General features: G+C 67.2%; 105 protein-coding genes, 2 tRNA genes and 1 other RNA gene (1 of these 108 only partly in view). 36 read left to right on the forward strand and 72 right to left on the reverse strand.

Annotation, left to right across the window (positions count from 1 at the left end; all coding sequences use genetic code 11):
* Positions 1-92: 92 nt before the first annotated feature.
* Complete coding sequence (locus BLV97_RS06505) at positions 93-839, reverse strand: MFS transporter (RefSeq protein WP_160169186.1); 747 nt, start codon at positions 837-839, stop codon at positions 93-95.
* 617 nt (positions 840-1,456) lie between these two features.
* Positions 1,457-2,563: a TRAP transporter substrate-binding protein gene (locus BLV97_RS06510; RefSeq protein WP_035844166.1), complete on the reverse strand. Its 1,107-nt coding sequence runs from the start codon at positions 2,561-2,563 to the stop codon at positions 1,457-1,459.
* A 535-nt stretch (positions 2,564-3,098) separates the two neighbouring features.
* Here BLV97_RS06510 and BLV97_RS06515 point away from each other — a divergent pair.
* The 3 genes from BLV97_RS06515 to BLV97_RS06525 all read left to right on the forward strand — a co-directional run bounded on the left by BLV97_RS06515 (position 3,099) and on the right by BLV97_RS06525 (position 6,027).
* Entirely contained in the window at positions 3,099-4,868 is a 1,770-nt protein-coding gene (locus BLV97_RS06515) for an acetolactate synthase 3 large subunit (protein WP_035844162.1), read from the forward strand.
* 67 nt (positions 4,869-4,935) lie between these two features.
* Complete coding sequence (gene ilvN / locus BLV97_RS06520; protein ID WP_035844159.1) at positions 4,936-5,496, forward strand: acetolactate synthase small subunit; 561 nt, start codon at positions 4,936-4,938, stop codon at positions 5,494-5,496.
* Positions 5,497-5,634: 138 nt separating this feature from the next.
* A complete protein-coding gene (locus tag BLV97_RS06525; protein WP_051646155.1) occupies positions 5,635-6,027 on the forward strand; it encodes a hypothetical protein in 393 nt (130 codons plus the stop codon).
* Positions 6,028-6,044: 17 nt separating this feature from the next.
* Here the strand turns inward: BLV97_RS06525 and BLV97_RS06530 are convergent, their stop codons facing one another.
* Positions 6,045-6,515 (reverse strand): hypothetical protein, encoded by a 471-nt coding sequence (locus BLV97_RS06530; protein WP_035844151.1) that lies wholly within the window; start codon positions 6,513-6,515, stop codon positions 6,045-6,047.
* Positions 6,516-6,695: 180 nt separating this feature from the next.
* On the opposite strand from BLV97_RS06530, the gene BLV97_RS20685 reads away from it, so the two are divergent.
* Positions 6,696-7,523: a helix-turn-helix domain-containing protein gene (locus BLV97_RS20685; RefSeq protein ID WP_051646154.1), complete on the forward strand. Its 828-nt coding sequence runs from the start codon at positions 6,696-6,698 to the stop codon at positions 7,521-7,523.
* A gap of 20 nt (positions 7,524-7,543) precedes the next feature.
* Here the strand turns inward: BLV97_RS20685 and BLV97_RS06540 are convergent, their stop codons facing one another.
* The 4 genes from BLV97_RS06540 to BLV97_RS06555 all read right to left on the reverse strand — a co-directional run bounded on the left by BLV97_RS06540 (position 7,544) and on the right by BLV97_RS06555 (position 13,402).
* Positions 7,544-9,016 (reverse strand): carboxypeptidase M32, encoded by a 1,473-nt coding sequence (locus BLV97_RS06540; protein WP_035844146.1) that lies wholly within the window; start codon positions 9,014-9,016, stop codon positions 7,544-7,546.
* Positions 9,016-10,173 (reverse strand): COX15/CtaA family protein, encoded by a 1,158-nt coding sequence (locus tag BLV97_RS06545; RefSeq protein WP_035844143.1) that lies wholly within the window; start codon positions 10,171-10,173, stop codon positions 9,016-9,018. Before BLV97_RS06545 ends, BLV97_RS06540 begins: the two co-directional genes overlap by 1 nt.
* A gap of 70 nt (positions 10,174-10,243) precedes the next feature.
* Positions 10,244-10,978 carry an RNA methyltransferase gene (locus BLV97_RS06550; protein ID WP_035844142.1) on the reverse strand — a complete coding sequence of 245 codons (735 nt, stop codon included), beginning with the start codon at positions 10,976-10,978 and terminating at the stop codon, positions 10,244-10,246.
* Between the two features lie 69 nt (positions 10,979-11,047).
* On the reverse strand, positions 11,048-13,402 hold the full coding sequence (locus BLV97_RS06555) for an ATP-dependent helicase (RefSeq protein ID WP_035844139.1): 2,355 nt from the start codon (positions 13,400-13,402) through the stop codon (positions 11,048-11,050).
* Between the two features lie 371 nt (positions 13,403-13,773).
* On the opposite strand from BLV97_RS06555, the gene BLV97_RS06560 reads away from it, so the two are divergent.
* Positions 13,774-17,217: a pyruvate carboxylase gene (locus tag BLV97_RS06560; protein ID WP_035844137.1), complete on the forward strand. Its 3,444-nt coding sequence runs from the start codon at positions 13,774-13,776 to the stop codon at positions 17,215-17,217.
* An 87-nt stretch (positions 17,218-17,304) separates the two neighbouring features.
* On the opposite strand, the gene BLV97_RS06565 is transcribed toward BLV97_RS06560, so the two are convergent.
* The 9 genes from BLV97_RS06565 to BLV97_RS06605 form a co-directional block, all read right to left on the reverse strand.
* Complete coding sequence (locus tag BLV97_RS06565) at positions 17,305-17,925, reverse strand: c-type cytochrome (RefSeq protein WP_035844134.1); 621 nt, start codon at positions 17,923-17,925, stop codon at positions 17,305-17,307.
* Entirely contained in the window at positions 17,909-19,186 is a 1,278-nt protein-coding gene (gene soxC, locus BLV97_RS06570) for a sulfite dehydrogenase (protein WP_035844131.1), read from the reverse strand. Before soxC ends, BLV97_RS06565 begins: the two co-directional genes overlap by 17 nt.
* Positions 19,187-19,193: 7 nt before the next feature.
* Complete coding sequence (gene soxB, locus BLV97_RS06575) at positions 19,194-20,885, reverse strand: thiosulfohydrolase SoxB (protein ID WP_035844129.1); 1,692 nt, start codon at positions 20,883-20,885, stop codon at positions 19,194-19,196.
* Positions 20,886-21,000: 115 nt separating this feature from the next.
* Positions 21,001-21,870 (reverse strand): sulfur oxidation c-type cytochrome SoxA, encoded by an 870-nt coding sequence (gene soxA / locus BLV97_RS06580; protein ID WP_035844128.1) that lies wholly within the window; start codon positions 21,868-21,870, stop codon positions 21,001-21,003.
* Between the two features lie 39 nt (positions 21,871-21,909).
* Positions 21,910-22,239 (reverse strand): thiosulfate oxidation carrier complex protein SoxZ, encoded by a 330-nt coding sequence (gene soxZ, locus BLV97_RS06585; RefSeq protein ID WP_035844124.1) that lies wholly within the window; start codon positions 22,237-22,239, stop codon positions 21,910-21,912.
* A 19-nt stretch (positions 22,240-22,258) separates the two neighbouring features.
* Entirely contained in the window at positions 22,259-22,687 is a 429-nt protein-coding gene (soxY, locus tag BLV97_RS06590) for a thiosulfate oxidation carrier protein SoxY (protein ID WP_035844123.1), read from the reverse strand.
* Positions 22,688-22,726: 39 nt separating this feature from the next.
* A complete protein-coding gene (soxX, locus tag BLV97_RS06595; RefSeq protein WP_035844120.1) occupies positions 22,727-23,203 on the reverse strand; it encodes a sulfur oxidation c-type cytochrome SoxX in 477 nt (158 codons plus the stop codon).
* A gap of 201 nt (positions 23,204-23,404) precedes the next feature.
* Positions 23,405-24,007, reverse strand: coding sequence for a thioredoxin family protein (locus BLV97_RS06600; protein WP_035844117.1), 603 nt, complete (start codon positions 24,005-24,007; stop codon positions 23,405-23,407).
* A 52-nt stretch (positions 24,008-24,059) separates the two neighbouring features.
* The gene (locus BLV97_RS06605) at positions 24,060-24,800 is read right to left on the reverse strand and encodes a cytochrome c biogenesis CcdA family protein (RefSeq protein ID WP_035844111.1); all 741 of its coding nucleotides are present in this window, start codon (positions 24,798-24,800) and stop codon (positions 24,060-24,062) included.
* Between the two features lie 69 nt (positions 24,801-24,869).
* Between BLV97_RS06605 and BLV97_RS06610 the strand changes: the two genes are divergently transcribed.
* Positions 24,870-25,286 (forward strand): thioredoxin domain-containing protein, encoded by a 417-nt coding sequence (locus BLV97_RS06610; protein ID WP_210184769.1) that lies wholly within the window; start codon positions 24,870-24,872, stop codon positions 25,284-25,286.
* Positions 25,287-25,475: 189 nt separating this feature from the next.
* Positions 25,476-25,769: an ArsR/SmtB family transcription factor gene (locus BLV97_RS06615; protein WP_373296445.1), complete on the forward strand. Its 294-nt coding sequence runs from the start codon at positions 25,476-25,478 to the stop codon at positions 25,767-25,769.
* A gap of 94 nt (positions 25,770-25,863) precedes the next feature.
* Here the strand turns inward: BLV97_RS06615 and BLV97_RS06620 are convergent, their stop codons facing one another.
* The 8 genes from BLV97_RS06620 to BLV97_RS06655 form a co-directional block, all read right to left on the reverse strand.
* Positions 25,864-27,411 (reverse strand): MDR family MFS transporter, encoded by a 1,548-nt coding sequence (locus BLV97_RS06620; protein ID WP_051646153.1) that lies wholly within the window; start codon positions 27,409-27,411, stop codon positions 25,864-25,866.
* Between the two features lie 10 nt (positions 27,412-27,421).
* Positions 27,422-28,555, reverse strand: coding sequence for an HlyD family secretion protein (locus BLV97_RS06625; RefSeq protein ID WP_035844103.1), 1,134 nt, complete (start codon positions 28,553-28,555; stop codon positions 27,422-27,424).
* The gene (locus BLV97_RS06630; RefSeq protein WP_051646152.1) at positions 28,539-29,033 is read right to left on the reverse strand and encodes a MarR family winged helix-turn-helix transcriptional regulator; all 495 of its coding nucleotides are present in this window, start codon (positions 29,031-29,033) and stop codon (positions 28,539-28,541) included. Before BLV97_RS06630 ends, BLV97_RS06625 begins: the two co-directional genes overlap by 17 nt.
* Positions 29,034-29,248: 215 nt before the next feature.
* Positions 29,249-29,758 (reverse strand): CarD family transcriptional regulator, encoded by a 510-nt coding sequence (locus tag BLV97_RS06635; RefSeq protein WP_035844102.1) that lies wholly within the window; start codon positions 29,756-29,758, stop codon positions 29,249-29,251.
* A 372-nt stretch (positions 29,759-30,130) separates the two neighbouring features.
* A complete protein-coding gene (fdxA, locus tag BLV97_RS06640; RefSeq protein ID WP_035844099.1) occupies positions 30,131-30,469 on the reverse strand; it encodes a ferredoxin FdxA in 339 nt (112 codons plus the stop codon).
* Between the two features lie 51 nt (positions 30,470-30,520).
* The gene (locus BLV97_RS06645; protein WP_373296444.1) at positions 30,521-30,928 is read right to left on the reverse strand and encodes an RNA-binding S4 domain-containing protein; all 408 of its coding nucleotides are present in this window, start codon (positions 30,926-30,928) and stop codon (positions 30,521-30,523) included.
* Between the two features lie 3 nt (positions 30,929-30,931).
* Positions 30,932-34,009: a helicase-related protein gene (locus tag BLV97_RS06650; protein ID WP_035844096.1), complete on the reverse strand. Its 3,078-nt coding sequence runs from the start codon at positions 34,007-34,009 to the stop codon at positions 30,932-30,934.
* 9 nt (positions 34,010-34,018) lie between these two features.
* Positions 34,019-34,546, reverse strand: coding sequence for a tetratricopeptide repeat protein (locus BLV97_RS06655; RefSeq protein WP_244520978.1), 528 nt, complete (start codon positions 34,544-34,546; stop codon positions 34,019-34,021).
* Between the two features lie 124 nt (positions 34,547-34,670).
* Between BLV97_RS06655 and BLV97_RS06660 the strand changes: the two genes are divergently transcribed.
* Complete coding sequence (locus BLV97_RS06660; RefSeq protein ID WP_035844089.1) at positions 34,671-34,958, forward strand: SCP2 sterol-binding domain-containing protein; 288 nt, start codon at positions 34,671-34,673, stop codon at positions 34,956-34,958.
* A gap of 3 nt (positions 34,959-34,961) precedes the next feature.
* Positions 34,962-35,978 carry an alpha/beta fold hydrolase gene (locus tag BLV97_RS06665; RefSeq protein WP_081825110.1) on the forward strand — a complete coding sequence of 339 codons (1,017 nt, stop codon included), beginning with the start codon at positions 34,962-34,964 and terminating at the stop codon, positions 35,976-35,978.
* A gap of 140 nt (positions 35,979-36,118) precedes the next feature.
* Here BLV97_RS06665 and BLV97_RS06670 read toward each other — a convergent pair whose 3' ends face one another.
* The 11 genes from BLV97_RS06670 to BLV97_RS06720 all read right to left on the reverse strand — a co-directional run bounded on the left by BLV97_RS06670 (position 36,119) and on the right by BLV97_RS06720 (position 45,756).
* The gene (locus BLV97_RS06670; protein ID WP_035844083.1) at positions 36,119-37,471 is read right to left on the reverse strand and encodes a glutamine synthetase family protein; all 1,353 of its coding nucleotides are present in this window, start codon (positions 37,469-37,471) and stop codon (positions 36,119-36,121) included.
* A gap of 14 nt (positions 37,472-37,485) precedes the next feature.
* A complete protein-coding gene (locus tag BLV97_RS06675) occupies positions 37,486-38,232 on the reverse strand; it encodes a phosphate/phosphite/phosphonate ABC transporter substrate-binding protein (RefSeq protein WP_035844078.1) in 747 nt (248 codons plus the stop codon).
* Positions 38,229-38,672: a tellurite resistance TerB family protein gene (locus BLV97_RS06680; RefSeq protein ID WP_035844171.1), complete on the reverse strand. Its 444-nt coding sequence runs from the start codon at positions 38,670-38,672 to the stop codon at positions 38,229-38,231. The genes BLV97_RS06675 and BLV97_RS06680 overlap by 4 nt, the downstream gene beginning before the upstream one ends.
* 129 nt (positions 38,673-38,801) lie before the next feature.
* Positions 38,802-38,878 (reverse strand) — tRNA-Asp (locus BLV97_RS06685).
* Between the two features lie 44 nt (positions 38,879-38,922).
* Positions 38,923-38,999 (reverse strand) — tRNA-Asp (locus BLV97_RS06690).
* A gap of 157 nt (positions 39,000-39,156) precedes the next feature.
* A complete protein-coding gene (locus BLV97_RS06695; protein WP_035843987.1) occupies positions 39,157-40,284 on the reverse strand; it encodes an NUDIX domain-containing protein in 1,128 nt (375 codons plus the stop codon).
* Positions 40,284-40,751 (reverse strand): TrgA family protein, encoded by a 468-nt coding sequence (locus tag BLV97_RS06700; protein WP_035843985.1) that lies wholly within the window; start codon positions 40,749-40,751, stop codon positions 40,284-40,286. The genes BLV97_RS06695 and BLV97_RS06700 overlap by 1 nt, the downstream gene beginning before the upstream one ends.
* Positions 40,752-41,028: 277 nt before the next feature.
* On the reverse strand, positions 41,029-42,447 hold the full coding sequence (locus BLV97_RS06705) for a cryptochrome/photolyase family protein (RefSeq protein WP_035843983.1): 1,419 nt from the start codon (positions 42,445-42,447) through the stop codon (positions 41,029-41,031).
* Positions 42,448-42,466: 19 nt separating this feature from the next.
* The gene (locus tag BLV97_RS06710; protein WP_035843981.1) at positions 42,467-43,693 is read right to left on the reverse strand and encodes an aminotransferase class V-fold PLP-dependent enzyme; all 1,227 of its coding nucleotides are present in this window, start codon (positions 43,691-43,693) and stop codon (positions 42,467-42,469) included.
* 70 nt (positions 43,694-43,763) lie between these two features.
* Complete coding sequence (locus BLV97_RS06715; RefSeq protein ID WP_035843979.1) at positions 43,764-44,765, reverse strand: MDR family oxidoreductase; 1,002 nt, start codon at positions 44,763-44,765, stop codon at positions 43,764-43,766.
* 139 nt (positions 44,766-44,904) lie between these two features.
* Positions 44,905-45,756 carry an AraC family transcriptional regulator gene (locus tag BLV97_RS06720; RefSeq protein ID WP_081825103.1) on the reverse strand — a complete coding sequence of 284 codons (852 nt, stop codon included), beginning with the start codon at positions 45,754-45,756 and terminating at the stop codon, positions 44,905-44,907.
* 180 nt (positions 45,757-45,936) lie between these two features.
* On the opposite strand from BLV97_RS06720, the gene BLV97_RS06725 reads away from it, so the two are divergent.
* The 7 genes from BLV97_RS06725 to BLV97_RS06755 all read left to right on the forward strand — a co-directional run bounded on the left by BLV97_RS06725 (position 45,937) and on the right by BLV97_RS06755 (position 52,802).
* On the forward strand, positions 45,937-47,163 hold the full coding sequence (locus tag BLV97_RS06725) for an MFS transporter (RefSeq protein ID WP_035843977.1): 1,227 nt from the start codon (positions 45,937-45,939) through the stop codon (positions 47,161-47,163).
* Between the two features lie 78 nt (positions 47,164-47,241).
* Positions 47,242-48,378, forward strand: a complete 1,137-nt coding sequence (locus tag BLV97_RS06730; protein ID WP_035843975.1) for a THUMP domain-containing class I SAM-dependent RNA methyltransferase — start codon at positions 47,242-47,244, stop codon at positions 48,376-48,378.
* 284 nt (positions 48,379-48,662) lie between these two features.
* On the forward strand, positions 48,663-49,712 hold the full coding sequence (gene alr, locus BLV97_RS06735) for an alanine racemase (protein WP_035843995.1): 1,050 nt from the start codon (positions 48,663-48,665) through the stop codon (positions 49,710-49,712).
* Positions 49,709-50,494, forward strand: coding sequence for an MlaE family ABC transporter permease (locus BLV97_RS06740; RefSeq protein ID WP_035843973.1), 786 nt, complete (start codon positions 49,709-49,711; stop codon positions 50,492-50,494). Before alr ends, BLV97_RS06740 begins: the two co-directional genes overlap by 4 nt.
* Positions 50,491-51,237 carry an ABC transporter ATP-binding protein gene (locus BLV97_RS06745; RefSeq protein ID WP_035843971.1) on the forward strand — a complete coding sequence of 249 codons (747 nt, stop codon included), beginning with the start codon at positions 50,491-50,493 and terminating at the stop codon, positions 51,235-51,237. Before BLV97_RS06740 ends, BLV97_RS06745 begins: the two co-directional genes overlap by 4 nt.
* A 302-nt stretch (positions 51,238-51,539) precedes the next feature.
* Positions 51,540-52,316 (forward strand): hypothetical protein, encoded by a 777-nt coding sequence (locus BLV97_RS06750; RefSeq protein WP_051646142.1) that lies wholly within the window; start codon positions 51,540-51,542, stop codon positions 52,314-52,316.
* Positions 52,317-52,352: 36 nt separating this feature from the next.
* Complete coding sequence (locus BLV97_RS06755) at positions 52,353-52,802, forward strand: paraquat-inducible protein A (RefSeq protein WP_035843969.1); 450 nt, start codon at positions 52,353-52,355, stop codon at positions 52,800-52,802.
* On the opposite strand, the gene BLV97_RS06760 is transcribed toward BLV97_RS06755, so the two are convergent.
* From BLV97_RS06760 to BLV97_RS06790, 7 genes are all read right to left on the reverse strand, one after another.
* Complete coding sequence (locus tag BLV97_RS06760) at positions 52,786-53,454, reverse strand: SDR family NAD(P)-dependent oxidoreductase (protein WP_035843967.1); 669 nt, start codon at positions 53,452-53,454, stop codon at positions 52,786-52,788. The genes BLV97_RS06755 and BLV97_RS06760 overlap by 17 nt on opposite strands.
* A gap of 149 nt (positions 53,455-53,603) precedes the next feature.
* Entirely contained in the window at positions 53,604-54,023 is a 420-nt protein-coding gene (locus BLV97_RS06765) for a DUF1284 domain-containing protein (RefSeq protein WP_035843965.1), read from the reverse strand.
* A complete protein-coding gene (gene purF, locus BLV97_RS06770) occupies positions 54,020-55,498 on the reverse strand; it encodes an amidophosphoribosyltransferase (RefSeq protein WP_035843963.1) in 1,479 nt (492 codons plus the stop codon). The genes BLV97_RS06765 and purF overlap by 4 nt, the downstream gene beginning before the upstream one ends.
* A 264-nt stretch (positions 55,499-55,762) precedes the next feature.
* Positions 55,763-56,371, reverse strand: coding sequence for a CvpA family protein (locus tag BLV97_RS06775; RefSeq protein WP_051646141.1), 609 nt, complete (start codon positions 56,369-56,371; stop codon positions 55,763-55,765).
* Positions 56,372-56,393: 22 nt separating this feature from the next.
* Positions 56,394-57,761 carry a DNA repair protein RadA gene (radA, locus tag BLV97_RS06780; RefSeq protein ID WP_035843961.1) on the reverse strand — a complete coding sequence of 456 codons (1,368 nt, stop codon included), beginning with the start codon at positions 57,759-57,761 and terminating at the stop codon, positions 56,394-56,396.
* A 215-nt stretch (positions 57,762-57,976) separates the two neighbouring features.
* Positions 57,977-58,438, reverse strand: a complete 462-nt coding sequence (locus tag BLV97_RS06785; protein WP_051646140.1) for an outer membrane lipoprotein — start codon at positions 58,436-58,438, stop codon at positions 57,977-57,979.
* A gap of 184 nt (positions 58,439-58,622) precedes the next feature.
* Positions 58,623-59,972 carry a dihydrolipoyl dehydrogenase family protein gene (locus BLV97_RS06790; protein WP_092163989.1) on the reverse strand — a complete coding sequence of 450 codons (1,350 nt, stop codon included), beginning with the start codon at positions 59,970-59,972 and terminating at the stop codon, positions 58,623-58,625.
* A 275-nt stretch (positions 59,973-60,247) separates the two neighbouring features.
* On the opposite strand from BLV97_RS06790, the gene BLV97_RS06795 reads away from it, so the two are divergent.
* Positions 60,248-61,351, forward strand: coding sequence for an alpha/beta hydrolase family protein (locus BLV97_RS06795; protein WP_051646138.1), 1,104 nt, complete (start codon positions 60,248-60,250; stop codon positions 61,349-61,351).
* Between the two features lie 362 nt (positions 61,352-61,713).
* Positions 61,714-62,136, forward strand: coding sequence for a hypothetical protein (locus tag BLV97_RS06800; protein ID WP_035843942.1), 423 nt, complete (start codon positions 61,714-61,716; stop codon positions 62,134-62,136).
* Between the two features lie 164 nt (positions 62,137-62,300).
* On the opposite strand, the gene BLV97_RS06805 is transcribed toward BLV97_RS06800, so the two are convergent.
* Positions 62,301-63,518: an ROK family transcriptional regulator gene (locus tag BLV97_RS06805; RefSeq protein ID WP_035843940.1), complete on the reverse strand. Its 1,218-nt coding sequence runs from the start codon at positions 63,516-63,518 to the stop codon at positions 62,301-62,303.
* A 290-nt stretch (positions 63,519-63,808) separates the two neighbouring features.
* Between BLV97_RS06805 and BLV97_RS06810 the strand changes: the two genes are divergently transcribed.
* The 4 genes from BLV97_RS06810 (at position 63,809) to BLV97_RS06825 (ending at position 67,446) form a co-directional block, all read left to right on the forward strand.
* Entirely contained in the window at positions 63,809-64,840 is a 1,032-nt protein-coding gene (locus tag BLV97_RS06810; protein WP_035843938.1) for a substrate-binding domain-containing protein, read from the forward strand.
* Between the two features lie 85 nt (positions 64,841-64,925).
* Positions 64,926-66,017, forward strand: coding sequence for an ABC transporter permease (locus BLV97_RS06815; protein WP_051646137.1), 1,092 nt, complete (start codon positions 64,926-64,928; stop codon positions 66,015-66,017).
* Complete coding sequence (locus tag BLV97_RS06820) at positions 66,017-66,784, forward strand: ATP-binding cassette domain-containing protein (protein ID WP_035843936.1); 768 nt, start codon at positions 66,017-66,019, stop codon at positions 66,782-66,784. Before BLV97_RS06815 ends, BLV97_RS06820 begins: the two co-directional genes overlap by 1 nt.
* A gap of 2 nt (positions 66,785-66,786) precedes the next feature.
* Complete coding sequence (locus BLV97_RS06825) at positions 66,787-67,446, forward strand: nucleoside/nucleotide kinase family protein (protein ID WP_035843934.1); 660 nt, start codon at positions 66,787-66,789, stop codon at positions 67,444-67,446.
* A gap of 70 nt (positions 67,447-67,516) precedes the next feature.
* Here BLV97_RS06825 and BLV97_RS06830 read toward each other — a convergent pair whose 3' ends face one another.
* From BLV97_RS06830 to BLV97_RS06880, 11 genes are all read right to left on the reverse strand, one after another.
* Positions 67,517-67,726, reverse strand: coding sequence for a hypothetical protein (locus tag BLV97_RS06830; RefSeq protein ID WP_035843932.1), 210 nt, complete (start codon positions 67,724-67,726; stop codon positions 67,517-67,519).
* Between the two features lie 92 nt (positions 67,727-67,818).
* Positions 67,819-68,835: a 5-oxoprolinase subunit C family protein gene (locus BLV97_RS06835; protein ID WP_035843931.1), complete on the reverse strand. Its 1,017-nt coding sequence runs from the start codon at positions 68,833-68,835 to the stop codon at positions 67,819-67,821.
* Complete coding sequence (locus BLV97_RS06840) at positions 68,832-69,590, reverse strand: 5-oxoprolinase subunit B family protein (protein ID WP_035843929.1); 759 nt, start codon at positions 69,588-69,590, stop codon at positions 68,832-68,834. Before BLV97_RS06840 ends, BLV97_RS06835 begins: the two co-directional genes overlap by 4 nt.
* Positions 69,587-70,858: an amidase gene (locus BLV97_RS06845; protein WP_051646136.1), complete on the reverse strand. Its 1,272-nt coding sequence runs from the start codon at positions 70,856-70,858 to the stop codon at positions 69,587-69,589. Before BLV97_RS06845 ends, BLV97_RS06840 begins: the two co-directional genes overlap by 4 nt.
* Positions 70,855-71,529 (reverse strand): DUF2848 domain-containing protein, encoded by a 675-nt coding sequence (locus tag BLV97_RS06850; protein WP_035843925.1) that lies wholly within the window; start codon positions 71,527-71,529, stop codon positions 70,855-70,857. The genes BLV97_RS06845 and BLV97_RS06850 overlap by 4 nt, the downstream gene beginning before the upstream one ends.
* A gap of 10 nt (positions 71,530-71,539) precedes the next feature.
* The gene (locus BLV97_RS06855) at positions 71,540-72,823 is read right to left on the reverse strand and encodes a TRAP transporter large permease (protein ID WP_035843923.1); all 1,284 of its coding nucleotides are present in this window, start codon (positions 72,821-72,823) and stop codon (positions 71,540-71,542) included.
* Entirely contained in the window at positions 72,820-73,371 is a 552-nt protein-coding gene (locus tag BLV97_RS06860; protein WP_035843921.1) for a TRAP transporter small permease subunit, read from the reverse strand. The genes BLV97_RS06855 and BLV97_RS06860 overlap by 4 nt, the downstream gene beginning before the upstream one ends.
* Positions 73,372-73,380: 9 nt before the next feature.
* A complete protein-coding gene (locus BLV97_RS06865) occupies positions 73,381-74,424 on the reverse strand; it encodes a TRAP transporter substrate-binding protein (RefSeq protein ID WP_035843919.1) in 1,044 nt (347 codons plus the stop codon).
* A gap of 55 nt (positions 74,425-74,479) precedes the next feature.
* Positions 74,480-75,322, reverse strand: coding sequence for a putative hydro-lyase (locus BLV97_RS06870; RefSeq protein WP_051646135.1), 843 nt, complete (start codon positions 75,320-75,322; stop codon positions 74,480-74,482).
* A gap of 88 nt (positions 75,323-75,410) precedes the next feature.
* Entirely contained in the window at positions 75,411-76,292 is an 882-nt protein-coding gene (locus BLV97_RS06875) for a LysR family transcriptional regulator (protein ID WP_035843917.1), read from the reverse strand.
* Between the two features lie 221 nt (positions 76,293-76,513).
* Positions 76,514-77,224, reverse strand: a complete 711-nt coding sequence (locus BLV97_RS06880) for a cyclic nucleotide-binding domain-containing protein (RefSeq protein ID WP_244520979.1) — start codon at positions 77,222-77,224, stop codon at positions 76,514-76,516.
* A 241-nt stretch (positions 77,225-77,465) separates the two neighbouring features.
* Between BLV97_RS06880 and BLV97_RS06885 the strand changes: the two genes are divergently transcribed.
* The 7 genes from BLV97_RS06885 (at position 77,466) to BLV97_RS06915 (ending at position 87,860) form a co-directional block, all read left to right on the forward strand.
* A complete protein-coding gene (locus BLV97_RS06885) occupies positions 77,466-78,788 on the forward strand; it encodes an MFS transporter (RefSeq protein WP_035843915.1) in 1,323 nt (440 codons plus the stop codon).
* Positions 78,789-78,849: 61 nt separating this feature from the next.
* The gene (locus BLV97_RS06890) at positions 78,850-80,244 is read left to right on the forward strand and encodes a NarK family nitrate/nitrite MFS transporter (protein WP_035843913.1); all 1,395 of its coding nucleotides are present in this window, start codon (positions 78,850-78,852) and stop codon (positions 80,242-80,244) included.
* 67 nt (positions 80,245-80,311) lie between these two features.
* Positions 80,312-84,040, forward strand: a complete 3,729-nt coding sequence (locus BLV97_RS06895) for a nitrate reductase subunit alpha (protein ID WP_035843911.1) — start codon at positions 80,312-80,314, stop codon at positions 84,038-84,040.
* Positions 84,037-85,560 carry a nitrate reductase subunit beta gene (gene narH, locus BLV97_RS06900; protein ID WP_035843909.1) on the forward strand — a complete coding sequence of 508 codons (1,524 nt, stop codon included), beginning with the start codon at positions 84,037-84,039 and terminating at the stop codon, positions 85,558-85,560. The genes BLV97_RS06895 and narH overlap by 4 nt, the downstream gene beginning before the upstream one ends.
* Entirely contained in the window at positions 85,557-86,279 is a 723-nt protein-coding gene (narJ, locus tag BLV97_RS06905) for a nitrate reductase molybdenum cofactor assembly chaperone (protein ID WP_244520980.1), read from the forward strand. Before narH ends, narJ begins: the two co-directional genes overlap by 4 nt.
* A gap of 11 nt (positions 86,280-86,290) precedes the next feature.
* Positions 86,291-87,058: a respiratory nitrate reductase subunit gamma gene (gene narI, locus BLV97_RS06910; RefSeq protein WP_035843907.1), complete on the forward strand. Its 768-nt coding sequence runs from the start codon at positions 86,291-86,293 to the stop codon at positions 87,056-87,058.
* Between the two features lie 4 nt (positions 87,059-87,062).
* Complete coding sequence (locus BLV97_RS06915) at positions 87,063-87,860, forward strand: peptidylprolyl isomerase (protein WP_035843905.1); 798 nt, start codon at positions 87,063-87,065, stop codon at positions 87,858-87,860.
* Positions 87,861-87,948: 88 nt separating this feature from the next.
* Here the strand turns inward: BLV97_RS06915 and BLV97_RS06920 are convergent, their stop codons facing one another.
* The 8 genes from BLV97_RS06920 to BLV97_RS06955 all read right to left on the reverse strand — a co-directional run bounded on the left by BLV97_RS06920 (position 87,949) and on the right by BLV97_RS06955 (position 96,484).
* Positions 87,949-88,506: a thioredoxin family protein gene (locus BLV97_RS06920; protein WP_035843903.1), complete on the reverse strand. Its 558-nt coding sequence runs from the start codon at positions 88,504-88,506 to the stop codon at positions 87,949-87,951.
* A gap of 32 nt (positions 88,507-88,538) precedes the next feature.
* Positions 88,539-89,495 (reverse strand): CbbX protein, encoded by a 957-nt coding sequence (gene cbbX, locus BLV97_RS06925; RefSeq protein ID WP_035843901.1) that lies wholly within the window; start codon positions 89,493-89,495, stop codon positions 88,539-88,541.
* A gap of 66 nt (positions 89,496-89,561) precedes the next feature.
* Positions 89,562-89,981, reverse strand: a complete 420-nt coding sequence (locus BLV97_RS06930) for a ribulose bisphosphate carboxylase small subunit (protein WP_035843899.1) — start codon at positions 89,979-89,981, stop codon at positions 89,562-89,564.
* A 23-nt stretch (positions 89,982-90,004) separates the two neighbouring features.
* Positions 90,005-91,468, reverse strand: a complete 1,464-nt coding sequence (locus BLV97_RS06935) for a form I ribulose bisphosphate carboxylase large subunit (RefSeq protein ID WP_035843897.1) — start codon at positions 91,466-91,468, stop codon at positions 90,005-90,007.
* Positions 91,469-91,492: 24 nt separating this feature from the next.
* Positions 91,493-92,572, reverse strand: a complete 1,080-nt coding sequence (fba, locus tag BLV97_RS06940; RefSeq protein WP_035843895.1) for a class II fructose-bisphosphate aldolase — start codon at positions 92,570-92,572, stop codon at positions 91,493-91,495.
* Entirely contained in the window at positions 92,572-94,581 is a 2,010-nt protein-coding gene (gene tkt / locus BLV97_RS06945) for a transketolase (RefSeq protein WP_051646134.1), read from the reverse strand. Before tkt ends, fba begins: the two co-directional genes overlap by 1 nt.
* A 10-nt stretch (positions 94,582-94,591) precedes the next feature.
* The gene (locus BLV97_RS06950; protein ID WP_035843893.1) at positions 94,592-95,464 is read right to left on the reverse strand and encodes a phosphoribulokinase; all 873 of its coding nucleotides are present in this window, start codon (positions 95,462-95,464) and stop codon (positions 94,592-94,594) included.
* A 15-nt stretch (positions 95,465-95,479) separates the two neighbouring features.
* On the reverse strand, positions 95,480-96,484 hold the full coding sequence (locus BLV97_RS06955) for a class 1 fructose-bisphosphatase (RefSeq protein ID WP_035843891.1): 1,005 nt from the start codon (positions 96,482-96,484) through the stop codon (positions 95,480-95,482).
* Positions 96,485-96,576: 92 nt separating this feature from the next.
* Between BLV97_RS06955 and BLV97_RS06960 the strand changes: the two genes are divergently transcribed.
* On the forward strand, positions 96,577-97,515 hold the full coding sequence (locus tag BLV97_RS06960) for a LysR substrate-binding domain-containing protein (protein WP_035843889.1): 939 nt from the start codon (positions 96,577-96,579) through the stop codon (positions 97,513-97,515).
* A gap of 26 nt (positions 97,516-97,541) precedes the next feature.
* Here the strand turns inward: BLV97_RS06960 and BLV97_RS06965 are convergent, their stop codons facing one another.
* Positions 97,542-98,333, reverse strand: coding sequence for a DeoR/GlpR family DNA-binding transcription regulator (locus tag BLV97_RS06965; RefSeq protein WP_035843886.1), 792 nt, complete (start codon positions 98,331-98,333; stop codon positions 97,542-97,544).
* Positions 98,334-98,547: 214 nt separating this feature from the next.
* Between BLV97_RS06965 and BLV97_RS06970 the strand changes: the two genes are divergently transcribed.
* Complete coding sequence (locus BLV97_RS06970) at positions 98,548-100,203, forward strand: Na/Pi cotransporter family protein (protein WP_035843884.1); 1,656 nt, start codon at positions 98,548-98,550, stop codon at positions 100,201-100,203.
* A 321-nt stretch (positions 100,204-100,524) separates the two neighbouring features.
* Here BLV97_RS06970 and BLV97_RS06980 read toward each other — a convergent pair whose 3' ends face one another.
* Positions 100,525-100,731 (reverse strand): cold-shock protein, encoded by a 207-nt coding sequence (locus tag BLV97_RS06980; RefSeq protein WP_035843881.1) that lies wholly within the window; start codon positions 100,729-100,731, stop codon positions 100,525-100,527.
* Positions 100,732-101,198: 467 nt separating this feature from the next.
* Here BLV97_RS06980 and BLV97_RS06985 point away from each other — a divergent pair, with 467 nt between their 5' ends.
* Both BLV97_RS06985 and BLV97_RS06990 read left to right on the forward strand, forming a co-directional pair.
* Positions 101,199-102,227 (forward strand): fatty acid desaturase, encoded by a 1,029-nt coding sequence (locus BLV97_RS06985; RefSeq protein ID WP_035843879.1) that lies wholly within the window; start codon positions 101,199-101,201, stop codon positions 102,225-102,227.
* Positions 102,228-102,371: 144 nt separating this feature from the next.
* Positions 102,372-103,589, forward strand: coding sequence for an MFS transporter (locus BLV97_RS06990; RefSeq protein ID WP_035843877.1), 1,218 nt, complete (start codon positions 102,372-102,374; stop codon positions 103,587-103,589).
* Positions 103,590-103,660: 71 nt separating this feature from the next.
* Here BLV97_RS06990 and BLV97_RS06995 read toward each other — a convergent pair whose 3' ends face one another.
* A complete protein-coding gene (locus tag BLV97_RS06995; protein ID WP_051646133.1) occupies positions 103,661-104,353 on the reverse strand; it encodes a TetR/AcrR family transcriptional regulator in 693 nt (230 codons plus the stop codon).
* A 255-nt stretch (positions 104,354-104,608) separates the two neighbouring features.
* Here BLV97_RS06995 and BLV97_RS07000 point away from each other — a divergent pair, with 255 nt between their 5' ends.
* Positions 104,609-104,914 (forward strand): NIPSNAP family protein, encoded by a 306-nt coding sequence (locus tag BLV97_RS07000; protein ID WP_210184770.1) that lies wholly within the window; start codon positions 104,609-104,611, stop codon positions 104,912-104,914.
* 160 nt (positions 104,915-105,074) lie between these two features.
* Here BLV97_RS07000 and BLV97_RS07005 read toward each other — a convergent pair whose 3' ends face one another.
* The 6 genes from BLV97_RS07005 to gatC all read right to left on the reverse strand — a co-directional run bounded on the left by BLV97_RS07005 (position 105,075) and on the right by gatC (position 109,573).
* Positions 105,075-106,196, reverse strand: a complete 1,122-nt coding sequence (locus tag BLV97_RS07005) for a CaiB/BaiF CoA transferase family protein (RefSeq protein WP_035843874.1) — start codon at positions 106,194-106,196, stop codon at positions 105,075-105,077.
* Positions 106,197-106,389: 193 nt separating this feature from the next.
* Positions 106,390-106,557: a 50S ribosomal protein L33 gene (gene rpmG, locus BLV97_RS07010; RefSeq protein ID WP_092163990.1), complete on the reverse strand. Its 168-nt coding sequence runs from the start codon at positions 106,555-106,557 to the stop codon at positions 106,390-106,392.
* A gap of 145 nt (positions 106,558-106,702) precedes the next feature.
* Positions 106,703-107,093: RNase P RNA component class A (gene rnpB / locus BLV97_RS07015), an RNA gene on the reverse strand.
* Positions 107,094-107,145: 52 nt separating this feature from the next.
* A complete protein-coding gene (locus BLV97_RS07020) occupies positions 107,146-107,808 on the reverse strand; it encodes an N-acetylmuramoyl-L-alanine amidase (RefSeq protein ID WP_244520981.1) in 663 nt (220 codons plus the stop codon).
* Entirely contained in the window at positions 107,799-109,289 is a 1,491-nt protein-coding gene (gatA, locus tag BLV97_RS07025) for an Asp-tRNA(Asn)/Glu-tRNA(Gln) amidotransferase subunit GatA (RefSeq protein ID WP_035843862.1), read from the reverse strand. Before gatA ends, BLV97_RS07020 begins: the two co-directional genes overlap by 10 nt.
* Positions 109,286-109,573: an Asp-tRNA(Asn)/Glu-tRNA(Gln) amidotransferase subunit GatC gene (gatC, locus tag BLV97_RS07030; RefSeq protein WP_035843860.1), complete on the reverse strand. Its 288-nt coding sequence runs from the start codon at positions 109,571-109,573 to the stop codon at positions 109,286-109,288. Before gatC ends, gatA begins: the two co-directional genes overlap by 4 nt.
* Positions 109,574-109,747: 174 nt before the next feature.
* Between gatC and BLV97_RS07035 the strand changes: the two genes are divergently transcribed.
* Positions 109,748-110,443 (forward strand): metal-dependent hydrolase, encoded by a 696-nt coding sequence (locus BLV97_RS07035; protein ID WP_035843857.1) that lies wholly within the window; start codon positions 109,748-109,750, stop codon positions 110,441-110,443.
* A gap of 158 nt (positions 110,444-110,601) precedes the next feature.
* Here BLV97_RS07035 and BLV97_RS07040 read toward each other — a convergent pair whose 3' ends face one another.
* Positions 110,602-112,011, reverse strand: a complete 1,410-nt coding sequence (locus tag BLV97_RS07040) for an FAD-binding oxidoreductase (protein ID WP_035843855.1) — start codon at positions 112,009-112,011, stop codon at positions 110,602-110,604.
* Between the two features lie 213 nt (positions 112,012-112,224).
* Here BLV97_RS07040 and BLV97_RS07045 point away from each other — a divergent pair, with 213 nt between their 5' ends.
* Positions 112,225-112,767, forward strand: partial view of a DUF484 family protein gene (locus BLV97_RS07045; RefSeq protein WP_035843853.1) — the 5' portion only. The gene runs 165 nt beyond the window's last position; 543 of the gene's 708 nt are visible here — the first part of the coding sequence; its start codon is at positions 112,225-112,227; its stop codon lies off the right edge, out of view.

Below are 112,767 nucleotides of genomic sequence, written 5' to 3' on the forward strand. Positions count from 1 at the left end.
CTTGCGTTTCGACATCTCTGATCTCCTTCTCGTCGAAGATCAGCAGACTGCAAATCGTAGCTTATGTCAGTGTCCGAATTTCGGGGGGTAGCTCAAACCGCCGAGAATGTGAAGGCCATCAGGATGCCGGAGCCGAACACCGCGACCGTTGCCGCAGTAACGGCGGCGCTGGAATCGAAACCGGGTTCGAAGGCAGGCAGCGCGCTCGCAACCAGCAGGATGGCGGCGGCGACGATTGGCGTGATCGGGCCCGTCCGCCTGCCCAGCAGACCGTAGGCGAGGCTGCCGGCAATGCTGGCGAGCGCGATCAGCCCGGTGGTGCTGCCCGCTTGGGCCGAGGTGAAGCCGTGCGCCTCGATGAGGAAGGTCGGCATCATGCTCAGGATGGACAGCGACAGAAGCGTGAGGCCGAGAAAGGCACCGCCCAGCAACCAAGCTGCGGTGCCCAAGCCTGCCGGTGGCCCGCTGCTATCCGGCAGTGGTCCGCGCGCTTCCTTCTCGGGCGGCAGCAGCAGGAACCCGACCACCGCCGTGGCTGCCACGAGGCCGCCGTTCGCGGCGAACCAGGCCTGCCATCCCCAGGCCGGGGCAAGCGTGCCGCCAGCAATCGCAGCGAGGCTCAGCCCGGGCGTGAAGAACGTCCCCCAGAGCGCCAGCGCTGCTGGCTGGTTCCGCTCTGCGGCGTTCTCCGCGATCAAGGTTGGCGCCGCGACCACGATGGCGAGGTAGCCGATACCTTCGACGGCGCGCATCAGGAGAAAAAAAGGTGGTGGATGGTGCCGATGCTGCAGCCAGAACGCTGAGAGCAAGCAGTCCACCCCCGAGAAGCAAAACAGCACGCGCGCCCCTGCGCCGCACCCAGAGCCCTGCCAAGACACCGAACATCGCTGACGCCAGGGTGATCGTCGATATGGCCCAGCCGAGCGTGGGCAGCTTCATGGACAACTCTTCGCGAAGTTGCGCTGTCGCCGGTGCGATCCGCCCGACCTGCGCCGCGGCGACGACGCCGACCACATAGGCCAGAAAGATCGCGCGCCAATTCGTGCTGGTCACCATGCCCGCCCCCCGAGATGTTCTTGTTCTTTTTGGCAGACAGGGCAGTTCGGACGGGAAGCAAGAGCAATCTGCCCTACGGACGCGTGTAATGCTACATATTGTGATGGCCTCGGCAAAGCCAGGTCGCGCAAGTGGACTTCCATGCCGCGCGCAACGGCTGGCGGCTTTGTCAGCATCGCCGGCCAACACAGATTGCGGACACCCCCTTTTCATTCGCATTCGCCGCCGCGCGCCAGGGCTTGCGCGCCTGACGCCATCAGCCCGGAACGCGGCATTGGCTGCGCGCCGATGCGTTTTGCGCGCTGATCTGTCCGGCCGGGGCGGCCAAGCCCTTCGACCCGCAACATGAAAGGCCCCGAGGGTTTCCCCCGGGGCCTTCCCTTTCCGTCAAACGCCGCGCTCAGAGCTTGCCGGCGTTGTCCATCTGCATCATGAACGTGTCGAAGTTGTATTCGGCCAGCTGCAGCCACAGGAACGACTCGCGCATGAAGGCGCGCTGGCTGTCGTACATCTCCTTGAACGGCGCGTTGGTCTTCGAGATGTCGGCATAGATCTTGTTCGCAGCTTCGAACGCCGCCGTCAGGATCTCGGCCGAGAACGGGCGCAGCTTGGTGCCCTGGCCCACCAGACGCTTCAGCGCCGGCGGGTTCTTCCAGTCGTAATTGGCCATCATGTCCGAATTGGCCGCGGCCGAGGCGGCTTGCAGCACCTCCTGATAGGCCTTCGGCAGCTTGTTCCAGGCCTTGAGGTTGAACATCGCCGACAGCGTCGGGCCGCCTTCCCAGAAACCCGGGTAGTAGTAGTAGGGCGCCACCTTGTAGAAGCCCAACTTCTCGTCGTCATAGGGGCCGATCCATTCGGCCGCGTCGATCGTGCCCTTCTCAAGCGACGGATAGATATCGCCGCCGGCGATCTGCTGCGGCACCACGCCGAGCGCTTCCATGACCTTGCCGCCGAAGCCGCCGATACGCATCTTCAGACCCTTCAGGTCGTCAAGCGTGTTGATCTCCTTGCGGTACCAGCCGCCCATCTGGGCCCCGGTGTTGCCGCAGGGATAGGCCTGCAGGCCCTGCTTGTTGAAGAACTTGTTGGTCATGTCGATGCCGCCGCCGTAATAGTACCAGGCGTTCATCTGACGGTAGTTCGGCCCGAACGGCACTGCGGTGCCCAGCGCCCAGGCCGGATCCTTGCCCCAATAGTAATACGAGGCGGTGTGGCAGGCCTCGACCGTGCCGGCCGCTGTTGCGTCCGCCGCCTGCAGACCGCCCACCAGCTCGCCCGCGGCGAAGACCTGGATCTTGAAGTTACCGTCGGTCATACCCGACACGTAATTGGCGAAGGTTTCCGCCGCGCCGTAGATCGTGTCGAGCGATTTCGGGAACGACGAGGTCATGCGCCAGTTGATTTTCGGCAATGTCTGCGCGACGACCGGGCTGGCCAGCGCCGCCGCGCCCGCGGCGGCGACGCCACCGACTGATGCCTTCGTCAAGAATGAACGACGATCCATAGGGTTTCCTCCCATACGTTTCATTTTGCAGCCGCGCGAAGGCCCTTCCCCCGCCAGCCTGGCTGATGAGCGCACTTTACACAGCCTGCCCAACCTGTCCAGAGTAACGCGACCGTTAACACGTGTGAGAAATAAAAACGCCGCTGCGACAAAGGGTTGCAGCAAAAAATTCCATCATATGCCCATCGGCGCGGCACCAGGCCCGGCCAGCACGGCGCGAAAGCCGGGGCCTGCCGACGCTTTGTGTTCATTACGCGGTCGCGGCATTTCGCGCAACAAAGAGTCCGATAGCGGCGCCCCGGTGACATTTTCCTCCGCGTTTTGAGGTTGACGCCCCCCACCGCCACGCCTAATGTCGCCGCGCAGCAGCGAAGGGGCCGATCCGTGGCAAAGCTTCTTGTAATCGTAGGGATGTGGTGCATGGGCCGGTAACGGACACCCAGTCAGGATCCCATGCGCCCCCGCCTCAACACCGGGGGCTTTTTGTTGCGCGACAAGACCAGCGAGGCCGCCCGGGGCGGCAGGTGAACAGAGGATGACGACACCGATGGCGACCAAGGCGATGACGGGCGCGAGGATGGTTGTGCAGGCGCTGAAGGACCAGGGGGTCGAGGTGGTCTTTGGCTATCCCGGCGGCGCCGTGCTTCCGATCTATGACGAGATATTCCAGCAAAACGATATCCGCCACATCCTCGTGCGGCACGAACAGGGCGCGGTCCACATGGCCGAGGGCTATGCGCGTTCGACCGGCAAGCCCGGGGTCGTGTTGGTGACCTCGGGGCCCGGGGCGACCAACGCGGTCACCGGGATCACCGACGCGCTTCTGGATTCGATCCCGATCGTGGTGCTGTCGGGTCAGGTGCCCACTTTCCTGATCGGCACCGACGGCTTTCAGGAGGCCGACACTGTCGGCATCACCCGCCCCTGCACCAAGCACAACTGGCTGGTCAAGGATACCGACAAGCTGGCCGACACGATCCATCAGGCCTTCCATGTCGCCACCTCGGGCCGCCCGGGCCCGGTGCTGGTCGACATCCCCAAGGACGTGCAGTTCGCCACCGGCACCTACACCCCGCCCGAGAAGGCCAAGGTCAGCCATTACCAGCCCCGCGTGAAGGGCGACCCCGAGGCGATCACCGCCCTGGTCGAGCTGATGGAAACCGCCGAGCGGCCGGTGTTCTACACCGGCGGCGGGGTGATCAATTCGGGCCCTGCCGCCAGCCAGCTTCTGCGCGAGCTGGTCGATGCGACGGGCTTTCCGATCACCTCCACGCTGATGGGGCTGGGCGCCTATCCGGCCAGCGGCAAGAACTGGCTGGGGATGCTGGGGATGCACGGCCTTTACGAGGCCAACCTGGCAATGCATGGCTGCGATCTGATGATCAACATCGGCGCGCGTTTCGACGACCGGATCACCGGCCGCACAAGCGATTTCAGCCCCGGCTCGAAGAAGGCGCATATCGACATCGACCCTTCCTCGATCAACAAGGTGATCCATGTCGACATTCCGATCATCGGCGATGTCGGCCATGTGCTGGAGGATCTGCTGCAGGTCTGGAAATCGCGCGGGCGCAAGGTGAATGCCGCGGGGCTGAAGCGCTGGTGGGGCCAGATCGAGGATTGGCAGCGGGTGAAATGCCTCAGCTACACCAACTCGGACAAGGTCATCAAACCGCAATACGCGCTGCAGCGGCTGGAGGCACTGACCAAGGGGCGCGACCGCTACATCACCACCGAGGTGGGCCAGCACCAGATGTGGGCCGCGCAATTCCTGGGGTTCGAGGCGCCGAACCGCTGGATGACCTCGGGGGGGCTGGGCACGATGGGCTATGGCCTGCCGGCCTCGATCGGGGTGCAGGTGGCGCATCCGGAGGCGCTGGTGATCAACGTGGCGGGCGAGGCCTCATGGCTGATGAACATGCAGGAGATGGGCACAGCGATGCAGTTCCGCGCGCCGGTCAAGCAGTTCATCCTCAACAACGAGCGGCTGGGCATGGTGCGCCAGTGGCAGGAGCTTCTGCATGGCGAGCGCTATTCGCATAGCTGGTCCGAGAGCCTGCCAGATTTCGTCAAGCTGGCCGAGGCCTTCGGGGCGAAGGGGATGCAGGTGAAGGATCCGGCCGATCTGGATGCGGCCATCCAGGAGATGATCGATTACGACGGGCCGGTAGTGATGGACGTGCTGGTCGAAAAGCACGAGAACTGCTTTCCGATGATCCCCTCGGGCAAGCCGCACAACGAGATGCTGATCGGCGAAGCCGAGACCGCGGGGGCGATCGGCGGCGCGGGCGGCGCGCTGGTTTGATCGGGCGGGACCGGGGGCCCTGCCCCCGGACCCCCGGAGTATTTGAGCCAAGATGAAGGGCTAGGAAATGTCGGCACTGAACATCAAGAAAGGCGCGTCCAGCCATTCGGCCTATGACCTGCGCGATCCCTATTCCGAGGTGATCGAGGTGCATACGCTGGCGGTTCTGGTCGACAACGAGGCCGGGGTTCTGGCACGGGTGATCGGCCTGTTTTCCGGGCGCGGCTACAATATCGAAAGCCTCACCGTCGCCGAGGTGGACCACAAGGGGCATCGCAGCCGGATCACCGTGGTGACCTCGGGCACGCCGCAGGTGATCGAGCAGATCAAGGCGCAGCTGGAGCGGATGGTGCCGGTGCACGAGGTCCACGACCTTACCGTCGAGGGGCCGGCGGTGCAGCGTGAACTGGCGCTGTTCAAGGTCGCGGGCCAGGGCGAGCAGCGGGTCGAGGCGCTGCGGCTGGCCGATATCTTCCGCGCCAGCGTGGTGGATTCGACGCTGGAAAGCTTCGTCTTCGAGATCACCGGCACCGCCGAGAAGATCGACGCCTTCGCCGACCTGATGCGCCCGCTTGGCCTGCGCGAGATCGCGCGCACCGGCGTCGCCGCGTTGTCGCGCGGGGCCTGACGGCCGCCGCCATCACAAGATCGCGAGCACCTAGCGAAGCGATAGGTCGCGGCTGGGTTTATCGCTATTGCGAGGGTGTGCCGGGCTTTTTTGCGGCATGTGTGGCGGCATCGGGCCGCATCGTGGAGGATGCGGGTCATGCCGCGTTTCTTGTACCAGGTCACCATGGGCGCCGCCGCCGTGATGGCCCTGTCCCTTGCCGGATTTCCGGCGCACGCGGCGACCAGCGTGAAGAAGGAATGTTCGGCCCAGTACAAGGCCGAAAAGGCGGCAGGCAAGCTCAAGCCCGGCGAGACATGGACGAAGTTCTACGCCGCCTGCGCCAAGGCGAACGGCGCCAAGGAAGCCGGCAAGAAGCCCGCGACGGACAGCCACAAACCGCTGACCACGGCGCAGAAGGCCGCGCGCAAGCGGATCAAGGAATGCGGCGCGATGTGGCGCAAGGACAAGGCCGCCGGCAAGATCCACAAGGGCGAGACCTGGCCGCAATACTGGCACCGGTGCAACATCGCCCTGAAGAAGAAGGGCTGATGGGCTGAGGCCGCGCCCTAGCCGGCCGCGGCCAGGCGCAGGTGACGGCGGGGGCCGCTTTGCGACCCGCGCGGGCCGGTGCCGCAGATCGCGATCTCGGGCTTGGCGGCGGCGTGCACCTGCCTGGGCATTGGTCCGGTCGGGTGGTGTCTGGTCGGGATCGGTCCCAGCGCGGCGGGCGCGGGATCCGGCGCGGGGGTGACGGAAGACGCCGTGGCGGCTTCGTGCAAGATCGCGGCGACATCAGGAAAGGCCCCGCGTTCGATCACACGCACCGCACGGGCATGGCGCGTGGACCCTTCGATCCCCGGGGTCGCCAATGCCTCTTGCTCGACCAGAAAGGCCACGACATCGCCCACGGCCGGGAAGCCGCTGCTCTGCGCCACGAAGGCCTGCGCACCGCGCGCATAGGCCAGGGCGCCGCTGTCCTCGCACCACAGGATTACACGTTGGCTTTGCTCAGAACTCCAGATCACGACCCCGATCATTGCTTTCCTCTTTCCGCTTCTCGATCAGGCTAACGCTCGAAACCGTGATCACGCAGATGCGAGATCCCGCGTGCATGGGGGATTTTGTGTCGAAACAAGGCGACTTTTGACCTAAACTACGTCAGTATGACGTTAATTAGCGTCAAATCCCGATCCACCCCCGGTTTCAGTCCCCTAAAAATGCTTGATCCTCGCCGCCCCCCCCCCTTCGCCCATGCCGACGAGCGCCCCGCCGATCTGCGCGCGATTTTCGGGCAAAATCTGCGGCAACTGGCATCGCGAGAGGCTTCGGTCACCAAGCTCTGCGCCCGGCTGGAGATCAACCGCACCCAGTTCAACCGCTATCTTTCGGGAGAGACCTTCCCGCGTCCAGACATCCTGCACAGGATCTGCACCCATTTCGGTGTCGACGCGCGGATTCTGCTGGAGCCGCTGGAAGCCCAGGACCCCAGCCCGGGCGAGGTGCTGGCCGGCGCGCTGGGGGCGATGGTTCTGAGCACCAACGATTTCACCGTCGATTCCGCGCGCCTGCCGGACGGGCTCTATCGCTTTTGGCGCAATTCCTACAACTTCCCCGACCGGGTGATCGCCGACATGTGCCGGGTCTATACCGAGAACGGGGTGAAGCTGTTCAAGGGCTACGAGCCGCCGAGCCCGATGCAAAGCCGTGCCACCCTGGCACCGGCCTACCAATCGGTGTATCACGGCGTTTTCCTGCAGCATGACGACGGCGTGTCGCTTTACTGTTCCACCCGCGGCGGGCGGATGGTGTCGATCGGTTTCTTTGAATACAGCCTGGGGGGCTTGCCGGATTTCCTGGGCGGGATCTCGTTCCTGACCCGGCGGCGGATCCAGGGAATGCGGCGGCTGACCTTCGCGGTGATGGAACGGCTGCCTCGGGATCTGGGACAATGCATCGCCGCGGCGCGCGAATGCGGGCTGCGCAAGACCGCCGAAGTGCCGGTCAAGATCCGCGATCTGCTGGCGACGGTCCCGGCCTCGATCTGAGGCCGGGCGGAGCGGCGCGGCTAGAGGCCGTAGATCTCGGAGAATTTGGCCTCGAGATAATCAAGCAGCGGGCCCTCGTCGGGTTCGAACCCGCAGGCGCGGCGCACGGTGTCGCGCGGGCGGTAAAGGCCGCCATGGCGTTGCAGGTTCTCGCGCAGCCATTCGGTGGCGGGCGTGGCATCGCCCCTGGCCAGGGCCTCGTCCATGCCGGGCACCGCCGCGCGCAGCGCCTTGTTCAGACAGCCGGCATAGACATTGCCCAGGGCATAGGTCGGGAAATAGCCGAACAGGCCCACCGACCAGTGCACATCTTGCAACATGCCATGCGCGGGCTGATCCACCGCGACGCCGAAATCCTGCGCGAAACGGGTGTTCCAGGCCTCTTCCAGATCGCGCACCTCCAGCGTGCCGCCGATCAGCTCTCGCTCCAGCGCGAAGCGCAGCATGATGTGCAGATTGTAATGCACCTCATCGGCCTCGGTGCGGATGAAGCCCGCATGCACCCGGTTCACCGCGCCATGGAAGGCCTCGGCATCGCCAAGCCCCAGATCGCCGAAAGTGTCGGTCATCTGCGCATAAAGCCAGCCGGTGAAGGGACGCGAACGGCCAAGCTGGTTCTCGTAGATCCGGCTTTGGCTTTCATGCACCCCCATCGACACGCCGCCGCCCAGCGGTGTCAGCAGGTAATCGGCATCCACCCCTTGCTCGTAGCAGGCGTGGCCGGTCTCGTGGATCGTGGAATAGAAGCAGTTGAAGGGGTCGCCCTCGACCACCCGGGTGGTGATCCTTGTGTCGGTGCCCGATCCGGAAGAGAACGGATGCACCGACAGATCCAGCCGCCCGCAGGCCCAATCATAGCCGAATCCCGATGCCAGCTTGCGTGCCAGCCGCATCTGCGCCTCGGCCGGGAAATGGCCCCGTAGCGGCGCGGGCTGGTGCGCGGCGCCCATAACCGCCGCGCGCAACGCCACCAGACGCGGACGCATCCGGTCGAACATCGCGCCCAGGCTTTCGGCCGTGGCGCCCTCTTCGTAGTCGTCGATCAGCGCGTCATAAAGGTCGCCGCCATCGGCCAGATGCGCCGCCTGCTCGCGCTTCAGCGCCACCACCTTTTCCAGCGTCGGCAGGAACTGCTCCACGTCGTTCGCCGCCCGCGCCTCGGCCCAGATGCCCTGCGCGACCGAGGTGACGCGCGCCAGTTCCACCGCCAGCGCGGCGGGGATCTTGGTCTGGCGTTCGAAACTGCGGCGGATGTGGCGCAGATAGGCCTCGTCCACCTCGTCCTCGGGTTCGGCCTTCTCCAGCCAGTCGCCGATGCGGGGATCGGTGCGGCGGGCGTGCAGGATGCCTTCCAGCGCGCCGATCTCCTCGCCGCGCTGCTCGGCCGCGCCGCGCGGCATCATCGTTTCCTGGTCCCATTCCAGGCGGCCCGCCACCTGCCCCAGCGCCTCGGTATCGCGCTGATAGGCCATCAGATCATCCATCGCCGACATCACGCGGTTCCTTTCCGGATCGAGCCCACACGGGGAAATTGCGCCAGATTGCGGGCGCGCAGCACCAGCACCCACAGCACGATCGCGCCCAGTTGATGCACGCTGGCCAGATCCAGCGGCGCGGCATAGAGCGCGGTGAATATCCCCAGCGTCATCTGCACCAGCGCCCAGCCGGCGACGGCCGTGAAGGCGAAGCGCACCGAGCCATGCGCCGAGCGCCGCGCGACGAAGGCCGAGACCAGCGCCAGGGTGACCAGCGCGTAGGCCCAGATGCGGTGATCGAACTGCACCAGGCCGGCGTTCTCGAAGAACGCCAGATACCACGGCCCATTCGCCACCTGGAAGGCATCGGCGGGGAAGAAGCGGCCGTTCATGTCGGGCCAGGTCGGAAAGTAGCGCCCCGCGTCGATCCCCGCCGTCAGCGCGCCAAGGACCAGCTGCACGAAGACCATGCCGACCAGAACCGAGCCCAGGGTCATCATCCTCTGGTCACGGGCGCGCCGGGCCTGGATCAGCTCGGCCTCCTTGCGGCCCAGAAGGAAGATGTACCAGGCCGAGAAGCCTAGGATGATGAAGGCAAGGCCCAGATGCGTCGCCAGCCGGTACGACGCCACGGTGATCATCCGCCCGTGCAGCCCCGAAGACACCATCCACCAGCCGATCAGGCCCTGAAGCCCGCCCAGGAAACCCAGCCACAGCAGCCGCGAGGTATAGCCCGGCGGGATCCGCTTCGTCAGCCAGAAGAACAGAAAGCCGATGCCCCAGACCATGCCCACCATGCGGCCCAGGTTTCGATGCGACCATTCCCACCAGAAGATCACCTTGAACTGCGACAGCTCCATCCCGTGGTTGAGGATCTTGTACTGCGGCGAAAGCTTGTAAAGATCGAACTGGTGCATCCAGTCGGCCGTGGTCAGCGGCGGCAGCGCCCCCATGATCGGGTTCCATTGGGTGATCGACAGGCCCGAATCCGTCAGCCGCGTCAGCCCTCCCACCGCGACCATCGCCGCGACCATGGCAAAGATCACCATCAGCCAGATGCGGATCGCGCGGCGCGCGCCCTTGGGCCGGCCGCCCTCGATCATGCCACCCCTGGGGGTGCGGCGCTGCGCGGCACCTTCGCCGACTTCCTCGAAAATGCTGCGGTTTCCGGCCATGCCGCCCCTCCGTCTAAAGCGCACGGACACTATTGCCTGCGCGACCGGCCCGCAAGCCCGCGAATGCGCGCTATCGGCCGCCCTGCCCCGGCAGCCGTCGCAGGATCTGGCGCAGCATCCCGTGCAGCATCTGCACGTCGGCGCGCGTCAGATCCAGCCGCGCCCACATGTTGCGCAGGTTGACCCGCATCCCCGGCGCCTTCTCGGGCGGGAAGAAATAACCCGCGTCCTCCAGCGCCGCCTCGAACCGGTCGCCCAGCTTCTCGATCTCGACGGCTTCGGCGAAATCGGTCCCCGCCAGGCCCCGCGCCGCATCCGGCACCGCGCCCTGGCGGGCCAGTTCATAAGCCACCAGCAGCACGCATTGCCCGAGGTTGAGCGACGGAAATTCCGGGTTCACCGGCACCGTGATGATCGCGTTCGCCAGCGCCACGTCCTCGTTCTCCAGCCCGGCACGTTCGGGGCCGAACATCAGGCCGATGCGCTTGCCCTCGGCCATCAACGCGCGGGCCTCGGCCATCGCGGCCTCGGGGCTGAGAACCGGCTTCGTCAGCCCCCGCGCCCGCGCCGTGGTGGCATAGACATAATGGCAATCGGCGATCGCGCCGGCCACGTCGTCATGCAGGCTGGCCGCGTCCAGCACCCGCCCGGCGCCCGACGCCATCGCGCCGGCCTTGGGGTTGGGCCAGCCGTCGCGCGGGCTGACCAGGCGCATCCGCTCCTGCCCGAAATTGAGCATCGCGCGGGCGGCGGCGCCGATGTTCTCGCCCATCTGCGGGCGCACGAGGATGAAGGCAGGTTGCACGGGTGTCTGGGCCCCTCCGGTCGGTTCGCGCCCTGTTACGCCGCGACGGGCGGGGGCGCAACCGCTGGCTCAGAAGGGGATGTCGGCCGCGCTGTCCGCCGAGGTCACGAAACGCGCGACGATCTTCTTCGGCCCGGCCTTCTCGAACGCGATGTCGAGCTTGTCGCCGTCGATCGCCGTCACCGCGCCATAGCCGAACTTCTGGTGGAACACCCGGTCGCCCAGGCCGAAGGCGGTGCCCTCGATCACCGTCCCGCGCGCCGCCGGCGCCGCGGGGCGCGCCCCGCCCTGCGCCTGCATCCGCTTCCAGCCGGGGGAGTTGTAGACATCGGCCCGCGCCGCGCGGCTCTCGATCGTCGATTCGGCCACCGGTGCCGCCGCCCCGAACCCGCCGCCATAAAGGCCCGGCGGAGTCAGCACATCCACATGCTCCTCTGGCAGTTCGTCGACGAAGCGCGAAGGCAGTTGCGATTGCCACTGACCATAGACCCGGCGATTGGCGGCGAAGGAGATGGTGCACAGCTCCTTCGCCCGGGTGATGCCGACATAGGCCAGACGCCGCTCTTCCTCCAGACCCTTCTTGCCGCTCTCGTCCATCGAACGCTGCGAAGGAAACAGCCCCTCTTCCCAGCCCGGCAGGAAGATTGCGGGAAACTCCAGCCCCTTCGCGCCATGCAGCGTCATGATCGAGACCTTCTCCTCGGTCTCTCCCGAATCGTTGTCCATGATCAGCGCGACATGTTCCAGGAACCCTTGCAGATTGTCGAAGCTTTCCAAGGCTTTGACCAGTTCCTTGAGGTTCTCCAGCCGGCCCGGCGCCTCGGGCGTCTTGTCGGCCTGCCACATCGCGGTATAGCCGCTCTCATCCAGAATGGTCTCGGCCAGTTCGATGTGATTGTCGCCCCGCGCCACCGCGGCGTGCCAGCGATCCATCCCCTCGATGAAGGCGCGCAACTGCCCCGCGCCCTTGCCGCTGACCCCGCCCTCGGCCAGCAGGACACGCGCCCCTTCCAGCAGGTTCAACCCATGCGCGCGCGCCGTGGCCTGGATCTTCTGCTGCGCCTTGTCGCCCAGGCCGCGCTTGGGGGTGTTGACGACGCGCTCGAAGGCAAGGTCGTCGTCGGGGCTGACGGCAAGGCGGAAATAGGCCATCGCATCGCGGATCTCCAGCCGCTCATAGAAGCGCGGGCCGCCGATCACCCGATAGGGCAACCCGATGGTCAGGAAGCGGTCTTCAAAAGCCCGCATCTGATGGCTGGCCCGAACGAGAATTGCCATATCGTCCAGAGACTTAGGCGGCGAACCTCGACCGCCGCGCTGCAGCGCCTCGATCTCCTCGCCGATCCAGCGCGCCTCTTCCTCGCCGTCCCAATGACCGATCAGGCGCAGCTTCTCGCCGCCCTCGGCCTCAGTCCAGAGCGTCTTGCCCAGCCGCCCCTCATTGCCCGCGATCACACCCGACGCGGCCCCCAGGATATGCCCGGTCGAGCGGTAGTTCTGCTCCAGCCGGACCACCTTGGCACCGGGGAAATCCTTCTCGAACCGCAGGATATTACCCACTTCCGCACCGCGCCAGCCATAGATCGACTGATCGTCATCGCCCACGCAGCAGATGTTGTGATGCGCCTGCGCCAAGAGCCGCAGCCACAGATATTGCGCGACGTTGGTATCCTGGTATTCGTCCACCAGGATGTAGCGGAACCAACGTTGATATTGCTCCAGAACATCCTGATGTTTCTGGAAAATCGTCAGAACATGCAGCAGAAGGTCACCAAAATCGGCGGCGTTCAGATCCAGCAGTCGCTGCTGGTAGGCCGCATAAAGTTCGGTCCCCAAGCTATTGAAAGCACTCGCTTCCGATGCCGGCACCCTGTCTGGCGTCAGGGCACGGTTCTTCCACGCATCAATTAACCCCGCCAACTGCCTGGAGGGCCAGCGTTTTTCGTCGATACTGGCGGCCGCGATCACCTGCTTCATCAGCCGGATCTGATCGTCGGTATCGAGGATGGTGAAGTTCGACTTCAGCCCCACCAGCTCGGCGTGGCGGCGCAGGATCTTCACGCTGATCGCATGAAAGGTGCCCAGCCAGGGCACCCCCTCCACGGTCTCGCCCATCAGGCGGCCGACGCGCTCCTTCATCTCGCGCGCGGCCTTGTTGGTGAAGGTGACGGCGAGAATCTCATTGGGCAGCGCCCGCCCGGTCATCAGCAGATGCGCGATCCGCGCGGTCAGCGCGCGGGTCTTGCCCGTGCCGGCCCCAGCGAGCATCAGCACCGGCCCGTCCAGCGCCTCGACCGCCGCGCGCTGCGCCGGGTTCAGCCCATCCAGATAGGGCGCCGGCCGCGCCGCCATCGCGCGCCGCGACAGCGGCACCCGCGGAACCGCCGTGGCCTCGAATGCGTCATCTTCGTCGAAACTGCTCATGGCGCGAAGATTAACGCGCTATGCCCGAAAGGAAAAGCTTTGTTCTTGAATTGTTCTGGAAGATTTTTCGCGCCTCCGCCAGAACCGCGACCGCGAGAGCGGCGCACGACATCAGCCCCCGGCTTTCGCATTCACCTTGGCAAAAATACTCCACGGGGGGGCCATTCGTTGCGCCGTCGCCATTGGCGCTCGGACCAATGGCGCATCAATGGCAACTCCGAGCGACAATGGCGACGGGGTGTGAAACCCCTGGCCCCTGCGCCACCTCATGCAAAAAACTTTCGCATTTCCGTCACAGAAGCGCTGCATGCCATTGCGCCGCGGTGCAGCATCACTAAAGTGCGCGCCAAACGACCATTCGGAGGAAGCGCATGGCCGAGTTCCAGAAAATCCTTGTCGCCAATCGGGGCGAAATCGCCATCCGCGTGATGCGGGCCGCAAACGAATTGGGCAAGAAGACCGTCGCGGTCTATGCCGAGGAGGACAAGCTGGGCCTCCACCGTTTCAAGGCCGACGAGGCCTATCGGATCGGCGAGGGGCTGGGCCCGGTCGCGGCCTATCTGTCGATCCCCGAGATCATCCGCGTGGCGAAGATGTCGGGCGCCGATGCGATCCACCCAGGCTATGGCCTTCTGTCCGAGAATCCCGAATTCGTCGAGGCGGTCACTGCGGCGGGCCTGACCTTCATCGGCCCCAAGGCCGAGACGATGCGCGCGCTGGGGGACAAGGCCAGCGCCCGCAAGGTGGCGATCCAGGCCGGCGTGCCGGTGATTCCCGCGACCGAGGTCCTGGGCGACGACATGGAGGCGATTCGCGCCGAGGCCGACACGATCGGCTATCCCTTGATGCTCAAGGCGTCCTGGGGCGGCGGCGGGCGCGGGATGCGGCCGATCATGGGGCCCAAGGAACTGGCCGACAAGGTACGCGAGGGCCGGCGCGAGGCCGAGGCCGCCTTCGGCAACGGCGAGAGCTATCTGGAGAAGATGATCCAGCGCGCGCGCCACGTCGAGGTGCAGCTTCTGGGCGACAGCCACGGCGGGCTTTACCACCTTTATGAGCGCGACTGCACCGTCCAGCGCCGCAACCAGAAGGTCGTCGAGCGCGCCCCCGCGCCCTATCTCACCGAGGAACAGCGCGCCGAGGTCTGCGCGCTGGGGCTGAAGATCGGCCAGGCGGTGGGATACCAGAACGCGGGCACCGTCGAATTCCTGATGGATATGGACGAGGGGCAATTCTACTTCATCGAGGTGAACCCCCGCGTCCAGGTCGAACATACCGTGACCGAGGAAGTCACCGGCATCGACATCGTGCAGGCGCAGATCAAGATCGCCGAGGGCAAGACCCTGGCCGAGGCCACCGGCACCCCCGATCAGGCGCATGTCACGCTGTCGGGCCACGCGCTGCAATGCCGGGTCACGACCGAGGATCCGCAAAACAACTTCATCCCCGATTACGGCCGCATCACCGCCTATCGCACCGCCACCGGCATGGGCATCCGGCTGGATGGTGGCACGGCTTACGCCGGCGGCGTCATCACGCGCTATTACGATTCGCTGCTGGTCAAGGTCACCGCCTGGGCGCAGACGCCGGAACAGGCGATCGCGCGGATGGACCGGGCCTTGCGCGAATTCCGGGTACGCGGGGTCTCGACCAACATCGCCTTCGTCGAGAACCTGCTAAAGCACCCGACCTTCCTGAACGACACCTATACGACGAAGTTCATCGACACCACGCCCGCGCTTTTCGATTTCAAGAAGCGCCGCGACCGGGCGACGAAGATCCTGACCTATCTCGCCGACATCACGGTGAACGGCCACCCCGAGACCACCGGCCGCGCCCGCCCGGCCGAGGCCCGCGCCCCCGTGCCGCCGCAGCCCCGCAACGACAGCCCGGCCCCCGGCACCCGGACCCTGCTGGAAGAACAGGGACCGAAGGCCGTGGCCGACTGGATGCTGGCGCAGAAGAAGCTGCTGCTGACCGACACCACGATGCGCGACGCCCATCAAAGCCTGCTGGCCACGCGGATGCGCTCGATCGACATGATCAGGGTGACGCCGGCCTATGCGGCCAACCTTCCGCAGTTGTTCAGCCTGGAATGCTGGGGCGGCGCCACCTTCGATGTGGCCTATCGCTTCTTGCAGGAATGCCCCTGGCAGCGTCTGCGTGACATCCGCGCGCAGCTGCCCAACGTGATGACCCAGATGCTGTTTCGCGGCGCGAACGGCGTGGGCTACACCAATTACCCCGACAATGTGGTGGTCAGCTTCCTGAAACGCGCGGCTGCGTCCGGCGTTGATGTGTTTCGGGTCTTCGACAGCCAGAACTGGGTCGAGAACATGCGCCTGTCGATGGACGCGGTGCTGGAGACCGGCAAGCTGCTGGAAGGCACGATCTGCTACACCGCCGATGTGCTGGATCCCGCGCGTTCGAAATACGATCTGAAATATTACCTGCGCGTGGGCCGCGAATTGCGCGATGCCGGCGCCCATGTGCTGGGGCTGAAGGACATGGCCGGGCTGATGAAGCCCGCCGCCGCAAGGGTGCTGGTCACCGCGCTGAAGGAGGAACTGGGCCTGCCGGTGCATTTCCACACCCACGACACCTCGGGCGCCTCGGCGGCCAGCGTGATCGCCGCGGCCGAGGCCGGGGTGGACGCGGTGGATGCGGCGATGGACGCGTTTTCCGGCTCGACCTCGCAGCCCTGCCTGGGCTCGATCGTCGAGGCGCTGCGCCATACCGAACGCGACACCGGCATCGACATGGACGCCCTGCGCGAGATCAACACCTACTGGGAGAAGGTGCGCGGCCAGTATGTCGCCTTCGAAAGCGGCACCACCGCGCCCGCATCCGAGGTCTATCTGCACGAGATGCCGGGCGGGCAGTTCACCAACCTCAAGGCCCAGGCGCGCTCGATGGGGCTCGAGGACCGTTGGCACGAGGTCGCCAAGACCTATGCCGAGGTCAACCAGATGTTCGGGGACATCGTGAAGGTGACGCCGTCCTCGAAGGTGGTGGGCGACATGGCGCTGATGATGGTCAGCCAGGGGCTGACGCGGGCACAGGTCGAAGACCCGGCCGTCGAGGTCTCGTTCCCCGATTCGGTGGTCGAGATGATGAAGGGGCTCTTGGGCCAGCCCGAGGGCGGCTGGCCCTCGGCGATCCAGAAGAAGGTGCTGAAGGGCCAGGCGCCGCTGACCGAGCGGCCCGGCAAATATGCCGAGCCGGTGGATATGGAGGCAACCCGCGCCACGCTGTCTAAGGAGCTTGACGGCTTCAGGATCGACGACGAGGATCTGAACGGCTATCTGATGTATCCCAAGGTGTTCCTTGACTACATGGGGCGGCACCGGATCTATGGCCCGGTGCGCACCCTGCCGACGCATGCCTTCTTCTACGGCATGGAACCGGGAGAGGAGATCACCGCCGAGATCGACCCCGGCAAGACGCTGGAGATCCGCCTGCAGGCGGTGGGCGAGACCCACGAGGACGGCGATGTGCGGGTGTTCTTCGAGCTGAACGGCCAGCCGCGGGTGATCCGGGTGCCCAATCGCCAGGTCAAGGGCAGCGCGGCGGCCAAGCCGAAGGCGGAGGGCGGCAACCCCAACCATATCGGCGCGCCGATGCCGGGGGTGATCGCCAGTGTGGCGGTGGCGCCGGGGCAGAAGGTTTCGGCCGGCGACCTGATCCTGACGATCGAGGCGATGAAGATGGAAACCGGCCTGCACGCCGACCGCGATGCGGTGGTGGCGGCGGTGCATGTGACGCCCGGGGCGCAGGTGGATGCGAAGGACCTGCTGGTGGAGTTGGATGGCTGAGGGTGGCGCCGGGGGTTTCACACCCCCGGACCCCCGTGGAGTATTTTCGCCAAGATGAAGGGAAAGGGCTGCCGCCGCCGGGGGCGTCTAGTTTGCGTCGTCCGGGGTCACGTCGGGGCTGGCGCGCGCGGTGATCCGGGGGGCGGTGCGGCAATCCTGGCGGCAGGGCGGGGCGCGAAATAGCGGGTCTTCCGCCGTCGCGCGGTCGTCGGGGCGGAAGCCGTCCGCGTTGGGCAGGCGTATGGTGGTGAAATTCTGCCGCGTCAGGGTGAAATCCGCGGGCACCAGATCGTTGAGGTTCAGGATATAAGCGGTCAGCGCATAGACCTGATCATCGGTCAGCGACTGGCCCTGATAGGCGGGCATGGCGCGGCGGGTATAGTCGAAAAGCGTCGACAGATGCGGCCAGAACGAGCCCACCGTCTTGGTCGGGCGGTCGGCCTTGAGCGTGCCCTGCCCGCCGGAAAGCGCCGGGTAGCGGCCCAAACCTTCTCCGAAATCGCCGTGGCAGGCGGCGCAGGCCTCGGCGTAGAGCGCCTCTCCGTCGGTCACGCTGCCCTGGCCGGGCGGCAGGCCCGCGCCGTCGGGGCGGATGTCGATGTTCCAGGCGGCGATCTCGGCGCGCAGCGCCGCGCGGCCCACCGGCCCCGCCGCAGCCGGCGGCGCGGCCAGGAGCACGAGGAGCGCCAGCCTAGCCCAGCTCGACATTCGTCACCCCCCCGTCGCGATCGACGGCCCAGGTCTGGGTGCCGTTCATGTGGTAGGCGGAATTGAGGCCCCGAAGCTTGCGCAGCGCCTCCTTGGTGGGCTGGACATAGCCGGTCTGATCCACCGCCCGGCTTTGCAGCATGAGCGGGCGGCCATCCCAATCGATATCGAGATAGAAGCGCTGCAGCGCCTTCGGTCCGGCCGCGCCATCCAGCCGCGCCGCGCGCCAGTTGACCCCGCCGTCCAGCGTGACATCGACCGAGGCGATGCGCCCGCGTCCCGACCAGGCAAGCCCCGAAATGACCAACGGACCCCGGCCGTGGGTGATGGGATTTTCCGGCGCCGGGCTGGTGATGACCGATTTGGCCTCCATCACGAAGCTCATCTCTCGTGCCGTGCCGTCGGCCAGAAGATCGGTGTATTTAGAGGTCTCCTCGCGCTGCGCCCAGGGCGCGTCGCCCAGTTTCAGGCGGCGCAGCCACTTGATCCAGACGTTGCCTTCCCAGCCCGGCACCACCAGCCGCACCGGATAGCCCTGCTCGGCGCGCAGGGCTTCTCCGTTCATGCGAAAGGCGATCATGCAATCGTCAAGCGCCTTTTCCAGCGGGATCGACCGCGACATCGCCGCCGCATCCGCGCCCTCGGCCAGAAGCCAGCGCGCGGCGGGCTTCACCCCGGCGGCCTGCAACACATGGCGCAGACGCACGCCGGTGTAATTGACGTTATGGATCATGCCATGGGTGAATTGTACCCCGTTCATCTGGGGGCCGCGCCATTCCATGCCGGTATTGGCCGCGCATTCCAGGAAATAGCTGTGGCTTTCGCGCGGAAAGCGCATCAGATCGCCCAGCGTGAAGACAAGCGGGCGCTCCACCAGCCCATGGATCATCAGACGGTAGTCTTCGGGCGGGATCTCGGCCACGCCGGCATGGTTGCGCTCAAAACACAGGCCGTTGGGGGTGAGCGTGCCGTCAAGCGCCTGCAGCGGCGTGAAATTCACCGCCGAGATCGTATCGGCCGAGAACCACGGCACGTTGCGGCGCACGACACCGGCCTCGAACCGCACCGGCTGGCCGTAGGGATTGGCCTCGACGCCAACCCCCGGCCCCGCCGTCCAGGGCTGCAGTTCGGTGATCTTCGGATCGGGCGTCCCCTCCCCCGTCCCCGCCCCGGCCCGGCCCGCGACCAGCGCGGCGCCAAGGCCCAGGCCGCCGGTCAGCAGGCGGCGGCGGCGGGGGTCTTTGGGGTCGCCCGCGCCCATGCCGGCCTCAGGTGCCGGTCACATGCACCGTCTTGTTCGGTGCGATGTTCACTTCGGGGTTCTCTTTGAACCAGGCCTCGACCACATCCCAGATCGCCGGGCCCTTGGTGCCCTCGTTCACGCTGGCCCAGCCGGCGACGGTGTAGGATTTGCCCGCCTCGATCGGGCTGCCGTCCTTGAGCAGCTTCATGTTCGAGATCCGCTTGCCCGCGGTCTGGTTCACGTCGATGGCGTAGCTCATGCCGCCCATGCGCACCATGTCGCCGCCCTGCTGGTAATAGGGGTCGGGGTTGAACAGGTTGTCGGCCACCGCCTCCATGATCGACTTCAGCTGCGCGCCGGTCATTTCCGACCGATAGGCCTGCGGATAGGTCATCGCGGTATTGTTATAAAGGTCCTCGCGGGTGATCGCGTCACCCGGGATCAGCGAGGGGCCCCAGCGAAATCCCGGGCTCATGGCGATGTCGGCCTCGCGCTGGTCGATCAGCGCGTTGCAGATCAGATCGTCCCAGGTGCCATTGAAGTTGCCCCGCCGATACAGCAGGTCCCCGGTATGGGCCAGCACCTCGGACAGGTCCTTCTTGTAGGGGGCGCGCTGCTTCTCGATCAGCGCGGCAACCTCCGCGTCGGGCGCGATCACGTCCGAGAAGATCGGGATCAGCTTGTGGCGGAAACCCTTGATCTGCTTGTCCTGAACATCCAGATCCAGCCGCGTCACGAACTTGCCGTTCGAACCCGAGGCGATCAGCATGGTCTTGCCGACCATCACCGGCTCTGGCAGGGCGTCATGGGTGTGGCCGGTCAGGATCACGTCGATGCCCTTGACCTGCTTGGCCATCTTGCGATCGACATCAAAGCCGTTGTGCGACAACAGCACCACCAGATCGGCGCCCTTTTCCTTGACCTCGTCCACCATCGCCTGCATCCGATCCTGGCGGATGCCGAAGCTGAGGCCGGGGAACAGCCATTTCGGGTTGGCGATCGGCAGATAGGGGAAGGCCTGGCCGATCACCGCGATCTTCGATCCGCCGCGCTCGAACATCTTGTAGGGCGGATAGGCGGGTTCCTCCCATTCGCTGTCGAAGATGTTCGCGCCCAGGAACGGGAACGGCAGCGTCTTGACGATCTCGTTCACCCGATCCTTGCCCAGGGTGAATTCCCAATGCGAGGTCATCGCGTCGGGCTTGAGCGCGTTCATCACGTTGACCATGTCCTGGCCATCGGTCTTCAGCACCGTGTAGGAGCCGTGCCAGGTATCGCCGCCGTCCAGAAGCAGGGCGTCGGGCCGGTCGGCGCGGATCGCCTTGATCACGGTGGCCACATGCGCCAGGCCACCCATCTTGCCATAGGTCTTGGCCAGCGCCGAGAAATCCAGATAGGTCAGGGCATAGGCTTCGGGGGTGCCGGGCTTGATCTTGAACAGCTTCAGGAAATCGGCGCCCGTCACATGCGGCGGCAGGCCCTGGTCGGCACCGACGCCCAGGTTGATCTGCGGCTCGCGGAAATAGATCGGCACCAGTTGGCCGTGGATGTCGGTGATGTGGATCAGCGTGACATTGCCGGTCTTGTCGAATTCCAGCAGTTTCTCCTGGCTCAGCTTCTGCTGCGCCGCCAGGCGCGACCAGTTGCCAACCCCCGAGGCCCCCCATAGCGCCGAGGCCGCCACGGTTGCCTGAAGGAAATCACGCCGCGAGATCATGTCATTCTCCTTGCTCGTCCGAAGTCGGGGCGGGGCGCGCCCTGCGTCGCGCACCTTCCGCCCCGATTGTTCCTGCTGAAATGAAAGGGGCGCCCGAAGGGGCGCCCCGGAAGGGTCAGGGGCGTACCGCCACCCCTTCGACCGACAATCCGTTGCCGCGAGAGGCGACGTACAGCTCCAGCGCCGTCAGCTCGGGCGAGCCCTCGGCATAGGTATGCGCGCGGGTGTCGCGGATGCAGCCCTTGAAGCGATTCTGGATCGAGGTCAGCTTGCCGGTCTTCAGCCGGTAGGTCGGGAAGCCGTTGATCTGGCCCTGGGACAGGTGGTCGGCACGGATGTTGTCGCCGTAATGGTCCTCATGGCAATTGGCGCAAGACAGCTGCAACTGGCCGTAACGGGTGTAGTACATCTTCTCACCCTCCTTCCAGTACTTGGCCGCCGGCCCGTCGGTCTGCACATCCATCGGCATGCCGCGCGACTGGACCGAGATCGCCGCCACCATGTCCTGCATGTCGGCGCCGCTCCATTTCCAGGGCTTGGCGCCCATGCGATTGGTGCGGCAGTCGTTGATGTAGTTTTCCATCGACCACAGCACGCCATCCTTGTTGACCTTGGGCATATGCGTGCGCACACCCTTCATCTTGGCCAGGTCGCCGTGGCAAGAGGCACAGGACTTGCCTTCGGTGCCGTCCACATTGGTCCACTCGGTCTCGCCCATCGCCTCTCCGGTCATGCCGGGGTTGTCGATGTCGTCGGTCTCCATCTGCTGGGTGCTGGGCGACCGGAACAGCCAGCCCGAATAGATCTCGCTCAGGCCCGGGATGTTCTTCGGGGCCTTGGTATGCGTGATCATCTTCTCGCCGTTGATCTCCAGCACCTTGGACATGTCGGGGGCCATGGCCTCGTCGGCGCGAGCCACTCCCGCCAGCGCCAACGCCGCCACCGCGGCCACCGCAAGGACCGTCTTCAGTTGGGTTCGCTTCATCCTCTCTCTCCTCCCTGTCGAGCGCGACGTGCGAACCGCTCAGCCGACCTTGACCGGTGCCGTCTTGGTGTAGACCGATCCGTCATCGTCCTTCCAGGTGAAGGTCATCGTGCCGCTCTTGTCGACCTTGGCCTGAAACTGGATATAGGGGTTGGCCGAAATCGCCGGGTCCAGTTCCATCGCGATCACGTTCTGCCCCTCGAAATCGCAGGAGAAGTGATTGATGATCTCGCGCGGGATGGTCTTGCCGGTCTTCTTGTCCTTGCCGAAGCCCGACACCATCGGGTGGTTGATCAGCGTCTTGACGGTAAAGGCCTCGCCGGCCTTGACGGTCGCGGGCACCTTGACCCGAGGTCTGATATCTTTCATGTCCCAATCCCTCCCAGGCTCAGCCGCCGCAGCCGCCGATGGTGACTTTCACGGTCCGCTTCGCCATCGCGAAGCTGCCGTCCTTCATCTTGGCGATCGCCGTCAGATCCTGCGTGCCGGCCAGACGGATCCGGGTCGAGGCGCTGGAACCGCCCGACAGCGGCCCGAAGCTAGCCTTGAACACCTCTGGAAGCGGATTGTTCGGCGCGATGACCAGGATCTCGGTCGCACCGTCGGCCTCAACCTCGACCGGAACGGTGTTGCCGTTCTCGGCGATCTCGGGCGCGGTCAGCTTGACGCCGCTGGTCTTGGGCTTCGCCCCGCCGGTGAATTTCTGGATCGCCGCGTCAATCGCGGCCTGATCGGCTGCCGAGGCAGGCAGCGGCAGCATGGCAAGCGCCGCTCCCCCCGCGCCAAGCGCCATCACATCTCTTCTCGTCAAATTCATGAATGCCTCCGTGTCGCCCGTCGGGCCGTTGTTTGAGGGCTATTGTTTGAGGGTCTGAAGAAAGGCCACCACGTCCTCGACCTGCTGAGCGGTCAACAGTGGCTTGATCTCTTTCGCGGCCTTGCCGGTAAAACCGTCACCCGGGCGGATGTATCCCGATACCTTGTAGAATGAAGGCATCATCGAGCCTTCGAACGTGTGCTTGGCGTCGGTGACGATCCCGCGCAACTGCGCCGCGGTATAGGTATTGCCGACATCCTCGAGCACTGGGCCAATATTGCCCTGGAACTGCACCTTCGACAAAACCGGCACCTGATGGCAGGCCACGCAGTTGCCTTCCGACTTCGTGACGAAGACCTTCTCGCCCCTCGCCGCGTCGCCCGGGACACCGGTCAGGGATTCCGACACCGCCCCCCCGTCGCCGAAAACGACCTTCCCCGGCGGAATGGTTTCCGCCTGGGCCAGCCCCGCCGCGAATAGGCATGCGGCAGCGCATAGCGCGATTTTGCGCGTCATTGGAGTCCTCCCTCAATCCTCCCGCTTGGAAGGCGGCCTCTCCCTGCCGGCCTTCGACTCTCATTGTAATGGAACCGTAATATTACATGCAACATAAAATTCCGAAATTTCGATGTTATGATACATGATATTTCGTTGGCCCGGCACCGAACGAAAGGACTTGCTTTTTGGGTGGAAAAACGCCTTCCAGGCAGGCGATCTTTAGTTATCCGCCGCCGCGCCCTTGCCGTCTTTCATGTATTCCTGCAGGCCCTCGCCCGTTTCATAAGCGCGGTCGAGGACATAGTGCAGCATCCCCAGGGTGGTGATCTTGCCGAAGGCGCCCGGCACCGTCAGAACCGCCGCCTGCGCCGCGGTCTTTCCGGCCGGCACGGTCTGGGGCAGGAAAATCATCGTCGGGGTGAAATTCACCCCCCAGCGGCGCACGGCCTCCTTCTCGGTCAGCACCTTGCCGTCGAAATCGGTCACCTGGGTGTCGCCCCACATGTTGAAGATGTCGACGAAATACTTTTCGGTCAGCAACTTGTGGATCGCCGGATCGGGGAAGACCTCGGTTTCCATCTTCTTGCAATAGATGCAGCCGCGCTGTTCGACGATGATCAGCAGACGCTTGCCCGCGGCGTTGGCCTCCTTCAGGTCGTCGCGCAGGTCCTTGAAGGTCTCCATCTCAAAGCTGGGATGGTAAAGGCCGTCGTCGCCCAGCTTGGGCACATTGGCATTGGCGCCGGCGAACGCCGCCGTCGCGCCAAGCAATGCCGCGCCGGCCAGGATGGCGGCGGTCACAATCTTGGTATGGCGTCGCATGGTGTCTCCTCCCGTCATGCTTGCCTTCCGGGGCCTCCCGCTCCGGCCAGTCTTACTTCAATGTCGTCTCCCAGTTGAAATTGTCGACCAGGAAAGCCGAGATCCAATTGATTGAATCGGTCGCGATCAATACGGCGAAAAGAATCAGCATCGCCCCCATCGCCTTTTCGACATAGCCAAGCGCGGCGCGATGGCGCCCGACCCACGCCAGGAACGGCCGCGCGAACAGCGCCGCCACGACGAAGGGAATGGTCATCGCCAGCCCGTAGACCAGCAGCAGCGTGCCGCCCTTCCACAGATCACCGGCCCCCGCCGCGATCGCCAGGATCGCCGCAAGCGCCGGGCCGACGCAGGGCGTCCAGCCGAAGCCGAAGGCCAACCCCATCACATAGGCGCCGAACACGGTCGAGGGCTCGGTCTTCGCCTCGATGCGCGCCTCGCGGTAGAGCAACGGCACCTTGACCACGCCCAGGAAATGCAGGCCGAAGACGAAAAGGATCGCCGCCGCGACCCAGGCCAGCACCCCCTTCCATTCGGCGAAGAGATGTCCCACCATCGTGACGCTTAGCCCCAGCAGCACGAAGATCGTCGTCACGCCCAGGGCGAAGCCGATCGAACATATCAAAAGCCGTCGCTGCGCCCCCGCGGCGATCGTGCCGCCGCCGCGCAGTTCCTGCATGCTGAGGCCCGCCATGTAGCACAAGTAGAACGGTACCATCGGAAGAATGCAGGGAGACAGGAACGACAAGATCCCCGCCAAAGCCGCCCCGCCGTAGCTGATGTCAAAGCCCATTCGCGCCTGCCTTGCTGTCCCGCGAAAAACACATTACAATCTTTCAATCTATTTTCCGGTGCGTCAATCATGCTCTTCACTCGCCGTTTCCTTCTGACCGCGCTTGGCGCGGCCACGGTGGCCTCCGGTCTTTCCGTCGGGCCAGCCAAGGCGCAAGCCAGCGCGACCCAGGTTCCGAAGGGTCTGGTGCTGGTCATGTTCGAACAGCAAGGCTGCCCATATTGCGCGGCCTGGAACCGCGACGTGGGGCCCACCTATTCCAAGACCAAGGAAGGCCAGGCCGCGCCGCTCTACCGGCGCGACATTCACGATCCGATCCCGTCGGGGATGAAGCTGACCTCTCCGCCCCAGTTCACCCCGACCTTCGTGCTGCTTGAGGACGGGACCGAGGTCGGGCGCATCCAGGGCTATCCGGGGGCGGATTTCTTCTGGGCGCTTCTCGATGGATTGCTGAAGAAAACGAAAGCCGCCCCGCCCAAGGCCTGACGGCGGCCTTGTGAGCATTGCGAGACTCGATTTCCGGGTCACCGCGTGTTAACTACTTGCCGGGTAGATCGGATTTCCGACCCGTGCACGGAAAGGTCAGGAGAAATGGCGTTGGACACCATGCGAGACCACAGCCTGAACCCCGAAGACGCCGCCCTGGCGCATTGCGGAGACCTTTCAGCGGACGAAATGGTGACGCAGGCCGAGGCCGCGTCAAATTTCCTCAAGGCGCTGGCCCATGAGGGACGGCTGATGATCCTGTGCCACCTGTCCTCGGGCGAGAAATCGGTGACCGAGCTGGAAAACCTGCTGGAATCGCGCCAGGCCGCCGTCAGCCAGCAACTGGCACGGCTACGGCTGGAAGGGCTGGTAAGTTCCCGCCGCGACGGCAAGGCGATCTACTATTCGCTGAGCGACCCCAAGGTCGAGCGGATGATCGGCCTGGTCTACGACATGTTCTGCAAGCGCCCCGAGGTGAGCTGACGGCGCCCCGGGCGTCGCCCCCCCACCTCTGGCCTATCCGGTGCCCCTACAGCCGCCCCGGTGCGCGGCGCCACAAGGCGCCGTGCGGCTTGCGTTACTCGAAGGCGGTCGACAATTCCTCGTCCGGCAGTTCGGCCTGACGCGCTTTCTTGGGGCTGCGCAGCAGGAAGGCCAGGAAGATCGCGGCAAAACAGACGATCATCATCAGCTTGAAATCATCGATATAGGAAATCATCAGCGCCTGCTGGTTGACCAGCCCATCGACGATCTTCAGCGTCGCAGGATCGCCCGCCGCCGCCCCCGGCAGCAGCTGTTTCAGCGCCGGCGCGAAGGGGGTTATGTTGCCCACCAGATCGCTATGGTTGACCTGCACGTTGCGGATCAGCACCGTCGACACCACCGAGATCCCGATCGAGGAACCGATGTTGCGCACCAGGCTGAACAGCGCGGTGCCGTCGGTACGGTAGGTCGTGGCAAGCGTCGCGAAGGCCACGGTCGAGAGCGGCACGAAGACCAGCCCCAGCCCCAGCCCCTGGATCACGCCGCTGATGACGATCGGCGCCTCGCCCATCTGCGGCGAGAAGCCGGACATGATGTAAAGCGACCAACCCGCCAGGATCAGCCCCGCGACCACCAGATAGCGCGCATCGACCACCCGCACCAACCGCCCGACCAGCAGCATCGAGATCATCGTGCCGACGCCGCGCGGCGCCATCACCAGACCGGTGGTGATGGTGGGATAGCCGAAGATCACCGACAGCATCGGCGGCAGCAGCGCCAGGCTGGCCAGCAAGATCACCCCGATCACGAAGATGAAGATCAGCCCGGTGACGAAGTTGCGATCGCGGAAGATGTGCGGATCGATGAAGGCCTCGCCTGGCTTCGCGGTCACGATATGGACGATGAAGACCCAGAACCCGGTGATCGACAGGCCCAGTTCGATCCAGGTCTCGACCGAGTTGAACCAGTCAAGCTGGCCGCCGCGGTCCAGCAGCATCTGAAGCGCGCCGACCCCCAGCGACAGCATCGCGAAGCCGAAGAAATCGAAGCCCCGGATCCTGCGCGCCACCCGCGGCAGATAGGCGGCCGAGCCCAGGAAGGCCAGGATACCCACCGGCAGGTTGATGAAGAACACCCAGCGCCAGTTGAAGGTCTCGGTCAGGTAGCCGCCCAGCGTGGGCCCGATGATCGGGCCGACCATGATCCCCGCGCCCCAGATCGCCATCGCCTGGCCGTGACGTTCGCGCGGGTTGATGTCCAGCAGGAAAGTCTGCGACAGCGGTACGATAGCGGCCCCGAACACCCCCTGAAGCAGCCGGAACAGCACCATGACCTCCAGGTTCCAGGCGATGCCGCAGGCCATCGAGAACAGCACGAAGCCGACGATCGAGGCCAGGAACAGCTCGCGCCGGCCGAAGCGGTCGGCCAGCCAGCCGGTCACCGGCGTCATGATCGCGGCCGACACGATATAGGAGGTCAGCACCCAGTTGATCGTGTCCTGGGTGGCGCCGAGGCTGCCCATCATCGAGGGCAGCGCCACATTGGCGATCGTGGTGTCGAGCACCTGCATGATGGTGCCCAGCATGATCGACACCGTGATCAGGCCGCGGTGGGGGATATCCTCATAAGCTTGGGCGGCCATCGGTGATGCCTCAATTCAGGCCGACAAGGCCGCCGATCGCGTCGAGCGAACGGTGATGTTCGGTATCGACCGAGACGCTGGCGCTCATGCCGGTGCGCAGGCCAATCTTCGGATCGGGCGCATCGAGCTGCAGATAGACCGGCACCCGCTGCGTCACCTTCACCCAGTTGCCGGTGGCGTTCTGGGCCGGCAACAGCGAGAATTCCGCCCCCGTCCCGGCACCGATCGCCTCGACCGTGGCCTTGAAGCTGCGGCCCGGGAAGGCATCGAAGCTGACGCTGGCCTTCTGGCCCTTGCGCATATGGGTCAGCTGGGTTTCCTTGAAATTCGCGGTCACCCAAGTGTCGCCGGTCTCGACCAGCGTGAACAGCGGCGCGCCCGCGCCGACGAAGGTGCCGGCCTTGAAATTCGAGGCCTTGTAGATCGTGCCCGCCGCCGGCGCGTGGACCGAGGTCTGCGACAGGTTGTATTTCGCGCGATCAACCTGCGCCAGCGCCGCCATCACCGCGGGATGCCGGTCGGTCGGGATATCGGCCTTGCCCCCCAGCGCCGCCAGCGCCCGGTTCACCGCCTGCGCGGCGGCGGCCTTGGCCTGTTCGGCGCTGTGCAGGTTGTGGCCCGCCGTATCCAGCGCCGAGGTCGCCGCGATGCCCTTCTTTTCCAGTGCCTTCTGGCGATCGAACTGGGTCCGGTAATAGGCGACGCTGTCGGAGGCGCTTTTCAGCTGTGCCTGGGCCTCGGCCAGCGCGGCGCGCGCTTCCTCGACCTGAAGCCGCGCGCTGGCCAGCGCGGCCTGGGCCTGTTCCAGCGCGATGCGATAGGGCGTGGGATCGACCTGGAACAGCAACTGGCCCTTGGTCACATGCTGATTGTCCTGGATCGCCACCTTGGTGACCTGCCCCGATGTGGTGGCGGCGATGGAGACCCGCGCCTGTTGCAGATTGGCATTGTCGGTGCCTTCATAGCGGCCGCCGGTCAGCCAGACGTAGCCGCCCCCCAGCACCAGAACCAGCGGCAGCGACACCATCAACATCCGCCGCTTCGCCTTGCGGCCCTGCCTTGGCTGCGCGGTCTTCGCGCCCGTCGTCATGTCCGTCGGGATCTGCGCCGCGTCCTTCACCTTCACCTCACTTCGCGCGTTCATCTTCGTCGTCCTCTTGCCGCGCCGCCGGGCCACAGGCCGGGGCGCAATCCATCTCCTGAAGGTTGGCCACCACCTGGGTCAGCCCCTCCATCAACGCGGCGCGCTGCGCGGGCGAAAGCCCGGCCAGCGCCTCGTCGTAAACCTCTCCGGCCAGGGCCTTGACCTCCTCGAAGGCCGACATCGCCTTCTCGGTCGCGCGTACCAGCCGCACCCGCCGGTCCTGCGGATCGGGCGAGCGGCATACCCAGCCGCCCTGCTCCATCCGGTCGATCAGCCGCGAAACACTGATCGGCTCGACCTCCAGGAATTCCGCCAGCCGCGCCTGCGCCAGCCCGCCGCTGCGCGCCAGATAGACCAGCGCCCGCCATTGCGACGACGACAGCCCGTAACCCGCGCCGCGCGCCTCGAAGCGGCGGCGCAACAGGCGCGAGGCGTCGTGCAGCAGGAATCCCAATGTGTTCTGTTGAGCCGATTTCATGTGCACGATCTAATATAAGCCTGCTCACGAAGCAAGAGATAAGCAGGCTTATATTAAGCGGGGTATCAGATATGCCGGCGATGCATGGCTGGGGCGCCGTCCGCTGGTCCGAACACGCAAACCGCGCACGGCATGGCCCTGCCCGCCCCCGCCCCGCGCACGAAAAAACCGCGACCCCAAGGGCCGCGGTTTCGTCACGTTCACTTGTCGCGCGTTCAGGCGGCGCGGCTTAGCAGCACGTCGTCGACCTGCTTTTGCGCGTTCAGTTCGTCGGTGCCCGACACCGCGGCAACCTCACGGGTCAGCCGCTCGAGCGCGGCCTCATAAAGCTGACGCTCGGAATAGCTTTGTTCGCGCTGGTCGTCGGTGCGATGCAGGTCGCGCACCACTTCGGCGATCGACAGCAGATCGCCCGAATTGATCTTCTGCTCATATTCCTGCGCCCGGCGCGACCACATCGCGCGCTTCACCCGGGCCTTGCCCTTCAGCGTGTCCAGCGCCTTGACGACGACATCCGGCGTCGAAAGCGAACGCATGCCCACCTCGGCGGCCTTGTTCGTCGGCACCCGCAGCGTCATCTTGTCCTTCTCGAAGGAGATCACGAACAGTTCGAGCTTCAGCCCGGCAATCTCCTGCTCCTCGATCGAGACGATCTTGCCGACGCCATGGGCGGGATAGACCACGAAATCGTTAGGGCGGAATTCGTTCTTCTTGCTCTTGGTCATTCAGTCGCTTCCTCGCACGACGCCCCGCCGGCCCGGACAACAGAGACAACAACACCGCCGCGGCGGAGCGCCCCGGGTGTGTTTGCTCTGCTTCGGACAAAAAAACATCACACAGGCGAGCAGCACTGCGGATGGTAAACGGTCAGGCGTCCAGTTATTTGTGTCACAGATATAACACGGAATCGGGACGAATCAAAGTGGCGCCACAGGCCAAGGCCTCACGCCCGCGTGATACGGCACCCCGCGCGCGTCCTGACGTTGCGTCAGTTGCGCCAGGTAACATCCTTTCGCCCCGGCGAAAATCCCCCCCGCCCCGATCCGGCCCGTGACCACGGCGGCACGGCGCCCGAATCACGTGCTTCGGGCGGTGGCTCAATCGCCCTCGCCCGGCGTCTCGGAGAAATACTTGCTCAGCTTGTCGGGCTCTCCGTCGCGGGCCTCGGCGTCGGGCAGCGGATCCTTCTTGGTCACGATCACCGGCCAAAGCTCGGAATACTTGCGGTTGAACTCGACCCATTTCTCCATGTCGGGCTCGGTGTCCGGACGGATCGCGTCGGCAGGGCATTCGGGTTCGCAGACGCCGCAGTCGATGCATTCGTCAGGGTGGATCACCAGCATGTTCTCGCCCTCGTAGAAGCAATCCACCGGGCAGACCTCGACACAATCGGTGTATTTGCAGGCGATGCAATTATCGACCACCACGTAAGTCATGTGCGGGCTCCGTCCTATGCCGTCGCCCGCGTCCTAGCCTCAAAGCTGGGATCAATCAAGCGGGCCGCGGCGGGTTTGGTCCAGCGCGCGGCGATCTTTCTTGGTGGGGCGTGGGCCGCCGCGCGGCGTCGGGTCCGGCGCCGACGGAGGCGACAGATCCTCGTACAGGGTCTGCGCCTCGGGGGCCGGGCCGCGGCGGGTGCCCAGCGCCAGAAGGCGCACCACCCGTACGCGATCGCCGGCGGTGAAGGTCAGCACATCGCCCGGCGCGACCGCCTGCGCCGGTTTCGAAACCGGGCGGCTGTTCAGCCGCACATGGCCGCCGGAAATCAGCCTGGCGGCAAGCGCGCGGGTCTTGAAGAACCGCGCCTGCCACAGCCATTTGTCCAGCCGGATACTGGCGCGGGCGCCGTCGGCGGCGGCCGGATCCCGGGGCGGAGGCGAAGACGCCCGCGCCAAGATCTACAGCTTGTCCTTCAGCCCCGAAAGCGCGGCGGCGAAGGGATTGTCGGGGTCGATCTTCTTCTCGCGCCGGGGCGGGCGGGCCTCGAAACTGCGGGCCTTGTGCTCGTCCTGCCGGGGGCCCTTGCCGCCCTTGCCACCCTTGCCCCGCGGCCCCTTCGGCCCGGGCTTGCCGCCCTTGCCACGCGGCCCCTCACCCCGGCCTTCGCCGCGGCCCTCGGGATTTCGACGGCCCTGGGCGCCCTGGCCCTGCCCCTGGCTTTCGCCGGGACGGCCGTCGCGGCCCTGATCGTTTCGCTCGCCGCGGCGCCCGCCGGGGCGATGGCCGCGCGGACGCGGCGCCCAGGTGAAGGTATAGAACACCTCCATCTCGGCCGGCGCTTCGGCGGCCTCGGCGGTCAGCGGCCCGGGCATGTCGGGTTCTGGCGTCGGGGGGCTTTCGGGCGGCAGATCGGCGGGCACCTCTTCGGGGCGCTCGATCGGGGCTTCCGCGGGCAGATCGCCGGGCGCCTCTTGCGGGGCTTCGGGCGGGGCTTCGGGCGGCAGATCGGCCGGCGCCTCGCCCGGGACCTCCTGCGGTGCGTCGGGCGGGGTTTCGCCCGGCTGAGGCACACCCTCGGGGGGCAGGTCCTGCGGGGTCTCTGGCGGGGCGTCCGGGGCCTCTTGCGGGGTGTCCGGGGTGGCGGGCTCGGCCGCCTTCAGCTTGACGCGCTCGGCCTTCTCGGCGCGGTAGCCGAGGCCGCCCATGAGATCGACGAATTGCTCCAGCGTCATGCCGGTGATCGACAGCATGTCGGGCGAGGCCTCGAACCCCGCGCGGCTGTCGCGGGCGCGCAGCAGATCCGCCAGCCGTTCCAGCATGTCGATGCGGATCGCCCGCGCCCCGGCCGGGTGATAGCCCGCCAGCGTATAGTCCGAGCGCGGCACCTCATCCACCACCGGGATCGTCACCAGGCCCGGCGGCGGGCTTTCGGGGAAGGTATCGGCGCCCGAGGACAGCGAGGCCAGCACCAGCCGCAGCCGCGTCGGCGCGGGCTTCAGCAGCGCCGGCAGGAAGATCGTGTACTGGCCGAAACGCACGCCATGGCGGCGCAGCATCGCCCGCGCCTCCTGATCCAGCGCCTTGATGTCCGAGGCGATCTCGGCGCGCGGGATCACCCCCAGCGACTCGACCAGCTGGAAGGCCACGCCACGGGCAAGACCCGACAGCGTCTCGTCGCGCTTCAGCGCCAACAGCGGCTCGAACAGCGCGGCCACCTTGCGATCGATGAAATGCTGCAACCGGCGCTGCACCTTCTGGGCCACCTCGGCGCCAGCTTCCTCGTCGACGAAAGCCACCGTCTGAGGCGCCATCACATCAGGCCCGGCGGCCAGCTTGCCCACCGCCGTGTTGCCCCACATCAGCCCGCCCTGTTCGGTAAAGTCGAACTCGGTATCGGCGCTGTTGTAGAAGCGGTCGGCGCGCAGGTGGAATTCCGGCGCCAGCGCCTGCAGCGCGGCCTGGGAAAGGGTCTTGGCCTCTTCCCCGGTCGCTTTCTCGTCCCGGCGAAAGCGGAACCCTTCGATCCGGCCGATATATTCGCCTTCGACCGTTACCTCGCCCTTGTCGTTCACCTCGGCCACGAGGGTCTCCTTCTGCTTCAGCCGCCGCATCAGCACCGATGTGCGCCGGTCGACAAATCTTTGCGTCAGCGCGCCATGCAGCGCATCCGACAGGCGGTCTTCTACCGCGCGCGTCTCTTCGCGCCAATGGCTTTCGTCGTCGATCCAGCCAGAGCGCTGCGCGACATAGGTCCATGTGCGGATGAACGCCAGCCGTTTCGACAAGGTATCGATGTCGCCGGCGGTGCGATCGATCTGCGCCACCCGCCGCGCCAGCCAGTCGGTGGGGATGCGGCCGCCATCATGCACGAAACCGTGGATCCGCGCCAGCAGCCCCGCATGTTCGCCCGCCGAAATACCGCGGAAATCGGGGATCCGGCAGACCTCCCACAGGCGCTTCACGTCCGGGGCGCCGCGTACCCGGTCGCGCACCTCCTCGGTCGCCGCAAGCGCCTTCAGGGCGCGCAGGTCGTCGGCCTCGCGCACGCGGGTCAACCATTCGTCGCCGGTGAAGCTTTCGAGCGAGGCGATCAGCCGATCGGGGCTGCCGAATTCCAGCGCGCCGTTGCGCCAGTGCAACTTGCGCACCGGGGCGAATTGATGGGTCTCGACCGCCTCGATCACCTCCGGATCCAGCGGCCGCGCCTCGCCGGTGACGCCGAAGCTGCCGGGCTGCATGTAGCGCCCCGCGCGGCCGGCGATCTGGGCGATCTCGGGGACATGCAGCGGGCGCATCCGGTGGCCGTCGAACTTCGACAGCGCCGAGAAGGCGATGTGGCGCAGATCGAGGTTCAGCCCCATCCCGATCGCATCGGTGGCGACCAGGTAATCGACATCGCCATTTTGGTAGATATCGACCTGGGCGTTGCGCGTGCGTGGGCTGAGCGCCCCCATCACCACCGCGCAGCCGCCCTTCTGGCGGCGGATCAGCTCGGCGATCGCATAGACATTTTCAACCGAAAACCCTACGATCGCCGCGCGCGTGGGCATCCGGCTTATCTTTTTCGAACCTGCGTAGCTTAATTCCGAAAACCTTTCGCGGGCCACGAACTGCACCCCCGGCACCTGCGCCGCGATCGCCGGGCGCATCGTGTCGGACCCCAAAAGCAGCGTCTCGTGCAGGCCGCGGGCGTTCAGCAGGCGGTCGGTGAAGACATGGCCGCGGTCGGGGTCGGCGCAAAGCTGGATCTCGTCGATAGCCACGAAATCGGCGCCGATGCCCACCGGCATCGCCTCGACCGTGCAGACCCAGTACTGGGTGCGCTCGGGCACGATGCGTTCCTCGCCCGTCACCAGCGCCACCACGGAAGGACCGCGCAAGCTGACGATCCGGTCGTAGACCTCGCGCGCCAGCAGACGCAGCGGCAGGCCGATGACGCCGGTGCGATAGGCCAGCATCCGCTCGATCGCGTAATGGGTCTTGCCGGTATTCGTCGGCCCAAGGACCGCCGTCACCCTGCCCGGGCGCTGCAACATGGGATTGCCTTAGATTTCCTCGCCCTCGGCCTTCCTGGTCAGCCGGGCGATCGCCTGGTTTACCGACGGCTGATGCGGGTCGATCGCCGCCGAGGCCTTGTAGGCCGCCAGCGCCTTCTTGTCGAATCCGCTGTCTTCGAGAATCATCCCCAGCCCCGCCAGCGCACCGAATTGATGCGGGTTCAGTTGCAGCGCATGGCCCAGATCGGCCAGCGCCGGGCCGAACAGGCCGGCCTCGTAATAGGCCATCGCGCGCATGTTGTAGCCTTCGGCGAAATCCGGCGCATGGTCGATCAGCGCGGTCAGATGGTCGATCGCGGCATCGGTATTGTCCGCGCCAAGCGCCTTGCGCCCGCGTTCCAGCAGCAGATCCATCGCCGAGGACCCCGACGACGACCAGGCGCGCAGCAAATCGGACTGCGCCTTGCGCCAGATGCTGGGATCGCTGGATTTCAGCTCCTTCAGCAGGCGCGGGATATCGGGCCGGGCGATTTCGGCGGCCGAGGCCTGCGCCGTGGCCGGGCCGGCGAAAGCCATCGCCAGAATGCCTGCCGCAAGGATATGGTTGAGATATCTGCCGCGAGTTCCCATAACGGGACAGAGTGTAGCCCAGACGCCGGGAAAAGCCAGTGGCTCCGGCGCCACAGACCGGAGGAATAAGATGAGCGACGTGATCGACGGGGCCGTGGCCGCCCTGCAAAACAAATTGTCGGGCGGCTTCGACGGCACGGCGAAGTTCGTGATCCCCGGCGAGGGCGCGCTGATGATCGACGGCGCCGGTGTGCGCGCGGGCGACGAAGAGGCCGATGTGACGCTGACCGCCGACGCCGAGACCTTCAAGGCGATCCTCGACGGCGAGCTGAACCCGACGGCGGCCTTCATGGGCGGCAAGCTGAGCGTTGACGGCAACATGGGATTGGCGATGCAGCTGGGTTCGGCCCTGGCCTGAGCCATGGCCAACCCCGCCGCCCCGACCCCGGACCGGCCTCTGGCCCCGTCTCTGGCCCCTTCTCTGGCCGCAGCGCCATCCTTTGCCCCTTCGCCCGCGCCGTTTCATGCCGCGGTCGCGGGCGGGCCCGCGCCCGAGCATTGTCTGTGGCTGACCGCCGATGACGGCGTGCGGCTGCGGGCGGGATATTGGACGGCCGGAGACCGGGGGACGGTGCTGCTGCTGCCCGGCCGCAGCGAATATGTCGAGAAATACGCCGGCGCCGCGGCCGAACTGGCCGCGCGCGGCTATGCGACGGTCGCGACCGACTGGCGCGGCCAGGGCCTGGCCGACCGGCTGCTGCCCGACCGCGACACAGGCCATGTCGGGCGTTTCATGGACTATCAGCGCGATCTGCGCGCGGTCCTGAACAGCCTGCCCGCCTTGGGCCTTGAGGGGCCGCATTACCTGCTGGCGCATTCCATGGGCGGTGCGATCGGGCTGCGGGCGCTGCACCAGGGGCTTGCGGTGCGCGCCGCGCTGTTTTCGGCGCCGATGTGGGGTATCGCCATGCCGCGCGGTATGCGCCCCTTGGCCTGGGGGCTGTCCTACGCCCTGCGCCATCTCGGCCTGGGCGCGCGCTACACCCCCGGCGGCGGCCCGGCCACCTATGTGCTGGATGCCCCCTTCGAGGACAACCAGCTGACCACCGACCCCGAGATGTACGCGATGATGCAGGCCCAGGTCCGCGCCCATCCCGAACTGGCCCTTGGCAGCCCCAGCATGCGCTGGCTGAACGAGGCGCTGCGCGAATGCCGCCAGTTGCGGCGCCTGCCGCCGCCGCCGCTGCCGATGCAGACCTTCCTGGGCAGCAACGAGCGCATCGTGTCGGCCGCCGCGGTCGAGGCGCTCGCGGCGCGCTGGCCCGGTGGACGGCTGGAGCGCGTGCCCGGCGCCGAGCATGAGATCATGATGGAGCAGCCGGCAACGCGCGCCCGTTTCTTCGACGCCGCGGCGGATCTGTTCGGCGCACAGGCCTAGCGGCCGGCGCGGCGGCGGGATCGCCGCCCCCTGCCCGCCCGAGAGATTTCCACCGACACGAAGGCAGGAAGCTGATTGGTTTTGCGGCCCCGCCGGCATCGGAGCGCCGCCGATGGCGCCCGGGGCCGCGCCGGTCCCCTTCAGACGGTGTCGAGATAGACCTCTAGCCGCTCTTCGGGGGTAAGTTCGGCCATGTAATGCAGCTCTTGCCGCTTGGTCAGCACGTAGTTGCGGATCAGTTCGGGCGGGAAGATCCGGGCGACGGTTTCGGAGCGCTCGAAATCGTCGATCGCCTCCTGCCAGTCGGCAGGGATCTGCGGCAGGCCCTGGGCATAGGCATTGCCGGTGATCGGCGCGGGCGGCTCGATGCGCTCCTCGATGCCGATCAATGCCGCGCCCAGGATCGCGGCCAGCATCAGATACGGGTTCACGTCACCGCCCGACACGCGGTGCTCGACGCGCCGCGCCGCCGGGTTGCCGGCCGGGATGCGCAGTGCCGCGGTGCGGTTCTCGTAGGCCCAGGCGATCGAGGTGGGGGCGTGCATCTCGGGCACCAGGCGCTCATAGCTGTTGGCGTGCGGCGCGAAGATCAGCCCGCATTCGTGCATCGCCGCAAGGCAGCCGCCGACCGCATGGCGCAGGGTGTCCGACCCTTTCGGCCCGCCGTCGTCGAAGACGTTCTCACCCTCGGCATCGATCAGCGAGAAATGCGTATGCAGCCCGTTGCCGGCATATTCGGCATAGGGCTTGGCCATGAAGGAGGCGGCGAACCCGTGGCGCCGCGCCAGCCCCTTGACCAGCATCTTGAACAGCCACGCGTCATCGGCGGCGCGCAGCGCGTCGGCGGTGTGGACCATGTTGATCTCGAACTGGCCCAGCCCGGTTTCCGAGATCGCGGTATCGGCGGGGATATCCATCGCCTCGGCCGCGTCGTAGAGATCGGTGAAGAAGGCATCGAAGGCGTCGAGCGCCCGGATCGACAGCGTTTCGGCCGCCTTGCGCCGCTTGCCGGACCGGGGCGACAGCGGCACCTGCAGCTTGCGCCCGCTGTCGTCGATCAGGAAGAATTCCAGTTCGGTCGCCACCACCGGGGTCAGGCCGTGGCGGCGAAAGCCGCGCAGCACGCCCGCCAGCGCATGGCGCGGGTCGCCGTCATAGGGCTGGCCGTTCTCGCGATACATCCAGATCGGCAGCAGCGCGGTCGGCGCGTCCAGCCAGGGCATCGGCACGAAGCCGCGTTCCGTCGGGCGCAGCACCCCGTCGGCGTCGCCGGCGTCGAAGATCAGGGGGCTGTCGTCGATATCCTCGCCCCAGATGTCGAGGTTGAGCACCGACAAGGGAAAGCGCGTGCCCTCGGCCACCACCTTGTCGGCGAAGCGCGCGGGGATGCGCTTGCCGCGGGCCTGGCCGTTGAGGTCGGCGGCCGCGACGCGGATGGTGCGCACCTCTGGATGTTTGCGAAGCCAGTCTTTGGTCGGGATATCAGAGGGCATGGGTGTCTTCCGTCTCAGGGTCCGGGCGGCGTGGGAACGGCAAGGTAATCGGCGACAGGGATCCGCAGCACCCCCGCAAGGCCAAGGATGTCGCGATCCCCAGGCGAAAGGTCCACAACCGCCTGCTGCAGCGCCTCGAACAGCGCGGCGGTATCGGCGCCGGGGGCCGCGATCAGCGGCAGGCCCGGCGCGGGATCGGAAGCCCCAAGGACGCGCAGGTCGCGCGCCAGTTCCGCCTCCCACCGCGCGATGCCGCGCCAGGTGATCCAGTCGAGCGCGGCGATATCGGCGCGGCCCCGGGCCACCGCAAGGGCCGAGGCGCGATGGTCGCCGGTTTCGAGCGCCGGCGCGAAGCGAAAGCCCAGCCCCGCCGCGGTGATCTGCGCCGCGGCCCAGCCGGAATGGCTGTCGGGCTGATTGAAGGCAAAGCGGCGGTCGGCGAAATCCGCGATCTCGCCGGGTTCGTCCCGACGGGTGACGAAAAGGCTGCGGTAATGGCCCGGCGCCGTGTCGGGCAGCGCGTAATCGAGCGTCGCGACCAGCGTCACCCGGTCGTGCAGGCGGCTGCGAAACGGCAGCCCGCAGGTCTGGCCCAGCACCAGATCCGGCGCGGTCCAGCCTTGCCAAAGGTCCGCCGCCCGATCCAGCGCATCGGGGGCGGCCAGGCCGCGGCGGCGCAGCGCGTCGCGGGTGGCGGCCCACAGCACATCATGGGCGGTGGCGTTTTCGGGACGGTCGTACATCGGCAAAGCCGCGATCATGCACGACCCTCTTCCACCCGCTTGCGCGCCATGTTGCTGTCGACATCGTTCACGCCCAGCAGATTCGCGACCAGACGCAGGATCGAATCCTCCTCCTCGTCGCGCACCCCGTCGGCCAGCACCACCGACCACAGCGCCTCGAGCACCTCGACGCGGTGGTCATAGGGCACGGCCTCCTTCAGCGCGCGGGTGAAGCGCACGGTATCGGGGGCCTGACGCTCCAGCTCCTCGGCGTCGCGGCGCAGTTGCGCGGCCTCGAAGGCGGACAGGCCATGGCGCCGGGCCAGAACCCGGTCGATCAGGACGATCTCGTCCTCGGCGTAATCCCCGTCCGAGCGCGCCACGCGCACCAGAAGGGCGGCCAGGGCCAGCTTGGCATCCGGCTCGGGCAGGCGCGCGGGCGAAGGGGCCAGAAGGCCACGGAGCAAATCATTGAACATCCGCGACATATAGACCGGCCCGACCGGGCGTGGAAGAGGGCATGGCAGTTGCGCACGCGCCTGTCATGAATGCGACATGTGCGGCCGGGAAGGCATGTGCGCCCGGGAAGCGGGGAAATCGGGGGAAAATGGCGCGGTTGACGGGGCTCGAACCCGCGACCCCCGGCGTGACAGGCCGGTACTCTAACCGACTGAGCTACAACCGCGCGCGGCCTTTGAGAAAGGCAAACGGCTGGACGATCCGGGGCGGTGGCGCGGTTGACGGGGCTCGAACCCGCGACCCCCGGCGTGACAGGCCGGTACTCTAACCAACTGAGCTACAACCGCGTGCCCCGCCCGGATCGTCCAAGCGTGAGCGCGGTATTACGCAGACCCGCAGGCGCCGTCAAGCGCGGATCTGCCCCGCGCGGCAGGAAATTCGCCGCACCCCGCAACCCTCGGACCCGGCCCTGCCCGGCGAACGGCCGGGGCGCGCGGACCGGCCCTAGCGTGTCGCGGCGGCCCGCAATCCGGGCCGCTCTCGTCCAAGCCAGAACGCCGAGACGAGCAGCGGCCCGGTTGCCGCCTCGCCGGTTTCGATCAGCGCCATCAGGGCGTCGAAGGACAGCAGATGGCTGCGGATATCCTCATGTTCCTGCGCAAGACCGCCCTGGCCGGCGGCACCGTCGGGCAGATCGGCGACGCCGATGAAGGAGGTCACGAATTCGGTATGGGTTCCGGGGCTGGGATAATAGCCGCAAACCCGGTGCAGCGCCCCCAGGGCAAGGCCGGCCTCCTCCTGGCATTCGCGGCGCGCGGTCTGCTCGGGCGTCTCGCCCGGGTCGATCATGCCGGCGACCGCCTCGAGCTGCCAGCCCTGCGGATCGCCGCGCGCGGCCGGGCCGGCGCGGAACTGTTCGACCACAAGCACCCGGTCGCGCACCGGATCATAGGGCAGCACGCTGACCGCGTCGGGGGTGACGAAGGCCTCGCGCCGGATCGGCGGCCCCATGGCGCCGTCGAAGCGGCGGTGGCGGAACTGCCATTCCTCGATCGCGAAGAACCCCGCCCAGGGCCGGGCAACGGAAAGCACGTCCAGATCGCCGGGCGCCTGGGCGCGGCGCAGGGTCGTCGGCGCCGGCGCGGCGCGGGCGCGCAGCCGGTCGGCGGCGCGCGCCAGCACACGGCGATAGCCCGCCCGCGCCTGTTCGGCCGGCACCCGGCCGAAGCCATCCATATATTCGGTCGCGGCCTCGGTCACCATCGCGCCCCAGCGCGCCACCCATGCCGGCAGCGACCAGGGCGCACCCGGCTGCCACATCCCCGGCGCCGGCAGATAGACCCGCGCGGTCACGATACCGCCTTCGGTCTCGACCCGGACGTCTTGGCAATGATAGCCGAAACCGCCTTCGTAATAATCCAGCCGCGCGGCCTCGGCCTCGGTCAGACCGCGCAGCAGCACGCCCTGCGCCACGGCGCCCGTGCGCGCCACGATCAGCGGAAAGCCTTGCTCGCTGGCCCAATGGACGGCGTGGTCGGGCAGTCGCGCGGGTTCGGGATGCACCGCGCGGCCCAGGACAGCGTGCAACAAAGGCCGGTGGCACAGGGTGCCGTAGAAGAAGAAATCCACCATCAGCGCCAGCGTCGCGCGCTGGCCTCGGCCAGCATCCCCGCAACCCCGCCGCCGCCCACCAGCACCGCCAGCACCAGCGGCGAGATCAGCACATGCGCATAGCGGGCGAACAGCCCGAACACGGCCTGAACCGCGTCGAACGGTCCGGCGTAGAGCATGTTCATCGCCCGCAGGATCATTTCACGGATCGCCACGGCCAACAGCAATATGAACGTCAGGGTGGCCGAGGCCTGCACCCCGGTTCCGAACGCGCTGCGCATCCCGTGGCCCACGCCCGCGCCGGCCACGAACCAGCCGCAAGCCGCGCCGACGGCGGCGGCGAGAATGCTGAAGAGGCCAAACAACTGTTCGGGCTGGATATAGGGGACGAAACGGCCCTGCATGGCCTGGATCTCGATCACCTGCGCGGCGCCATAGCCGACCAGGAAGAAGAGCACGGCGGATACAAGCTTGGCGGCGGTGGGCATGGCGGCTCCGGCTGTGGGATCGGCGCCAGTTTCCGCCGCCCCGCGCCGCAGCGCAAGGGGCTTGGCCGCGCGGGGGGATGAAATTCCGCCCCGCCAGACCCGATCGCCGGGTCACGGGCGAAAGGGCAAGGATCCGCCGGTTGCGGGCGACTTGCCCTTGTGTGGCATTGGGGCCGGCTCCGGTTTCGCACCGCGCCGCGGCGGATCGTCATGGCGCGGGCGATCCTGCAACATCGCCCGCCTCCCCGGCGGGCCGGGCCGGACGCCTGCGGCATCGCTATCGGCTTTCGCCCCGGCCGGCGTGATAGGCGGCCAGCGCCCGGGCACGCCCCTCGACCGGGGCAATGCGGCGGACGGGTGCAGCGTCGCCCCGCGACAGATGCCAGGATCGTGGCGCCGCGGCCAGGAAATCAAGCGCCGGCTCGGGCGGGTCGGCTTGCCCCTCGTGCAGGAATTTACGCCTGTATTCCCCTGATTTATCGAATTTTTCCGCCTGGGCTTCGGGGTTGAACACGCGAAAATAGGGGGCGGCGTCGGGGCCCGATCCCGCAACCCATTGCCAGCCCATGGCATTTGCCGCCGGGTCCCAGTCGATCAGGCACTGCGCGAACCAGGCAAGGCCCACGCGCCAATCGGTCAGCAGATGCTTGGTCAGATACGAGGCCGCGATCATCCGCGCGCGGTTGTGCATCGTGCCGGTCACGAACAGCTCACGCATCGCGGCATCGACCAGTGGCTCTCCGGTCTGGCCGCGGCGCCAGGCCTCGGCATCCGCGTTGTCGCCGCGCCAGGGGAAGGCATCCCATTCGGCGCGCCAGTTCCGGGTCTCGATTTCGGGGAAATGATACAGCAGATGATAGCTGAACTCGCGCCACGCGAGTTCGCGCAGGAAAACCTCTGCGCCGGGTGCGCCGGCGGCCTGCGCGGCCAGCCCCGCATTCCAGACCTGGCGCGGCGAGATCTCGCCATAGGTGAGGTTCTCGGACAGGCCCGAGGTCGCGGCCGCGCCGGGAAAGTCGCGCAGCCGGGCATAATCGTCCACCGGACCGCGCAGGAACGCGTCCAGCCGCGCCTGCGCCGCAGCCTCGCCGATGCGGGCATGTTTCGCCACCACCCGCGCGCCACGGCTCATGCCCACGCCCAGGCGCCAGGCCTCCAGCGCGTCACTTTCCGGCCAGGTGGCGGGCGGCGTCAGGCCCCCCGGCGCGCGCAGCGATGCCCCCACCGGCCGCCCCCGTACCGCGCGCCAGAACGGCCCGTACACCCGATAGGGGCCGCCGGCGCCGGTTTCGACCTGCCAGGGTTCGAACAGGACATGGCCGGCAAAGCTTTGGGCCGTGATCCCCGCCTCGGTCAGCGCGGATTTCACCGCCCGGTCCCGCGCGACCGAGGCGCCATCATAAAGGCGGTGCCACCAGACCGTATCGGCCCCGGTCTCGGCGATCAGGTCGCGCAGCACCGCAAGCGCCGGGCCCCGGCGCAGGATCAGCCGGCTTCCGATCCCTTGCAGCGTCGCGGCGAAGGCCGCAAGCCCCCGCTCCAGCCGCCATTTCGGCGCGGCGCCGATCGCCTCGGTCTCGGGGTCGAGGATGAACACCGCGATCAGCGGGCGACCGGTTTCGGCCGCCGCGCACAGCAGGCGGTTGTCGGCCAGCCGCAGATCGCGCCGAAGCCAGCACAGGATCGGCGCCGTCATCGCGCCGCCCCCGCCCCCGTCACAGCACCTTGTCGAGCGCCGCGATCAGGCGGCTGACCTCCTCGGTGCTGGTGTAATGGACGAAGGACATACGCAACACGCCATGCACAGGGTCGATGCCCAGCGCCGCAAGCGGGCGAACGGCGTAGAAATCGCCGCCCCCCGCCATGATGCCATGCGGGGCAAGGTCGGCGGCCACGCCCTCGGCCGGGCGCGCGCAGGCCACCGCCACGGTGGGCGCGCGCCTTGCGGCATCGCGCGGGCCCAGAAGGCGGATGTCGTTGCGTGCGGCCAGATAATCCAGCAGCGGCTGCAGCAGCGCCACCTCATGGCCGCGCATCAGGTCATGCGCCAGCACGGCGCGCGCGCGGGGCGGGGCGTCGGCGCCGCCATGGTGCGCGGCCAGCCCGTCGATGTAATCCGCGATTCCGGCTGAGGCCGCCACCTGCGCATGATCCGGCCCCGCCGGGGTGAAGCGCTTGTACAGCGCGTCGCCGTTGAAATAATGCCCCTGGTTCGGCAGCGCCCGGCCCAGATCCCGGCGGATCACCATGATGCCCTGATGCGGCCCATAGGTCTTGTAGGCGGAAAACAGGTAGATATCGGCGCCCAGCGCGCCCACGTCGGGCAGCCCGTGCGGCGCATAGCTGACCCCGTCGACACAGGCATAGGCGCCGGCGGCGTGGATGGTCTGCACGATCTCGGCCACCGGATTGATCTCGGCTACCACGTTGGAACAATGCGGAAAGCACACCAGCCGCACCCGCCCGTCGGCCAGAAGCGGCACCAGCGCGTCCGGGTCAAGATGGCCGGTCTGGGGGTCGATCTTCCATTCGCGGATCTCGATGCCATCCTCGGCCAGCCGCCGCCAGGGGCCGGAATTGGCCTCGTGGTCCTGGTCGGTCACGACGATCGCGCCGCCCTCGGGCATCCAGCGGCGGAAGGCCTGGGCCAGAACATAGGTGTTTTGCGTGGTCGAGGGGCCGAAGCTAAGCTCATCCGTCTCCACCCCCATCAGGGCGGCAAGGCGTGCGCGGGCCTCGTCCATCTCGGCCCCGGCCAGTTGCGAGGCGGCGAAGGGCGCGTAGGGCTGCACCTTGCGTTCCGTGTAGAACCGGAACAGCCGGTTGAGGACCGGCGCGCAAGTATATGAGCCACCGGCATTTTCAAAGAAGGCCTGCCCCTGGAGCGCGGGTTCCGAAAAGGCCGGGAACAGGCTGCGGACGTATTCGATATCGAGTTTCATGAGTTCTCCCGAGGAATGCGCCGCACCGCCCGCCGGCCCCCAGGGGGCGTGGACGGGGCGGCAGGGGCAGTCAGGCGTTGACGTCGACCACGACCCGGCCCTTGACCCGGCCCTTGAGAATGTCGCGTCCCAGCCCCGGTAGATCGGCAAGCGTCGCGGGCTGGATCATCGCCTCTAGCTTTTCCATCGGCAGATCGCGCGCGATCCGGCCCCAGGCGCGGACCCGGTTATCATAGGGCTGCATCACGCTGTCGATCCCCAGCAGGTTCACGCCGCGCAGGATGAAGGGCGTGATCAGCGCCCCCTCGATCGCGGCGCCGCCCGCCAGCCCGATCGCCGCCACCGATCCGCCATAGTGGATCTGCTTCAGCACCCGGCCCAGCATGGCGCCGGCCACCGCGTCGATCGCCCCGGCCCATTGCTCGGATTCAAGCGGCTTGCGCGTCACCTCGGTCAGGGTATCGCGGGCGACGATCTCGGCCGCGCCCAGCGATGTCAGGTAATCCGCCTGCTCGGGCCGCCCGGTCACCGCCGCGACCTGATAGCCAAGCCTGGCCAGGATCGCCACCGCGACCGAGCCCACGCCCCCCGCGGCGCCGGTCACAAGAACCTTGCCTTTTTCGGGCGTTACACCGTGATCTTCAAGCGCCATCACCGCCAGCATCGCGGTAAATCCGGCCGTACCCACCGCCATCGCGGCGCGCGTCGTCAGGCCTTCGGGCAGCGGCACCAGCATGTCGGCCTTGACCCGCGCCTTCTGCGCATAGCCGCCCCAGCGGTTTTCGCCCACGCGCCAGCCGGTCAGCACCACCTTGTCGCCCGGCCGGTAGCGATCGTCGGATGAGGTTTCGACGGTCCCGGCGAAGTCGATCCCCGGCACATGCGGATACTCGCGCACCAGCCCGCCACCCGGCCCGATGCACAGCCCGTCCTTGTAATTCAGCGTCGAATACTCGACCGCGACCAGCACCTCGCCCTCCGGCAGCTGGTTTTCGTTGATCCGGCCGACGGCGGCGCTGGTCTTGCCGTCGCCCTCCTTCTCGACGATCAGAGCATTGAAATCATTGGCCATCTTGCTCTCCTCATATCCGGGGGCGGAACGGCCCGTGGCGCCCCGACCCGGGATGAGTTGTCCACCAGCAGCCCAGGCGTGGCAAGCCCCATCCGCCCCCTGGCCCGGACACGGCCGCGCGCCGGCGCGAAAGGCAGCGCTAGCGCTTCGTATCCAGGCTTTCCAGATAGGCGCGCGGCGGGGCGCCGAGGGTGCGCGCGAACATGGCGCTGAAGGCTGCGGGATTGGCATAGCCCAGATCGAAGGCGACACCGGTCACGTCGCGCCCCGCCGCCAGTTGCGGCAGCGCCGCCATCACGCAGGCCTGCTGGCGCCAGGCGACAAAGCTAAGGCCGGTCTCGGCACGGAAATGGCGGGTGAAGCTGCGCCGGCTCATGCCCGAGGCGCGCGCCCAGTCGTCGATCGTGTCATGCGGGGTCGGCGCCGCCAGAAACGCCCTTGCGCGCTCTGCCAGCGCCGGATCGTCCGGCAGGGGCAGCGACAGCGGCAGCACCGGCAGCCGCGGCAGTTCGGCCTGGATCAGCGCCATCACCAGCCCGTCGCGGCCCAGCACGTCGTATTCGGCGGGCAAGGTCACCGCCTCATCCAGCAATTGCCGCATCAGCGGCGACATGCCCAGCACCTCGCAGACCCGGGGCATCGAGGATACCGCAGCGGGCGCGAAATAAAGGCTGCGCATCTGTACCTGGCCCAGCATCCGCACCCGGTGCTTCACACCCGGGGGGATCCACAGCCCGTGCTTGGGCGGCATCATCCAGGCACCCTGATCGGTTTCGACCAGAACCGCCCCGCGCGCGGCATAGAAAAGCTGCGACCGCGCATGGGAATGCGGCGCGACCTGCGCGTGATCGGGATAGTCGATTCCGCGCGCCACCACGGGGCGGCGAATCTCGGGCCGGCTGACATCGCCTGCGCTGCCCGGCTCTTGGCCCGCGCCGCCAGCGTCTGGCGCGCCTGCGGCCCGGTCGTTGATTTGCGCTTGTCGTGCCATGTCCCCTGCCATACCTCCTGCCCAGAGCCTTTGGTCCCGCAGCTTTGCCCGTCGCCTGGGCCTCCATGCGTCCGTTGCGGGGCAGTTTGGCCCAGTCGCGTAGGAACTTGACCCTATCCCGGTTGCGGGCCGCAATCCAGCCGCATAGATCAGGCAGGCATTCAGAACAGGACGCCGAAGATGACCTCCTCCGCCACCGACCCGGCCCGTCCGCTTCCGCGGCCCGCCCCCTCCCGCCCCGCATATCTGGTGCTGGGCGGCGCCAGCCTGAGCCATTTCATCAACGACATGACGCAGTCGTTGTTCCTGGCCTCGTATCCGCTGTTCAAGGGCGGATTCAGCCTGAGCTTCGCGCAGATCGGCCTGCTGACGCTGACCTTCCAGGTCACGGCCTCGCTGCTGCAACCGCTGGTCGGGCGCTACACCGACCGCCACCCGCTGCCCTATTCGCTGCCCTTCGGCATGGCCAGTTCGCTGTCGGGGCTGCTGACCCTGGCGTTTGCGTCGAATTACGCGATGCTGCTGGCCGGCGCGGTGCTGTTGGGAATGGGGTCGTCGATCTTCCACCCCGAAACGGCGCGGCTGGCCCGGCTGGCCGGGCGGGGGGCGCATGGGCTGGCGCAGTCGCTGTTCCAGATCGGCGGCAATCTGGGCACCGCGATCGGTCCGGTGCTGATCGCCTTCTTCGTGTTGCCGCACGGGCGCCCGGCGCTGGCCTGGTTCGCGATCACGGCGCTGATCGGCGTCGCGGTGATGAGCGCGCTTGGGCGCTGGTACGCCGATCACCTGCGGGCGCGCAAGGCCGCCGGGCCGGTCGCCGCGCCAGAGCAACACCCGCCGGCCCTGGTGCGGCGGGTGATGACCGTGCTGGTCTTGCTGATCATGTCGAAATTCTTCTACATCGCCTCGATCACCTCCTATTACATCTTCTATCTGATGACCCGCTTCGGGATCTCGGAACATGCCGCGCAGATGGATCTGTTCGTGTTCCTCGCCGGCATGGCGGTGGGCACGATGATCGGCGGACCGGTGGGCGACCGGATCGGACGCAAGCGGGTGATCTGGGTGTCGATCCTGGGCACCCTGCCCTTCACCCTGGCGCTGCCCTACGTGCCGCTTTCGGCCACCGTGGCGCTAAGCGGGATCGTCGGGCTGATCCTGGCCTCGGCCTTCCCCGCGATCGTGGTCTACGGGCAAGAGCTGATGCCAGGCCGGGTGGGCACGGTGTCGGGGCTGTTCTTCGGGCTGGCCTTCGGCATCGGCGGGCTGGGGGCGGCGGCGCTGGGGCTGCTGGCCGACCGGATCGGAATTGTCGCGGTCTATCACATCTGCGCCTTCCTGCCGGCGATGGGCCTGTTGGCGGTGTTCCTGCCCGATCTCGATGGCAAGCGCGCCGCCCGGGCCTGAACACCCTGTCGGAAACCGGGGGCGCGACGGGGCCAGATTCCCGTCGCGCCCCGCCCCGCCCCGCGCTATGGAAGCGCGATGGACAGCGAATTCGACATCTTTCTTGCCGCGCCCCCGGGCCTGGAACAGACGCTGCGCGACGAGGCCGCGGAAGCGGGCTTTGCCACCCCGCGCGCGGTGCCCGGCGGGGTGGAGACGCGCGGCGACTGGCCCGAGGTCTGGCGCGCGAATCTCGTACTGCGCGGCGCGGGCCGGGTGCTGGTGCGGCTGGGGGGCTTTCGCGCCTTCCATCTGGCGCAGCTCGACAAGCGCGCGCATCGCTTTGCCTTCGCCGATTACCTGCCCCGCGACACGGCGGTAAAGGTCGAGGCCACCTGTCGGCGCTCGAAGATCTACCATGCCGGAGCCGCCGCCCAGCGGGTGGAAAAGGCGCTGGCCGACACGATCGGCGCGCGCAAGCCCGCCGCCGATACGGACGAGGACGGCGACACCGAAAGCCTGCGCCTGCTGGTGCGGATCGACGACGATCTGGTGACCTTCAGCCTCGACACCTCCGGCGCGCCGCTGCACCGGCGCGGCTTCAAGGAGGCCGTGGGCAAGGCCCCGATGCGAGAGACGCTGGCGGCGCTGTTGCTGCGCCAATGCGGCTATCGCGGGCAGGAGCCGGTGCTTGACCCGATGTGCGGCTCGGGCACCTTCCCGATCGAGGCGGCCGAGATCGCCCTTGGCCTGCCCCCCGGCCGCGCCCGCCGTTTCGCCTTCGAGACACTGCCCGCCTTCGACCCCGCCGCCTGGGCGGCGCTGAAATCCGCCACCCTGCCGCGCGGCACCGATCTGCGCTTTCTGGGCTTCGACCGCGACGCCGGCGCGATCCGGATGAGCCAGGAGAACGCGGCCCGGGCCGGCGTGGCCGGGATCACCCGCTTCGCGCAGGGCGCGATCTCGGATCTGACCCGCCCCGAGGGCCCGCCGGGACTGGTGATCATCAACCCGCCCTACGGCGCGCGGATCGGCAACAAGGGGCCGCTCTACGGCCTGCACGCGCGGCTGGGCGAGGTGCTGCGCGCGCAATTCGCCGGATGGCGCGTGGGCATCGTGACGTCAGAGCGCAGCCTGGCCCAGGCCACCGGCCTGCCATTCCTGCCCCCCGGCCCGCCGGTGGCCCACGGCGGGCTGAAGGTCACGCTGTGGCAAACCGGGGCCCTTCCGGGCTGAGCCGGGCGCGCGCGCGCCCGTGGGGGACGCATCGCGGCGGCAGAGCGGCGCCATTCATGGTGCAGCCCCCACCTCGCCGCGCGATCGAGAGCCCCAAGACGCCAGCCCGCGGCTACGGACGGGCGCTTGCCCTGCGCCCGGCGCGCGCGCACCGGGCGTCAAAGGGGCCTGGCCGAGCTTGCCCCCCACACCGCGCGGAAATGCGCGTGGTCCGGGTCCTTGTGATGCGCCCCTTCCCCGCCTTTCCGCTTGACCTTGCGCGCCACCCTGTCAAAACCTCTCGCATGAGTTCCGCGACGCTTTCCATCGATCTCGACGCCCTCGCCGCCAATTGGCGCGCGCTTGACCGCATGACCGACGGCCCCACCCAGACCGGGGCGGTGGTCAAGGCCGACGGCTACGGCCTGGGTACCGCCCGGGTGGCCCGCACGCTGGCCAAGGCCGGGGCGCGGCGCTTCTTTGTCGCCGTCGCCGAGGAAGGCGCCGCGGCGCGCGAGGCGCTGGGGCCGGGCCCGCAGATCAACGTCTTCGCCGGGCACATGGCGGGCGACACCGACATGATCCGCGACCTCGACCTGACGCCGATGCTGAACTCGGTCGAACAGCTGACCCGGCATCTCGAAACCCTGCCCGGCCATCCCTTCGGCGTGCAACTGGACAGCGGCATGAACCGGCTGGGGATGGAGGCCGGCGAATGGGCCGCGGTGGCCGAGATCGTGATGGCCGCGGGGCCGGAACTGTTGATGAGCCACCTCGCCTGCGCCGACGAGCCCGACCACGAGATGAACGCCCGCCAGTTGCAGACCTTCGTCGAACTGACCGAAGGCACCGGCATCCCGCGCTCGCTGGCGGCGACCGGCGGTATCCTGCTGGGGCAGGATTATCACTTCGAACTCACCCGCCCGGGCATCGGCCTTTACGGCGGGCTGCCGTTCGAAGGCGCGCGGCCCGTGGTGCGCCTGTCCCTGCCGGTGATCCAGCTGCGCGAGGTCGCGGCGGGCGAAGGCGTGGGCTACGGCAACACCTGGATCGCCGAGACCGACACCATCGTCGCGACCGTCGCGGCGGGCTATGCCGACGGGCTGTTGCGCAGCCTGTCGAACCGCGCCACGCTGTGGGCCGGGGATGTGCCCTGCCCGCTGGTCGGCCGGGTGTCGATGGATCTGATAACCGTCGATGTCGGCCACCTGCCCGAGGCGCCCGAGGTGCTGGACATCCTGGGGCCGCAGCAGACCATCGACGATCTGGGCGAAGCCGCCGGTACGATCGGCTACGAGGTGCTGACCAGTCTTGGCCCGCGCTATCTGCGACGCTACAGCGGGGGCGGCCAATGACGGTCCTGACCGCGCCGCTGGGCGGGATCGGGCGGCTGACGCTGGCCGCGCTGGCCTCGATCGGGCGGATCGCGCTGTTTGGCGCGCGCGCGGTGTCGCATCTTGTCCGCCCGCCGTTCTATCCGCGCGAATTCCTGCAGGCGGTGCTGGCGATCGGCTGGTTCAGCCTGCCGGTCGTGGGCCTGACCGCGCTGTTCACCGGCGGCGCGCTGGCCTTGCAGATCTATTCCGGCGGCTCACGGTTCAACGCCGAAAGCGTGGTGCCCTCGATCGTCGCCATCGGCATGGTGCGCGAGTTGGGCCCGGTGCTGGGCGGGCTGATGGTGGCGGCGCGCGTGGCCAGTTCGATCGCGGCCGAGATCGGCACGATGAAGGTGACCGAACAGATCGACGCCCTGGTCACCCTGTCCACCAACCCGCTGAAATATCTGGTGACGCCGCGGATTCTGGCGGCGGTGCTGGTGATGCCCGTGCTGGTGGCGGTGGGCGATTCCATCGGCATCTACGGCGGTTATCTGGTCGGCGTGCATCAGCTGGGTTTCAATCCGACGACCTATCTCAAGAACACCGTTGACTACCTGCAAAGCTGGGACGTGGTCTCGGGCGTGATCAAGGGTGCGGTCTTCGGCTTCATCGTCGCGCTGATGGGCTGTTACCACGGCATGCAATCGGGCCGTGGCGCCCAGGGCGTGGGCCGCGCCACCAAGGCCGCCGTACAGGGCGCCGCCGTGGCGATCCTGGCCGCGAACTTCCTTCTCACAGCGATGTTCTTCAGCCAATGATCCAGTTGCAAGGCGTTCATAAGGCCTTCGGTCGCAACAAGGTGCTGCGCGGCGTCGACCTGACCGTGCCCACGGGCGAATCGATGGTGATCATCGGGGGGTCCGGCACCGGCAAGTCGGTGACGCTGAAATGCGTACTTGGCCTGGTGACCCCCGATGCGGGGCGGATCACGCTGGACGGCCAGGACGTGACCCGCGCCGATCGCGACGCCTTTCTGGCGCGGTTCGGGATGCTGTTCCAGGGCGGGGCGCTGTTCGACAGCCTCTCGGTCTGGCAGAACGTGGCCTTCCGGCTGCTGCGCGGCCACGCCAAGCGCCCCAAGGCCGAGGCCCGCGAGATCGCCATCGAGAAGCTGCGCCGCGTCGGTTTGAAACCCGAGGTCGCCGATCTGTTCCCGGCCGAATTGTCGGGCGGGATGCAAAAGCGCGTGGGCCTTGCCCGCGCCATCGCCGCCGAGCCCGAGATCATCTTCTTCGACGAGCCCACCACCGGCCTTGACCCAATCATGGCGGGCGTCATCAACGAGCTGATCCGCGAGATCGTGGTGGAAATGGGCGCCACCGCGATGACCATCACCCATGACATGACCTCGGTCAGGGCGATCGCGGACAAGGTGGCCATGCTGCATGACGGGGTGATCAAATGGACCGGGCCGGTGGCCGGGATGGACCAATCGGGCGATCCCTATCTCGATCAGTTCATCCACGGCCGCGCCGAAGGCCCGATCGCCGCGGTGCGCTGAGGGGGGGGGGGGGCGCGCGCTGTCAGGCACGTAAGGCGTCCCCGGGTGCCGCGCGTCAGAACCTTGCCCCTCTTTCGCCGATACGCGCCGTGGGCGCGGTGCGGGCGCCTTCCAGTGGCACGCTGCAACCATGCCTCCGGCACGATCGGGCGGGTGCCTGACACTTGCGCCGCGACGGCGATAATCCTGGACAACAGGCCAATATTGTCACCAATTCGTCAACAATCACCAGCCATTCCCCGTAGCCTGTTGCCAGATCCGGCGCCAGGTGGGATCCTTTCCGCATCGGTTGGGGAATTGGTATGATCAGTTCGGCGGAAATGGCGCTGCGGCGCACGCAATCCTTGCTGCAATCCCTGGCTCTGGCCGCGCTGATCGGGCTGACTCTGACAATGCTGGGCGCAACCGTTCTGGCCGCGTCCGGTCAGTTGCCCTGGCTTGGCATCGACGCCCGTTTCGGCACGCTGCAGCTGCCACGCGCGGGGATGTACCTGCAGATCGGGTTGACGATCTTCCTGCTGGGGCTGTGTTTCTTCCTGCCCGCCAACCGGCGGATGCGGCGGCTGGAACGCAGCCACCGCGATTTCCGCATCAGCCTGGACGACATCGCGCGCGCCTATGCCGCCGCCCATGCCGCCGACCGCGCCGGCGTCTTCGCGCTGTCATCCGAATTCGAGACGATGCGCGAACGCATGGAGCATCTGCGCAACCACCCCGACCTGGGCCATCTGGAGCCCGAGCTGCTGCAGCTGGCGGCCGAGATGAGCCATCAGTCGCGCGATCTGGCACGGGTCTATTCCGACGACAAGGTCGAGCGCGCCAAGACCTTTCTGACCCAGCGCCAGCAAGAGGTCGACGCGATGAAGGAACGCCTGCGCGTGGCGCGCCACACCTGCGACGAGCTGAAGCGCTGGCTTCTGGATGTCGAGGCGGACGAGACCGAGACCGCGCGCCAGATCACCCGGCTGGAACGCGACTTGCGTGACGTGCTGCCCGACCTGGGCTATGACTTCGAGGATGTCCATGCCGGCGCCAACCCCAATGTCGTCCCGATGCAGCCCAAATCTCCGTTCAAATAGGGGCCGCGACGGGACCCCGGGCGACGGGGCGGCGCAATGAAGGCCGCACTGATCGCGGCCAATCTGGCGCTGCTGGTGGCCTTTCCCATCGCCTGGTTCGCGCCGCTGATGCGGGCCGGGCTGTTGCCGCTGTTCGGCCTGTCGCAGATCTCGGTCGTCTCGGGGTTGCAGACGCTGTGGCGCAGCGACACGATGCTGGCGCTGCTGGTCACCTTTCTGGCGATCTTCGCGCCCTATCTGAAGACCATCGGCCTGGCGCTGCTGCATTTCGGCCTGCTGTCGGCCCGGGTGTTGCCGGCGCTGCATGTGCTGGGCAAGCTGGCGATGGCGGATGTCTTTCTGATCGCGCTTTACATCGTCGTGGTGAAAGGCGTGGGGCTGGCCACCGTACGTACCGATTGGGGGCTTTACCTGTTCACCGGCTGCGTGCTGGCCTCGCTGGCGATCTCGCTGGCCTCGGCGCCGTTGTTCAAAGCGCCGCGATGATGCGCCGCGCCTCTTGCGCGCATGGCGTCAGATGGCTGCCGTCGCGGTCCTCGCCGGGGAAGAAACGGGCACGCACGGCGGTGGGCATCGGTGCCGGGGTCTCGATCAGCACTCGGGGGCCGGTGTGGATCGTCTCGGCCTGCCAGGACCGGGCCAGCGCGATCTGGGCGGCCTTCGAGGCCCCATAGGCGCCAAAGAACTTCTGCCCGGCGCGCGGGTCGTCGAAGAACAGCGCGCTTGCCGCGCCATTGGCGTTCAGCAGCGGCTCGACCATGGGGATAAGCCGCGCCGTCGCCGTGGCGTTGACCCTGACCGAGACGTCGAAATCCTTGGCATCAAGATGGCCTGTCGGCGCCAGCGGCGCGGCATGGATCGCGGCGTGCACCCACAGCCCCGCCTGCCCCCAACGATCGTGGATCGAGCGGCACAGGTGGCGCATCGCGTCGTCTTCGGCGATATCCATCGGCGCCAGCGTGGCGCTTCCGCCGCGCGCCTTGATCCTGTCGTCCAACTCCTCCAGCCCGCCGACGGTGCGGGCAACGGCCACCACATGCCAGCCCGTCGCGCCCAGTTCCTCGGCCAGGGCAAAGCCAAGGCCGCGGGAGGCGCCGGTGACAAGGGCGATGCGGTCGGATGCGGGTTCGGAACTCATGCCACCGATCTGCCAGCCCGGCGCCGGCCGCACAAGCGCAACTTGACGACTGCGACGCTTCGCGCGGCTCAGGCGGGGCGTGCGTCAGGCGGCGTCGGGAAGAATCGTAGGGTACCGGGCAGCACCGGGGCCGGGACGCTTCGCGCGCCCTAGCCCTGTCCGTCCGCGTGCAGACGCTGCAGCGCCGCCTCGCACAATCCCAGCTCCAGCCATCCGCAGCCCGCACAGATCCGCGCCAGATCGCCGGGCTGCACATGTGCGCGGATCCGGCCCAGCGCGTCGCCCCAGGTGATCCGGTCCCCCGGCACCAGCCCCAGCGCCGCGCCGTGGGCGGCGTCCAGCGCGTCGATGCGGGCCTGTTTTGCGCAGCCCTCGCCGCGCCGCTCGGGACAGGGGCCGCAGATCGCATCGGCCCCGGCGACCACCTCGATCTCTACCCCCGCGCCGCCAGGGGCGCGCAGCCGGCCGGTCACCACCGCGTCCATGTTGGCGGTGAAGGCGTCGGAATAGCCCTTGCCCTGAAAGCCCAGCGAACAGAGGAAATGATGCCTGCGAAACCGCAGGCTCATTCCGCCGCCTTCATCTCGAAGCCCTTCTCGATCATGTCCGACGGCGCCACCGGATATTCGCCGGAGAAGCAGGCATCGCAATAGCGCGGGTTGCGCGGATCGCGTCCGCCCGCCTCTCCCACCGCGCGGTAAAGCCCGTCGAGCGAGATGAACTTGAGGCTGTCGATGCCGATCCAGACGCGCATCTCTTCCTCGCTCATCGTCGCGGCCAGCAGTTTCGAGCGCTCCGGCGTGTCGACGCCGTAGAAGCATGGCCAGGCGGTGGGGGGGGACGCGATGCGGAAATGCACCTCGGCGGCGCCGGCATCCAGGATCATGTCCTTGATCTTGCGGCTGGTGGTGCCGCGCACCACCGAATCGTCGACCAGGATCACCCGCTTGCCGCGCACCAGCGCGCGGTTCACGTTCAGCTTCAGCCGCACGCCCATGTTGCGGATCTGCTCGGTCGGCTCGATGAAGGTGCGGCCCATGTACTGGTTGCGGATGATCCCCATGCCGTAGGGAATGCCGCTTTCGGCCGCATAGCCGATCGCCGCCGGGGTACCGCTATCGGGCACCGGGCAGACCAGATCGGCCTCGACCGGCGCCTCGCGCGCAAGCTCCACCCCGATCGCGCGCCGCGTCTCATAGACCGAACGCCCGCCCAGGATCGAATCGGGGCGCGAGAAATAGACATGCTCGAAGATGCAAAACCGCGAAGGCCGGCGGTCGAACGGATGGAAGCTTTCCACCCCCTTGGCGTCGATCACCACCATCTCGCCGGGCTCGATCTCGCGGATGAACTCGGCCCCGATGATGTCCAGCCCGCAGGTCTCGGACGACAGGCACCAGCCGCCGCTCTCGCCCAGCCTGCCCAGCACCAGCGGCCGCACCCCCAGCGCGTCGCGCACCCCGATCAGCTTGGTGCGGGTCATCGCAACGATGGAAAAGGCGCCCTCGACCCGGCGCAGCGCATCCTTCATCCGTTCGGGGATGTTGCGCTGGATCGAACGCGCCATCAGATGGATGATGCATTCGCTGTCCGACGACGACTGAAAGATCGAGCCCCGCTCGATCAACTCGCGGCGCAGCGCGGCGGCATTGGTGATGTTGCCGTTGTGGGCCACCGCGCAACCGCCCATGGCAAATTCACCGAAGAAGGGCTGCACGTCGCGGATCGCGGTATTGCCCTTCGACCCGGCGGTGGAATAGCGCACATGGCCGATGCCGATACTGCCCGGCAGCGTCGCCATCACGTCGGCCTTGGTGAAGGTGTCGCGCACATAGCCGAAGCGGCGCGCGGAATTGAAGCCGGTCTCGGGATCGTGGGTGACGATGCCGCCGGCCTCCTGGCCGCGATGCTGCAGGGCATGCATGCCGAGGGCGACGAAATTCGCGGCATCGGCGACGCCGATGACGCCGAAGACGCCGCATTCCTCCTTCAGCTTGTCATCATCGAAGGGATGTGCAGGAGGCTGGGCTGGGAACGCGCACATATGGCGAGGTCTCCGAATGCTTGGGCGGTTGCAGGGCCCGTTTAAAGGGTTCGCCGGGCAGTGTCACGAAACTATCGCACGCCCCCCGATCCCGTGATCCGGCGTCGCCCGTCGAAACTGCGGCCGCATCCGTGACTGCCGCGACGCACAGCTTTTCATCTTGGCGAAAATACTCCGGGGGCTGCACGGGGCGCGGGCCACCCCGTGCGGCGCCGGCCTCGGGGGCAGCGCCCCCGCCCCCCCGGCCGGCCGCCATGGGCGGCCTCAGTTGCCCGTGCCAGCGGCCCCCGGCGCCGTCAGCCCGCCCGCGCCGGCCTTCGGCGCGCCGCACTTGCCGGCGATTCCTTCGTAGATCTGCTCCAGCCAGGCGGGGATCTGGTCGGGGATATTGGTGTCGATCTTCTGTTCGAACTGCGCGAAGACATGCGCCGTCTGGCTTTCCGACACCATCGGGATCGCCTGGTCGGACATGGCGCGTTGATAGACGATAAGCGCCACCGCCACCAACAACACGCCGCGCGCTATGCCGTAAAGGAAACCCAGCGCCCGGTCGAAGCCGCTCAGCAGCGAATGGCGAACCAGTGACGACAGCAGCGGCGTGAAGAAGGCCAGCACCACCAACCCCAGCGCGAAGACCACCGCGAAGGCCGCCAGCAGCGTCAATTCGCAAGAGCCCTCGAGAAACTTGTTGAGAACGGGAATTTCCCGGATCAGCGGCTCCGCCTGCGGCGCGAAGTAATAGGCCACCACCGCCGCCGCGACCCAGCCGACGATCGCCATCACCTCGCGCACGAAACCCCGCGCATAGGCCAGGATCGCCGACAGCAAGATGACACCGATCACGACCGCGTCGATGATATTGAATCCGTCCATGCGCGTCTTCCCTTCCCCGGCCTCAGCCGGCCCCGAAGATCTCTCCCACGAATGCAGTCAGATCCTGCATCTGCCGCACCCGCATGCCATCTTCCGCGCCTGTCTTCGAGCGCGCCGGCGCGACCGCCTGTGAGAAACCAAGTTTTCGCGCTTCTTTCAACCTGTTTTCCGTCTGCGCCACCGGCCGCAGCGCGCCAGACAGGCTGATTTCCCCGAACAGCACCATATCGGGCGGCAGCGCCGCGTCCTCGCGCGCCGACAGGATCGCCGCCGCCACGGCCAGATCGGCCGCCGGTTCCGACACCCGCATCCCGCCGGCGACATTCAGGAACACGTCAAGCCCCGCGAAGGGAATGCCGCAGCGCGCCTCGAGCACCGCCAGGATGGTTGAGAGCCGCCCCGCGTCAAGGCCGACCACCGTGCGCCGCGGCGTGCCCAAGGGCGAGGGCGCCACCAGCGCCTGGATCTCGGTCAGCACCGGCCGCGTGCCCTCGATCCCGGCGAAAACGGCCGAACCGGGGCTGGCCTGGCCGCGTTCCGACAGAAACAGCGCCGAGGGGTTCGTCACCTGCGCCAGCCCCTGCCCCGTCATCTCGAACACGCCGATCTCGTCGGCGGCGCCAAAGCGGTTCTTCACGGCGCGCAGGATGCGGAACTGATGGCCGCGCTCGCCCTCGAAATACAGCACGGTATCGACCATGTGCTCGACCACCCGCGGCCCGGCGATCTGGCCGTCCTTGGTGACATGGCCCACCAGGATGACCGAAGTGCCGCGCCGCTTGGCGAAGCTCACAAGTTCGTGGCAGGCCGCGCGGACCTGCGCCACCGACCCCGGCGCGCTGTCGACGCTGTCCGACCACATGGTCTGGATCGAATCGATGATCGCCAGCGCCGGGCGCTCGGCGTCCAGCGTGGTCAGGATGTCGCGCAGGTTTGTCTCGGCCCCCAGCCTCACCGGCGCGTCGGCAAGGCCCAGACGCGCGGCGCGCATCCGCACCTGGGCCGAGGCCTCCTCGCCCGAGACGTAAAGACAGCCCAGACCGCTGCGCGCGAAGGCGGCCGCCGCCTGCAGAAGCAAGGTGGACTTGCCGATCCCCGGATCGCCCCCCACCAGCAGCGCCGAGGCCGGCACCAGCCCGCCGCCCAGCACGCGGTCCAGTTCGTCGATGCCGCTGATGGCGCGCGGCGGCGGCGCCTCTTCGGTCGCCAGATCGGTCAGTTCGATGGTGCGGCCACGCTGCGCGCCCAGGCTTTTCGCCCCCGGGCCCGCGCTCAGCGGGGCTTCTTCGACGATGGTATTCCAGGCGCCGCAGGCATCGCAGCGACCGGCCCATTTGCGATGGGCGGCGCCGCAGGCAGAGCAGGTGAAGGCGGGGGTGGATTTGGCCATGCCCCTAGGTGCCCGAGCCAGGGAGCCGGCGCAAGCGCTGCTGTGAAAAGCGCGTGCAGGGGTGGTTTCTGCGCCAGGGACGGGACGCGCGGGCGCGGTCGGCCCACGTCGGCGTGCATCGTCGGCGTGCATCCGCCCAAGGGCCGTGCCCAAGACAGGTTCGGGCAGAGCGCACGGCGGGGCCTAACTGGACCCCGCCGCCTGGTCAGACGGGTTCAAAGACGTTCGAGATAGGCGTTGTCGCCCTGGCCGATCACGCGCACCCGTTCGCCGACGCGGAAATGACCGCCCTGTTTCAGCACCACGATATGCCTGCCGTTGCGCAGCCGGACCTCCCAGGCGCGGCGATAGCTGACCGTTGTGGCGTTCTTCGAGGCCATGTTGTTGCCTACCGCCGCGCCCGCCCCGGCGCCGACGATCGTCGCGGCCGTCTTGCCCTCACCCTTGCCGAACTGGTTGCCGATCACCCCGCCGATCGCGGCGCCCACCAGCGTACCGGCGACCTTGCGGTCCCCGTTGGTGTTCCGCAGCTCGACCGTGCGCGAGCGCACGATGGTACCCACGCGCACATGTGTCTGCTGCACGGCGGGTTCGGCATAGCTTTGGCCGCCCTGGTTCTCGACGCAGCCAGCCAGCGACAGGCAGGCAAGCGGGATCGCGAGATAGGTGAAAGTCATGTTTGTCTCCCTCGGTTCCGGCGGCGCGGGGCCGCACAAGATCTTGGCCGGTGACACCACATCGTCGACGCGACCTGCTGGCGAAACGCACGCATTCGCAGATGGTTCCCACCGGGCCGATCCGGTGTGGCGACCCGCGTGACGGCGGCCCGGGCTTGGCGCGCGCGGCCCCGCGCCCGCGTCGTTAGATCATCGAGCCGATATCCGAGGCATAGCTTGGATAGGCGAAGATCAGCTCCTTGATCTGGTTCGCGGTCAGCCCGGTCTTCATCGCCATGGCGAACAGGTTGATCTGCTCTTCCGCGCCGGGGCCGACCAGATGGGCACCCAGGATCTTGCCGCTGCCGTTCTCGACGAGAACCTTGTAGCCCGACCATTTGGCACCGACCCGCATCGACGAATACCAGCCGTCGGTCTTCGCGCTATGGGTCTCGAAATCAACGCCCTTGTCGCGGGCTTCGGCCTCTGACAGGCCGACGGTGGCGAGTTGCGGCAAGGTGAAGACGACGCTGGGGATCGGCGGGTAGTCGATCGCCTCGGCATCGCTTCCGGCCAACAGGTTCATGGCCACGATGCGCGCCTCGGCGGCGGAAACGGGTGTCAGGTTCGGGCCGGAATCGGCGCAATCGCCGGCCGCGAAGATCGCCGGGTTGGTGGTGCGCATGTAGGGGCTGACCTTGATCCCCCGGCGCGAATGTTCCACGTCCGCGGCATCAAGGTTCAAGTCGTCGATCGCGGGCACCCGGCCCGTCGCGTGCACCACCGCGTCACAGGTCACGGTCCGCAGGCCCGACGCGGTTTCATAATCGACCTCGAAGGCCGCGCCGGATTTGCGGATCTCGCGCACCTTGGCGCCGGTTTTCAAGTCGATGCCCAGGTCCTCGGTCGCGGCGGCGAGCATCTCGACCATGTCAGAATCGAACCCGCCCAGCGGGAGGTCGGCCATCTCGATCACCGTGACCTCGGCGGCGCCGGCGCGTTTCGCGATATGGGCGAATTCCATCGCGATGAAGCCGCCGCCGACGAACACCATCCGGGCGGGAAGGTCCGGCAGTTCCAGGAAATCCGTGCTGGTCAGAAGCGCGTCCTCTCCGGGGATGTCCAGCGTCATCGGCCGCGCGCCCGTGGCAATGTGGAAATGCTTGGCGCGAAGGGGCTTGCCGTCGACCTCCAGCGTGTCGGGCCCGGTGAACCGCGCCGTGCCGTGCAGAACCGTGACGCCGCTCTTGTCTAGCCCGTGCTCGATCCGCTCGGGCATGACATCGGTGAAGCTGCGCTTGAAGGTCATCATCTCCGGCCATCTGACCGACAGATCGCCCGTCAGCCCCTTGCCCGCCATCGCGCGGCCCCATTCGACGCCTTCGGTCACCGCGACCAGCATCTTCTTCGGGTCGCAGCCGCGCAAGGCGCAGGTGCCGCCATGGGGCCGGCAATCGACGCTCGCCACCTTCCATCCGGCACAGGCCACCTTCCGCGCAACCCCGTTGCCGCCGGTGCCGCCGCCGATGACGATCAGATCGAATTCCTGGGTCATGTCGCTTTGCTCCTTTCCCGTCGCAAGCGGGATGTTTCGCCTGAATGGAACCGGCCCGCGCCGACCAGCTACCGGCTCAACGCATGGCCCCGGGCGCCGTTCCACGAAATCGCCCCTCCCCGGCGGTCGCGGCCTGCGCGCTGCGGCACGCGCCCGCGCGCCATCCGCACCCGGCGCGGGCGATTGGCGCTGGACGGCCGCGATCGGCTAGGGTCCTTATGGCGCGACCGGGGCCCGCGCCGGGCCCGCCGATCCAGAAGAGAAGAGACGAACAGATGAGCAATCGTATCGACCGGACCCGCCCCGACGCGCCGGCTCTGGCCCGGCGGGGGACGTATCCGGTGGGCGTGCGCAGCCTGACCCTGGTCAACCCCGACCAGCCAGATGTCTTCGGAGCGCCAGGCGCGCGCGCCGACCGCGCGCTGGCGGTGGAGCTGTGGTATCCCGCCGCCAATGCCGGGGCCGGGGCGGCACGCTATCCCACGCTGCTGCGCGACGGACACCGCCGCCTGACCCTGCATGGAGGCGCGACCCGCGACGCGACGCCCGCGGCGGCAGAGTTTCCCTTGGTGATCCTGTCGCACGGCTATCCGGGAAACCGGATGCTGCTTGGGCATTTCGGTGAATTCCTGGCAAGCCACGGCTACCGTGTCGCCAGCATAGATCACCTGCATTCCACCTATGGCGATCCGGCCTATCTGGCGGGCAAGGCATTTGCGGCGACACTGATCCACCGCCCGCTTGACGTGGCATTCGTGGCCGAGACCCTGGGCGGCGATTATGCCGTGATCGGCTATTCGATGGGTGGCTATGGTGCGCTCGTGCTGGCCGGGGCGGGCATTTCGGCGCAAGCGCTGACTACAGAGATGGCGCCGCCGCACGATCTGTGGCGGCTGCACCGTGCCCCGAAACCACCCGCACGCCTTCGGGCGATCCTTGCCATCGGCCCCTGGGGAGGCGCGCGCGCGCTGTGGGATGCCGCCGGGCTTGGCGCGATGCGTCTGCCTTGCCTGATCATGGCGGGCACCGAGGATGACGTGTCGGGCTATGACACCGGCATGCGCCGCATCTTCGCCGAAACCGGCGGCCCCACCTGGCTGCTGAGCTTCATCGGCGCGGGCCACAACGCCGCCGCCCCGATCCCCGCCCCGGACGAGGCCTGGGAGCCATCCCCCCACCTGGACTGGCCGCCCTTCGCGCACTACGCCGATCCGGTCTGGGACAGCACCGCAATGAACAACATCGCCCAGCATTTCGCGCGTGCCTTTCTGGACCTGCACCTGAAGCGCCTTTCAGAGATGGCCGACTATCTGCGGCCCGGCTGGAAGGGCTTCGAAGCCGGGCGCGCGCCGGGGCTGGTGCTGGAACAGCGCGGCTGAACCGAGCGCACCGCCCCCTCCCTTGCGCGCGCACCAGCCGATTGCAGCAGCCCGGCAGGCGCCACCGGGCGCACGCCGTTCAAACGCTTGTGATCATTGCAACCCATCATGGAACGTCTTCTGACGGGCGCGCGTTTCTCCCCCGAACGCCAGGGCCACCGAATGGTCGGGAAAGCCAGACGCGTTCACGCCCCGGGACCGAAAGGGGCATCGGGTCTGGCCGTAGGTCGGACGGAAGGAAATCCGGTTGACCGGGTGCGGGGCATCGAAGCCTGCTGCATCCGTGCCCCAGGCGGGCATGGCGCCACGACGCGGATCTTGCGGCGTGGGCGGGTCGCCCAAATGAAAGGAACTATGAATCGATGTTTGCACGTTTGATGAAGACTGCCGCGATCGCGACCGTTGCGCTGGGGACCGCTGCCCCGATGGTCATGGCCTCTGGCTTCCAGACCGGCAAGATCACCGCGGTCAACACCGCGCGGCACACGATCTCGGTCAACGGTTCGACTTTCCATATCAATTCCGAGGTCGCCAACGGCGCGAAGCTGATCGTCGGGGAGCAGGTTCTCTATAAGGTACAGAAAGAGAATGGCACGCCGACGGTCGTGGCGCTGAAATTCGGCACCGGGGTGAACCACATGGGCACCCGATCCGACGCCGGGATGTCCTCTAGCGCCGGCGTGGACAAGCCGGTGACCGGCATCCACAAGGTGCAACGCACCGGCACCCAGGGTGCGAGCGTTTCTGTCAATTCGCAGGCGCTGGGCACACAGCCCAAGCATTGAGCCGCGGGCTGCGTGAACCCCCTGCCCTTGCCTCGGCCCGCCGGCACCCGCCGGCGGGCCGTTTTGCGGCCCCGGCCCCGGACGGGCCCCGCTGGCGGGCGCACCCGAACGGCGCACCCGATCGCCGCCGGTTCGCACCCTTTGTCCGCCATCGCCGGCCGCATTCAGCGCGCCCGCTCCAACGCTTCCTTGCGCAGCAGGGTGTTTTGATCGACCATCCAGTTCGCCGCGACGTGGAAGGCCGCGCCGCCCAGCGCGCGGGCGACATCGCCGAAATGCCCGGCCCCGATCGCGGGCCGAAAGACCCCTCGCAGATCGAGCCGGTCAAGATGCCACGCGACCGCCCGGATCAGGCGGGTCCGGATTTCCTCGGGGAAGGCCCCGTCGATCGTGACGGCGTCGAATTCGATCACCGCCTGGGTCGACACGATCGCATGGGCAAGCCCACGTCCGGCGCGATCGATCCAGGCCGTCAGCGCCGGGCCGAAGCTGTTCCAATCGGTGCCAGCCTCATATAGCCGACCGGGGTCATCCCCTTGCTCGGCAAGCATCCTGCCCAGCACGAAAAGCGATGCGTGGTCGATCAGCCGGTCCCCGTCGGAGGCGCCGGGGATGCGCAGCGGCCCGAAGCCGCCGGCATTGCCGCGCTGGCCCGAAAAGACGCTGCCGTTCAGCACGATCCCGCCGCCGATGAAGGTGCCCACGAAAAAATAGATGAAATCCTGCGGCTTGCGCTGCGGTCCGAAAACCAGTTCCGCCCGGCACGCGCTTGTGCCGTCGTTCTCGACCGAGATCGCACCCGGAACCAGATCGCGCAGCGCCGATGCCACGTCGAACCCGCGCCAGGCCTCCATCTGCGCGCGCGGGGCGTCGAAATCCCGGGTCCAGTGCCACAGTTCCGACGGCATCGCCACGCCGAACCCCGATATCTGGTCGCGCCGCTTCCTGGCCGTCCGCAGCACGGGGCGCAGGTTCTCGCGAATGAAGTCCAGCAGCCCCGCCGGGGTCGGGTAGCTGTGCGACCGCGTGCGCCGCGCGATCATCGCGCCCGCGAAGTCGACCACGATCATGTCGAAACTGCGTCGGCCGATCTTCAGCCCGATGAAATGGCGCGCCTCGGGATTGATGCGCATCGGAACCGAGGGCTGCCCCACGCGGCCGCGGATCGGATCGCCCCGCAGCAGCAGCCCATCGGCCTGCAGCGCGTTGAAGATCACCGAAACGGCGTTCGCGGAAAGCCCCGTGGCAAGCGTCGCCTCGGCCTTGGTGCAGCTGCCGTGCTGGCGGATGAGATGCAGCACGAGGCGTTCGTTGAACCCGCGCACCGACACCTGATTGGATCCCCGCAGCGGCGTCGCCTTGAGGAGTTCGTCCCTGTTCACACCGCGAGTCCAGTCCCTGTGTCCGATGCCCGAAGCGGAGCATAGTCAGCCCGCGAGACGCGAACAAGAACGATCCCTGACATACATTTCGATAATTCATCCGAAAGTGTTTATTGACAGACGCGACCCAGGGAATATACCGCAGAACTACCGTGTTTGCGGGAGGAACCAGTCAGAATCGACGGCAGATGCGGCCGGGGTTTCGCGCGAAGTTGCGCGAAGGTGCACGTTTAACAACTTCACTCGCGAATATTGATCGGCCCCGAAGAACCATCGCAAGGGAGAGGAACATGAACATCGCAAGAACCGGCGCGGCGGGGGCGATCGCCTCGGCCGTGATCGCCCTGGGCCTGGCGTCGCCCGCCATGGCGGCGGGGGTGACGGCCTGCCTGATCACCAAGACCGACTCGAACCCCTATTTCGTCAAGATGAAGCAGGGCGCCCAGGCCGAGGCCAAGAAGCTTGGCGTGCAACTGAAAAGCTACGCCGGCAAATATGACGGCGACAACCAGAGCCAGGTGAACGCGATCGAGGCCTGCATGGCCAGCGGCGCCAAGGGCATTCTGATCACCCCCTCCTCGACCAAGGCGATCGTTCCGACGATCGAGAAGGCGCGCAAGGCCGGGCTTCTGGTGATCGCGCTCGACACCGAGCTTGACCCCGCGAATGCCGCCGACATGACCTTCGCGACCGACAATTTCCATGCCGGGGTGCTGGATGGCGAATGGGCCAAGGCCAAGCTGGGCGCCAAGGCCAAGGATGCCAAGATCGCCTTCCTCGATCTTGCGGTGTCGCAACCGACGGTCGGCGTGGAACGCGATCAGGGCTTCATGAAAGGCTTCGGCATCGACATCAAGAACCCCAACAAATGGGGCGACGAGACCGACCCGCGCATCGTTGGACATGCGGTGACCGGCGGCGCGATCGAGGGCGGCCAGAAGGCGATGGAGACGCTGCTGGCGAAGAACCCGAACATCAACCTGGTCTATGCGATCAACGAACCCGCCGCGGAAGGCGCCTATCAGGCGCTGAAATCGGTCGGCAAGGCGAAGGGGGTGACGATCGTCGCGATCGACGGCTCTTGCCGCGGGGTGCGCGATGTCCAGAAAGGCATCATCGGCGCGACCGCCCAGCAATATCCGCTGATGATGGCCAAGCTTGGGGTCGAGGCGGTCTATAAATATGCCAAGACCGGAGCGAAGCCCAAGGCCACGCCGGGTCTCGATTTCTTCAACACCGGCACCAACCTGATCACCAAGGATCCGCAGAAGGGCGTGCCCTCTATCCCGGTCAAGAAGGGGCTCGAGCTTTGCTGGGGCTGACCGCCACGGCCTGACGACGCAACGGCGGGGCGGCCCGGCTGCCGCCCCGTCCTGGACCGGCCCGAGGGAGGCCATGGGAGGGAACATGGTGCAATCGCCCCATGAAGCGCAGCGGCTTGAGCGCGACGCGCAGCGCCTTGAACAACCGGTTGCGGCGTCCGCGGCCCAGGTCGCCGAATTCGATCAGGACCGGTCGCTGCGGCATCGCGTCCAACACCGGCTGCACATGACGCCCTCGCTGGTGCCGCTTTTCGTGGTCGTCGCCTCGATCGCGGGGTTCGGGCTGCTTGTGGGGCCGGGGTTCTTTTCCGCCTTCGCGCTGACGCTGATCCTCAAGCAGGTGGCGGTGACCGGGATCGTCGGGGCGGCCGAGGCGCTGGTGATCCTAACCGCGGGGATCGAACTGTCGGTCGGCGCGATCATGGTGATCTGCTCGGTGATCATGGGGCAGTTCGTCTTCGCCTATGGGCTGCCCGCCCCGGTCGCGGTGCTGGGGGGGCTGGGCATCGGGGCGCTGATCGGCTTCATCAACGGCACGCTGGTCGCGCGCGCCAAGCTGCCGCCCTTCATCGTGACACTGGGGATGTGGCAGATCGTGCTGGCGGCGAATTACCTCTATTCCGGCAACCAGACCATCGGGTCGGACCAGATCGACGCCCGCGCGCCATTGCTGAACTTCTTCGGCGGCCAGATCCAGATTGGCGGGGCGATCCTGACCTATGGCGCGCTGACCATGATCGCGCTGGTGCTGCTGCTGGCCTATGTGCTGCGCCACACGGCCTGGGGCCGCCATGTCTATGCCGTGGGCGACGATCCGGACGCGGCCGAACTGGCGGGGGTCAAGGTCGGGCGGGTGCTGGTGTCGGTCTATACGCTGGCGGGGCTGATCTGCGCGCTGGCCGGCTGGGTGCTGATCGGGCGGGTCGGCGCGATTTCCCCCAATTCGGGCCAGTTCGAGAACATCAACGCCATCACCGCGACGGTGATCGGGGGGATCTCGCTGTTCGGCGGGCGAGGCTCGATCCTGGGCATGATGTTCGGCGCGCTGATCGTGGGGGTCTTTACCCTGGGTCTCAACATGTACGGGACCGATCCGCAATGGACCTATCTGCTGATCGGGCTGCTCATCATCCTGGCCGTCGCGGTGGACCAGTGGATCAGGAAGGTATCTGCGTGATGGAACCCATTCTCAAGGGCCGCAATCTGGTGAAACGCTATGGCCGCGTGACCGCGCTGGACCAATGCGATTTCGACCTCTACCCCGGAGAGATCCTGGCCGTGATCGGCGACAACGGGGCGGGCAAATCGACCCTGATCAAGGCGCTGTCGGGCGCGGTCACGCCGGACGAGGGCGAGCTTTACCTGAACGGACAGAGGGTCAGCTTCGCCTCGCCCATCGACGCCCGCAGGCACGGGATCGAGACGGTCTATCAGACCTTGGCGATGTCGCCGGCGCTGTCGATCGCCGACAACATGTTCATGGGGCGCGAACTGCGCAAGCCGGGCTTCGCCGGCAAATGGCTGCGCCAGCTTGATCATGACCGCATGGCCAGGATCGCGCGCGAAAAGCTGACCGAACTGGGCCTGATGACGATCCAGAACATCAACCAGCCGGTCGAAACCCTGTCGGGCGGCCAGCGCCAGGGCGTCGCGGTTGCGCGCGCGGCGGCCTTCGGCTCGAAAGTGGTGATCATGGATGAACCCACCGCCGCGCTGGGGGTCAAGGAAAGCCGCAAGGTGCTGGAGCTGATCCTTGACGTAAAGGCGCGTGGCCTGCCGATCATCCTGATTTCCCACAACATGCCGCATGTGTTCGAGGTGGCCGACCGCATCCATGTGCACCGGCTGGGGCGGCGGTTGTGCGTGATCGACCCGAAGGATTACGACATGTCCGATGCGGTCGCCTTGATGACCGGGGCCAGGCAACCCGACAAGGCCGCCTGACCATGAAGGAGACGCGCAGCCATGCGGCCGCCGTGCTGTCGCTGATCGACCGCCTCCCCTGCGCCGCGCGGCGCATCATGATCGGCATCGCCGGGCCGCCCGGATCGGGCAAGTCCACGCTGGGCGAGGACGTCGTGGCGGAACTGAACCGCCGGGCCGGCCGGCCCGACCGGGCGCGCCTGGTGCCGATGGACGGGTTTCACCTGGACAACGGCGCACTCGACGCGCGCGGCCTGCGCGCGGTGAAGGGCGCGCCCGAGACTTTCGACGTCGACGGCTTCGCGGCGTTGCTGCACGATCTGCGGCGCGGCGGGGCAGACATCCGCTATCCGCATTTCGACCGCGCGCGCGATTGCGCCGTCCCGGCCGCCGGGCTGGTGCCCGCCGCGACCCCGGTCGTGGTGGTGGAAGGCAATTACCTGCTGCTGCGGTCCGGGGGCTGGGCGACGCTGAAGGATCTGTTCGATGCGACGGTAATGCTCGCCCCGCCGATCCCGACGCTGGAGCGTCGGCTGACAAGGCGTTGGCTGGATCACGGGTTGCCGCACGATCAGGCCGTCGCGCGGGCGCGCGGCAACGATCTGGCGAATGCGCGCCGCGTGATCGCGCAAAGCGCCCCGGCCGACCTGCTGCTGGGCGCGGCCGAGGCCCCCGCCGTTTGACCCCCGCCCGCCGCTTCGGGCGGGGCTGGGGCAGAACTTCCTGGTCCGGGCCGGCCGGTCGAGGCCCCCGCTACAGCGGCAATTCCGCCAGGTGCCGCGCTAGATCCGACAGCCATTCCGCCCCGCCTTCGCCGATCACGTTATCGCCTTCATGCGCCAGCGGGCGCGGGGCGTGTTGCCCGGCCAGGAACCGTCGGAAAGGCAGCTCCGGCTCCTCGCGCCGCGCCGCTCGTCCGGCGGCTTCAATGCTGGCTTCGTGGATGGCGCCGGCGCGCACCACCTCGGCGGCCTCGGCGCGCGGCCGCGCGGTGAAGGCCTCGGGCTCGGTATCGGCCAGGAAGATCCGCGCCCGGGCGGCAAACCCGCGGGCCTTCAGGCCCGGTCCAGATCGTCGCCGCGGGTCACGCCGCCGATCAACTGGTAGGATAGCAGATCGGGGATCGTGGCCGGATCGCGCAGCAACGGCTGGCAGCGCCCTGCCAGATCGCGCAGGACATCGGCCTCTGGGCGGTGGGCGGCCAGCGCCTGCGTCAGCGTCAGCCGCCGCAGGTGCAGCACGGCCCCGGGCGGGGCCTGGGCCACGATCGGCAGATCGTCGGGCAGGACCGTGCCGATCCGGGGATAGCCGCCCATGGTCTGGCATTCGGACATCAGCACATAGGGCACGCCGTCGCCCGTCAGCTGCACCTCGCCGGGCGCGATCAGATCGGATGCCAGCCCCTTCGCCTGAACGGTGGTGAAGCGTTCGCCGGCCTCCAATTGCACGCCCTGGCGGTTGCCGCGCGGGCCGCGGCGGAAGGCGGTGGCGTAGAAGGCCTCGATCACCCGCCGATCGAACAGGGCGGTCTGCGGCCCGTCGAACAGGCGCAGCGTGCCGCCGCCGAAGCGCGCCGCGGCGGTCAGGGCACGCGCCGGGCGCCCGGGATCGGGATCCGGGCCCAGGGGCAGCTCGGCCCCGGCGGCAAGCACCACGCCGATGCCGATGGTCAGATGCGCGGCGCGGCTGCCCAGCCAGGGTTCGGTGGCGATGCCGCCGGCGGGCGTGAGATAGCCATAGACCCCTTGCTGCGCGCCGCCGATGCGCAGGATCTGCCCGGGCAACAGCGCATGGCTGGCATTCCAGCGCAGCGGCGCCCCGTCCAGGCTGGCCGCCATCGGCGCCCCGGTCAGGGCGATGCGCAGGGGTCCGGTGACGGCAAAGGTGCCGCCCGCGCCCGCCATCTCGATCGCGGCCAGGGGCGCGCGGGCGCCCAGCAGGGCCGCGGCCTCCAGCAGCGCCAGCCGGTCCATCGCGCCGCCGCGCGACAGGCCCTGCGCCAGATGCCCCGGGCGGCCCATGTCCTGCACCGTCAGGATGCCGTCGGCGCGCTTGATCTGCAGCGCGCTCATCGCAAGACCTCAAGCCGTGCGCCGCCCATGCGGTCGCCCGCGTCCGACAGGCGCGCGATCTCGTCCGCCGTGGCGCGGGCGAAACGGATCGCGTCGCCGCCCTGCAGCGGCATCGGATCGGCCCGGTCGGGGACGAAGGTGCGCAGGGCGGCGCGCCCGACCAGCTGCCAGCCGGTGGCCGAATCCGCCCCGAACAGCACGATCTGGCGCACCGCCACCACCACCGATCCGGCGGGCACCGAGGGCGTGATCTCGGGCAGGCGCGGCAGATCCCAGCGCGGCGGAAGAAGGCCGATATAGGGCTGTCCCGGCGCGAAGCCGATGGTCAGGACACGCAGGTCGCTGGCGCAGATCTCGGCCACCGCCGCGTCTTCGCCGATCCCCAGCGCCCGCGCGACCTGGCCCAACTGCGGGCCCTGATCGCCGCCGAAGGCCACCGGGACGGTCCAGCGCCGCGCCGGATCGGGCATGTCAAGCGGGCCTTGCACGGTCGCGCCCGCGATCCGTTCCAGCGTCGATCGCAGCGCGGCGCGGTCGGTGCGCTCGAGGTCGAAGCGCACCAGCACCGAGACCAGCGCCGGGGCGATCTCGGCCTGCCCGCCGGCCAGTTCCTTGGGCGGCGCGGCCTCCAACGCGGCCGCAAAGCGCCGCGCCGCCGCCATCGCCGCCGGATCGGGGGTACGCGAAAACCGCACCAGCAGCCCGTCCAGACCGCTGGGCAGAACCTCGGCCTCAATAGGCGGCGCGGTGGTCATCCGGGCCGCGCCTCCAGCGCGGCGGCGATCGCCAGAAGCGCCGCATCGGCGCCCTTTACCCCGGCCAGCATGGTCATCGCATAGCCCGGCTCCAGCCCCGGCGTGGGCATCGCCAGCGCACAGCCGTCGACCAGGTTCACCAGCGAGGTGTTGCGCAGCATCTGCATGTTCATGCGGTCGAAATCGGCCTCGACCTCGGCGATGCTGGGCGGCAGGCGCATCAGCGTCGGCGCCAGCAGCGCATCCATCCCCGCCATCGCCGCGTCAAAGCGCGCGATGATCTCGGCGCGCCGCGCATAGGCCTGGGCGATCTCGTCGCGCGACAGCGTCTCGGCGAAGCGGATGCGCGACAGCACGCGCGGATCGCCGACCTGGGCCAGACGCTCCAGATCGTCGGCATAGATCTTGTGCGCCTCGACCGAGACGATGATGCGGTTGAGGCCGATCGCCGCGCCGATCTCGGACATGTCGACGGCGACCAGTTCATGCCCCAGCGCCGCGATCCGGGCCTTTTCGGCCTCGAACAGCGCGGCCACCGCGTCGGACAGCGCGTCGGTGAAGGCGCCCTGGGGGATCGCGAGGCGCAGCTTTTGCGGCACCTCGGCATCCAGCGACTGCCCCGCCATCGCCTCGACCAGCGCCTTCAGCAGCGCCAGATCGCGCGCCATCGGGCCGGCCACGTCGAAGCTGGGGGCCAGCGGATGCACGCCGCTGTCGTCGATCAGCCCCTGGCTGGGCTTGAAGCCCCAGATCCCGTTCGCCGCGGCCGGGATGCGCAGCGACCCCCCGGTGTCGGACCCGATCCCCGCATCGGTCAGCCCGCGCCCCACGCAGACCGCCGCGCCCGAACTGGACCCGCCGGGGATCCCGCCGGCCACCAAGGCGCCCGAGGGCGTGCCGTGATGCGGGTTCAGCCCGACGCCCGAATAGGCGAATTCCGACATCGAGCTGCGCCCGAACATCAGCGCCCCCGCCGCCTTCAGCCGCGCGACGGCCGTGCTGTCGCGCCCCGCCGGCGCCCGTTCCGCCAGCAGCCGCGATCCCGCGCCCGTCACCTGCCCGGACTCGTCATAAAGATCCTTGACCGAGACCAGCGTGCCAAGCAGCGGCAGATCCTCTCCGTCCGCATGGCGCGCCTGCAGCGCCTCGGCCTCGGCGCGGATTCGCTCGGGCGAGAATTCGGTGAAGATCGCGCGGCGCTCGGCCTCGGACAGGGACGCGACACGCGCAAGCGCCGTGTCCAGCTTGGTTTGCAGATCGGCGCTCATGCGACCTCCGGCAGGGTGAGACATTGGTATTCATGGCGGATCCTACGATCCGTTATCGGGTCATGCATCTCCATACGGAACTTTGCCGCCGGACGCACCCCACCCTGTGCCGCGAAAGTGCCACACAGCATCGCCGCCGCCCCGTCGCGCGCCAGAGCACCGATTTCGCTGCCCGCGATCAATTCCTCCAGCGGCCGGATCTCGGCGATCGAGCCCGACTGGTAGGGCACCCAGGCGCCCGCGTCCTCGACCCAGCTGCGCAGCACGATCGCGTCCAGATGGTCGGCGACCTCCTCCCACGGCCACAGCTCGGGCGCGCAGGGCTTGGCGCAGACCTGTTTCGACAGCGCCACGGAATGGGTTTCCAGCGCGCGATCGGTGTGGTCCGAAGCCAGCCCCAGATAGCGCGCCCGACCCGCCTGGATCAGCAGTGGCTCGACCTCTCCCGAGGACGCGCCGCCGACCGTCTGGATCCGTGGCGCGGTGGTCAAGAGCGGCGCCGAGACCCGGTAATACAGCGGCGTGGCCGAGGGCGCGGGCACGCCGATCGCGGCCAGTTCCCGGATGTGATGGGCGATCGCGCCAGCGTCGCGCCCGGTCCAGCCGGCGACGATGAGGTGGTTCACCTCCAGCGCCAGCGGCAGGCCGCCGGCTTGAAATTCGATAGGCATGGATTTCCTTTCAGAGTTTCGAGGGCAGCCACAGCGCCAGCCCGGGCAGCGCGATCAGCAACCCGATCATGCCCAGCATGACGAAGACATAGGGGATCACGCCCAGGATCACGTCCGACATCGACCCCTTGGCGCGGGTGCTTTGCACGACGAAAAGGTTCAACCCCACCGGCGGCGTGATCAGCGCCATCTCGATCAGCACGATCAGCAGCACCCCGAACCAGACCTTGTCATAGCCCAGGTTCGAGACGATCGGCACGATGATCGGAATGGTCGCCACCATCAGCGACAGCGTCTCGATGAAGAAGCCCAGCACCAGATAAAGCAGCACGATCAGCAGCAGCGTCCCCAGGGGTGGCAGCCCGGTGTTTTCCAGCAGGTCGGTCAATTGCTGGCCCAGCCCCGCCGAGGTCATGGCGAAGTTCAGGAAATAGGCGCCGGTGATCACCAGCATGATCATCGCCGAGATCCGGACCGTGCCGTGCAGGGCCTCGGCGATGGTGCGCAGGCCCAGGCCGTGGCCCAACGTCGCGGCGATCAGCGCCGCGATCACCACGCCCACGGCGGCGGATTCGGTCGGCGTGGCCCATCCGGCATAGATCGAGCCGATCACCACGGTGAACAGGATCACGATCGGCACCAGCTGGATCAGGCCGCGCAGCCTTTCGCCCCAGCCGAAGCTGCGCGACGGGCCGCCCAGCGCCGGCCGCGCCCGGCAGATCAACGCGGTGACCACGACGAAGGCCAGCGCCATCAGCAGGCCGGGGATCAGGCCGGCGGAAAACAGCTGCGGGATCGAGGTTTCGGTCAGGAAGCCGTAGACGATCAGGTTGATCGACGGCGGGATCAGGATGCCCAGCGTGCCGCCCGCGGCGATGGCGCCGGCGAACAGGCGCGGATCGTACCCCAGCCGGTCGGCCTGAGGCATGGCGACGGTGGCCACGGTGGCGGCGGTCGCGACCGACGACCCCGAAGTGGCGGAAAACATCGTGGCGGTGGCGATATTGGCATGGATCAGCCCGCCCGGCAGCCAGCTGAGCCACTTGTCGAGCGCCGAATAGGTACGCTCGGCCACGCCGCCGCGCACCAGGATCTCTCCCAGCAGCACGAAGAACGGAATGGCGATCAGCGTGGCCGAAGACGACGACGACCAGACCACCTGCCCCAGCGCGCGCAAAAGCGGGAAGGCGGAATAGAATTCGCTGACCCCGATCCCGAGGATGAACAGCACGATCCCCACCGGGATCGACAAGGCCATCAGCGCAAGAAGCGATACCGCGACAGTCCAGATCATTGTTCCAGCTCCGATCCGATGCCGATCGCGCGGGCCAGCGCCGCGCGGCGCCCCGTGGCCAGATAGGCGATTCCCAGAAGGCTCAGCGCCGTGGCGCTGAAGGCGAACCAGACCCAGCCCGCGAACCAGATGCTCTGCGGGATCCACAGCGGGGTGGAAAGCGCGGTATTGGCCTGGGAATCATGGGTGATGGTCGCGCGCAGAACGGGCCAACAGTTGACGGCGATCACCAGGATCACCGCGTTGGTCACGATCATCGCGAACAGATCCATCGCCGCCTGGCCCGCCTCGGTGCATTTCTGGCGGATCAGGTCAATGCGCACATGCGCGCGCTCCAGCAAGGTGCAGGCCAGCCCCCAACTGGCCAGCGCCGCCATGACATAGCCCGAAATCTCGTCCGTGCCGCCGACGGATCCCCACCCGATCTTGCGCCCGACGACGTCGATCAGGATGTAGATCACCATCACCACCAGCACGGCGCCAAGGATCAGGCCGACGGCCCGGTTGGCGCGCCTCAGCGCGCCATCCAGTCTTTCGATCGCGCGCATCGCGCCCCCTCAACCGGCAGAGCGGACGGTCACGCCCACCGCCTTGCCGACGCTGTCGTTCCAGCGCTTCACCCATTCGGGGCCGGCGCGCTTGGCCCATTCGGGCAGCACCTTGGTTTCCAGCACCTCGCGCGCGGTGGCCATGTCCTGCGCGGAGGCCTTGACCAGCACCATATGCGCGGGCTTGCCCGTGGTGCAGGCGCCATTGCCCGTCAGGCAGGCCACGTCATTGGTCATGCCGCCCTTGGCCGCGTCCCAGGCCTTGTCTTCCAGCCCTGTGCGGACCGCGTGCTTCAGCTCTTTCTGCTTGGCCGGCGACAAGGCATCGAACTTGGTCTTGTTCATCGCGATCACCACCGGATCCCAGCCGCCCAGCGGCAGGGTCAGCAGATGGTCGGTGACCTCGTACCAGCCCGCCGAATAGCCCGACCCGGCCCCCGTCACGGCGCAGTCGATCACGCCGCGCTGCAACGCGCCCGGCACCTCCGAGAACGAGATGTTCACCGCATCCGCGCCCAGCGCATCAAGCAGCTTGGTCGTCATCCGGCCCGAGCCGCGCACCTTCTTGCCCTTCAGATCGGCCAGCGAATTGACATCGCCCTTGCAAAACACGACCTGCGGCGGATAGGGCGCGATGCCCAGAAGCTCTGCGTTGAAGCTTTTGTTCATGATGTCCGCCACCATCGGGCGCGCCGCGTTGACCATCGCCCGGGCCTCGGGCACCGTGGTCGCCACCAGCGGCACGTCCAGCCCTTCCAGCGCCGGCGCGTCGCCCACCACATAATCCGAAACCGTCTGGCCGACATCGAACACGCCCTGCCCCAGCAAGCGCAGCACGTCGCCGCCCTTGATGCCCATCTGGTCAAAGCTGGTCAGCTGGGCGGTGAAATCGCCATTGGTCATCTTCGGCAGCTCCTTCGTCCAGAAGGGCGTGGTGAATTGCTTGTACAGCGGCAGGCTGCTCCAGCTGCCGACCACCGACAGCTTTTCGCCCGCCAGCGCCGGCGCGGCAACCAGCGCGGCAACGACTGCGGTCATCATCAGTTTCTTCATTGGTTCTTCTCCTGTTGGGTCTTGTGATTTCGCGGGTCTTGGCCGTTCGCGGGTCCTATCCGTTCGTTGGTCTCGGGGCTTGATCAGCCCCCCCTACCCCCGTCAGCCGCCGTTCCGCATGAGGGGCGGGGATATCGGTCACCAGCATGTAGCCCGGGGCATGGGTGATCGCGAAGGCGGGCTTCGCTGCCATGATCGCGGCCTGCGGGGTCACGCCGCAGGCCCAGAACACCGAGATGTCGCCCGGGCGCATATCGGGCGGATCGCCGAAATCGGGCGCGCCGAGATCGGTGATGCCGATCTCGGCGGGGTCGCCCAGATGCACCGGCGCGCCATGTGCCAGCGGAAAGCGATGGCAGATCGTCACCGCCTCGATCGCGTCGGCCGCCGGCATCGGGCGCATGCTGACCACCAGCGGCCCCGAGAACCTGCCCGCCGGACGGGTCGCAAGGTTCGTGCGATACATCGGCGCGTTGCGTCCAGCCGATTGATGGCGAACGGGAATGCCCGCGCGCGTCAAAGCGTCCTCGAAGCTGAAGGAGCATCCCAGCGCGAAAGACACCAGATCGTCGCGCCATAGATCCGCGATATCGGTGGGTTCCGCAACCAGGTTCCCATCGCGCCAGATCCGGTAGCGCGGCAGGTCGTGACGCAGGTCGATATCGCCAAGCGTCGGCAAGGCGGGATCGCCGGGTTCGCCCACCGCCAGAAGCGGACAGGGACGCGGGTTGGCCTGGCAAAAGCGCAGAAATTCCTGCGCGTCCGCGCGGCCGAGAATCACGAGATTGGCCTGAAGCGCGTCGCCGCCATAGCCGGCCGTCGGCTTCTCGAACTGCCCGGCCCGGATGCGCGCGCGCAACGCGGCCGGGGAGGTGATGACCTTGCTTGGTTCGTTCATGAAAGTCCTCCGCTTCATCAAATGATTTCGCGGAATGACCGATTAGATCAACAGTTCAATTTCCCCCAATACTGATCTCAATTGAAGATCATACAGAACTGATCTCTAGCGCCGCCCGAGAGATTTCTCTGCCGATTTCCTCGTTCCTTTCAGGATCGTAGCAGATCCCGAATTCCAGATCTGGAAGCCGGGCCTTGGGGCGCACGTTGATTTCGTGCAGCATGGAATGCGGCCAGGCTTCGACGATCGAATGCGGAATCGTCCCGATTCCGAACCCCTGCCGCACGAGATGAAGCATGGTGGCGATCGAGGCTGATCCGTGCACCGTTGCCGGCTGACGGCGCCCGGGCGTGAGCAATTCCAGGACCTGGCGATGCGGGCTGGTGGTTTTCGGAAACGAGACGATCGGCAGCGCCGCGAGGTCGTCGATATCGGCCGGGTCGGGCAGCGTGAAATGCGCCGGCGACACGAACCAGCCCATCGTCACCGGCGGAACCGGCGTCAGCGCAATGCCGCGCGGCGCCTGATCGCGCAGCATGATCACCACGTCCAGCGTATCGTCCTTCAGCGCCTGCCCCATCTGGTCCGAGGTGTCGACGGAGATCTCGAAACGCAGCATCGGGTGACGCTGGCCCAGATCAGTCAGCAGCCGCGGCAGGATCGTGTGGGTCATGGTCTCGGCCACGCCCAGACGCACGACGCCGGCCATCACGCCCTGGGTCAGTTCGCCCAGGATCCGGTCGCGCTGCGCGATCAGCACCTCGGCCTCGTCGCATAACCTGCGTCCGGTCGCGCTCAGGCGCACGCCGCGCCCGTCGCGTTCGAATATCGTGATCCCCATCCGGTCCTCGAGATGGCGGATGCGCCGCGAGATCGCCGATTGCGCCAGCCCCGTCGCGTCCGAAGCCGCGCGGAAGCCGCCGTAGCGCACCACGGACCGGATGATTTCAATATCGCGAAAACCGAACATTGCGCGATGCTAGACGGCCACGGATGCGTTCTGTCAAGAAATTGCCGGGCAAGACCGGCGCGGCACCCCCGCCTTCCCCAAGGTGATGCCGCGATCGGCCTGGGCGGGATGTCTGCACACAGACGGCGCCGACCCTTTGGCGGCACATGGCCGCCGCCCCCATGCGCGCGCCAACGCAGGCGGGTCGGCTTTGGCCCGGTCGTCCGGCCGATCGCGGCGGTTCAGCTGTTGGGATCGTCGATCAGCGACTCGGGCTTTGCGAAGGCAAGCAGATCGGCCTTGTCGGTGATCGTCACATGGTTGCCGTTCACGCGTACCCCATAGGGCCGCAACTGGCGGATCGCCCGGCTCAGGTTCTCAGGCGTCATGCCAAGGTAGGAGGCAAGCCTGCGCTTTTCGATGTCGAGGCCGAATTCATTGCGGCCTCCGGCGCATTCCTGCCGGTGCACCAGATAATTGGCCAGCCGCTCAAGCGAGGTGCGCAGCTTCAGGTTCTTCGTGTTCTTGACGACCTGGCGATAGGCGCGCGCCAGTTCGGACACTACCGCCACCGCGAATGTCGGATCGAGATCGAAGATTGCGCGCATGTCCCGCGACGGCACCAGCACGATGCGCGACTTCTCCAGCGTGCGCGCCGACATAAGGTAGGGCGCATCCCGGATGGTCGCCGCAAGAATGAAGGTCGAAACCGGCGCCAACGTCGCCATCGTCGTCTCTCGTCCGTTCCACGAGGCAAAGAGTTCCACCGAACCCGAGGTCACGACATGCAGAAAATCAGCGGGCTCGCCCTCATGGATGAGTTCGATCTGAGGCGGAAAGGTCTGAACGTAGGCTCCAAGCATCAATTCGGCGAAATGCGCGTCATCCAGGCCTGAAAACAGCTCTAGATGACGGACTTCGGCCGATTCATCGTCAGACAGGCGTATTGTCACGCAGCGCCCCCCAAGATCGCCACCTTACAATAATTGATAAATGTCAAGCAGTCAATTGACTCCAGCGCGACAGATGTTTGATCCAGACGACGAGTCGCCATGACCGATCTGCAGTGGCCAATTATTTCGTATGCCGCGCCCCGGACAGTTGACCCAGATCAACCCCTTCCCACCCCGTGACGCGGTTCTTGTCTGTCCAGGCGGTTCGGACTCTGGCCGGATCTGATTTCGGAGGGACACCATGCATTCACTCGATGGCATCACCCGCCCCGACCAATACCGGGCGCTCGGGCTCAGTACATTCGCTTTCACCGTCTGTTTCGCGGTCTGGACGATTTTTTCGATCATCGGCGTCCGCATCAAGCAGGAACTCGGCCTGAACGACACCGAATTCGGCCTGCTGGTCGCCACGCCGGTCCTGACCGGTTCGATCAGCCGGATCTTCCTTGGCGTCTGGACCGAACAATTCGGTGGCCGGATCATGTTTCCGCTGCAGATGCTGATCACCTCGGTCGCGGTGTGGCTGCTGGCCACGGTCCACACCTACGAGATCTACCTGATCGCGGCGCTTGGCCTCGGGCTGGCGGGCGGCTCGTTCATCGTCGGCATCGCCTATACCTCGCGCTGGTTCGAGAAAGAGCGCCAGGGCACGGCGCTGGGGATCTTCGGGGCCGGTAACGTCGGCGCCGCGGTGACGAACTTCGCCGCGCCGTTCCTGGTGGTCGCCCTGGGCTGGCGAGAGACGGCGCAGGTCTATTCGGTGGTGCTGGCCGTGACCGCGGTGCTGTTCTTCGTGCTCGCGAAAACCGATCCGGTGCAGCAGGAACGCAAGAAGACCGGCGCCAAGCCCGTTTCGGCCGGCGACCAGCTTGAGCCGCTGAAGAAGATGCAGGTCTGGCGCTTCGCGATCTACTACTTCTTCGTCTTCGGCGGCTTCGTCGCGCTGGCCAGCTTCCTGCCGCGCTACTACGTCGGCGCCTATGGCCTGCCACTGACCACTGCGGGCGTCTTTGCGGGCCTCTATTCGCTGCCGGCCTCGGTCTTTCGCGCGCTCGGCGGCTGGATGTCGGACAAATGGGGCGCCCGCGCCATCATGTATCTGACCTTCCTGGTCTCGCTCGTGCTGCTGTTCATCATGAGCTATCCCGAGACCAGCTATACCGTCACCGGCATCCACGGCCCGATCACGTTCAGCTTCGGACTGGATGCCACGATGTTCATGGTGATGACGGTGATCCTGGGCTTCGCGATGAGCCTCGGCAAGGCGGCGGTCTACAAGCACATCCCTGTCTACTACCCCCACCATGTCGGTGCCGTCGGCGGGCTGGTGGGGATGATCGGGGGCCTTGGCGGCTTCTTCCTGCCGATCGGCTTCGGTCTCTTGCTGGACCGCACCGGAGTGTGGACCGCGCCGTTCATGCTGCTGTTCGTGCTGGTGCTGGTCTCGACGATCTGGATGCACGTCGCCATCCGCAAGATGGAGCGGGCCCGCCACCCGGCGCTCGCGGAGGAGAAATTCCTTTCCGACGTGCCCGACGCGCCGCTGCGGGAATCGCGGCCCTGAACCCGAACCTCCGGGCCGCCCGACCGGCGGTCCCGTACAAATATCTTAAGGAACCAAGCTCATGGCGAATACATCCGCAACCCCTGGACAGCGCGGTCACCTTCTGACCGACTGGCACCCCGAGGAACAGGAGTTCTGGCATACCCGGGGCCACGCAATCGCCACCCGCAATCTGTGGATCTCGATCCCCGCGCTGCTACTGGCCTTCTGTGTCTGGATGGTGTGGTCAGTCGTGGTGGCGAAGATGCCGGCGATCGGCTTCGACTATACGGTGGGCCAGCGCTTCTGGCTGGCCGCATTGCCCGGTCTTTCGGGCGCCACGCTGCGCATCTTCTACAGCTTCATGATCCCGATCTTCGGCGGCCGGCTGTGGACGACGCTGTCGACCGCCTCGCTGCTGCTACCGGCGATCGGCATCGGCATCGCGGTGCAGAACCCCCACACCAGCTATACCACCTTCCTGATCCTGGCGCTGCTGTGCGGCTTCGGCGGCGGCAATTTCGCCTCTTCCATGGCCAACATCGCCTTCTTCTACCCGAAGAAGACCAAGGGCAACGCGCTGGCGCTGAACGCGGGGCTGGGCAACCTGGGGGTGTCGGTGATGCAGTTCGTGGTGCCGCTGGTCATCACCATGGGCGTGTTCGGCAGCCTCGGCGGCGCGCCCCAGGCGCTGAAGGACGGCAGCCAGCTGTGGATCCAGAACGCAGGCTACATCTGGGTGCCGTTCATCGTGGTCGCGACCCTGGCCGCCTGGTTCGGGATGAACGACATCTCTGACGCCAAGGCCAGCCTCGGCGACCAGACGATCATCCTGAAGCGCCGCCACAACTGGATCATGGCCTTCCTCTACACCGGCACCTTCGGCAGCTTCATCGGCTATTCGGCGGGCTTCCCGCTGTTGATGAAAACCCAGTTCCCCGGCGTCGACGTCCTGGCCTATGCCTTCCTGGGACCGCTGGTGGGCGCGCTGAGCCGCGCCGCCACCGGCTGGGTGTCCGATCGCTTCGGCGGCGGCCGCGTGACCTTCTGGACATTCCTGGGCATGATCCTGGCGGTTCTGGGGGTGCTTTACTTCCTGCCGCTGGGCGGGTCGGCCGGCAATTTCTGGGGCTTCTTCGCCTGCTTCATGGCGCTGTTCTTCCTGACCGGGGTCGGCAACGCGTCGACCTTCCAGATGATCCCCACGATCCTGCGCCAGGAAGTGCCGCGCCTGATGCCCGACCTCGACGAAGCCGCGACCCTGAAGCAGGCCGAACGCGAAAGCGCCGCCATCATCGCCTTCACCTCGGCGATCGCCGCCTATGGCGCCTTCTTCATCCCCAAGGCCTACGGCACCTCAATCGCGCTGACCGGCGGCCCCGCCGCCGCATTGTGGAGCTTCGCGGTGTTCTACGCGCTGTGCGCGGTGGTCACCTGGGTCTTCTACAGCCGCAAGAACGCGCCGGTTCCCTGCTGACCCGGCCCCAGGCGCGCCACGCCCCACTCATCGTGGCGCGCACCCCTTTCCCCCGAGGAGACAAGAGATGAGCCACTTGCTCGACAGATTGAATTTTCTCCAGTCCAAGGAACTGGAACGCTTCTCGAACGGTCACGGACAGGTGACCCGCGAGGATCGCAAATGGGAGGACACCTACAGAAGCCGCTGGCGCCACGACAAGATCGTGCGCTCGACCCATGGGGTGAATTGCACCGGATCGTGCAGCTGGAAGATCTACGTCAAATCCGGCATCATCACCTGGGAAACCCAGCAAACCGATTATCCCCGCACGCGGCCCGGCCTGCCCAATCACGAACCGCGCGGCTGCCAGCGCGGCGCGTCCTACAGCTGGTATCTCTATTCCGCCGCGCGGCTGAAGCATCCGATGGTGCGCGGCGCGCTGATGCGGATCTGGCGCGAGAAGCGCAAGACCATGGCGCCGGTCGACGCCTGGGCCGCGATCCAGGCCGATCCGATCCTGCGCGCCGACTATACGCGCAACCGCGGCAAGGGCGGCTTCGTCCGCGCAAGCTGGGACGAGGCGACCGAAATCACCGCCGCCGCCAACGCCTATACGGCGAAGAAATACGGCCCCGACCGGGTCTTCGGCTTCTCGCCGATCCCGGCGATGTCGATGGTCAGCTATGCCTCCGGCGCGCGCTATCTGTCGCTTCTGGGCGGCACCTGCCTGTCGTTCTACGACTGGTATTGCGACTTGCCGCCCTCCAGCCCCCAGACCTGGGGAGAGCAGACCGACGTGCCGGAATCGGCCGATTGGTACAACGCGGGCTTCTTGCTGATCTGGGGCTCGAACGTGCCGCAGACGCGCACGCCCGACGCGCATTTCTACACCGAGGCGCGCTATCGCGGCACCAAGTCCGCGGTCATCAGCCCCGATTATTCCGAGGCCACGAAATTCGGCGATATCTGGCTGAACCCCAAGCAGGGCACCGACAGCGCGCTGGCGATGGCCATGGGCCATGTGATCTTGCGCGAATACCACCTGGACCGGCAGGCCGAATATTTCGAGGACTACGCGCGCAAATATACCGACCTGCCGATGCTGGTGCGGCTGGAGGAAAAGGACGGCCGCCACATCCCCGGCAAGATGCTGCGCGCCTCGGACCTGGCGAAAGGCCTGGGCGAGACCAACAACCCCGAATGGAAGACGGTGGCCTATGACGACGCAAGCGGCGCGCTGGTCGCGCCCAATGGCTCGGTCGGGTTCCGTTGGGGTGAAGAGGGCAAGTGGAACCTCGAGGAACGCGCCGGCAAGGCCGAGGCGCGCCTGCGGCTGAGCCAGATCCTCGAAGAGGACCGCGACAGCGTGGTCGGCGTCGATTTTCCGTATTTCGGCGGCGCGGCCAGCGCGAATTTCGTCAAATGCCAGCACCCCGAGGTCCTGACCCGCAACATCCCGGTCAAGCGGATCACGCTGGCCGACGGCTCCGAGGCGCTGGTGGCCACGGTCTTCGACCTTCTGTGCGCCAATTACGGGCTTGATCGCGGCCTGGGCGGCGATTGGGTCAGCCGCGACTTCAGCGAGGACCTGCCCTACACGCCGAAATGGGCCGAGAAGATCACCGGCGTCGCGGCCGACAAGATCATCGCCGTGGCGCGCGAATTCGCGACCAACGCCGAAAGGACCCAAGGCAAATCCATGGTCATCCTCGGCGCCGGGCTGAACCACTGGTACCACATGGACATGAATTACCGCGGCATCATCAACATGTTGGTGATGTGCGGCTGCATCGGCCAATCCGGCGGCGGCTGGTCGCATTATGTGGGCCAGGAAAAGCTGCGCCCGCAGACCGGCTGGCTGCCCTTGGCCTTCGCGCTGGACTGGAGCCGCCCGCCACGGCAGATGAACGGCACATCGGCCTTCTACGCCCATACCGACCAGTGGCGCTACGAGACCCTGGGCGTGCACGAGATCCTGTCGCCCACCGCGCCCAAGGGCGATTGGGATATCAGCCTGATCGACTACAACATCCGCGCCGAACGCATGGGCTGGCTGCCCTCGGCGCCACAGCTGAAGACCAACCCGCTGGAGGTGGCCAAGGCCGCCAAGGCCGCCGGGATGGAGGCCAGGGATTACGTCGCCCAGAAGCTGAAATCCGGCGATCTGCAGATGTCCTGCGAGGACCCGGACGCGCCCGAGAACTGGATGCGCAACCTCTATGTCTGGCGCTCGAACCTGCTGGGGTCCTCCGGCAAGGGCCATGAATACTTCATCAAGCACCTGCTGGGCACCGATAACGGTGTGATGGGCAAGGATCTGGGCGAGGAAGGCCGCTCGAAGCCGAAAGAGGCCGTGTGGCACGACGACGGCCCAGAGGGCAAGCTTGACCTGCTGGTCTGCATTGATTTCCGGATGTCCACCACGGCGGTCTATTCCGATGTCGTGCTGCCAACGGCCAGCTGGTACGAGAAGAACGATCTCAACACCTCCGACATGCACCCGTTCATCCACCCGCTGCAGGCGGCGGTGGACCCGGCCTACGAATCCAAGTCCGACTGGGAGATCTTCAAGGCCATCGCCAAGAAGTTTCAGGCGGTATCGAAGGGCGTGCTGGGCATCGAAACCGATATCGTCCAGGTGCCGATCCTGCACGACACGGCGGGAGAGTTGGCCCAGCCCGACGTGCGGGACTGGAAGAAGGGCGAATGCGACCTGATCCCGGGCAAGACCGCGCCGAGCTATGTCACGGTCGAGCGCGACTATACCGCGATCTACGACCGTTACGTCGCCGTGGGGCCGTTGCTGGACAAGCTTGGCAACGGCGGCAAGGGGATCGGCTGGGATACCAAGGTAGAGGTCGAGGAGCTGCGCAAACTGAACGGCGTCTGGCACGACGGCCCGGCCAAGGGCTGCGCCAGGATCGACACCGATATCGATGCCACCGAAGTGATCCTGATGCTGGCGCCGGAAACCAACGGCGAAGTCGCGGTGAAGGCCTGGCACGCGCTCGAAAAGCCCACCGGGCGCGACCACGCGCATCTGGCCGAGGGCCAGGAGCATGTGAAGATCCGCTTTCGCGACGTGGCCGCCCAGCCGCGCAAGATCATCTCGTCGCCGACCTGGTCGGGGATCGAAAGCGAGGAGGTCTGCTATAACGCCGGCTACACCAACGTCCACGAACTGATCCCCTGGCGCACGCTGTCGGGCCGCCAGCAGCTGTATCAGGATCACCTGTGGATGCGGGCCTTCGGCGAGGGCTTCGTGTCCTACCGCCCACCGGTGGATCTGAAGGCCGTGACGCAGGAGGTCATGGCCGGCGATACCAAGCATGTCGTGCTGAACTTCATCACCCCGCACCAGAAATGGGGCATCCATTCGACCTATTCCGACAACCTGCTGATGCTGACGCTCAACCGCGGCGGGCCGGTGGTGTGGATATCGGAGGTGGACGCGAAGAAGGCGGGCATCGCCGATAACGACTGGATCGAGGCCTATAATGCCAACGGCGCCCTGACCGCGCGCGCGGTGGTCAGCCAGCGCATGAAGGAAGGCACGGCCTTCATGTATCACGCCCAGGAAAAGATCGTGAACGCGCCCGGTTCACAGAAGACGGGCCAGCGCGGCGGCATCCACAATTCGGTGACCCGCACCACGCTGAAGCCCACCCATATGATCGGCGGCTATGCCCAGCTTTCCTATGGGTTCAACTATTACGGAACCGTCGGCTCCAACCGCGATGAATTCGTCATCATCCGCAAAATGGACAAGGTCGATTGGCTCGACCGGCCGGCAACACAGGAGGCTGCCCAATGAGAGTGCGCGCGCAAATCGGCATGGTGCTGAATCTCGACAAATGCATCGGCTGTCACACCTGCTCGGTCACCTGCAAGAACGTCTGGACCAGCCGCGACGGCGTCGAATACGCCTGGTTCAACAATGTCGAGACCAAACCCGGCACCGGCTATCCGACCGATTGGGAAAACCAGGCGCGCTGGAACGGCGGCTGGCGGCGGACGCCTTCGGGCAAATTGATCCCGAAGCAGGGGGCCAAATGGCGGATCGCGGCGAACATCTTCGCCAATCCGAACCTGCCCGAGATCGACGATTACTATGAGCCCTTCACCTTCGACTACGCGCATCTCGCGAACGCGCCGCAGATGAACGCCTTCCCCACCGCGCGGCCGCGTTCGGTGATCACCGGCGAACGGATCGAGAAGATCGAGAAGGGCCCGAACTGGGAAGAGATCCTGGGCGGCGAATTCTCGAAACGGTCGAAGGACTACAACTTCGAAGGCATCCAGAAGCAGATCTACGGCGAATACGAAAACACCTTCATGATGTATCTGCCGCGGCTGTGCGAGCATTGCCTCAACCCGGCCTGCGCGGCGTCCTGCCCTTCGGGCGCGATCTACAAGCGCGAAGAGGACGGCATCGTCCTGATCGACCAGGAAAAATGCCGCGGCTGGCGGATGTGCGTCTCGGGCTGTCCCTACAAGAAGGTCTATTACAACTGGTCGACCGGAAAGTCCGAGAAATGCACCCTGTGCTATCCCCGCATCGAGTCCGGCAATCCCACGGTCTGTTCGGAAACCTGCGTCGGGCGCATCCGCTATCTGGGGGTGATGCTTTACGATGCCGACAAGATCGAGGAAGCGGCCAACGTGCCCAGCGAAAAGCAGTTGTATGACGCGCAGCTTGACGTGTTCCTGGACCCCAACGATCCGGTGGTGATCGAGATGGCCCGCGCCGATGGCGTGCCCGAGGAATGGCTGGAGGCCGCCCGCCACAGCCCGATCTGGAAGATGGCGATGGAATGGAAGGTGGCCTTCCCGCTGCATCCGGAATACCGCACGCTGCCGATGGTGTGGTACATCCCGCCGCTCAGCCCGATCCAGAACGCGGCCGAGGCCGGCGCGCTGGGCGTGGACGGCGCGATGCCGGATGTGCGCAACCTGCGCATCCCGCTGCGCTACCTGGCCAATCTGCTGACCGCGGGCGACGAGGAACCCATCGCCCATGCGCTGGAACGGATGCTGGCGATGCGCGCCTACATGCGCGCCAAGACCGTCGATGGCGTCGTCGACGAAGGCATCGCAGCCCGCGTCGGCCTTTCGGGCCGGGTGATCGAGGACATGTTCAAGATCATGTCGCTGGCCGATTACGAGGACCGTTTCGTCATCCCCACCACCCACCGCGAGATGGTCGAAGACGCCTATGACATCCGCACCGGCGAAGGCTTCACCGATTGCAACAGCTGCTCGACCGGCATGTCCAAGGGCTCGCTCTTCGGCAGCCAGAAGCGGCCCCTGAAGATGCCGCAGGAGGCGAAATGATGGGCCCCGACGTGAATGACCGGACGTTGAAGGCCTTCTCGCTGCTGCTCAGCTATCCGACCGTCGGATTGCAGCAGGCCATGCCCGAGATCGGCGGCGTGCTGGCGGCCGAAAGCCGGCTGACGGCCGCCGCCCGCCGCACGCTGCGCCCGCTGGTCGAGGCTTTGGCGACGGGCGATATCTACGACCTCGAAGAGACCTTTGTCATGCTCTTCGACCGCTCGCGCAGCCTGTCGCTGAACCTTTTCGAGCATGTCCACGGCGAAAGCCGCGACCGCGGCGGCGCGATGGTGGATCTGCTCGAGACCTACCGCGCCGGGGGCTATGAGCCCGCGACAACGGAACTGCCCGATCACCTGCCGGTGCTGCTGGAGTTCCTGGCGACGCGCCCCCCAGAGGAGGCCCGTGCCATGCTGGCCGATGCGGCGCATATCCTGGCGGCGCTGGGCGAGCGGCTGAAGCGCCGCGAAAGCCCCTATGCGGCGGTCTTCGCGGCGCTTCTCCAGCTTTCCGGCGCCTCGGCCGATCAGGCGATCCTGGCAGAACTGCTGGCCCAGCCCGAACCGGATCCGACCGACCTGGAGGAACTCGACAAGATCTGGGAGGAGACCGAAGTCACCTTCGGCCCCGACCCGAACGCGGGCTGCCCGGCAAGCCGCGACCTGCTGGCCCGGATGGACCCGCCCCAAACCCCATCCGCCCCCCGCGCGGCGGAATGACGGAGGCTCTCATGAACAACTTCTTCTTCGGCATCTACCCCTACATCGCGCTTTCGGTGCTGATCATCGGTTCGATCGCGCGCTATGAGCGGGACCCGTTCTCGTGGAAAAGCTCCTCCAGCCAGCTGTTGCGGCGCCGGCAGCTTCGGATCGGCTCGGTCCTGTTTCACGTCGGCATCCTGACGATCTTCTTCGGCCATCTGGTGGGCCTTTTCGCGCCGCTGCCGCTGCTGCACGCGCTGGGCATCAGCCATGAATTCAAGCAGATCCTGGCGATGGTCGTCGGCGGGCTGGCGGGCATCGCGGCGCTGATCGGCGGCGGCATGCTGTTCCATCGCCGCTGGACCGATCCGCGCATCCGCAAGACCTCGTCGGTGGCCGATATCGGCATCCTGGTGCTGATCCTGATCCAGCTGGTCTTCGGGCTGTCGACGATCGTCTCCTCGGCCCAGCACCTCGACGGGAAGGAGATGGTGAAATTCATGCTCTGGGCGCAAGGCGTCGTGACCTTCCAGCCCGACGTGGCCGCCCGCATCGCCGATACGCCGCTGATCTTCAAGCTGCATATCGTGCTGGGCCTGACGATCTTCCTGCTGTTCCCCTTCACCCGGCTGGTGCACATGCTGTCGGTGCCGCTGCGCTACTTCTGGCGCCCGGGCTACCAGATCGTGCGTTCGCGCCGGACCCAGCCGCTGCCGCAGCATTCCGACGCCGAACTGAACCAGGCGCGGCTGACGGCGGCCAGGCGGGCGGCGGCGCAGCCCACCGCGGCGGAGTGATCCGATGGACAAGCCGCTGTTTCCCGAGGTGATCGTGAACGGTCAAAAGATCCCCACGGCGGCGATCGCCGCCGAGGCCCAGCACCACGACGCGCCGGCGGGCAAGCCGGGCGTCGCCTGGCGCCAGGCCGCGAATGCGCTGGTCGTGCGGGCCCTGCTGACCCAGGAAGCCGCCCGGCGCGACATCGAGGCCACCCCCGAAGAGGTCGCCCCCGGCAAGTGGGAGACCGAGGAAGAGGCGCGCATCCGCGGGTTGCTGGAGGATGCGATCGAGACCGCGCCCCCGCCCGAGGCCGAGATCCGCGCCGAATGGGCCCGCGATCCCACGCGGTTTCGCGCCCCCCCTTTGTGGGAGGCCAGCCACATCCTGCTGGCTTGCGACCCGCGCGACCCCGACCGCCGCCACGCCGCCGAGGCTGTGGCCCGGGAACTCAGCCGAAAGATCCTGGCCCGGCCCGATCGCTTCTCCCAGGAGGCCGAGGCCAACAGCGACTGCGCCTCGCGCGCCGAGGGCGGGAGGCTGGGCCAGTTGCGCCCGGGCGATACCGTGCCCGAATTCGAGGCCGCGCTGCGCGGGCTGGTGGCGGGCGGGATCACGGCAGAGCCTGTCCTCAGCCGCTTCGGCTGGCATATCATCCGTCTCGACGCGGTGGCCGAAGGCGCCCCCCTGCCCTATGACGCGGTGCGCCCGCGCATCGCCGAGGCAATGGAAAGAGCCGCCTGGACCGCCGCGGTGCGCGACTTTGTAGCCAGCCTTGCCGCCGAAGCCGACATCTCGGGGGCCGATCTGGCGGCGGCGTGACGACCGCTGGGCGCCGGCCAACGCACCTCCCCGTGCCGGCCGGCGCCGGGGGCCGGCCGAACCGCCCCCCCCCCAGGCGGGTGGCGCGTCAGGCCGCCCCCTTCCATTTGATCGAACATCCCATCGAAGGGGTCTGATCGCGTGGCCCCGCACCTGTCTGTGCGACCTGTTTCATCGCCTCGAACAGATCGCGGCGCAGATCCGTCGGACCCGCGGCCTTGCGCGAGGCATCCAGCCGGCCGCGATATTGCAGCGCGAGGTCGGCGTTGAAGCCGAAGAAATCCGGCGTGCAGACGGCGCCATAGGCACGGGCGACGGATTGGTCCTGGTCATGCAGATAGGGGAAGGAAAAGGCGTGGCGCGCGGCCAGGTCGCGCATCCTGGGGAAGCTGTCGGCGGGATGGCTGGTGGCATCGTTGGAACAGATCGCGGCCACGCCCACGCCCAGCGCCTGCAGGTCGCGCGCGTCGCGCAGGATCCGGTCCAGCACCGCCAGCACATATGGGCAATGGTTGCAGATGAACATCACCAGCGTGCCGTTCGGGCCACGGATATCCTGTAGCGCATAGGTCCTGCCATCGGTGGCCGGCAGCGCGAAGTCCGGCGCGGGCCAGCCGAAATCACAGACGGGCGGAACTGCGGCCATGGTGCGGCTCTCCTTTCATGCCCCGGCTTGTATCATTCGGCGGCCTCCCGCGCGGGCTTGCGATCGGTGTCCAGGCCGCCGCGGAAGACCCGGCTGGCGCGGATGTCGGTTTCCGCGATGGCCGAAAGCGCGGCGGCGTCGAGCGGCCCCGCGGCCTCGTTGAACAGCCGGTTGGCCTGGCGCAGCCGGGCACGATCCAGCGCGTTGCGGATCGAGCGCGCATTGGCGAAATGCTGCTGCCCCCGGCGCGAGGCGATATATTCCGCCATCGCGACCCTCGCGGCCGGATCGAAGGCATAGTTCTGCTCGGACAGCATGATCTCGGCGATCTTCAGAAGCTCTTCATTGGTGTAGTCGGGGAATTCGATGTGATGCGCGATGCGCGACCGAAAGCCGGGGTTGGATTCGAAGAACCGGTCCATCCGGTCGGCATATCCGGCCAGGATCACCACCAGATCGTCGCGGTTGTTTTCCATCACCTGCAACAGGATCTCGATCGCTTCCTGCCCGTAATCGCGTTCGTTTTCAGGGCGGTAAAGGTAATAGGCCTCGTCGATGAACAAAACCCCGCCCATCGCCTTCTTCAGCACCTCCTTGGTCTTGGGCGCGGTGTGGCCGATGTATTGGCCGACCAGGTCGTCGCGCGTCACGGTCACCAGATGGCCCTTGCGCACATAGCCCAGCCGATGCAGCAGATCGGCCATCTTCAGCGCCACCGTGGTCTTGCCGGTGCCGGGATTGCCGGTAAAGCTCATGTGCAGGGTCGGCGTCTCGGTCGCCAGCCCCAACTGGCGCCGCGCCTGATCGACCAGCAAAAGCGCCGCGGTCTCGCGGATGCGTTGCTTGACGGGGGCCAGGCCGATCATGGTGTCGTCCAGCTCCTTCAGCACGTCGCGCACACCGCTTTCCTCGAAGGCGGCGGCCAGATCGACGCTTTGCGGAAGGCTTGGGGAAGCCTTCTCTTCGAGGGCGGTCGGCTCATCGGTCATCTTCGCGCTCCATCTGTTGCGGGCCGGGGTGGCGCGCCCCCCGCGAAACGGGGGACGCGCGCGGCGTCAGGCGTAGCGCGCCCCCTCGGGGTCGCGCGTGGCATAGCTTTCGACGGTGTAGCGCACCAGCCGCCCCGCGCTTTCCTGGCGCACCAGGCGGAAGCCGGGCTCTTCCTTGGGGCGGTTGACGATGAAGCTCATCCGGATCGATTCCCAGCCGTGGCTGGCATCGAAGGCCATCACGCGGATGTACTTGCCGCCATGCGCCTTGCGGCATTCGTTCACCTCGTAGACCACCGCGGCGGCGTCGGGATTGTCGAACATCGGATGGCCCCACATTTCCCAATAGGTGTTGCGCGGATGCGGGTCATCGGTGAATTCGACGCTGACGGCCCAGCCGTTGTCGATCGCATATTGCGCCTGCACGCGGATGTCGTCATCCGTCAGATCCGGCAGGAAGCTGAATTGTCCTTGGCGAAGTCGCATGAAGTTTCTCCCGTAAGCTGTTCTTATGCCGAGACTTCCGGCGTCGGCGCAAAGTCCGGCGCATCGGTCGACGCATAGTTGAAGGTGACGTCCTTCCAGACATCGAGCGCCTGTTTCAGCGGCGTGCAGGTGCGGGCCGCGTCGCGCAGGATGTCCTCGCCCTCGTTCCAGATGTCGCGCCCGGCGTTGCGCGCGAAGACCATCGCCTCCAGCGCGACGCGGTTGGCGGTGGCGCCGGCCTCGATGCCATGCGGGTGGCCGATCGTGCCGCCGCCGAACTGCAGCACCACGTCCTCGCCCAGATAGGTCAGCAGCTGGTGCATCTGACCCGCGTGGATCCCGCCCGAGGCGACCGGCATCATCTTGTTCAGCGAGGCCCAGTCCTGGTCGAAGAAGATCCCGTTCTCCAGCGCCATCGGGTTATATTCCTCGCGGAAGATGTCGTAATAGCCCTTGGTGGTGGCCGGGTCGCCTTCCAGCTTGCCGACCACGGTGCCGGCATGCAGGTGATCGACGCCCGCCAGCCGCATCCACTTGGCGATGACGCGGAAGCTGACCCCGTGCGTACGCTGCCGGGTATAGGTGGAATGGCCGGCCCGGTGCAGGTGCAGGATCATGTCGTTCTTGCGCGCCCACTTGGCCATCGACTGGATTGCCGTGTAGCCGATCACCAGGTCGATCATCACGATGGTCGAGCCCAGCGCCTTGGCGAATTCGGCGCGCTCGTACATCTCTTCCATGGTGCCGGCGGTGACGTTCAGATAGGTGCCCTTCACCTCTCCCGTCGCGGCGCAGGCGCGGTTGACCGCCTCCATGCAGTAAAGGAAGCGGTCGCGCCAGTGCATGAAGGGCTGGCTGTTGATGTTCTCGTCGTCCTTGGTGAAATCCAGCCCGCCCTTCAGCGCCTCGTAGACCACGCGGCCGTAGTTGCGCCCCGAGAGGCCCAGCTTGGGCTTCACCGTGGCGCCCAGAAGCGGCCGGCCGTAGCAGTTCAGGCGCTCGCGCTCCACCACGATGCCGGTGGCGGGGCCCTGGAAGGTCTTCACATAGGCCACCGGCAGGCGCATGTCCTCCAGCCGCAGCGCCTTCAAGGGCTTGAAGCCGAAGACGTTGCCGATGATCGAGGCGGTAAGGTTGGCGATCGAGCCGGGCTCGAACAGGTCCAGATCATAGGCGATGTAGGCGAAGAATTCACCCGGGCTGTTGGGCACGGGATCGACCCGGTAGGCCTTGGCGCGGTATTTTTCGCAGGCCGTCAGCCGGTCGGTCCAGACCACCGTCCACGTCGCGGTAGAGCTTTCGCCCGCCACCGCCGCCGCGGCCTCGACCTCGTCGACGCCGTCCTGGGGGGTGATGCGGAACAGCGCGATGATATCGGTGTCCTTGGGCTGGTAATCGGGTTCCCAATAGCCCATCTGGGCATATTTCAGCACGCCCGCCGAATAGCGTTTCTTGGCGTCCGTGACCTTCATGTTGTTATCGAGCATCGTGGTTCTCCTTGGTTCGGGGCGTCAGGCGGCCTGAGCGGCGGCGATCTGCGGGTCGAGCGCGCCACTTGCGTAGCGCTTGGCCATCTCGTCCATCGGGACGGGTCGGATCTTGCCGGCCTGGCCGGCGGTGCCGAACCGTTCGAACCGGTCGCGGCAAAGATCTTCGAGTTCCTTCATCGCGGGGACCAGGAACTTGCGGGGGTCGAATTCGGCGGGCTTCTCGGCCGCGACCTTGCGGAACTGGCCGGTCATCGCCATCCGGCAGTCGGTGTCGATATTGACCTTGCGCACGCCCATGCGGATGCCCTTCTCGATCTCTTCGACCGGCACGCCATAGGTTTGCGGCATCTCGCCGCCATGGGCGTTGATCAGATCCTGCAAAGCCTGCGGCACGCTGGACGAGCCGTGCATCACCAGATGCGTGCCGGGCAGCTTTTCGTGGATCCGCGCGATGGTGGCCATCGACAGGATCTCTCCGTCGGGCTTGCGGCTGAACTTGTAGGCGCCATGGCTGGTGCCACAGGCGATCGCCAGCGCATCGCATTTGGTGCGGGCGACGAAATCGACGGCCTGATCGGGATCGGTCAGCAGCTGATCGCGCGACAGCTTGCCCTCGGCGCCCGACCCGTCCTCTTCGCCGGCCTCGCCGGTTTCCAGGCTGCCCAGCACGCCCAATTCGCCCTCGACCGAGGCGCCCACGGCATGGGCGGCGGCGCTGACGCGGCGGGTGGTCTCGACGTTGTAATCATAGGAGGCGGGGGTCTTCATGTCCTCTTCCAGCGATCCGTCCATCATCACGCTGGTAAAGCCGTGGCGGATCGCCGACAGGCAGGTGGCATCGTTGTTGCCATGGTCCTGGTGCAGCACGATCGGGATGTCGGGGTGCGTCTCGGCCAGGGCCTGAACCATGTGGCGCAGCATCACGTCGCCGGCATAGGACCGCGCGCCGCGGCTGGCCTGCAAGATCACCGGCGCATCGGTCGCGGCCGCCGCGCGCAGGATTGCAAGACCTTGTTCCATGTTGTTGATGTTGAAGGCCGGCACGCCATAGCCGTTCTCGGCGGCGTGATCGAGCAATTGCCGAAGCGTAATCAGTGCCATCAGGTCCTCCCTTCTATCCGTGTCTTGGCCAGGGCCGCGACGGCCTCGGCGGTGATGCCGAAATGGCGGTAAAGATCGGGCGCCGGGGCCGAGGCGCCAAAGCCGGTCATGCCGACGAAGGCGTCGCCCCGTTCAAGGAACTGCTCCCACCCCTGGCGGACGGCGGCCTCGATCCCGATGCGCGGCGCGCAGCCCAGCACGGCGACGCGGTAGTCCGCCGGCTGCGCGGCGAAGAGCTCGAACGAGGGGGCCGAGACGACCACGGCGCGCAGACCCTCCGTTGCCAGCCTTTCGGCGGCGGCAAGCGCGATTTCCACCTCGGATCCGGTGGCGATCAGCGTCACGTCGCGGGGGCCCTCGGCGCGGTGCAGGACATAGGCGCCGCGGGCGGTCAGGTTCTCGGTCGTGTGCCTGGTGCGCACCAGCGGCAGGTTCTGGCGCGACAGGCACAAGAGCGTGGGCGTGTCGGTCGCCGCCGCGGCGATCTGCCAGGCCTCGGCGGTTTCCACCGCGTCGGCGGGGCGGATCACCGTCAGGTTCGGCATGGCGCGCAGCGAGGCCAGGGTTTCGACCGGCTGATGGGTGGGGCCGTCTTCGCCAAGGCCGATGGAATCGTGGGTCATCACATAGGTGACCGGCACGCCCATCAGCGCCGACAGCCGGATCGCGGGACGGCAGTAATCGGCGAAGGCCAGGAAGGTGCCGCCGTAGGGGAAGAAACCGCCATGCAGGGCGATGCCGTTCATCGCCGCGGCCATGCCATGTTCGCGGATGCCGTAGTGGATGTAATTGCCGGCGTAATCGTCGCGCGTCACCGGGCGCATCCCGCCGGTACGGGTGTTGTTCGACCCGGTCAGATCGGCCGAGCCGCCGATGCTGTTGGGCAGCACCGCGTTCACCACCTCCAGCGCCATTTCCGAGGCCTTGCGGGTGGCCACCCGTGGCAGTTGATCGCTGAGCCGCGCCTTGTGCTCGACCATCGCCGCCGCCAGCGCGGCCTGGTCGGGGGCGGCAAGGCTGGCGTCGAACGCCGCGGCCTGCGCGCTGGCGGCCTTGCGCGCCTCCCACGCCGCGCGGCTTGCGGCGCCGCGCCGGGCCACCTGGGCCCAGGCCTCGCGCACCTGATCGGGCACTTCGAAGGGCGGATGCGGCCAGTCAAGGGCCTTGCGCGCGGCGGCGATCTCGGCCTCGCCCAGCGGCGCACCATGCACCTTGTGGCTGCCCGCCATCGTCGGCGCGCCCTTGCCGATCACCGTCTTGCACGCGACCAGCGAGGGCCGGGGATCGCCGCGCGCGGCCTCGATCGCCCCGGCGATGGCTTCCGGATCGTGGCCATCCACGCCCTGCACATGCCAGCCCGCCGCCTTGAAGCGCGCGCGCTGGTCGGTCGAGGTCGAAAGCTCGGTCCCGCCGTCGATGGTGATGCCGTTGTCGTCCCAGAACAGGATCAGCCGGCCCAGGCGCAGATGCCCGGCCAGGTCGATCGCCTCGTGGCTGATGCCTTCCATCAGGCAGCCGTCGCCGGCCAGCACATAGGTCCAGTGATCGACCAGATCGTCGCCGAAACGAGCGTTCTGCATCCGCTCGGCCAGCGCCATGCCGACGGCGGTGGCGATCCCCTGCCCCAGCGGGCCGGTCGTCGTCTCGATGCCCTGTGCATGGCCGTATTCGGGATGGCCCGCGGTGCGCGCGCCCAGCTGGCGGAATGCGCGCAGTTGATCGGCGCCCATGTCCGCATAGCCCAGCAGGTGATGGATCGCATAGACCAGCATGGACCCATGGCCCGCGCTCATCACGAAGCGGTCGCGGTCGGGCCAGGCGGGGGCTGCGGGATCGACGGTCAGATAGCGGTTGAACAGCACCGTCGCGACATCGGCCAGACCCATCGGCGCGCCGGGGTGGCCCGATTTCGCCGCCTCGACCCCGTCCATCGCCAACACGCGGATCGCGGTGGCCATCAGCTTCTCGTCGGCCTCGGCCCGGGGTTTCACCTCTGTCTGGATGGTCATGGCTGCCTCCTCAGGCGCGTTTCGATTCGCTGACCAGCCGCAGGATCATCGGCGTGAAGATCAGCTGCATGGCGAGGTCCATCTTGCCGCCGGGGATCACCAGCGAATTGGCGCGGGTCATCCAGCTGTCGTGGATCATCGAGTTGAGATAGGGAAAATCTATGCCGCGCGGATTCTTGAAGCGGATCACCACCAGGCTTTCGTCGGCGGTGGGGATCCAGCGCGCGATGAACGGGTTCGAGGTATCGACCACCGGCACGCGCTGGAAATTGATGTCGGTCTGGGAAAACTGCGGGCAGATGCAATGCACATAGGCATGCATCCGGCGCAGGATGACATCGGTCACCGCCTCGGTCGAATAGCCGCGGCTGGCCTTGTCGCGGTGGATCTTCTGGATCCATTCCAGGTTGATCACCGGCACCACCCCGATCTTCAGATCCGCCAGCGCGGCCAGATCGACATCCTCGTTGACCACGGCGCCATGCAGGCCTTCGTAGAACAGCAGGTCGGACCCTTCCTCGAAGGGCTTCCAGTCGGTGAAATGGCCGGGCGGCGTCTTGTGGCGGGCCGATTCGGCCTCGTCGTGGATGTAGTGGCGGGTCTCGCCGGTGCCGGTTTCGCCATAGCTGCGGAACACCTCCTGCAGCTTCTCCAGCTCGTTCGCCTCATAGCTGAAATGGCTGAAGGTGGCGTCACCGGCGGCCAGGCGGGTTTCCAGCTGCGTCTTCATGTCGGCGCGGTTGTAGCGGTGGAAGGCATCGCCCTCGATCGAGACCGGCCGGATGCCTTCGCGGCGGAAGATCTGGTCGAAGGTCGACTTCACCGTGGTCGTACCCGCCCCGGACGAGCCGGTGACCGAGATGATGGGATGCTTTTTCGACATTGGCCTTCTTTCGTCTCAGGCGCGGAACAGGCCGCGGTTACCGAACAGCGCCGAGACCTCCTGCTCCGGCAGATCGTGGTAAGAGGTCACGCGATCGACCTTGTCGGCGGTACCGAAGACGAAGGGCGTGCGGGCGTGCAGATGATCGGGGACGCAATCGAGGATGCGGCGCGTGCCGGTGGTGGCCTTGCCGCCGGCCTGTTCGATCAGGAAGGCGATGGGCAGGCATTCATAGACCAGACGCAGCCGGCCCTGGGCATAGCCCGCGCGCTGGTCGGCGGGGTACAGGAAGATCCCGCCACGCGACATGATGCGGTGGGTTTCGGCCACCAGCGACGCAACCCAGCGCATGTTGAAGTTCTTGCCGCGCGGGCCGTCCGCCCCGGCCAGACAATCGTCGATATAGGCGCGGATCGGCTTCGACCAGTGGCGGTAGTTCGAGGCGTTGATGGCGAATTCGCTGGCAGTGTCGGGGATCGAGGGAATATCGGGCGTTTCCTCGAACCCGCCGCTTTCGCGGTCCAGCACGAAGCGGCGGACGCCGGCGCCGAAGCTGATCACCAGGGCGGTCTGGGGTCCGTAGATGAAATAGCCGGCGGCGCGCAGCGCGTGGCCGTCGCGCAGAAAGGTGGCCTCGGCGTCGTCCTGCGCCGGCTGGATCGCGAAGATCGTGCCGATCGAGACGTTCACGTCGATGTTCGAGGATCCGTCCAGCGGGTCGATCGCCAGCGCCAGCGCCCCGTCCGGATCCAGCCCCGCCACCGCGTCGCGTTCCTCGGATGCATACCAGCGCACCCCGGTGCCGCGCAGCGCGGCAAAGAAGGCCTCGTCCGCCATCACGTCCAGCGCCTTTTGCGTGTCGCCGTCGGTGTTCTCGCCGACATTCGCGCCCAGTGCCCCGCCCAGCGCACCGCGCGAAATCAGATGCGACAGATCGGCCGCGACCTTGCACAGCGCCCCGATCGCGGGGGCCAGATCCGTCGGTATCCGAGGTTGAGTCTGCGCCAGTTTCGGCATCATCGGCGGGGCCTCCCTTCCCCTTGGTTGCCGTTGATCTTGGCGATCCAGAATGATAAAACAATTTCGTTTTTGGAACTTGCGTGTAAGAAAAATTGTCACACAAGGTCGATCGGATCACCCTCAAGCAACTGCGCGCCCTGGCCGAGGTCGCAGCCTCGGACAACATCGTGACGGCGGCGAAGAATCTGGGCCTGACCGGGCCTGCGGTGCACAGTCAGCTGCGCACCCTGCAAGACGCCCTGGGCGTGGATTTGCTGTCGCATCAGGGGCGGCGCAAGAACTCTCCCACCCCCGAGGGCACCGTGCTGTTGGAGGCCCATGCCCGCATCCGCGCGATCCTGGAACGCGCCCTGGCCGAGATCGACGACATCCGCGCGGGCACGACGGGCACGGTGGTTCTGGGCGCGGTCAGCACGGCGAAATATTTCGCCCCGCAGATCGTCGCGCGGTTGCAGACGGACATGCCGGAATTGCAGATCACCCTGAAGATCGCCAACCGCCAGGCCACCATCGCCGCGCTGGCGCGGGGCGAGTTCGATCTGTGCATCATGGGCCGCCCGCCGCGCGCGCCGCTGGTCGAGGCGGTGACGCTGGGCGACCATCCCCATGTCATCATCGCCGCCCCCGGCCATCCGCTCACCGATGCCCCGGGCCCGCTGCTCGAAGAGCTGACCCGGCACCGGTTCCTGCTGCGCGAGGAAGGCTCGGGCACCCGGGCGCTGGCGATCCGCTTCCTGACCGAGATGCCGGCCGGGCAGCGTCTGGAAACGATCGTGATGGATTCGAACGAGACCATCAAGCAGGCGGTGATGAGCGGGCTGGGGATCGCGCTGATCTCGGCCCATACCGTGGCGCAGGAGGTGGTGGACGGCCGCCTGGCGATCCTGGATGTGAAGGGGATGCCGCTGGTGCGGCAATGGTTCTTGCTGCACGGGTCGGACGAGCCGCTGCGCCCGGCCGCGGCGCGGGTGTATGACTGGCTGGTCGCGCGGTCGGACGCAATGCTGCCGAAATTGCCCGGCGTCTTCTGACAGGCCGGCCGGGGCCGCCCGCCCCCCTAGTCGGCCATGCTGATCTCGACGCCCGCGCTTGCCAGGGCTTGGGCCAGATCCTCGGGCGGGGCGCTGTCGGTGATGATCGAATCGAACAGGTCCAGCGTCCCCAGATGCGCAAAGCCGCTGCGGCCGAACTTGTCGCTGTCGATCACCAGATGCCGGCCCTCGGACTGATCCAGCATCGCGCGCTTGACCGCGGCATAGCCCTCGACGGTCTCCATCGGACCCTGGGGCAGCAGCGCCGACGCGCCCACGAAACAGCGCCGCACCCGGTAGCGGCGCAGGAAATCCACCGTTTCCGCGCCCACCACCGCGGCCTCGGTCGGCAGATAGGTGCCTGGGCAAAGGATCACCTTCGCGGCGCCGTTGTGTCCCAGCGTCATCGCCACATGCAGCGAATTGGTGATCGCCGTGCAGCGCGTGCCCGCGAAGGACAGAAAGCGCGCCACCTGCAGCGTGGTCGCGCCGGAATCGATCATCAAGGTCTCTCCCGGCTGCACCAGGGCCGCAGCCCGGGCGCCGATGCGCTCACGTTCCCGGCTGCGGGCGCGGCCACGTTCGTCCAGCGAAGGCGCCGTGCCGGGGCTGGGCGCCGAGGCACCGCCCAGGGCGCGCGTCACCAACCCCTTGCGCTCCAGCGCCTCGAAATCACGCCGCACCGTCTCGGTCGAGACGCCGAAGCGTTCTGCCAGGTCGCCGACGCGGACATGGGGATGCAGGCGCAGCTCGGACACGATCTGTTCGCGGCGCTCGGATTTGCGCAGGCGCGTGGCGTTGCCCTTGGTCTTTTGCACGGGCGTTCCTTTCGGCGGGCCTCCGGCTTCCTGGCAAATTTGTGGCTCATCCCACTAATTAGCAACAAAAAAGGTTGCCAATCGAAGAAAATGATGGTGCTTTCGTGCGACGTTTCCACAAAGGCCGCGGTCCTGGGCACCACGGTGCGCGCCAGGGCCGGGCGCGGCCCTATCAGGATGCGGCGCGGCAACGGCGGCGGCGGCGGAGGACAACTTGGCCCTATTCTTGATCAATCTCGCGGGTGCGGTGGCGCTGCTGATCTGGGCAGTGCGGCTGATCCGCACCGGGGTCGAGCGCGCGTTCCTGGCGCCGCTGCGCAGCCTGTTGCGGCGGGCGACGGCATCGTGGGTCTCGGCGGCGGGCGCCGGGGCGGCGGCGGCGATCGTGTTGCAAAGTTCGACCGCCGTCGCGGTTCTGACGGCGGCCTTCGCGGGGACCGGGTCGCTTTCAGGCAGTGCCGGGGTGGCGCTGATCCTGGGGGCCGATGTCGGATCCGCGGTGGTGGCGCAGATCCTGCTGGCGCCGCTGCAGGGGCTGATGCCGCTGCTGCTGGTCATCGGGGTGACACTGTTCCTGAAATCCGCGGATCGGCGGCCGCGGCAGGCCGGGCGCATCCTGGTGGGGCTGGCGCTGATCCTGCTGGCGCTGACGCTGATCCGCGAGGCCGCCGAACCGCTGCGCCACAACGCGCTGGTGGGCACGGTGCTGCGCTATCTGGCCTCGGATCTGATCAGCAGCTTCATCCTGGGCGCGGCGATCACCTATGTGATGCATTCCAGCGTCGCGGCGGTGCTGATGCTGGTGACCTTCGCGGCGCAAGGCATGCTGCCGGGACCGGGGGCCGGGGCGCTGGTTCTGGGCGCGAACCTGGGCGGCGCGCTGATCCCCTTCCTGCTGACCCTGAAATCCGATGTGCCGACACGGCGGATCATGGCTGCGAACCTGATGCTGCGCGGCGGTGGCGCGGTGGTTGCGCTTCTGGTCCTGCGGCTCTGGCCCGAGGGCCTGGGCTGGCTGGGCGCCGATCACGGGCGCCAGGCGATCAACCTGCATCTGGTCTTCAACCTGGCGGTGCTGGTTATGTCGCTGCCGCTGCTGCCCGCCGTGGTGCGCGCGACGGTGGCATTGTTCCCCGATCCCGCCGCCGGCGCCGACGCGCCGCGCTTCACCGCGCTGGACGAGGGCGCGCTGGCCGATCCGCGCCAGGCGATCGGCAACGCCCAGCGAGAGGTGCTGCGCATGGGCGAAGAAGTGCAATCGATGCTGCTGCCGGTGCTGGGCCTGTTCCGGCGCTGGGACGAGGCCGCCGTGCAGCGCATCCTGGCAAGCGAAGATGAGGTCGACCGGATGCATTTCGAGACCAAGCTTTACGTCGCCCGCCTGCAGGAGGCCCCGCTGACCCCAGAGCAATCGCGCCGCGCGATGGAGATCGCGAGTTTTGCCAACAATTTCGAGGAGGCGGGGGATCAGATATCGACCAACCTTCTGGACCTGGCGCGCAAGATGAACGACTCGGGCCTGGCGTTTTCCGACGCCGGCTGGAACGAGCTGACGGATTTTCACGACCGGGTGCTGTCGAACGGGCAACTGGCGCTGAACGTGATGATTTCCAACGATCTGGAAGGTGCGCGGCAATTGGTCGAGGAAAAGGACCGCGCCCGCGCCGCCGAACAACGCCTGCAGGAACAGCACCTGGCGCGTCTGCGCAGCGGCAATTCGGCAAGCATCGAGACCAGCAACCTGCATCAGGAGATGCTGCGCGCGCTCAAGTCCGTCAACACCGCCTTCTGCCAGGTCGCCTATCCGCTGGTCGAACAGGCCGGCGACTTGCTGTCGACCCGGTTGACCAAGGCCGCCGAACGGGCCTGAGGGCACCTCTGGACGCCGAGGACGCCAGTGTCAGGTCTTTGTCTTCTTGGGGGTATCGTCTGCCGGGGGCGTATCCGGGCGTTCTTTTCCAAGCCGGATCGCGCGCAGCCTGGCGGTTTTCTCGGCGCGAAGCTCGGCTTCGCTTTCGGTGATCAGGCGCGATGCCGCGCTGGTGCGATCATGTGGCGCAAGAGGCCTGGCCAGATGGGGCACGAAAGGGTCTTTGGTCTTGCGGTCCTTCGACAAGGTGGCTTCCTTCGGCTCCTGCGGTGCGTCGGACCAGGGGCGCGGGAACAGGCATGCCCCCGCGCCATCCGGATCCTAGGCGAGGACCAGATTTGCGGCCGATTCACGACCATCGCGCCCGGTCTCGATATCGAAATGGACAGCCTGACCGTCCTTGATCTCGCGCAGACCGGCGCGTTCGACGGCCGAGATATGAAGGAAGATGTCCTTGTTGCCATGGGCCGGGGCAATGAAGCCGAAGCCCTTAGCGGAATTGAACCATTTCACGGTGCCACTGGCCATCGTGATGTTCCTCTCGTGATTCTCGCCGCCCGCGGAATGCGGCGGCCTGGCAGCTCATTGACGATGGCTGGCCGCGAGGGAACAGGACATGGAAAATCAGATTGCCCTTCCGACATCGGCCCTGGCGCGCGGGAAGTCAAGACTTATTCGTGAAACCTCAATGGAATAGCGCAAGCGGCCCGGCGCGGGAAAAAGCGGCGCGGGCAAGCCGCGCGTTATGTCGCGCTTGCGCCCGCAGGCATGACCTGCCACGGTCTTCGCCAGGTTTCCGCAGGCCACGCATTCCGCGCGGCCGGCGAGTGGAGACGTGTTACCGCAGGCAACCTGATTTCCGCAGGAAACATGCTGCCTGCAGCCGTGGCATCCCGACCCGGGCACGACGCGCCAAGACCCGACGGTCCGGCACAACCAAGGATCGCGGCCCTGGCCGCAAAGCGCCCCGAGCCGGGCGCGAAAGGATCACATACATGACGAAAGCGCCCGATGTGGCCGACCTGACCTGCGAGCACAGCGGAAAGTACTGGGTCCGCGTGCTGGCGAAATACCGAGAGCCATCGCATCCGCGCAGCATCGCGGAGCTGGCTCTGACGCTGATCCCCTTTGCCGCGCTGATCGGCCTTGCCTGGTGGGCGCTGTCGGTAAGCTACCTGCTTGCCGGGGCGATCTCGGCGCTCAATGGGGCCTTTCTGGTGCGGCTGTTCATCATCCAGCACGATTGCGGCCACAACGCCTTTTTCCGCAACCGGACGGTGAACGACTGGACCGGCCGCCTGCTTGGGGTACTGACGCTGACGCCCTATGACGTGTGGCGCCAGACCCATGCGATCCACCATGCCTCGACCGGCAATCTCGACCGGCGCGGGATCGGCGACCTGCCGGTCCAGACCCTGGCCGAATACCGTGCGGCGCCCTGGCGCAAGCGGCTGGCCTATCGGATCTATCGCAACCCGTTCTTCCTGTTCGGCCTGGCGCCGGCCTGGCTGTTCTTCGTGCAGAACCGCCTGCCCGTCGGGCTGATGGGATCGGGGCGCAGATACTGGGTCAGCGCGATGGCGACCAATCTTGCGATCGCCGCGCTGGTGGGCGCGGGCATCTATCTGTCGCAGGGGCTGCATGTGCTGTTCCTGATCCTGCCGATGGCCCTGGTCGGCGCCTCGGCAGGTGTCTGGCTGTTCTATGTCCAGCACCAGTTCGAGGACGCCCACTGGAACCGCGAGGCCGATTGGCAGATCCATGACGCCGCCCTGCATGGCAGTTCCCACTATGTGCTGCCGCCGGTGCTGAAGTGGTTCTCGGGCAATATCGGCATTCACCACGTCCACCACCTGTACAGCCGCATCCCCTTCTACCGGCTGACCGAAGTGCTGCGCGACCACCCGGCGCTGGATCGCGCCCAGCGCCTGACCCTGCGCGAAAGCCTCCACTGCGCGCGGCTGCACCTGTGGGACGAACGCAGCCGCAAGCTTCTGTCCTTTGCCGAGGCCCGCGCCGCCTGATCCGACGCCTCTTTGGCGGACCCTCCTCTTTGGCGCCCCTTCTTTTGCGGCCGGTCAGGCACCCTCGCATTGCCCGTGCGGCCCGCGCTGTGTATCACGGCCGGGCCGGCGCGGCGCCGGATGGATCGCCATGGATGAGGGATCATGACGCAAACGCCCCCGACCCCGGTCCTGGCCCCGGTCCCTGCCGCCCGACGCGGGCTGCCTGCGGGCATCTGGGTCCTCGGCGTCGTCTCGATGCTGATGGACATGTCGTCAGAGATGATCCACGCCATTTTGCCGATCTACCTGACCCTGGGCCTCGGGGCGAGCGCGCTGACCGTCGGCATCATCGAAGGCATTGCCGAAGCCACCGCCGCGATCACCAAGGTGTTCTCGGGCGCGCTGTCGGACCGGATCGGCCGGCGCAAGGAACTGGCCGCGCTGGGCTACGGGCTGGCGGCGCTGACCAAGCCGGTGTTCCCGCTTGCCCCCTCGATCGGCTGGCTGATCGGCGCGCGCTTCGTCGATCGCGTCGGCAAGGGCATCCGCGGCGCGCCGCGCGACGCGCTGGTGTCGGATCTTGCCCCCGAAGGCCGGCGCGGCGCCGCCTTCGGGCTACGTCAGTCGCTCGATACCGTGGGGGCGTTTCTGGGGCCGCTGGCGGCGATCGCGCTGCTGTGGGCGCTGTCCGACAATTTCCGCCTGGTCTTCTGGGGTGCGGTGCCGCCCGCGCTGCTGGCCGTCGTGCTGATCGTGGTCGCGGTGAAGGAACCGCCGCGCCGCCCCGGCCTGCGCCGCATCAAGAGCCCCCTGTCGCGGGCCGAGCTGCGCCTGCTGGGCCGCGGCTACTGGGCCGTGGTGGCGGTGGGCACATTGTTCACCCTGTCGCGGTTCAGCGAGGCCTTCCTGATCCTGCGGGCCGAGGACAGCGGCCTTTCGGTCATGCTGGTGCCGCTGGTGCTGGTGGGCATGAACGCGGTCTACGCGGCATCGGCCTGGCCTGCCGGGGTGTTGTCGGATCGGATCGGTCGGCTGGGCCTGTTGCTGGCAGGCCTCGTTGCGCTGATCGTGGCCGATCTGTTCCTGGCGCTGGTGCCGACGCTTGCGGGGCTGAGCGCCGGCGTGGCGCTGTGGGGGCTGCACATGGGGCTGACCCAGGGCCTTCTGTCGGCGCTGGTGTCCGAGACCGTCCCGGCAGAGCTGCGCGGCACCGCCTTCGGCATGTTCAATCTGGTCACCGGGATTGCGCTGCTGGCGGCCAGCGTGCTGGCCGGGGCGCTGTGGCAGGATCTGGGCGCGGCCTCGACCTTCCTTGCGGGCGCGGTCTTCGCCTGTCTGGCGATCCTGGCGCTGCCGCTGCTACACCGACGCCTTGCATGACGGCCAAGGCCCGGGCACTTCGCCCCGGGGCTGTTATCCAACCGGAAAATCAGGTCATCAACTGACGACTTCTAATCCTGTTGCGCGGCGGCCAGCATATCTTCGAATCCCGACAGGAACAGCCGAACATTCAGGGCTATCATTCGGGATTCGGGCAGGCAGCCACTGCCTTGGCATAGATGCAGGCGCATCGCGTAATGCGATATGGCGCCATGCAGCGTCCAGCCCATCTGCCGCAGCGCGTCTGGGGAATCGGGCAACGACAGGCCTTTTTCCGCCGCGGTTTCGCGCATGATCACCTCAAGCAACGGGGTGACGATCGCCGCAATGTAGTCCGGCGCCAGGTTGGTTTCATCCAGCGAGACATGCAAGAACAGCCGCAGCCATTTGCGGGTAAGCGTCGAGGCCAGGTAATCAGCGTAGAAACGTTCCAGCCGCTCGGCCACCGGACGCGAGCGATCTTGCAGGGAAACGAACCATGTCGCATTGAAAGCGCCAAGGATTTCATTGCGATAGACCTCGCGAAGCAGGTCTTCCTTGGTCGGAAAGAAGCGGTAGAGCAGGCGTTGCGAGATGCCGCAGCGATCCGCCAGCTGGCGGGTCTGCGCCGTCAATCCATGCTCGGCGAAGAACTCTGCCGCGACTTCGAGGATCTGCGCGCGCCGTTCGTTGAACGGCAGCCGCACCGCGCCCGCGCGGCCGCTTCGGGCCTTGGGGGCGCGCCCTGGCCGATGATCGGGTTGCCTGTCTGGCTTCGGCTTCACGCACGCTCCATGATTGTGCTTCGCGGTCCGGTCTCAAGCGCCCTGCCCTGGCCGGGCCCGGCACTTCCTGCCCCGTTTCTACGTCGTACCCCATTGCTAGCGCGCCGGCCGTGCAGGTGGCAATCGTCCGCGTAATCCTCTTATCGTCGATTGACGACATTGATATTGCAAGCGCTTCCTGTTTGCGCATAGCCTCCGGCCAGCGCACCGGGTGCCCCCATCTTGCGCCCTTCCGCCAATACAGGAGCAGCCTGCATGATCTACGAACAGCGGACCTACCGGACCCACCCAGGCAAGGCGTCCGATTTCCTGCAATTGTATGAGGAAGAGGGGCTGAAGATCATTACCCGCCACGCGATGCTTGCCGGATGCTGGATCAGCGAAAGCGGGGCGTTGGACACGGTCACGTTCCTGTGGGCGTTCAAGGATCATGGCCACCGCAGGACCAGCACGCCAAGCTGGCCGCCGATTCCGACTGGACATCCTTTCTGCCCAAGGTCCTGCCGCTTGTGGTGCATCAGGAAGCTACCCTGTTGCAGCCCGCCGCCTTCTCGCCGTTGATCTGAGCGGACGAAAAGCCGGGCGGGCAATCGCGAAGCGCGACGGATGACCACGGATCGGGCATCGCCCTCGGGGCGGCCCGGCCGTCCCCCCCGCCCCTCCGCGCAGACAGAAGCCTGTCGGCGGGATTGCCCCTTCGCGCGCGCGGCGCGGGGACCGGTCAGCCCAGCGCGCCCTGGGCCCGCCAGGCGGCGATCTGCGCGGCGTCCAGCCCGGCCTCGGCCAGCACGGCCTCGGTGTCGGCCCCCGGCGCGCCGGGCGGCCGGGGCGGGGCAGCGGGCGTCCGGCCAAGCCGCGGGGCGGGGCTGGCCTGCAGCACGCCGCCCACCCGGCAAAAGCTGCCGCGCCCTGCGTTATGGGGATGGGCCTCGGCTTCGTCGAACGTCAGGACCGGGGCCACGCAGGCATCCGAGCCTTCGAAAACCCTGGTCCATTCGTCCAGCGTGCGGGTCTCGAAGGCGGCGGCGAAGCGGGCCGCCATCTCGGGCCAGGCGGCGCGGTCGTATTGCAGGGCCGGGTCGATCTGGGCCCCCAGAAGCGCGACCAGACGGGCGAAGAACTGCGGCTCTAGCGCGCCGACGGACATGTGGCGGCCGTCGCGGGTGGCATAGCAGCGGTAGAAGGGCGCGCCGCCGTCAAGCAGGTTGTCACCGCGCGCGTCGGTCCAGCTGCCCTGGGCGTACCACTGGTGGATCAGCCCCATCATCGCCGGCACGCCTTCGCACATCGCCGCGTCGATCACCTGGCCGCGCCCCGATGTCTGGCGCTCATACAGCGCCGCAAGCAGCCCGAACAGCAGGAACATCGTGCCACCGCCGTAATCGGCCGCCAGGTTCAGCGGCGGAATGGGCGCCTGGGGCGTGCCGATCGCATGCAGCGCGCCGGTGATCGAGAGGTAGTTGATGTCGTGGCCCGCGCTGTGCGACAGCGGCCCCGCCTGGCCCCAGCCGGTCATGCGCCCATAGATCAGCCGCGGGTTCAGCGCCAGAACCGCGTCGGGGCCGAGGCCCAGCTTTTCCATCACCCCGGGGCGGAACCCCTCGATCAGCACATCGGCGCGTCCGATCAACGCCCGCGCCGCGGCCAGTCCGCCGGGGGTCTTCAGGTTCAGCACAGCCGACCGCTTGCCGCGACGATTGACATCGGTCGGGTCGGCGGGGCCGGATTCGCGGTCGATCACCACCACATCGGCGCCCATGTCCGCCAGCAGCTGCCCCGCCAGCGGACAGGGACCCAGCCCGGTCATCTCGATCACCTTCAGCCCTACCAGCGGCCCCGCCATGTCCGTCTTCCCCCCGAAAGGCCCCGCTGCGCCGAGGCTGTCCTTCCCATAGCCCCGATACGCCGGGGAAAGCCAGCACAACACTGCCGCCGGGTATTGGAGGCGGCGCGAAGAAAGGCAGAGGACAGAACGAAAAAGGCCGCGCAATCGCGCGGCCCCTTGCCTTGTCCGGCCCGAGTCCGGGCGGCAGATCCTACTTGATCTTGCCTTCCTTGTACTCGACGTGCTGACGCACGACCGGGTCGTATTTCTTGACCGTCATCTTCTCGGTCATGGTGCGGGCGTTCTTCTTGGTCACATAGAAGTGCCCGGTGCCCGCCGTCGAGTTCAGACGGATCTTGATCGTCGTCGGCTTCGCCATGTTCGCTCTCCTTGCGCCGGGCGGGCGCCCATGGCGCGGCCCGTGAAATCCTTGAAGCCCGCCTTTTAGCGATGCCGGATGCGGTGTCAACCACAAAGGCGGTGAAAACCGCCAATTCCGCGCCCGCCCGGCAACGGGAAAAAACATGCGCGGATGGCCTGTAAGCCGGATTCTGTTCAGGGGCTTGCACCCCCTCGACGGCCATTCCTCTGCGCCTGCCGTTACCGACAGGCTCTAGCTGCCAACCCGGGCCCCGGGCTGAGACGTCCCTGCGGTGATATCCCCGAGGGGATCATGCCGCGTGGGGCCCCTATTCGGCATTGCTCCTGGTGGGGCTTGCCGTGCCGGTCCTGTTGCCAGGCCCGCGGTGGGCTCTTACCCCACCGTTTCACCCTTACCCCCGCATGCAGAGGCGGTCTCTTCTCTGTGGCGCTTTCCCTCGGGTTTCCCCGGCCGGGCGTTACCCGGCACCAGTGTCTCATGGAGTCCGGACTTTCCTCGTGCCCCGCGGGGCACGCGGCCGTCCAGCCATCCGCGCGAGGCCGATGTAGGGGGCAGAGGCGGGGCGGTCAAGCGCCGAACCGCCGCCTAGCCCGGATAGCTGCGGGCAAGCCAGGCCGCGCGCCCGGCGTCGTCGGCGTCCACCGCGCCCCGGCCCCAGGGCCGAAACCGCAGCCGGAAGGCGTGCAGCAGGGTCTCGGGCGCGACCTCGGGATAGCCGAACCGGCGGGCATCGGCTACAAAGCCCGCGGGATCGGCGGGCGCGGCGCCTTCGGGCCAGACCGCCAGCCCTTGCAGCGCCAGCCGCCGCCAGTCGAAGCGCGGACCCGGATCGACCTTGCGCCCGGGCGCCATGTCGGAATGCGCGATCACCCCCTCGGGCGGGATCGCCCAGCGGTCCAGGATGCCCGCCAGCAATGCCTCCAGCGCCCGCAACTGGGCCTCGGCGAAGGGGCGGTCGCCGGGATTGGCAAGTTCGATCCCGATCGAGCGGGAATTCACGTCCCCCCTGCCCCGCCAGGCCCCCGCGCCCGCGTGCCAGGCGCGCCGGGTCTCGTCGACCAGCTGTTCGGCCTGGCCATCTTCGTCGATCAGCCAATGGGCCGAGACCTGCGCCCCAAGGTCGCACAACCGCGCCCGCGCGGCCGCAGCGCTGGCCATGTTGGTGAAATGCAGCACCACCAGTTCGGGCCGCAGACCGTCGCGCCGCGGCCCGTGGTTGGGCGAGGGAAAGCCCCGGCCTACCACCACCGCGCGGGCTTCGCCGCGAAGCCCGCCGCGCTTTCGAGCACCTGCGCGGTGTTCAGCAGATCGCCCTCTTCCCATGGCCGGCCGATCAGCTGCAACCCCAGCGGCAGCCCCTGGCGATCCAGCCCCACGGGGACCGAAACCCCCGGCAGGCCGGCCAGGTTCACCGTCACCGTGAAGACATCGTTGAGATACATCTGAATCGGATCGGCATCGGCCATCTCGCCCAGGCCGAAGGCGGCCGAGGGCGTGGCGGGCGTCAGGATCGCGTCCACGCCCTGGGCGAAGGCCTCGTCGAAGTCGCGTTTGATCAGCGCCCGGACCTTGCGGGCGCGGTTGTAATAGGCGTCGTAGAACCCGGCCGACAGCACATAGGTGCCGATCATCACCCGGCGCTGCACCTCGGGCCCGAAGCCCTCGGCGCGGGTCTTTTCATACATCTCGGTGATGCCGTCGCCCTGCCCCAGCGTGGCGCGGTGGCCAAAACGCACACCGTCGTAACGGGCAAGGTTCGACGACGCCTCGGCCGGCGCGATCACATAATAGGCGGGCAGCGCGTATTTGGTATGCGGCAGGCTGATGTCGACGATCTTCGCGCCGGCATCTTCCAGCATCCTGCGGCCCTCGGCCCAGAGCGCCTCGATCTCGTCGGGCATCCCGTCCATGCGGTATTCGCGCGGGATGCCGATGGTCTTGCCGCGGATGTCGCCGGTCAGCATGGCCTCGAAATCCGGCACCTCGATCGGGGCCGAGGTCGAATCCTTCGCATCCTCGCCCGCCATCGCGCCCAGCATGATCGCGGCGTCGCGCACGCTCTTGGTCATCGGCCCGGCCTGATCGAGCGAGCTGGCGAAGGCCACGATCCCCCAGCGCGAGCAGCGCCCATAGGTGGGCTTCAGCCCGACGATGCCGGTGAAGGCGGCGGGCTGGCGGATCGAGCCGCCGGTATCGGTGCCGGTCGCGGCCAGACACAGATCCGCCGCCACCGCCGCGGCCGAGCCGCCGGACGAGCCGCCCGGCGTCAGCGGCGTCATATCGTTGCCGCGCCGCCAGGGGTTCACGGCATTGCCATAGGTCGAGGTTTCGTTCGAACTGCCCATGGCGAATTCGTCCATGTTCAGCTTGCCCAGCATCACCGCGCCGGCCTCGAACAGTTTCGCGGTCACGGTCGATTCGTATTCCGGGCGGAAGCCTTTCAGGATCGCGCTGGCGGCCTGGCTGGGCACGCCCCTGGTGCAGAACAGATCCTTGATCCCCAGCGGGATGCCGCACATCGCCGGCGCGTCACCCGCCTGGATGCGGGCGTCGGCGGCGCGCGCCTGTTCCAGCGCGATTTCCGGCGTGGGGTGGACGAAGGCGTTCAAATTCCCCGCCGCATCCATCGCCGTCATGCAGGCCATGGTCAGATCGACCGCGCTTATCTCGCCCTTGCGCAGCGCGTCGCGCGCCCCGGCGATCGTCAGCCTGTTCAACGCGTCGCTCATTCCACCACCTTCGGCACGGCAAAGAACCCCTCGCGCGCATCGGGCGCGTTCGACAGGATCTTGTCCTGCATGTCGCCATCGCTCACCACATCGGCACGGCGCTTCAGCCGCATCGGCGTGACGCCGGTCATCGGCTCGACCCCCTCGACATCGACCTCGTTGAGCTGCTCCATGAAGGTCAGGATGCCGGACAATTCGCCCGCCAGCGCGGGCAGATCGGCCTCTTCCACCTTGATGCGGGCCAGATGGGCCACCCGCCGCGCGGTATCGATGTCGATGGACATGGGAACTCCGTCTGCTTTGGACCCCCGTTTAGCCCCGCGGGGGGCGGGCTGCAAGCGCCCGGGCCGCCCACCGCGCGCGCCGACCACGCGATCGCCCAAAAGACGTGCCGCCGCCATTTCCTTCCGCGCCGCGCGCCCTATCCTGCATAGCGCAACCTGAAAGGAGGGATACCCATGAAACTCATCTGGCTCGGCCACTCCGGCTTCCGTCTCGAAATCGGCGGCCAGACGCTGCTGATCGATCCCTGGTTCTCCGGCAATCCGGTCTTCCCCGAAGATCAGCGCGCCGCCGCCATCGCCGGCGCCACGCATATCCTGCTGACCCATGGCCACGGCGACCATTCCGCGGATTCGGTGGCGATCGCGAAGGAACTGGGCATCCCGGTGGTCGGCATTTACGACCTGCTGGCCTGGTGGGAACAGAAGGAAGGCATCAAGACCGTGGGCTTCAACAAGGGCGGCACCGTCGATCTGGAAGGTGTCAAGGTGACCATGGTGAACGCCAGCCATTCTTCTTCGGTCTCCGGCCCCGACGGCCAGCCAGTTTATGCTGGGCACGAGTCGGGCTTCATGATCGCGGCCGAGGGTCATACGATCTATGTCTCGGGCGATACCGACGTGATGGCCGACATGAAGGTGTTTCACGACCTGCACAAGCCCGACATCGGCATCCTCTGCGCCGGCGGCCATTTCACCATGGACATGAAGCGCGCAGCCTACGCGGCGAAGACCTTCTTCGACTTCAAGACCGTGATCCCCTGCCATTACAAGACCTTCCCTCTACTCGAGCAGAACGCGGACGCGCTGAAGGCCGGCCTGCCCGGCGTCAAGGTGATCGAGCCGGAGGTGATGAAGGCGATCGAACTCTGACTCCGGCGCCGGGGGTTTCACACCCCCGGAACCCCCGTGGAGTATTGGGACCAAGATGAAGGAGCCAGGGGGTTGTTTCATCTTGGCGGAAATACTCCGGGGGTTTGGGGGCAGAGCCCCCATCGCCAGGGATCGCTTGCGCGCAGCGCGCCGCCGGATCAGCTATGCAGCACCGCACCCGGATTGAGGATGCCCAGCGGGTCGAGCGTCTGCTTGAGCGACCGCATCACGGCAAGCGCGACCGGGTCGCCGTAACGCTCCAGCTCTTCCACCTTGAGGCGGCCGATACCATGTTCGGCGCTGATCGAGCCGTCGAACCGTACCACCAGGTCATGGACCGCACGGGTGATCTCGGGGCGCTGGGCATCGTAATCGCCGCGGGCGCGACCCGGCATCGGGAAGATGTTGTAGTGCAGGTTGCCGTCGCCAAGATGGCCGAAGCAGTTGATCCGCACGTCGGCGATCCGGGCCAGCAGCCCGGGCGCCTCGGCGATGAAATCCGCCACCGCCGACAGCGGCAACGAGATATCGTGCGAGGCGATCGCGCCGATCCGGCGGTTGGCCTGGGGGATGGCTTCGCGCAGGGTCCAGAATTCGGCCCTTTGCGCGGCGCTTTGCGCGATCACGCCATCGTCGGCCAGCCCGGCCTCGGCCGCCTCGGCGAACAGATCCGTCAGCGCCTGGTCGGGTGACAGGCCGCGCGGCAGCCCAAGCTCGATCAGCACCGTCCAGGCCGGCGGCGCCGCAAAGGGCTGGCGCAGGTCGGGCATGGTCTCGCGCAGGAAAGCAAAGCCCTGCCCCGCGATCAGTTCGAACGCCGAGACCCCTTCTCCCAGCCGGTCGCGCGCCAGCGCCAGCAAGCTGAGCGCCGCCGACGGATCCGGCACCGAAATCAACGCCGCCCCCGTTTCGGCCGGAATCGGCGACAGCTTGAGGCTGGCGGCCGTGATGATGCCCAGCGTGCCCTCGGCCCCCACGATCAGATCGCGCAAATCGTAGCCGGTGTTGTCCTTGCGCAGCCGCTTCAGCCCATGCAGGACCGAGCCGTCGGCCAGCACTGCCTCGACCCCCAGGCACAGCGCCCGAGCCGTGCCATAGCGCAGCACGTTCACCCCGCCGGCATTGGTGGCGAGGATACCGCCCACCTGGCACGACCCCTGCGACGCCAGCGACAGCGGAAACAGCCGATCCGCCGCCGCGGCAGCGGACTGGACCTCTTCCAGCACCACGCCGGCCTCGGCGATCAGCACGTTTTCCGCGACGTCCAGCGCGCGGATCGCGCGCATCCGCTCCAGCGACAGGATCAGCGGCGCACCGCCGGGCATCACCTGCCCGCCCACCAGCCCGGTGCCGCCGCCGCGCGGCACGATGGCCACCCGCGCCTCGGCGCAGGCGCGCACCAGCTGCGCCACCTCCTGGGTCGAGCGCGGCGCCGCCACCACGCCGCCCGATCCGACATAGCGCCCGCGCGGCTCTTCCAGGTACTGCGGGCCGAGGGGGCGCACCACACCGGGTATCCGCGCCTCGAGCATCGCGGCGAAGGCGTCATCCGCGGGGCGAAGTGTCATCGTGGATATCCTTATCCTGACCTCTTCCCCGGTGAACCACGCCGCCCCGCGCGGCGCAAGCCCGTGCCGCAAAGGCACAGTTCCGCCGCCGCCCCCCGGGTTCCTGGCGAAATGCTTGGCCATCGCCTCCCGGGTTCGTTATTGTCAGGAAAAAATATCACGCAATGTCGCGCCAAGCGGCGCGGGGCAGCATCAGGACAGGCAAGACCCGGCATGGCAGAAACGGCACCTATCGAGGAAGATATTCGCGACAAGATCCTCGCCGATCCCGACGTGATCTTGGAAGACCATGACGTGATGCGCGCACTGATCGCCGCGAACGAGCGCATGATGGGATCGAACATCGTCGATCTGCGCGGCATCGCGATGGAGCGGCTCGAGGCGCGGCTCGACCGGCTGGAAGACACGCACCGTTCGGTGATCGCGGCGGCCTATGAAAACCTTGCCGGCACCAATCAGGTGCATCGCGCGATCCTCAAGATGCTGGATCCCGCGAGTTTCGAGGATTTCCTGAAGGGCCTGGGGTCCGAGGTGGCCGATACCCTGCGAGTCGATTGCGTGCGGCTGGTGCTGGAATCGGTGCAAAGCGAGGACGACCCGGCGCTGCGGCGGCTGGGCGATGTGCTGTGCGTGGCCGAACCCGGTTTCGTCGACACCTACATGACCGCCGGGCGCAACGTGCCGGTGCGCCCCGTGACGCTGCGCCAGACGCTGCCCGATTCCGATGCGATCTATGGCGAGGCCGCGGCCTGGGTG

Source organism: Allgaiera indica, from assembly GCF_900106675.1.
Lineage (GTDB): Bacteria > Pseudomonadota > Alphaproteobacteria > Rhodobacterales > Rhodobacteraceae > Acidimangrovimonas > Acidimangrovimonas indica.

Bases quoted from the DNA above. Each gene is read 5' to 3' on its own strand.
- BLV97_RS06510 (WP_035844166.1), bottom strand. From the start codon at position 2,563: ATGGATCGTCGTTCATTCTTGACGAAGGCATCAGTCGGTGGCGTCGCC.
- BLV97_RS06515 (WP_035844162.1), top strand. From the start codon at position 3,099: ATGACGACACCGATGGCGACCAAGGCGATGACGGGCGCGAGGATGGTT.
- ilvN (WP_035844159.1), top strand. From the start codon at position 4,936: ATGTCGGCACTGAACATCAAGAAAGGCGCGTCCAGCCATTCGGCCTAT.
- BLV97_RS06525 (WP_051646155.1), top strand. From the start codon at position 5,635: ATGCCGCGTTTCTTGTACCAGGTCACCATGGGCGCCGCCGCCGTGATG.
- BLV97_RS06530 (WP_035844151.1), bottom strand. From the start codon at position 6,515: ATGATCGGGGTCGTGATCTGGAGTTCTGAGCAAAGCCAACGTGTAATC.
- BLV97_RS20685 (WP_051646154.1), top strand. From the start codon at position 6,696: ATGCTTGATCCTCGCCGCCCCCCCCCCTTCGCCCATGCCGACGAGCGC.
- BLV97_RS06540 (WP_035844146.1), bottom strand. From the start codon at position 9,016: ATGTCGGCGATGGATGATCTGATGGCCTATCAGCGCGATACCGAGGCG.
- BLV97_RS06545 (WP_035844143.1), bottom strand. From the start codon at position 10,173: ATGGCCGGAAACCGCAGCATTTTCGAGGAAGTCGGCGAAGGTGCCGCG.
- BLV97_RS06555 (WP_035844139.1), bottom strand. From the start codon at position 13,402: ATGAGCAGTTTCGACGAAGATGACGCATTCGAGGCCACGGCGGTTCCG.
- BLV97_RS06560 (WP_035844137.1), top strand. From the start codon at position 13,774: ATGGCCGAGTTCCAGAAAATCCTTGTCGCCAATCGGGGCGAAATCGCC.
- BLV97_RS06565 (WP_035844134.1), bottom strand. From the start codon at position 17,925: ATGTCGAGCTGGGCTAGGCTGGCGCTCCTCGTGCTCCTGGCCGCGCCG.
- soxC (WP_035844131.1), bottom strand. From the start codon at position 19,186: ATGGGCGCGGGCGACCCCAAAGACCCCCGCCGCCGCCGCCTGCTGACC.
- soxB (WP_035844129.1), bottom strand. From the start codon at position 20,885: ATGATCTCGCGGCGTGATTTCCTTCAGGCAACCGTGGCGGCCTCGGCG.
- soxA (WP_035844128.1), bottom strand. From the start codon at position 21,870: ATGAAGCGAACCCAACTGAAGACGGTCCTTGCGGTGGCCGCGGTGGCG.
- soxZ (WP_035844124.1), bottom strand. From the start codon at position 22,239: ATGAAAGATATCAGACCTCGGGTCAAGGTGCCCGCGACCGTCAAGGCC.
- soxY (WP_035844123.1), bottom strand. From the start codon at position 22,687: ATGAATTTGACGAGAAGAGATGTGATGGCGCTTGGCGCGGGGGGAGCG.
- soxX (WP_035844120.1), bottom strand. From the start codon at position 23,203: ATGACGCGCAAAATCGCGCTATGCGCTGCCGCATGCCTATTCGCGGCG.
- BLV97_RS06600 (WP_035844117.1), bottom strand. From the start codon at position 24,007: ATGCGACGCCATACCAAGATTGTGACCGCCGCCATCCTGGCCGGCGCG.
- BLV97_RS06605 (WP_035844111.1), bottom strand. From the start codon at position 24,800: ATGGGCTTTGACATCAGCTACGGCGGGGCGGCTTTGGCGGGGATCTTG.
- BLV97_RS06610 (WP_210184769.1), top strand. From the start codon at position 24,870: ATGCTCTTCACTCGCCGTTTCCTTCTGACCGCGCTTGGCGCGGCCACG.
- BLV97_RS06615 (WP_373296445.1), top strand. From the start codon at position 25,476: ATGGTGACGCAGGCCGAGGCCGCGTCAAATTTCCTCAAGGCGCTGGCC.
- BLV97_RS06620 (WP_051646153.1), bottom strand. From the start codon at position 27,411: ATGGCCGCCCAAGCTTATGAGGATATCCCCCACCGCGGCCTGATCACG.
- BLV97_RS06625 (WP_035844103.1), bottom strand. From the start codon at position 28,555: ATGAACGCGCGAAGTGAGGTGAAGGTGAAGGACGCGGCGCAGATCCCG.
- BLV97_RS06630 (WP_051646152.1), bottom strand. From the start codon at position 29,033: ATGAAATCGGCTCAACAGAACACATTGGGATTCCTGCTGCACGACGCC.
- BLV97_RS06635 (WP_035844102.1), bottom strand. From the start codon at position 29,758: ATGACCAAGAGCAAGAAGAACGAATTCCGCCCTAACGATTTCGTGGTC.
- fdxA (WP_035844099.1), bottom strand. From the start codon at position 30,469: ATGACTTACGTGGTGGTCGATAATTGCATCGCCTGCAAATACACCGAT.
- BLV97_RS06650 (WP_035844096.1), bottom strand. From the start codon at position 34,009: ATGTTGCAGCGCCCGGGCAGGGTGACGGCGGTCCTTGGGCCGACGAAT.
- BLV97_RS06655 (WP_244520978.1), bottom strand. From the start codon at position 34,546: ATGGCTTTCGCCGGCCCGGCCACGGCGCAGGCCTCGGCCGCCGAAATC.
- BLV97_RS06660 (WP_035844089.1), top strand. From the start codon at position 34,671: ATGAGCGACGTGATCGACGGGGCCGTGGCCGCCCTGCAAAACAAATTG.
- BLV97_RS06665 (WP_081825110.1), top strand. From the start codon at position 34,962: ATGGCCAACCCCGCCGCCCCGACCCCGGACCGGCCTCTGGCCCCGTCT.
- BLV97_RS06670 (WP_035844083.1), bottom strand. From the start codon at position 37,471: ATGCCCTCTGATATCCCGACCAAAGACTGGCTTCGCAAACATCCAGAG.
- BLV97_RS06675 (WP_035844078.1), bottom strand. From the start codon at position 38,232: ATGATCGCGGCTTTGCCGATGTACGACCGTCCCGAAAACGCCACCGCC.
- BLV97_RS06680 (WP_035844171.1), bottom strand. From the start codon at position 38,672: ATGTTCAATGATTTGCTCCGTGGCCTTCTGGCCCCTTCGCCCGCGCGC.
- BLV97_RS06695 (WP_035843987.1), bottom strand. From the start codon at position 40,284: ATGGTGGATTTCTTCTTCTACGGCACCCTGTGCCACCGGCCTTTGTTG.
- BLV97_RS06700 (WP_035843985.1), bottom strand. From the start codon at position 40,751: ATGCCCACCGCCGCCAAGCTTGTATCCGCCGTGCTCTTCTTCCTGGTC.
- BLV97_RS06705 (WP_035843983.1), bottom strand. From the start codon at position 42,447: ATGACGGCGCCGATCCTGTGCTGGCTTCGGCGCGATCTGCGGCTGGCC.
- BLV97_RS06710 (WP_035843981.1), bottom strand. From the start codon at position 43,693: ATGAAACTCGATATCGAATACGTCCGCAGCCTGTTCCCGGCCTTTTCG.
- BLV97_RS06715 (WP_035843979.1), bottom strand. From the start codon at position 44,765: ATGGCCAATGATTTCAATGCTCTGATCGTCGAGAAGGAGGGCGACGGC.
- BLV97_RS06720 (WP_081825103.1), bottom strand. From the start codon at position 45,756: ATGGCACGACAAGCGCAAATCAACGACCGGGCCGCAGGCGCGCCAGAC.
- BLV97_RS06725 (WP_035843977.1), top strand. From the start codon at position 45,937: ATGACCTCCTCCGCCACCGACCCGGCCCGTCCGCTTCCGCGGCCCGCC.
- BLV97_RS06730 (WP_035843975.1), top strand. From the start codon at position 47,242: ATGGACAGCGAATTCGACATCTTTCTTGCCGCGCCCCCGGGCCTGGAA.
- alr (WP_035843995.1), top strand. From the start codon at position 48,663: ATGAGTTCCGCGACGCTTTCCATCGATCTCGACGCCCTCGCCGCCAAT.
- BLV97_RS06740 (WP_035843973.1), top strand. From the start codon at position 49,709: ATGACGGTCCTGACCGCGCCGCTGGGCGGGATCGGGCGGCTGACGCTG.
- BLV97_RS06745 (WP_035843971.1), top strand. From the start codon at position 50,491: ATGATCCAGTTGCAAGGCGTTCATAAGGCCTTCGGTCGCAACAAGGTG.
- BLV97_RS06750 (WP_051646142.1), top strand. From the start codon at position 51,540: ATGATCAGTTCGGCGGAAATGGCGCTGCGGCGCACGCAATCCTTGCTG.
- BLV97_RS06755 (WP_035843969.1), top strand. From the start codon at position 52,353: ATGAAGGCCGCACTGATCGCGGCCAATCTGGCGCTGCTGGTGGCCTTT.
- BLV97_RS06760 (WP_035843967.1), bottom strand. From the start codon at position 53,454: ATGAGTTCCGAACCCGCATCCGACCGCATCGCCCTTGTCACCGGCGCC.
- BLV97_RS06765 (WP_035843965.1), bottom strand. From the start codon at position 54,023: ATGAGCCTGCGGTTTCGCAGGCATCATTTCCTCTGTTCGCTGGGCTTT.
- purF (WP_035843963.1), bottom strand. From the start codon at position 55,498: ATGTGCGCGTTCCCAGCCCAGCCTCCTGCACATCCCTTCGATGATGAC.
- BLV97_RS06775 (WP_051646141.1), bottom strand. From the start codon at position 56,371: ATGGACGGATTCAATATCATCGACGCGGTCGTGATCGGTGTCATCTTG.
- radA (WP_035843961.1), bottom strand. From the start codon at position 57,761: ATGGCCAAATCCACCCCCGCCTTCACCTGCTCTGCCTGCGGCGCCGCC.
- BLV97_RS06785 (WP_051646140.1), bottom strand. From the start codon at position 58,438: ATGACTTTCACCTATCTCGCGATCCCGCTTGCCTGCCTGTCGCTGGCT.
- BLV97_RS06790 (WP_092163989.1), bottom strand. From the start codon at position 59,972: ATGACCCAGGAATTCGATCTGATCGTCATCGGCGGCGGCACCGGCGGC.
- BLV97_RS06795 (WP_051646138.1), top strand. From the start codon at position 60,248: ATGAGCAATCGTATCGACCGGACCCGCCCCGACGCGCCGGCTCTGGCC.
- BLV97_RS06800 (WP_035843942.1), top strand. From the start codon at position 61,714: ATGTTTGCACGTTTGATGAAGACTGCCGCGATCGCGACCGTTGCGCTG.
- BLV97_RS06810 (WP_035843938.1), top strand. From the start codon at position 63,809: ATGAACATCGCAAGAACCGGCGCGGCGGGGGCGATCGCCTCGGCCGTG.
- BLV97_RS06815 (WP_051646137.1), top strand. From the start codon at position 64,926: ATGGTGCAATCGCCCCATGAAGCGCAGCGGCTTGAGCGCGACGCGCAG.
- BLV97_RS06820 (WP_035843936.1), top strand. From the start codon at position 66,017: ATGGAACCCATTCTCAAGGGCCGCAATCTGGTGAAACGCTATGGCCGC.
- BLV97_RS06825 (WP_035843934.1), top strand. From the start codon at position 66,787: ATGAAGGAGACGCGCAGCCATGCGGCCGCCGTGCTGTCGCTGATCGAC.
- BLV97_RS06835 (WP_035843931.1), bottom strand. From the start codon at position 68,835: ATGAGCGCGCTGCAGATCAAGCGCGCCGACGGCATCCTGACGGTGCAG.
- BLV97_RS06840 (WP_035843929.1), bottom strand. From the start codon at position 69,590: ATGACCACCGCGCCGCCTATTGAGGCCGAGGTTCTGCCCAGCGGTCTG.
- BLV97_RS06845 (WP_051646136.1), bottom strand. From the start codon at position 70,858: ATGAGCGCCGATCTGCAAACCAAGCTGGACACGGCGCTTGCGCGTGTC.
- BLV97_RS06850 (WP_035843925.1), bottom strand. From the start codon at position 71,529: ATGCCTATCGAATTTCAAGCCGGCGGCCTGCCGCTGGCGCTGGAGGTG.
- BLV97_RS06855 (WP_035843923.1), bottom strand. From the start codon at position 72,823: ATGATCTGGACTGTCGCGGTATCGCTTCTTGCGCTGATGGCCTTGTCG.
- BLV97_RS06860 (WP_035843921.1), bottom strand. From the start codon at position 73,371: ATGCGCGCGATCGAAAGACTGGATGGCGCGCTGAGGCGCGCCAACCGG.
- BLV97_RS06865 (WP_035843919.1), bottom strand. From the start codon at position 74,424: ATGAAGAAACTGATGATGACCGCAGTCGTTGCCGCGCTGGTTGCCGCG.
- BLV97_RS06870 (WP_051646135.1), bottom strand. From the start codon at position 75,322: ATGAACGAACCAAGCAAGGTCATCACCTCCCCGGCCGCGTTGCGCGCG.
- BLV97_RS06875 (WP_035843917.1), bottom strand. From the start codon at position 76,292: ATGTTCGGTTTTCGCGATATTGAAATCATCCGGTCCGTGGTGCGCTAC.
- BLV97_RS06885 (WP_035843915.1), top strand. From the start codon at position 77,466: ATGCATTCACTCGATGGCATCACCCGCCCCGACCAATACCGGGCGCTC.
- BLV97_RS06890 (WP_035843913.1), top strand. From the start codon at position 78,850: ATGGCGAATACATCCGCAACCCCTGGACAGCGCGGTCACCTTCTGACC.
- BLV97_RS06895 (WP_035843911.1), top strand. From the start codon at position 80,312: ATGAGCCACTTGCTCGACAGATTGAATTTTCTCCAGTCCAAGGAACTG.
- narH (WP_035843909.1), top strand. From the start codon at position 84,037: ATGAGAGTGCGCGCGCAAATCGGCATGGTGCTGAATCTCGACAAATGC.
- narJ (WP_244520980.1), top strand. From the start codon at position 85,557: ATGATGGGCCCCGACGTGAATGACCGGACGTTGAAGGCCTTCTCGCTG.
- narI (WP_035843907.1), top strand. From the start codon at position 86,291: ATGAACAACTTCTTCTTCGGCATCTACCCCTACATCGCGCTTTCGGTG.
- BLV97_RS06915 (WP_035843905.1), top strand. From the start codon at position 87,063: ATGGACAAGCCGCTGTTTCCCGAGGTGATCGTGAACGGTCAAAAGATC.
- BLV97_RS06920 (WP_035843903.1), bottom strand. From the start codon at position 88,506: ATGGCCGCAGTTCCGCCCGTCTGTGATTTCGGCTGGCCCGCGCCGGAC.
- cbbX (WP_035843901.1), bottom strand. From the start codon at position 89,495: ATGACCGATGAGCCGACCGCCCTCGAAGAGAAGGCTTCCCCAAGCCTT.
- BLV97_RS06930 (WP_035843899.1), bottom strand. From the start codon at position 89,981: ATGCGACTTCGCCAAGGACAATTCAGCTTCCTGCCGGATCTGACGGAT.
- BLV97_RS06935 (WP_035843897.1), bottom strand. From the start codon at position 91,468: ATGCTCGATAACAACATGAAGGTCACGGACGCCAAGAAACGCTATTCG.
- fba (WP_035843895.1), bottom strand. From the start codon at position 92,572: ATGGCACTGATTACGCTTCGGCAATTGCTCGATCACGCCGCCGAGAAC.
- tkt (WP_051646134.1), bottom strand. From the start codon at position 94,581: ATGACCATCCAGACAGAGGTGAAACCCCGGGCCGAGGCCGACGAGAAG.
- BLV97_RS06950 (WP_035843893.1), bottom strand. From the start codon at position 95,464: ATGTCGAAAAAGCATCCCATCATCTCGGTCACCGGCTCGTCCGGGGCG.
- BLV97_RS06955 (WP_035843891.1), bottom strand. From the start codon at position 96,484: ATGATGCCGAAACTGGCGCAGACTCAACCTCGGATACCGACGGATCTG.
- BLV97_RS06980 (WP_035843881.1), bottom strand. From the start codon at position 100,731: ATGGCCAGTGGCACCGTGAAATGGTTCAATTCCGCTAAGGGCTTCGGC.
- BLV97_RS06985 (WP_035843879.1), top strand. From the start codon at position 101,199: ATGACGAAAGCGCCCGATGTGGCCGACCTGACCTGCGAGCACAGCGGA.
- BLV97_RS06990 (WP_035843877.1), top strand. From the start codon at position 102,372: ATGACGCAAACGCCCCCGACCCCGGTCCTGGCCCCGGTCCCTGCCGCC.
- BLV97_RS07000 (WP_210184770.1), top strand. From the start codon at position 104,609: ATGATCTACGAACAGCGGACCTACCGGACCCACCCAGGCAAGGCGTCC.
- BLV97_RS07005 (WP_035843874.1), bottom strand. From the start codon at position 106,196: ATGGCGGGGCCGCTGGTAGGGCTGAAGGTGATCGAGATGACCGGGCTG.
- rpmG (WP_092163990.1), bottom strand. From the start codon at position 106,557: ATGGCGAAGCCGACGACGATCAAGATCCGTCTGAACTCGACGGCGGGC.
- gatA (WP_035843862.1), bottom strand. From the start codon at position 109,289: ATGAGCGACGCGTTGAACAGGCTGACGATCGCCGGGGCGCGCGACGCG.
- gatC (WP_035843860.1), bottom strand. From the start codon at position 109,573: ATGTCCATCGACATCGATACCGCGCGGCGGGTGGCCCATCTGGCCCGC.
- BLV97_RS07035 (WP_035843857.1), top strand. From the start codon at position 109,748: ATGAAACTCATCTGGCTCGGCCACTCCGGCTTCCGTCTCGAAATCGGC.
- BLV97_RS07040 (WP_035843855.1), bottom strand. From the start codon at position 112,011: ATGACACTTCGCCCCGCGGATGACGCCTTCGCCGCGATGCTCGAGGCG.